This window comes from Bacillus sp. CCNWLW194, from assembly GCF_037120585.1.
Lineage (GTDB): Bacteria > Bacillota > Bacilli > Bacillales > Bacillaceae_G > Bacillus_A > Bacillus_A basilensis.
In genome coordinates this window covers 57,672-173,014 of record NZ_JBBBBL010000005.1, presented here as the reverse complement: position 1 = coordinate 173,014, position 115,343 = coordinate 57,672, and the positions used below count along the sequence as shown (strand labels likewise).

The 115,343-nt window shown below is 32.9% G+C and carries 117 protein-coding genes and 8 pseudogenes (2 of these 125 cut by a window edge); 40 read left to right on the top strand and 85 right to left on the bottom strand.

Features of this window, described 5'->3' with window-relative positions; genetic code table 11:
• The 3 genes from V7S50_RS13690 to V7S50_RS13680 all read left to right on the top strand — a co-directional run.
• Positions 1-150: the 3' portion of a response regulator transcription factor gene (locus V7S50_RS13690; protein WP_242253274.1), read on the top strand. The gene continues 546 nt to the left of window position 1, outside the view; 150 of the gene's 696 nt are visible here — the last part of the coding sequence; its start codon lies off the left edge, out of view; the stop codon is at positions 148-150.
• Complete coding sequence (locus tag V7S50_RS13685) at positions 140-1,297, top strand: sensor histidine kinase (RefSeq protein ID WP_242253273.1); 1,158 nt, start codon at positions 140-142, stop codon at positions 1,295-1,297. Before V7S50_RS13690 ends, V7S50_RS13685 begins: the two co-directional genes overlap by 11 nt.
• Before the next feature lie 181 nt (positions 1,298-1,478).
• The gene (locus V7S50_RS13680; RefSeq protein WP_242253272.1) at positions 1,479-2,495 is read left to right on the top strand and encodes a D-alanyl-D-alanine carboxypeptidase family protein; all 1,017 of its coding nucleotides are present in this window, start codon (positions 1,479-1,481) and stop codon (positions 2,493-2,495) included.
• A 58-nt stretch (positions 2,496-2,553) separates the two neighbouring features.
• On the opposite strand, the gene V7S50_RS13675 is transcribed toward V7S50_RS13680, so the two are convergent.
• From V7S50_RS13675 to exsK, 5 genes are all read right to left on the bottom strand, one after another.
• Positions 2,554-3,012, bottom strand: coding sequence for a DinB family protein (locus V7S50_RS13675; RefSeq protein ID WP_242253270.1), 459 nt, complete (start codon positions 3,010-3,012; stop codon positions 2,554-2,556).
• Between the two features lie 2 nt (positions 3,013-3,014).
• Complete coding sequence (locus V7S50_RS13670) at positions 3,015-3,755, bottom strand: alpha/beta fold hydrolase (RefSeq protein ID WP_242253269.1); 741 nt, start codon at positions 3,753-3,755, stop codon at positions 3,015-3,017.
• Positions 3,748-4,308 (bottom strand): hypothetical protein, encoded by a 561-nt coding sequence (locus V7S50_RS13665; RefSeq protein WP_242253267.1) that lies wholly within the window; start codon positions 4,306-4,308, stop codon positions 3,748-3,750. Before V7S50_RS13665 ends, V7S50_RS13670 begins: the two co-directional genes overlap by 8 nt.
• Before the next feature lie 51 nt (positions 4,309-4,359).
• The gene (locus V7S50_RS13660; protein WP_242253555.1) at positions 4,360-4,899 is read right to left on the bottom strand and encodes a GNAT family N-acetyltransferase; all 540 of its coding nucleotides are present in this window, start codon (positions 4,897-4,899) and stop codon (positions 4,360-4,362) included.
• Between the two features lie 120 nt (positions 4,900-5,019).
• The gene (gene exsK, locus V7S50_RS13655) at positions 5,020-5,367 is read right to left on the bottom strand and encodes an exosporium protein ExsK (protein WP_242253266.1); all 348 of its coding nucleotides are present in this window, start codon (positions 5,365-5,367) and stop codon (positions 5,020-5,022) included.
• Between the two features lie 597 nt (positions 5,368-5,964).
• On the opposite strand from exsK, the gene V7S50_RS13650 reads away from it, so the two are divergent.
• Positions 5,965-6,222 (top strand): hypothetical protein, encoded by a 258-nt coding sequence (locus tag V7S50_RS13650; RefSeq protein ID WP_313897234.1) that lies wholly within the window; start codon positions 5,965-5,967, stop codon positions 6,220-6,222.
• A 280-nt stretch (positions 6,223-6,502) separates the two neighbouring features.
• Here the strand turns inward: V7S50_RS13650 and V7S50_RS13645 are convergent, their stop codons facing one another.
• The 8 genes from V7S50_RS13645 to V7S50_RS13610 form a co-directional block, all read right to left on the bottom strand.
• On the bottom strand, positions 6,503-8,443 hold the full coding sequence (locus V7S50_RS13645; RefSeq protein WP_242253264.1) for an AMP-binding protein: 1,941 nt from the start codon (positions 8,441-8,443) through the stop codon (positions 6,503-6,505).
• A 49-nt stretch (positions 8,444-8,492) separates the two neighbouring features.
• On the bottom strand, positions 8,493-10,034 hold the full coding sequence (locus V7S50_RS13640) for an acyl-CoA carboxylase subunit beta (RefSeq protein WP_242253263.1): 1,542 nt from the start codon (positions 10,032-10,034) through the stop codon (positions 8,493-8,495).
• Between the two features lie 2 nt (positions 10,035-10,036).
• Entirely contained in the window at positions 10,037-10,825 is a 789-nt protein-coding gene (locus V7S50_RS13635; RefSeq protein ID WP_063224868.1) for an enoyl-CoA hydratase, read from the bottom strand.
• A gap of 4 nt (positions 10,826-10,829) precedes the next feature.
• Positions 10,830-11,741 carry a hydroxymethylglutaryl-CoA lyase gene (gene mvaB / locus V7S50_RS13630; RefSeq protein WP_242253262.1) on the bottom strand — a complete coding sequence of 304 codons (912 nt, stop codon included), beginning with the start codon at positions 11,739-11,741 and terminating at the stop codon, positions 10,830-10,832.
• Positions 11,742-11,762: 21 nt separating this feature from the next.
• Complete coding sequence (locus V7S50_RS13625; RefSeq protein WP_001985297.1) at positions 11,763-11,978, bottom strand: acetyl-CoA carboxylase biotin carboxyl carrier protein subunit; 216 nt, start codon at positions 11,976-11,978, stop codon at positions 11,763-11,765.
• A 26-nt stretch (positions 11,979-12,004) separates the two neighbouring features.
• Complete coding sequence (locus V7S50_RS13620; protein ID WP_242253261.1) at positions 12,005-13,342, bottom strand: acetyl-CoA carboxylase biotin carboxylase subunit; 1,338 nt, start codon at positions 13,340-13,342, stop codon at positions 12,005-12,007.
• Positions 13,343-13,357: 15 nt separating this feature from the next.
• Positions 13,358-14,503 (bottom strand): acyl-CoA dehydrogenase, encoded by a 1,146-nt coding sequence (locus tag V7S50_RS13615; RefSeq protein WP_242253260.1) that lies wholly within the window; start codon positions 14,501-14,503, stop codon positions 13,358-13,360.
• 216 nt (positions 14,504-14,719) lie between these two features.
• Positions 14,720-15,688 (bottom strand): YbgA family protein, encoded by a 969-nt coding sequence (locus V7S50_RS13610; RefSeq protein WP_242253259.1) that lies wholly within the window; start codon positions 15,686-15,688, stop codon positions 14,720-14,722.
• Between the two features lie 180 nt (positions 15,689-15,868).
• On the opposite strand from V7S50_RS13610, the gene V7S50_RS13605 reads away from it, so the two are divergent.
• Positions 15,869-16,168, top strand: a complete 300-nt coding sequence (locus tag V7S50_RS13605; protein WP_242253257.1) for a WGxxGxxG family protein — start codon at positions 15,869-15,871, stop codon at positions 16,166-16,168.
• Positions 16,169-16,304: 136 nt separating this feature from the next.
• Here the strand turns inward: V7S50_RS13605 and V7S50_RS13600 are convergent, their stop codons facing one another.
• The 7 genes and pseudogenes from V7S50_RS13600 to V7S50_RS13570 form a co-directional block, all read right to left on the bottom strand.
• Positions 16,305-16,958 (bottom strand): TetR/AcrR family transcriptional regulator, encoded by a 654-nt coding sequence (locus V7S50_RS13600; RefSeq protein WP_242253255.1) that lies wholly within the window; start codon positions 16,956-16,958, stop codon positions 16,305-16,307.
• 24 nt (positions 16,959-16,982) lie between these two features.
• On the bottom strand, positions 16,983-18,002 hold the full coding sequence (locus V7S50_RS13595) for an ABC transporter permease (protein ID WP_242253254.1): 1,020 nt from the start codon (positions 18,000-18,002) through the stop codon (positions 16,983-16,985).
• Positions 17,999-18,724 carry an ABC transporter ATP-binding protein gene (locus tag V7S50_RS13590; protein WP_242253252.1) on the bottom strand — a complete coding sequence of 242 codons (726 nt, stop codon included), beginning with the start codon at positions 18,722-18,724 and terminating at the stop codon, positions 17,999-18,001. Before V7S50_RS13590 ends, V7S50_RS13595 begins: the two co-directional genes overlap by 4 nt.
• 187 nt (positions 18,725-18,911) lie before the next feature.
• Positions 18,912-19,163, bottom strand: coding sequence for a hypothetical protein (locus V7S50_RS13585; RefSeq protein WP_063224861.1), 252 nt, complete (start codon positions 19,161-19,163; stop codon positions 18,912-18,914).
• Between the two features lie 210 nt (positions 19,164-19,373).
• Positions 19,374-20,238, bottom strand: a pseudogene (locus V7S50_RS13580) (metallophosphoesterase).
• A 237-nt stretch (positions 20,239-20,475) separates the two neighbouring features.
• Entirely contained in the window at positions 20,476-21,402 is a 927-nt protein-coding gene (bla, locus tag V7S50_RS13575) for a class A beta-lactamase Bla1 (RefSeq protein WP_442896544.1), read from the bottom strand.
• Positions 21,403-21,630: 228 nt separating this feature from the next.
• Positions 21,631-23,763, bottom strand: a complete 2,133-nt coding sequence (locus tag V7S50_RS13570; protein ID WP_242253251.1) for a peptidoglycan D,D-transpeptidase FtsI family protein — start codon at positions 23,761-23,763, stop codon at positions 21,631-21,633.
• A 384-nt stretch (positions 23,764-24,147) separates the two neighbouring features.
• Here V7S50_RS13570 and V7S50_RS13565 point away from each other — a divergent pair, with 384 nt between their 5' ends.
• Positions 24,148-25,908, top strand: a complete 1,761-nt coding sequence (locus V7S50_RS13565) for a peptidoglycan D,D-transpeptidase FtsI family protein (RefSeq protein WP_309260172.1) — start codon at positions 24,148-24,150, stop codon at positions 25,906-25,908.
• An 11-nt stretch (positions 25,909-25,919) separates the two neighbouring features.
• On the opposite strand, the gene V7S50_RS13560 is transcribed toward V7S50_RS13565, so the two are convergent.
• From V7S50_RS13560 to V7S50_RS13530, 7 genes are all read right to left on the bottom strand, one after another.
• Positions 25,920-26,747 (bottom strand): SH3 domain-containing protein, encoded by an 828-nt coding sequence (locus V7S50_RS13560; RefSeq protein ID WP_242253247.1) that lies wholly within the window; start codon positions 26,745-26,747, stop codon positions 25,920-25,922.
• On the bottom strand, positions 26,737-27,270 hold the full coding sequence (locus V7S50_RS13555) for an RNA polymerase sigma factor (RefSeq protein WP_063223884.1): 534 nt from the start codon (positions 27,268-27,270) through the stop codon (positions 26,737-26,739). Before V7S50_RS13555 ends, V7S50_RS13560 begins: the two co-directional genes overlap by 11 nt.
• A gap of 356 nt (positions 27,271-27,626) precedes the next feature.
• Positions 27,627-29,594, bottom strand: coding sequence for a penicillin-binding transpeptidase domain-containing protein (locus V7S50_RS13550; protein WP_242253245.1), 1,968 nt, complete (start codon positions 29,592-29,594; stop codon positions 27,627-27,629).
• A gap of 429 nt (positions 29,595-30,023) precedes the next feature.
• Positions 30,024-30,644 (bottom strand): SGNH/GDSL hydrolase family protein, encoded by a 621-nt coding sequence (locus V7S50_RS13545; protein ID WP_242253243.1) that lies wholly within the window; start codon positions 30,642-30,644, stop codon positions 30,024-30,026.
• A 174-nt stretch (positions 30,645-30,818) separates the two neighbouring features.
• On the bottom strand, positions 30,819-31,967 hold the full coding sequence (locus tag V7S50_RS13540; protein WP_242253242.1) for an acyltransferase family protein: 1,149 nt from the start codon (positions 31,965-31,967) through the stop codon (positions 30,819-30,821).
• 518 nt (positions 31,968-32,485) lie between these two features.
• The gene (locus V7S50_RS13535; protein WP_286676870.1) at positions 32,486-33,799 is read right to left on the bottom strand and encodes a D-alanyl-D-alanine carboxypeptidase family protein; all 1,314 of its coding nucleotides are present in this window, start codon (positions 33,797-33,799) and stop codon (positions 32,486-32,488) included.
• Between the two features lie 466 nt (positions 33,800-34,265).
• Positions 34,266-34,925 carry a CatB-related O-acetyltransferase gene (locus V7S50_RS13530; protein WP_242253239.1) on the bottom strand — a complete coding sequence of 220 codons (660 nt, stop codon included), beginning with the start codon at positions 34,923-34,925 and terminating at the stop codon, positions 34,266-34,268.
• Positions 34,926-35,379: 454 nt separating this feature from the next.
• On the opposite strand from V7S50_RS13530, the gene V7S50_RS13525 reads away from it, so the two are divergent.
• Positions 35,380-35,850, top strand: coding sequence for a DUF5065 family protein (locus V7S50_RS13525; protein ID WP_063223878.1), 471 nt, complete (start codon positions 35,380-35,382; stop codon positions 35,848-35,850).
• A gap of 595 nt (positions 35,851-36,445) precedes the next feature.
• Here V7S50_RS13525 and pepD read toward each other — a convergent pair.
• Both pepD and spoIISB (V7S50_RS13515) read right to left on the bottom strand, forming a co-directional pair.
• On the bottom strand, positions 36,446-37,915 hold the full coding sequence (pepD, locus tag V7S50_RS13520) for a beta-Ala-His dipeptidase (protein ID WP_242253237.1): 1,470 nt from the start codon (positions 37,913-37,915) through the stop codon (positions 36,446-36,448).
• A gap of 143 nt (positions 37,916-38,058) precedes the next feature.
• Positions 38,059-38,235, bottom strand: coding sequence for a stage II sporulation protein SB (gene spoIISB, locus V7S50_RS13515; protein WP_063223876.1), 177 nt, complete (start codon positions 38,233-38,235; stop codon positions 38,059-38,061).
• Between the two features lie 658 nt (positions 38,236-38,893).
• Between spoIISB (V7S50_RS13515) and V7S50_RS13510 the strand changes: the two genes are divergently transcribed.
• Positions 38,894-39,154, top strand: a complete 261-nt coding sequence (locus V7S50_RS13510) for a hypothetical protein (protein WP_252209273.1) — start codon at positions 38,894-38,896, stop codon at positions 39,152-39,154.
• A 26-nt stretch (positions 39,155-39,180) separates the two neighbouring features.
• Complete coding sequence (locus tag V7S50_RS13505; RefSeq protein WP_242253232.1) at positions 39,181-39,456, top strand: hypothetical protein; 276 nt, start codon at positions 39,181-39,183, stop codon at positions 39,454-39,456.
• A gap of 43 nt (positions 39,457-39,499) precedes the next feature.
• Here V7S50_RS13505 and spoIISB (V7S50_RS13500) read toward each other — a convergent pair whose 3' ends face one another.
• The 5 genes from spoIISB (V7S50_RS13500) to V7S50_RS13480 all read right to left on the bottom strand — a co-directional run bounded on the left by spoIISB (V7S50_RS13500) (position 39,500) and on the right by V7S50_RS13480 (position 42,304).
• A complete protein-coding gene (spoIISB, locus tag V7S50_RS13500; protein ID WP_242253230.1) occupies positions 39,500-39,676 on the bottom strand; it encodes a stage II sporulation protein SB in 177 nt (58 codons plus the stop codon).
• Positions 39,677-39,751: 75 nt separating this feature from the next.
• Positions 39,752-39,877: a hypothetical protein gene (locus V7S50_RS13495; RefSeq protein WP_061530834.1), complete on the bottom strand. Its 126-nt coding sequence runs from the start codon at positions 39,875-39,877 to the stop codon at positions 39,752-39,754.
• Positions 39,878-39,989: 112 nt separating this feature from the next.
• On the bottom strand, positions 39,990-40,727 hold the full coding sequence (locus tag V7S50_RS13490; protein WP_242253552.1) for a type II toxin-antitoxin system SpoIISA family toxin: 738 nt from the start codon (positions 40,725-40,727) through the stop codon (positions 39,990-39,992).
• Between the two features lie 188 nt (positions 40,728-40,915).
• Positions 40,916-41,653: a 2,3-diphosphoglycerate-dependent phosphoglycerate mutase gene (gene gpmA / locus V7S50_RS13485; protein ID WP_242253228.1), complete on the bottom strand. Its 738-nt coding sequence runs from the start codon at positions 41,651-41,653 to the stop codon at positions 40,916-40,918.
• Between the two features lie 168 nt (positions 41,654-41,821).
• Positions 41,822-42,304, bottom strand: coding sequence for a MarR family winged helix-turn-helix transcriptional regulator (locus V7S50_RS13480; protein ID WP_063223870.1), 483 nt, complete (start codon positions 42,302-42,304; stop codon positions 41,822-41,824).
• 107 nt (positions 42,305-42,411) lie between these two features.
• Here V7S50_RS13480 and V7S50_RS13475 point away from each other — a divergent pair, with 107 nt between their 5' ends.
• On the top strand, positions 42,412-44,097 hold the full coding sequence (locus V7S50_RS13475) for an alpha-keto acid decarboxylase family protein (protein WP_242253226.1): 1,686 nt from the start codon (positions 42,412-42,414) through the stop codon (positions 44,095-44,097).
• 47 nt (positions 44,098-44,144) lie between these two features.
• Here the strand turns inward: V7S50_RS13475 and V7S50_RS13470 are convergent, their stop codons facing one another.
• A complete protein-coding gene (locus tag V7S50_RS13470) occupies positions 44,145-44,552 on the bottom strand; it encodes a VOC family protein (protein ID WP_242253224.1) in 408 nt (135 codons plus the stop codon).
• Positions 44,553-44,672: 120 nt separating this feature from the next.
• Positions 44,673-45,383, bottom strand: a complete 711-nt coding sequence (locus tag V7S50_RS13465; RefSeq protein ID WP_242253221.1) for a class I SAM-dependent methyltransferase — start codon at positions 45,381-45,383, stop codon at positions 44,673-44,675.
• Positions 45,384-46,058: 675 nt separating this feature from the next.
• On the opposite strand from V7S50_RS13465, the gene V7S50_RS13460 reads away from it, so the two are divergent.
• The 6 genes from V7S50_RS13460 to V7S50_RS13435 all read left to right on the top strand — a co-directional run bounded on the left by V7S50_RS13460 (position 46,059) and on the right by V7S50_RS13435 (position 52,850).
• Entirely contained in the window at positions 46,059-46,658 is a 600-nt protein-coding gene (locus V7S50_RS13460; protein ID WP_242253218.1) for an undecaprenyl-diphosphatase, read from the top strand.
• 458 nt (positions 46,659-47,116) lie between these two features.
• Positions 47,117-47,620 carry an exosporium protein ExsF gene (gene exsF, locus V7S50_RS13455; RefSeq protein ID WP_242253217.1) on the top strand — a complete coding sequence of 168 codons (504 nt, stop codon included), beginning with the start codon at positions 47,117-47,119 and terminating at the stop codon, positions 47,618-47,620.
• A 1,025-nt stretch (positions 47,621-48,645) separates the two neighbouring features.
• A complete protein-coding gene (locus V7S50_RS13450) occupies positions 48,646-49,005 on the top strand; it encodes an FtsB family cell division protein (RefSeq protein WP_242253216.1) in 360 nt (119 codons plus the stop codon).
• Positions 49,006-49,763: 758 nt separating this feature from the next.
• The gene (locus V7S50_RS13445; protein ID WP_242253215.1) at positions 49,764-50,327 is read left to right on the top strand and encodes a complement C1q domain-containing protein; all 564 of its coding nucleotides are present in this window, start codon (positions 49,764-49,766) and stop codon (positions 50,325-50,327) included.
• A gap of 682 nt (positions 50,328-51,009) precedes the next feature.
• Positions 51,010-51,693: an exosporium leader peptide-containing protein gene (locus tag V7S50_RS13440; RefSeq protein ID WP_336376906.1), complete on the top strand. Its 684-nt coding sequence runs from the start codon at positions 51,010-51,012 to the stop codon at positions 51,691-51,693.
• 293 nt (positions 51,694-51,986) lie between these two features.
• A complete protein-coding gene (locus V7S50_RS13435) occupies positions 51,987-52,850 on the top strand; it encodes an exosporium protein D (protein ID WP_242253213.1) in 864 nt (287 codons plus the stop codon).
• 1,059 nt (positions 52,851-53,909) lie between these two features.
• Here V7S50_RS13435 and V7S50_RS13430 read toward each other — a convergent pair.
• The 3 genes from V7S50_RS13430 to V7S50_RS13420 all read right to left on the bottom strand — a co-directional run bounded on the left by V7S50_RS13430 (position 53,910) and on the right by V7S50_RS13420 (position 56,150).
• A complete protein-coding gene (locus V7S50_RS13430) occupies positions 53,910-54,101 on the bottom strand; it encodes a hypothetical protein (RefSeq protein ID WP_242253211.1) in 192 nt (63 codons plus the stop codon).
• A gap of 330 nt (positions 54,102-54,431) precedes the next feature.
• Complete coding sequence (locus V7S50_RS13425) at positions 54,432-55,808, bottom strand: DEAD/DEAH box helicase (RefSeq protein WP_242253210.1); 1,377 nt, start codon at positions 55,806-55,808, stop codon at positions 54,432-54,434.
• Positions 55,809-55,829: 21 nt separating this feature from the next.
• Positions 55,830-56,150 (bottom strand): hypothetical protein, encoded by a 321-nt coding sequence (locus tag V7S50_RS13420; protein WP_242253209.1) that lies wholly within the window; start codon positions 56,148-56,150, stop codon positions 55,830-55,832.
• A 29-nt stretch (positions 56,151-56,179) separates the two neighbouring features.
• On the opposite strand from V7S50_RS13420, the gene V7S50_RS13415 reads away from it, so the two are divergent.
• Positions 56,180-56,968: a hypothetical protein gene (locus V7S50_RS13415; protein WP_242253208.1), complete on the top strand. Its 789-nt coding sequence runs from the start codon at positions 56,180-56,182 to the stop codon at positions 56,966-56,968.
• Between the two features lie 44 nt (positions 56,969-57,012).
• Here the strand turns inward: V7S50_RS13415 and V7S50_RS13410 are convergent, their stop codons facing one another.
• Together V7S50_RS13410 and V7S50_RS13405 are read right to left on the bottom strand one after the other, a co-directional pair.
• Positions 57,013-57,699, bottom strand: a complete 687-nt coding sequence (locus tag V7S50_RS13410; RefSeq protein WP_242253207.1) for an MBL fold metallo-hydrolase — start codon at positions 57,697-57,699, stop codon at positions 57,013-57,015.
• Positions 57,700-57,871: 172 nt separating this feature from the next.
• On the bottom strand, positions 57,872-58,132 hold the full coding sequence (locus tag V7S50_RS13405; protein WP_063223862.1) for a hypothetical protein: 261 nt from the start codon (positions 58,130-58,132) through the stop codon (positions 57,872-57,874).
• A gap of 167 nt (positions 58,133-58,299) precedes the next feature.
• Here V7S50_RS13405 and V7S50_RS13400 point away from each other — a divergent pair, with 167 nt between their 5' ends.
• Positions 58,300-58,422 (top strand): hypothetical protein, encoded by a 123-nt coding sequence (locus V7S50_RS13400; protein WP_286676869.1) that lies wholly within the window; start codon positions 58,300-58,302, stop codon positions 58,420-58,422.
• 289 nt (positions 58,423-58,711) lie between these two features.
• Positions 58,712-59,041, top strand: coding sequence for a YkvA family protein (locus V7S50_RS13395; RefSeq protein WP_242253205.1), 330 nt, complete (start codon positions 58,712-58,714; stop codon positions 59,039-59,041).
• Between the two features lie 46 nt (positions 59,042-59,087).
• On the opposite strand, the gene tdcB is transcribed toward V7S50_RS13395, so the two are convergent.
• The 8 genes from tdcB to V7S50_RS13355 all read right to left on the bottom strand — a co-directional run bounded on the left by tdcB (position 59,088) and on the right by V7S50_RS13355 (position 66,547).
• Positions 59,088-60,089 (bottom strand): bifunctional threonine ammonia-lyase/L-serine ammonia-lyase TdcB, encoded by a 1,002-nt coding sequence (tdcB, locus tag V7S50_RS13390; protein WP_242253204.1) that lies wholly within the window; start codon positions 60,087-60,089, stop codon positions 59,088-59,090.
• An 86-nt stretch (positions 60,090-60,175) separates the two neighbouring features.
• Positions 60,176-61,759 carry an aminotransferase class V-fold PLP-dependent enzyme gene (locus V7S50_RS13385; protein ID WP_242253203.1) on the bottom strand — a complete coding sequence of 528 codons (1,584 nt, stop codon included), beginning with the start codon at positions 61,757-61,759 and terminating at the stop codon, positions 60,176-60,178.
• Positions 61,760-61,828: 69 nt separating this feature from the next.
• Positions 61,829-62,377, bottom strand: coding sequence for a glycerol-3-phosphate 1-O-acyltransferase PlsY (plsY, locus tag V7S50_RS13380; protein ID WP_242253202.1), 549 nt, complete (start codon positions 62,375-62,377; stop codon positions 61,829-61,831).
• A 132-nt stretch (positions 62,378-62,509) separates the two neighbouring features.
• On the bottom strand, positions 62,510-63,409 hold the full coding sequence (locus tag V7S50_RS13375) for a BadF/BadG/BcrA/BcrD ATPase family protein (RefSeq protein WP_242253201.1): 900 nt from the start codon (positions 63,407-63,409) through the stop codon (positions 62,510-62,512).
• Between the two features lie 20 nt (positions 63,410-63,429).
• Positions 63,430-64,578 (bottom strand): anhydro-N-acetylmuramic acid kinase AnmK, encoded by a 1,149-nt coding sequence (gene anmK, locus V7S50_RS13370; RefSeq protein WP_242253199.1) that lies wholly within the window; start codon positions 64,576-64,578, stop codon positions 63,430-63,432.
• Between the two features lie 22 nt (positions 64,579-64,600).
• The gene (locus V7S50_RS13365; RefSeq protein ID WP_242253197.1) at positions 64,601-64,867 is read right to left on the bottom strand and encodes a hypothetical protein; all 267 of its coding nucleotides are present in this window, start codon (positions 64,865-64,867) and stop codon (positions 64,601-64,603) included.
• A gap of 79 nt (positions 64,868-64,946) precedes the next feature.
• On the bottom strand, positions 64,947-66,230 hold the full coding sequence (locus V7S50_RS13360; RefSeq protein ID WP_098556619.1) for a PTS sugar transporter subunit IIC: 1,284 nt from the start codon (positions 66,228-66,230) through the stop codon (positions 64,947-64,949).
• A gap of 11 nt (positions 66,231-66,241) precedes the next feature.
• A complete protein-coding gene (locus tag V7S50_RS13355) occupies positions 66,242-66,547 on the bottom strand; it encodes a PTS sugar transporter subunit IIB (RefSeq protein WP_242253196.1) in 306 nt (101 codons plus the stop codon).
• A 226-nt stretch (positions 66,548-66,773) separates the two neighbouring features.
• Here V7S50_RS13355 and V7S50_RS13350 point away from each other — a divergent pair, with 226 nt between their 5' ends.
• Positions 66,774-68,333 (top strand): glycoside hydrolase family 10 protein, encoded by a 1,560-nt coding sequence (locus tag V7S50_RS13350; RefSeq protein ID WP_242253195.1) that lies wholly within the window; start codon positions 66,774-66,776, stop codon positions 68,331-68,333.
• 57 nt (positions 68,334-68,390) lie between these two features.
• On the opposite strand, the gene V7S50_RS13345 is transcribed toward V7S50_RS13350, so the two are convergent.
• The 3 genes from V7S50_RS13345 to V7S50_RS13335 all read right to left on the bottom strand — a co-directional run bounded on the left by V7S50_RS13345 (position 68,391) and on the right by V7S50_RS13335 (position 71,268).
• Positions 68,391-69,224, bottom strand: coding sequence for a DUF3974 domain-containing protein (locus V7S50_RS13345; protein ID WP_063223852.1), 834 nt, complete (start codon positions 69,222-69,224; stop codon positions 68,391-68,393).
• 24 nt (positions 69,225-69,248) lie between these two features.
• The gene (locus V7S50_RS13340) at positions 69,249-70,361 is read right to left on the bottom strand and encodes a toxic anion resistance protein (protein ID WP_000137398.1); all 1,113 of its coding nucleotides are present in this window, start codon (positions 70,359-70,361) and stop codon (positions 69,249-69,251) included.
• A 313-nt stretch (positions 70,362-70,674) separates the two neighbouring features.
• On the bottom strand, positions 70,675-71,268 hold the full coding sequence (locus tag V7S50_RS13335) for an O-methyltransferase (RefSeq protein ID WP_242253550.1): 594 nt from the start codon (positions 71,266-71,268) through the stop codon (positions 70,675-70,677).
• A 305-nt stretch (positions 71,269-71,573) separates the two neighbouring features.
• Between V7S50_RS13335 and V7S50_RS13330 the strand changes: the two genes are divergently transcribed.
• A complete protein-coding gene (locus V7S50_RS13330) occupies positions 71,574-71,732 on the top strand; it encodes a hypothetical protein (protein WP_001100984.1) in 159 nt (52 codons plus the stop codon).
• 33 nt (positions 71,733-71,765) lie between these two features.
• On the opposite strand, the gene V7S50_RS13325 is transcribed toward V7S50_RS13330, so the two are convergent.
• The 3 genes from V7S50_RS13325 to V7S50_RS13315 all read right to left on the bottom strand — a co-directional run bounded on the left by V7S50_RS13325 (position 71,766) and on the right by V7S50_RS13315 (position 74,321).
• The gene (locus tag V7S50_RS13325) at positions 71,766-72,635 is read right to left on the bottom strand and encodes a sigma-70 family RNA polymerase sigma factor (RefSeq protein WP_242253194.1); all 870 of its coding nucleotides are present in this window, start codon (positions 72,633-72,635) and stop codon (positions 71,766-71,768) included.
• The gene (locus tag V7S50_RS13320; RefSeq protein ID WP_242253193.1) at positions 72,613-73,923 is read right to left on the bottom strand and encodes a phytoene desaturase family protein; all 1,311 of its coding nucleotides are present in this window, start codon (positions 73,921-73,923) and stop codon (positions 72,613-72,615) included. The genes V7S50_RS13325 and V7S50_RS13320 overlap by 23 nt, the downstream gene beginning before the upstream one ends.
• Positions 73,924-74,003: 80 nt before the next feature.
• Positions 74,004-74,321, bottom strand: coding sequence for a luciferase domain-containing protein (locus tag V7S50_RS13315; protein WP_242253192.1), 318 nt, complete (start codon positions 74,319-74,321; stop codon positions 74,004-74,006).
• 204 nt (positions 74,322-74,525) lie between these two features.
• Between V7S50_RS13315 and V7S50_RS13310 the strand changes: the two are divergent.
• Both V7S50_RS13310 and V7S50_RS13305 read left to right on the top strand, forming a co-directional pair.
• Positions 74,526-74,693: pseudogene (locus V7S50_RS13310) on the top strand (HD domain-containing protein); the annotation flags it as partial.
• Positions 74,694-74,970: 277 nt separating this feature from the next.
• A complete protein-coding gene (locus V7S50_RS13305; RefSeq protein ID WP_242253191.1) occupies positions 74,971-75,603 on the top strand; it encodes a cupin domain-containing protein in 633 nt (210 codons plus the stop codon).
• 640 nt (positions 75,604-76,243) lie between these two features.
• On the opposite strand, the gene V7S50_RS13300 is transcribed toward V7S50_RS13305, so the two are convergent.
• Together V7S50_RS13300 and V7S50_RS13295 are read right to left on the bottom strand one after the other, a co-directional pair.
• Positions 76,244-76,990, bottom strand: coding sequence for an SDR family oxidoreductase (locus V7S50_RS13300; RefSeq protein ID WP_242253188.1), 747 nt, complete (start codon positions 76,988-76,990; stop codon positions 76,244-76,246).
• A gap of 339 nt (positions 76,991-77,329) precedes the next feature.
• The gene (locus V7S50_RS13295; protein WP_242253187.1) at positions 77,330-78,487 is read right to left on the bottom strand and encodes an MFS transporter; all 1,158 of its coding nucleotides are present in this window, start codon (positions 78,485-78,487) and stop codon (positions 77,330-77,332) included.
• A 188-nt stretch (positions 78,488-78,675) separates the two neighbouring features.
• Between V7S50_RS13295 and V7S50_RS13290 the strand changes: the two genes are divergently transcribed.
• Positions 78,676-79,227 carry a TetR/AcrR family transcriptional regulator gene (locus V7S50_RS13290; RefSeq protein ID WP_242253185.1) on the top strand — a complete coding sequence of 184 codons (552 nt, stop codon included), beginning with the start codon at positions 78,676-78,678 and terminating at the stop codon, positions 79,225-79,227.
• A gap of 519 nt (positions 79,228-79,746) precedes the next feature.
• Here V7S50_RS13290 and V7S50_RS13285 read toward each other — a convergent pair.
• Positions 79,747-80,541: pseudogene (locus V7S50_RS13285) on the bottom strand (exosporium glycoprotein BclB-related protein); the annotation flags it as partial.
• A gap of 3 nt (positions 80,542-80,544) precedes the next feature.
• On the opposite strand from V7S50_RS13285, the pseudogene V7S50_RS13280 reads away from it, so the two are divergent.
• A pseudogene (locus V7S50_RS13280) lies at positions 80,545-80,815 on the top strand (DUF4183 domain-containing protein).
• A 61-nt stretch (positions 80,816-80,876) separates the two neighbouring features.
• Here the strand turns inward: V7S50_RS13280 and V7S50_RS13275 are convergent.
• Positions 80,877-81,695 (bottom strand): DUF4183 domain-containing protein, encoded by an 819-nt coding sequence (locus V7S50_RS13275; protein WP_336376438.1) that lies wholly within the window; start codon positions 81,693-81,695, stop codon positions 80,877-80,879.
• A 238-nt stretch (positions 81,696-81,933) separates the two neighbouring features.
• Between V7S50_RS13275 and V7S50_RS13270 the strand changes: the two genes are divergently transcribed.
• Positions 81,934-82,437 (top strand): BclA C-terminal domain-containing protein, encoded by a 504-nt coding sequence (locus V7S50_RS13270; protein WP_309260166.1) that lies wholly within the window; start codon positions 81,934-81,936, stop codon positions 82,435-82,437.
• Positions 82,438-82,844: 407 nt separating this feature from the next.
• Here V7S50_RS13270 and V7S50_RS13265 read toward each other — a convergent pair whose 3' ends face one another.
• Entirely contained in the window at positions 82,845-83,459 is a 615-nt protein-coding gene (locus V7S50_RS13265) for a helix-turn-helix domain-containing protein (RefSeq protein WP_153039400.1), read from the bottom strand.
• Between the two features lie 57 nt (positions 83,460-83,516).
• On the opposite strand from V7S50_RS13265, the gene V7S50_RS13260 reads away from it, so the two are divergent.
• The gene (locus tag V7S50_RS13260) at positions 83,517-84,101 is read left to right on the top strand and encodes a LysE family transporter (protein ID WP_242253183.1); all 585 of its coding nucleotides are present in this window, start codon (positions 83,517-83,519) and stop codon (positions 84,099-84,101) included.
• Between the two features lie 202 nt (positions 84,102-84,303).
• Here the strand turns inward: V7S50_RS13260 and V7S50_RS13255 are convergent, their stop codons facing one another.
• Positions 84,304-85,041: an N-acetylmuramoyl-L-alanine amidase gene (locus V7S50_RS13255; protein WP_063225050.1), complete on the bottom strand. Its 738-nt coding sequence runs from the start codon at positions 85,039-85,041 to the stop codon at positions 84,304-84,306.
• Positions 85,042-85,290: 249 nt separating this feature from the next.
• Here V7S50_RS13255 and V7S50_RS13250 point away from each other — a divergent pair, with 249 nt between their 5' ends.
• Positions 85,291-85,551, top strand: coding sequence for a hypothetical protein (locus tag V7S50_RS13250; protein ID WP_063225049.1), 261 nt, complete (start codon positions 85,291-85,293; stop codon positions 85,549-85,551).
• A 213-nt stretch (positions 85,552-85,764) separates the two neighbouring features.
• On the opposite strand, the gene V7S50_RS13245 is transcribed toward V7S50_RS13250, so the two are convergent.
• Positions 85,765-86,019 (bottom strand): hypothetical protein, encoded by a 255-nt coding sequence (locus V7S50_RS13245; protein ID WP_242253182.1) that lies wholly within the window; start codon positions 86,017-86,019, stop codon positions 85,765-85,767.
• Between the two features lie 117 nt (positions 86,020-86,136).
• On the opposite strand from V7S50_RS13245, the gene V7S50_RS13240 reads away from it, so the two are divergent.
• A complete protein-coding gene (locus tag V7S50_RS13240) occupies positions 86,137-86,301 on the top strand; it encodes a hypothetical protein (protein WP_000140898.1) in 165 nt (54 codons plus the stop codon).
• Between the two features lie 445 nt (positions 86,302-86,746).
• A complete protein-coding gene (locus V7S50_RS13235) occupies positions 86,747-87,520 on the top strand; it encodes a sulfotransferase family 2 domain-containing protein (protein WP_242253181.1) in 774 nt (257 codons plus the stop codon).
• 401 nt (positions 87,521-87,921) lie between these two features.
• Here V7S50_RS13235 and V7S50_RS13230 read toward each other — a convergent pair whose 3' ends face one another.
• The 5 genes from V7S50_RS13230 to V7S50_RS13210 form a co-directional block, all read right to left on the bottom strand.
• The gene (locus tag V7S50_RS13230; protein ID WP_242253179.1) at positions 87,922-89,718 is read right to left on the bottom strand and encodes an ABC transporter ATP-binding protein; all 1,797 of its coding nucleotides are present in this window, start codon (positions 89,716-89,718) and stop codon (positions 87,922-87,924) included.
• Positions 89,711-91,465: an ABC transporter ATP-binding protein gene (locus V7S50_RS13225; protein WP_242253177.1), complete on the bottom strand. Its 1,755-nt coding sequence runs from the start codon at positions 91,463-91,465 to the stop codon at positions 89,711-89,713. The genes V7S50_RS13230 and V7S50_RS13225 overlap by 8 nt, the downstream gene beginning before the upstream one ends.
• Before the next feature lie 221 nt (positions 91,466-91,686).
• Positions 91,687-92,283, bottom strand: a complete 597-nt coding sequence (locus V7S50_RS13220) for a DUF1349 domain-containing protein (RefSeq protein ID WP_063225044.1) — start codon at positions 92,281-92,283, stop codon at positions 91,687-91,689.
• A 33-nt stretch (positions 92,284-92,316) separates the two neighbouring features.
• On the bottom strand, positions 92,317-93,198 hold the full coding sequence (locus tag V7S50_RS13215) for a GNAT family N-acetyltransferase (RefSeq protein ID WP_242253176.1): 882 nt from the start codon (positions 93,196-93,198) through the stop codon (positions 92,317-92,319).
• A 260-nt stretch (positions 93,199-93,458) separates the two neighbouring features.
• A complete protein-coding gene (locus V7S50_RS13210) occupies positions 93,459-94,145 on the bottom strand; it encodes an MOSC domain-containing protein (RefSeq protein ID WP_242253173.1) in 687 nt (228 codons plus the stop codon).
• 158 nt (positions 94,146-94,303) lie between these two features.
• Between V7S50_RS13210 and V7S50_RS13205 the strand changes: the two genes are divergently transcribed.
• Positions 94,304-95,206 (top strand): LysR family transcriptional regulator, encoded by a 903-nt coding sequence (locus tag V7S50_RS13205; RefSeq protein WP_063225041.1) that lies wholly within the window; start codon positions 94,304-94,306, stop codon positions 95,204-95,206.
• A 91-nt stretch (positions 95,207-95,297) separates the two neighbouring features.
• On the opposite strand, the gene V7S50_RS13200 is transcribed toward V7S50_RS13205, so the two are convergent.
• From V7S50_RS13200 to V7S50_RS13190, 3 genes are all read right to left on the bottom strand, one after another.
• Positions 95,298-95,561: a hypothetical protein gene (locus tag V7S50_RS13200; RefSeq protein WP_063225040.1), complete on the bottom strand. Its 264-nt coding sequence runs from the start codon at positions 95,559-95,561 to the stop codon at positions 95,298-95,300.
• Between the two features lie 52 nt (positions 95,562-95,613).
• Positions 95,614-96,738: a C45 family autoproteolytic acyltransferase/hydolase gene (locus V7S50_RS13195; protein WP_242253172.1), complete on the bottom strand. Its 1,125-nt coding sequence runs from the start codon at positions 96,736-96,738 to the stop codon at positions 95,614-95,616.
• Positions 96,739-96,907: 169 nt separating this feature from the next.
• Entirely contained in the window at positions 96,908-97,951 is a 1,044-nt protein-coding gene (locus V7S50_RS13190) for an aspartate-semialdehyde dehydrogenase (protein WP_242253170.1), read from the bottom strand.
• A 129-nt stretch (positions 97,952-98,080) separates the two neighbouring features.
• Here V7S50_RS13190 and V7S50_RS13185 point away from each other — a divergent pair, with 129 nt between their 5' ends.
• Entirely contained in the window at positions 98,081-98,953 is an 873-nt protein-coding gene (locus V7S50_RS13185; RefSeq protein WP_242253169.1) for a LysR family transcriptional regulator, read from the top strand.
• A 421-nt stretch (positions 98,954-99,374) separates the two neighbouring features.
• On the top strand, positions 99,375-99,686 hold the full coding sequence (locus tag V7S50_RS13180) for a hypothetical protein (RefSeq protein WP_242253167.1): 312 nt from the start codon (positions 99,375-99,377) through the stop codon (positions 99,684-99,686).
• An 840-nt stretch (positions 99,687-100,526) separates the two neighbouring features.
• Here V7S50_RS13180 and V7S50_RS13175 read toward each other — a convergent pair.
• Positions 100,527-100,796 (bottom strand): annotated as a pseudogene (locus V7S50_RS13175) (phage terminase small subunit-related protein); the annotation flags it as partial.
• Between the two features lie 433 nt (positions 100,797-101,229).
• Between V7S50_RS13175 and V7S50_RS13170 the strand changes: the two are divergent.
• Positions 101,230-101,367, top strand: coding sequence for a DUF3956 domain-containing protein (locus V7S50_RS13170; RefSeq protein ID WP_000376554.1), 138 nt, complete (start codon positions 101,230-101,232; stop codon positions 101,365-101,367).
• Positions 101,368-101,478: 111 nt separating this feature from the next.
• On the opposite strand, the gene V7S50_RS13165 is transcribed toward V7S50_RS13170, so the two are convergent.
• A complete protein-coding gene (locus tag V7S50_RS13165; RefSeq protein WP_252209271.1) occupies positions 101,479-101,640 on the bottom strand; it encodes a hypothetical protein in 162 nt (53 codons plus the stop codon).
• Between the two features lie 195 nt (positions 101,641-101,835).
• Between V7S50_RS13165 and V7S50_RS13160 the strand changes: the two genes are divergently transcribed.
• Both V7S50_RS13160 and V7S50_RS13155 read left to right on the top strand, forming a co-directional pair.
• A complete protein-coding gene (locus V7S50_RS13160; protein ID WP_001123247.1) occupies positions 101,836-102,120 on the top strand; it encodes a DUF4183 domain-containing protein in 285 nt (94 codons plus the stop codon).
• Positions 102,121-102,322: 202 nt separating this feature from the next.
• Positions 102,323-102,439, top strand: a pseudogene (locus tag V7S50_RS13155) (glycosyltransferase family 2 protein); the annotation flags it as partial.
• A gap of 485 nt (positions 102,440-102,924) precedes the next feature.
• On the opposite strand, the gene V7S50_RS13150 reads toward V7S50_RS13155, so the two are convergent.
• From V7S50_RS13150 to V7S50_RS13130, 5 genes are all read right to left on the bottom strand, one after another.
• Positions 102,925-103,053: a hypothetical protein gene (locus V7S50_RS13150; RefSeq protein WP_277930125.1), complete on the bottom strand. Its 129-nt coding sequence runs from the start codon at positions 103,051-103,053 to the stop codon at positions 102,925-102,927.
• Between the two features lie 121 nt (positions 103,054-103,174).
• Positions 103,175-104,362, bottom strand: coding sequence for an MFS transporter (locus V7S50_RS13145; protein ID WP_242253165.1), 1,188 nt, complete (start codon positions 104,360-104,362; stop codon positions 103,175-103,177).
• Positions 104,363-104,502: 140 nt separating this feature from the next.
• Positions 104,503-104,919 (bottom strand): MarR family winged helix-turn-helix transcriptional regulator, encoded by a 417-nt coding sequence (locus tag V7S50_RS13140; RefSeq protein ID WP_242253164.1) that lies wholly within the window; start codon positions 104,917-104,919, stop codon positions 104,503-104,505.
• 123 nt (positions 104,920-105,042) lie between these two features.
• On the bottom strand, positions 105,043-105,648 hold the full coding sequence (locus V7S50_RS13135; protein ID WP_242253162.1) for a PRK06770 family protein: 606 nt from the start codon (positions 105,646-105,648) through the stop codon (positions 105,043-105,045).
• A 99-nt stretch (positions 105,649-105,747) separates the two neighbouring features.
• Positions 105,748-106,521: a Cof-type HAD-IIB family hydrolase gene (locus tag V7S50_RS13130; RefSeq protein WP_060630818.1), complete on the bottom strand. Its 774-nt coding sequence runs from the start codon at positions 106,519-106,521 to the stop codon at positions 105,748-105,750.
• Positions 106,522-106,796: 275 nt separating this feature from the next.
• Between V7S50_RS13130 and V7S50_RS13125 the strand changes: the two are divergent.
• Positions 106,797-107,554: pseudogene (locus tag V7S50_RS13125) on the top strand (arginase family protein).
• 35 nt (positions 107,555-107,589) lie between these two features.
• Here V7S50_RS13125 and V7S50_RS13120 read toward each other — a convergent pair.
• A pseudogene (locus V7S50_RS13120) lies at positions 107,590-108,231 on the bottom strand (chloramphenicol acetyltransferase).
• Between the two features lie 17 nt (positions 108,232-108,248).
• The gene (locus V7S50_RS13115; RefSeq protein ID WP_063225029.1) at positions 108,249-109,145 is read right to left on the bottom strand and encodes a CPBP family intramembrane glutamic endopeptidase; all 897 of its coding nucleotides are present in this window, start codon (positions 109,143-109,145) and stop codon (positions 108,249-108,251) included.
• Between the two features lie 476 nt (positions 109,146-109,621).
• Between V7S50_RS13115 and cspD the strand changes: the two genes are divergently transcribed.
• Both cspD and V7S50_RS13105 read left to right on the top strand, forming a co-directional pair.
• Positions 109,622-109,825, top strand: coding sequence for a cold-shock protein CspD (cspD, locus tag V7S50_RS13110; protein WP_000176365.1), 204 nt, complete (start codon positions 109,622-109,624; stop codon positions 109,823-109,825).
• An 86-nt stretch (positions 109,826-109,911) separates the two neighbouring features.
• Positions 109,912-110,097: a cold-shock protein gene (locus tag V7S50_RS13105; protein ID WP_000286198.1), complete on the top strand. Its 186-nt coding sequence runs from the start codon at positions 109,912-109,914 to the stop codon at positions 110,095-110,097.
• 38 nt (positions 110,098-110,135) lie between these two features.
• Here V7S50_RS13105 and V7S50_RS13100 read toward each other — a convergent pair whose 3' ends face one another.
• The gene (locus V7S50_RS13100) at positions 110,136-110,687 is read right to left on the bottom strand and encodes a GNAT family N-acetyltransferase (RefSeq protein WP_242253161.1); all 552 of its coding nucleotides are present in this window, start codon (positions 110,685-110,687) and stop codon (positions 110,136-110,138) included.
• A 368-nt stretch (positions 110,688-111,055) separates the two neighbouring features.
• On the opposite strand from V7S50_RS13100, the gene V7S50_RS13095 reads away from it, so the two are divergent.
• Complete coding sequence (locus V7S50_RS13095; RefSeq protein ID WP_242253160.1) at positions 111,056-111,604, top strand: hypothetical protein; 549 nt, start codon at positions 111,056-111,058, stop codon at positions 111,602-111,604.
• 56 nt (positions 111,605-111,660) lie between these two features.
• Here the strand turns inward: V7S50_RS13095 and V7S50_RS13090 are convergent, their stop codons facing one another.
• From V7S50_RS13090 to V7S50_RS13070, 5 genes are all read right to left on the bottom strand, one after another.
• Positions 111,661-113,061: a protoporphyrinogen oxidase gene (locus tag V7S50_RS13090; protein ID WP_242253159.1), complete on the bottom strand. Its 1,401-nt coding sequence runs from the start codon at positions 113,059-113,061 to the stop codon at positions 111,661-111,663.
• Positions 113,062-113,121: 60 nt separating this feature from the next.
• Positions 113,122-113,850 carry an alpha/beta fold hydrolase gene (locus V7S50_RS13085; RefSeq protein WP_242253158.1) on the bottom strand — a complete coding sequence of 243 codons (729 nt, stop codon included), beginning with the start codon at positions 113,848-113,850 and terminating at the stop codon, positions 113,122-113,124.
• Positions 113,851-113,965: 115 nt separating this feature from the next.
• Complete coding sequence (locus V7S50_RS13080) at positions 113,966-114,115, bottom strand: aspartyl-phosphate phosphatase Spo0E family protein (RefSeq protein ID WP_063225024.1); 150 nt, start codon at positions 114,113-114,115, stop codon at positions 113,966-113,968.
• Between the two features lie 168 nt (positions 114,116-114,283).
• On the bottom strand, positions 114,284-115,231 hold the full coding sequence (locus tag V7S50_RS13075) for a hypothetical protein (RefSeq protein WP_242253157.1): 948 nt from the start codon (positions 115,229-115,231) through the stop codon (positions 114,284-114,286).
• A gap of 34 nt (positions 115,232-115,265) precedes the next feature.
• Positions 115,266-115,343, bottom strand: the 3' end of a protein-coding gene (locus V7S50_RS13070) for a helix-turn-helix domain-containing protein (protein ID WP_242253156.1). Its footprint extends 483 nt past the window's final position; only the last 78 of its 561 coding nucleotides appear in the window; its start codon lies beyond the right edge, outside the window — the gene reads right to left on this strand; its stop codon occupies positions 115,266-115,268.

The following is a 115,343-nucleotide window of genomic DNA, read 5'->3' as shown; positions in this document are numbered from 1 at the left end:
TTTGAACGTGTTTGGAATGAAGATGGTTATGGTTCAAATAAAACTGTAATGGTTCACATTAGTAATTTACGGGATAAACTTGAAACAGTAATGAATGGAGAGAAGTTTATTCATACTGTTTGGGGAGTAGGCTATAAAATTGAGAAATGAAGCATTTGATATATTAAAAGATATCCCTAAATGGAAGTTAATTTTTTGGTTCTCGTTAGCTATCATACTTACCCCTATAACTGAATTAATTATATATCGTCTTGTTACAAGTGTAATTGAAAGTTCACTTACGTTAAGCGAACTCGGAAAAGAATTCATTAGGATTTTTGGTTATGAAAAATATAAAGGAATAAAGGAATCTCTATGGATGATGATTGTCTCTTATTTATTTTTATTTTCTATTTTCTCATCCTACCTATACATTTTTTATCGTCATGAAAAAAAAATGTACTATGAAACTTGTATTAAAAAAATGATTGAAGAGATTCGTTATATTGCAAATGGAAACTTCAATCATAAGGTTTCTATCGTAAACCATAATCATCTAGAAGAGCTAGCGACTGGGGTTAATCAAATTATTGAACAATTGAAAGTCTCAATTGATGAAGAAAGACAGGCGGAACAAGCAAAAAGTGAACTTATTACAAATGTATCACATGATTTACGTACTCCTCTTACCTCTATAGTTGGATATGTGAATTTAATCCACCATGATAATTATAGAGATGAAGTGGAATTACGTCATTATATACAAGTCATTTACGATAAAGTAACCCGTCTTAATGCATTAATGAATGACTTGTTTGAATATACACGTGTTCAAAATAAAGAATTAAGTTTATATTCTGTCCCCATTGATATTGTAGAGCTACTTGGACAATTAACTGTTCAATTCCGCATACAAGTTCAAGAAGCAAATATAGAATGTCGACCTTCTTTCCCATCTCAAAAACTCATGGTATTAGCTGATGGTGACAAATTAGTGCGTGTGTTTGAAAATCTTATTATAAACGCTATCGCTTATGGAAACGATGGTGGATATATCGACCTTGCTGCCTATGAAAGTAATAATATGATTACTATAGATATAACAAATTACGGCCAACCTATTCCAAGTACCGATTTACCTCATATTTTTGAACGTTTTTATCGCGTTGAGAAATCGCGTTCTACAAACACTGGTGGATCTGGACTCGGATTAGCAATTGCAAAAAGTATTGTCGAATTGCATAAAGGAACAATCGAAGTATATAGTGATGATAAAAAAACAACTTTCACTGTAAAACTACAACCATATAAATGTTAATACAGCTTAATTTTAGGTCCAATTTCTTACCAAATAAGAAATTGGACCTTTTATTTTCCATTAACATCCAAAATTTAATAATACTTTATAATTCTTTAGAAATTCTTTACCTTTTCTTTCTCCCTAATTAAGCATTCCTTTTTACAATATTATTATTGATGTCATAATAGGAGGATCACTCATGCAATTCTTGAAAAAGTTCGCAATTTTATTGTTATCTTTTGTTATTACAGCACTTATCGTTTTATATTTTTACCTTTATGTAAATGGTCCAATTATTCAAGCTAAATCGGCTATTTTAATAGATGCTAATTCAGGTGAAGTTGTTTATAAAAAAAATGAAGAAACTCCTATACAATCAGCAACTTTGTCTAAATTAATGACAGAGTATATCGCACTGGAACAACTGAATGAAGGAAAAATACAATTAAATGAATTGGTAAAAATAAGTAATGAAGTTTTCCGAACTGAAACAAGTCCTATACAAGTAACTTCGAAAGATAAAACGACGGTTCGTGATTTACTTCATACAATCTTTTTAACAGGGAATAATCGTTCCACACTTGCCCTTGCAGAGCACATTGCTGGAAACGAAGATAACTTTACACATTTAATGAATGAAAAAGCAAAACAACTAAAGTTATTACAACCCTCTCCGTTTCTAAACGCTACTGGAATGAATAACGATACAAATAAACTATCAACTACAACAGCAATCGACGTTGCTAAACTAGCAAATCAATTAGTAACAGACTTTCCAGATGTACTGAACATTACAAAACTAACCTCTTATCAATTTACCTTCAAAGATTCAAAAGTTTTCAACACCAATAAGATGATATATTCCCTTAATAAAAACATTAAACTCCAAGGTGTTGACGGCTTACAAACTAGTTTCTCAACAAATGGTAATTATAGTTTTGTCAGTACAGCAAAACGAGGAGATATTAGACTTATTTCAGTGATATTAGATGCCGGTGAAGAAAACAGTACTTTTATTGAAACAAAAAAATTACTAGAGTACGGTTTTGACCCTTCCTCGTACTCTGCACTCCAAGCGTTTAAAGATGCTGTTATATCTTGGACAGTTTTGCTTCAGTTTAAAAATTTGATTATACAAACATTGTTGATTTTCTTTATTATTACAATTTTAATGTTTTTACATATACGTCAGAAAAAATCCGAGGATTTCAACTAGGAAATCTTCTTATATATAAAAAAGGGCTTGCATGTACAGTGCACGCCCTTTTCTAAATCTACAGTCCTCTTCCAATTAAATTCGCTGAAATAGGCTGAAGGTTTAACTCTCTTGCCCATATAGATAGCTGACCAATATGGTGAATTTCATGCACAATTACATGTCTTAAAACCTCACCATATGTATATGTTTTATCTGTCCACGAAGCTTTTAATATTTTAACTTCTAAGTTAGCTGACCATACTTGTAAAAAATCTTCTAATTCTCGTTTATATAAATCAGATAACGCTTTCACTTTTTGGATTGATTGATACTCTTTAAACTGCGGTGCAGTATCTTCTTTTTTTTGAAGGGCATTAATCCAGCTATACTCAACATCTACAATATGAAATAATGTTTCTAAAATACTTCCAACACCACCAACACGCTTGCGGAGTAATTCTTCCTCAGAAACTTGCTCACACCACTTAAACCAATCGTCTCTTACTTGCCAATTGTATCGAAATAAAGTATACATATTTATCTCTCACCTACCTCAATAATCCACTTAACAGCATCTATTACACAATATGGCTCATCTTTTTGAATATAGTGGCCGCTTTGTTCTGCAATTACAAATTTATTATTGCTTGATAATCGTAATAATTCTTCTTGCAATTGTAACCACTTCATTTGTGCATCTGGTGAATAAAAAGCTTTTTTACCCGCAGCTAACACGGCAAGTGGAATATTTCTCATTGACTGACGATGTTTATCTACTTCACCTAGACTAAACATAAACCCTTCATAAGAACTTTCATATACAAACTGTTTATAGTAAGCTTCTTGAAACTCTGGAGACATGTTTGGCAAAAAATCTTCTTTATAATTTTCCGGTATCGAATCAACCAAAACGATTCTCAATAAATTTTCGGGATAAAAAGTCGCAAATAAACGTGCATTTATACCACCAAAAGAATGTCCTACAAAAATATAAGGTGATTTCAATTGTAATTGCTCTAAGCAACCTCTTAAATCTCTTACCATTTCAGAACTAATACGTCGCTTGGAACTCTTCTCACTTTTTCCTAATCCAGCTCGATCATATGTAAGTACCGTCCCAAATTCAGTCAGCTCTTCAGCAATATGCTCCCATGCCTTCAAATAATCTCCATAACCTGCTTCCATTATAATAACAGGTTGCAACTTCTTTCCTTGGAATACTTTTGAATACATTTTAAAATCATCAACTTGTACATATTCCTCTATACATTTAACCATTGGCGATCACTTCTCTCTGATTCAGTTCCTCTTCAATTTGATTAATTATTTCATCGACAGATAAAGATCCATCCAAAACAATATCTGAATTTGGCTTTACAGTATGAAGCGCCTCCAAATAGGCTTTTCTAGCATATGTTAAATAATGCTTTAAACCATTATGTATTTCACTCATTGTATCTTCATTAAAATCTCGCAAAATTCTTCTAGCCATTGCAATATCTAAAGGCGTATCGATAAATATGGTTACATCAATGAGTTGTCGCATTTCACTATTTAAGTATGCAAAAGGATAATCTACAATAATATAATCTACATGACTATCTCGTATAAGATGCTGAATATCCTTAATTAATGGTGTGAGTACCCATTCATCATAATTTGCTCCATCATCAATCCATTTACAAATATCAGCAGGACAGTTATCAAAGTTATAGCTATCAAAATATAGTGCTTTTGAATTTATTAACTTGTGAGTTAATCTTTCTGTAACAGTAGTTTTACCTCCTCCTGAAACAGCTGCAATTGTAATGATTTTCGTCTTTTTATTCATAATTTTCCACCAAACCCCTTTTAATTAACATAACATAATTATAGAAAACAATTATTTTTTAACGCTCCATTCATATTCTAACATACTCATTTCCCATAAATTCCAATACGTTTCCCCTACTTTTTTCGACTCTCTTAGTAAGCCTTCTTTTACAAATCCTATTTTTTCATAACATGAAATGGCCGACGTATTAAAATCATAAACACCTAGAGTTATCCTATGTAGTTTTAATTCTTCAAATGCAATATGTAGTACTGCCTTCATCATATGCTTTCCTATAGAACGTCCTCTCATTTTCGTATCACCAACTAGCACTTTTCCAATCCTTGCAGACTTATTTATATTGTCTATTGGCCCAAGTGAAATATGCCCCACAACTTCTTTACTCTCTTCATCTATTACTTTGAATGCAAGTGTATTTGTGCTTTTTATATATTTTTCTAATTGCTGTTCATTTAAAGGGTATGCAAATGCATTTCCTGACCATTGTATTAAAAACTCTTCGGAATCAATCCAATTTATTAATTGTTTGAAATCGGATCTTTTAAAGGGTTCTAATTTAATCAACTTCATTCTCCTTTCATACACCATTCTATATATCCTCAAACTTATTTCTATATATAGAATATATTCTCCTTTTATACGAAATTAAAATAAAGCCATTCATAAGAATGGCTTTACAAAAAACATAGCCTAATTATGCTATGTTTCCTATGTTAACAATGGTTCAATCGCTTCAATTTTACAAACTGAAATAATTACTGTAACTACCCCAGCACTATTAGCAAGCTTTACAACATCACAAGTGACTGAAGAAACAGTTCCTGCATAATTATTATTACTTCCTGTTGTAATGCGCACTGATCTGTTTACTAACTTTCTCAGTTCATCTCTAATTCCTTGTACACAGCAACAGTCACATGCCTTATTTTGCTCTTCATGTTCTTTTTTACACTCTTCAAAAACGTCCCAACAATCATCCTGTTTACATGAACACTGTTTACATGAACACTGTTTACATGAACACTTTTTTCTAGAATTACTATAACGATATCCCAAAATCTCACCCCCTAATCATTTCTATTAATATAGTATGTCCACTAGCTTCAAAGTGTACGAGGTAAAAGCATAGAAAGAAAAAAACAAACAATTGTACTATATATCCATTTCATTATTAATTATAAAAACAAACTTCTAATAATTAATGGCTTGTTTAATAAGGTGACTTGGATTTTATCCTGCTGAATTTAATGGTTAGACACCACTTTCTCAAACAATTTTTTTATAAGCCACCCCTTAAAGAGGCACTAGATTTTCTTATCACTTCACATATACTTAGACTGTGTTTGCAGTAATATAGTATGTTTTTCCTTTCCAATTGTGAAGTATACATTCAGTAAAGCATACTCCAAAATAAGATATTATTTATAATCAGTACGTTTTCTTCAACAAGTGTTTATTGATCAATATCTTAACTAGTAGTTCTCACCACTATCTCTTGAAAATTAGCATAGTTTGAATGAATTTAATATCTAGTAGAAAGCACTCTATCATATAAAGGTAAAATAATAGGTTAATAAACAAGCCACTTTGTTATTAAAACATAGAATAATATGAATCCTATTGGAGGGAGGTATAAAAGAATGTCCTGGAAAAATGATTGCTGGAGTTCTAAGAAAAAGCATTGTTGTGATGATTGGTGGAAATCTAAAGAAAAGCATCATTGTGATGATGATTGGTGGAGTTCTAAAGAAAAGCATCATTGTGATGATGATTGGAATTCTAAACGAAATAAGTGTCGTTGTAAATGTTTCTTTATTTGTTGTCATTGTAAAAGAAATAATTGGTAACATTTTGAATGTCAACTTAGAGGAAAGAAAATGTCTTTTGGAACCGATAAATACTAGAATGTAATATATAAAAAGCTGACTGAATATAGTCAGCTTTTTGTATATTAACATGTAAAAATTTAAACAGACATATAAGCGGTCACTCTATGTCATCACTTTGTTATTGTAAATTAGTTTCTCTCCATTGAAGGGGCATGCCACAGTAGCGTATTTTGATAAAAACTATAAAACAAACATACTTAACACTAATAGTAGAATTTTTCTACTTCAAATTTACTTCTTCTCTCTTCTTTATTTATAAACATTAAAAAGGAGCTCTATTTAAATAGAGCTCCTTTTTAATTTTATAATTTACTAGACTGCAACCCTTGAATAAACGGAACTACTTCAGGATTTACAAGTGATGATAAATCACCTAATTCTTTTCCTAAGTAAGCAGCTTTAATGACGCGTCGCATTACTTTAGAATTCCTTGTTTTTGGTAAATCTTCTACAACGTGAATATCTTTTGGACATAATGCTTTTCCAATATGAGAGTTTACTAAACTCATTAATTCTTTCTTTAACTCTCCTGTAAATGTTACATTGTCCCTTAATACTACAAAACAATGACAAACTTCACCTTTTACATCATCAGGTACACCAATCGTGGCAGCTTCTATGACATCATTATGCTTCACAAGAATAGATTCATATTCAGCGGGTCCAATACGCTTTCCGGCAATGTTTAGCGTATCATCTGAGCGTCCTGTAATAATATATTGCTCACCATCATAAATCACCCAGTCACCATGAACCCATTTATTTTCAAAACGTGACCAATATGTGTTCACATAACGCTCATCGTCTTCCCAGAAGCTTTTCGTCATACCAACCCAAGGTTTCTCTAAACATAATTCTCCAACTTCATCACGAATTGGATTACCTTGATCATCGAGCACAACCGCTGCCATTCCTGGTAAAGAAGAGTTAAAACTAATCGGTGCAATTGGTTTAATAAGGACGTTTCCGAAAATTCCACCAGAAATTTCAGTACCGCCTGAATAGTTACAAATTGGTACATTACTTTTTCCAACTGTTTCAAATAGCCACATCCAAGGGTCTGGATTCCAAGGTTCACCTGTTGATGCGAATACTTCTAAACTCTTTAATGAATGTTTATTTACATACTCATCACCTTTTGCCATTAACGCACGAATTAATGTTGGTGATATACCGAGATGTGTAATTTCATATTTATCAACCGTCTCCCATAAACGATCTGCTTCTGGGAAGTCTGGAACACCTTCATACATAACCATCGTTGCTCCATTAATGAGAGAGCCGAATAGTAGAAATGGTCCCATCATCCATCCCATATCCGTTACCCATAATACACGGTCACCTTGTTTGATATTCATTCCAAATCCTGCATCAAATGCAGCTTTCAAAGGGAAACCAGCATGTGTATGTACTGTTCCTTTTGGTTTCCCAGTTGTACCTGATGTATAAATGAGCATTAACGGATCATCACTCTTCATCTCTTCAGCATGTACAAATGGCTTTTCTTTTTCTAACGTACTCCATGAGAAATCATAATTATGCGGTGTAAATTCATTTCCTGCATGACGCACGATAACAACTTTTTCAACAGTTGGACAATGCTCACAAGCTTTATCTACTTCAGCTTTTAATGAAACGATCTTACCTCGGCGTGAAAAACCATCGGCAGTAATAATCATTTTAGCCCCTGCCGCTTGCACACGTGTCATGACTGCATCTGACGCAAATCCTGAGAATATTGGTGAAATAATTGCTCCGATTTTCATAACAGCTAGCATCGCAACAACTGTTTCTGGAATCATCGGCATATAAATTGTTACACGGTCACCTTTTTCAATACCCGCATGTTTCAATCCGTTTGCAACGCGACTTACCCAGCTATCAAGTTCTTCATATGTAAATGATTTTGAAGTTCCATTTTCCCCTTCATATTGAAGCGCTGTTTGCGTTCTTGTTTCATCATCTGCAAGCCAGCGTGATAAAACTGATTCTACAACGTTACATGTTCCGCCATTATACCACTGTGCAAACGGCGTACCATTTTCTAAATCTAGCACTTCTGTATAAGGTTTCATCCATTGATAGCCAACCGCTTTCTCAGCTTCTCCCCAAAACCAAGCTGTTTCTTCGATTGACTTATTATAAAACGTTTCATAATCTTCATAACTCAATGATTTCATCCAACCATATAAACGCGTTTTTTCTTTATACTCTTCTGTTGGAAACCAAACTGCTTGTTTCAATGTTTTCCCCTCCTTGACTTTTTGAGCAAGAAAGCCCTAAATAGGGCTTCTAAACTGGATAAACAGGATGTTTACGATCCGTAAATACTTGATATTTACTCATATACATTTCGAATCGTCCTTTTAACTCTTCTCTTAAATTGTTTGGATGAACAATACCATCAATGACCATCTCTGATGCTAAATGGTAAATATCAATATCTTTCTTATACTCTTCACGTTTTTCAGCAATGAAGCTATCACGCTCTTCTTCTGGTAAAGCTGCAATCTTATTTGCATATACAGCATTAACCGCGGCTTCTGGACCCATTACCGCAATAGAAGCTGTCGGTAATGCTAGGCAGCAATCTGGTTCAAAGGCTGGACCTGCCATCGCATATAAACCAGCGCCATATGCTTTACGAACAACGATAGAAATTTTTGGTACAGTTGCTTCACTCATTGCAGAAATCATTTTTGCACCGTGGCGAATAATACCAGCACGCTCTACTTTTGTACCAATCATAAATCCAGGTACATCTGCAAGGAATAATAATGGAATATGATATGCATCGCATAAATTAATAAACTTCGCGGCTTTATCAGCTGAATCGTGGAATAATACGCCGCCTTTCATTCGCGGTTGATTTGCAATAATACCAACTGGCTTACCATCAATACGTGCTAAACCTGTAATTAGTTCTTGAGCAAATAATTTTTTCACTTCATAGAAAGAGCCTTCATCAATAACTCTATTAATGAGATCTTTCATATTGAAAGGAGCATTTTGATTTTCTGGAATGATTTGTTCTAACGTTTTATCGAATTGTTTCGGTTCTTGAGGTGTAACCAATGGAGTCTTTTCTAAGTAGTTGTTTGGAAAATATGAAATGTATTGTCTTGCTTGCGTAATTGCATCTTCTTCTGTTTTACATAAAACATCTCCGCATCCTGATACAGAGCAGTGCATACGAGCTCCGCCCATCTCTTCTAAAGTTACCTTCTCACCGATAACCATCTCAGCCATACGAGGAGATCCTAAATACATGGATGCATTTCCCTCAACCATCATTACAACGTCACAAAAGGCTGGAATATACGCACCACCAGCTGCAGAAGGTCCAAATAACAAGCATACTTGAGGAACTTTACCTGATAATTTCACTTGATTATAGAAGATTCTTCCTGCACCGCGGCGTCCTGGGAACATTTCAACTTGATCAGTAATACGTGCGCCAGCAGAGTCAACTAAATAAAATAATGGTACGCGTAATTTTTCTGCTGTTTCTTGAATACGCAAAATCTTTTCAACTGTACGTGCGCCCCATGATCCTGCTTTTACAGTCGAATCATTTGCCATAACGCATGCAGTACGACCATGTATTTTACCCGTTGCCGTTATAACACCATCAGCAGGTAATCCTGTTTGTTCACAATTTGCAAATAATGCATCTTCTACATATTCACCATTATCAAATAAAAGAGCTAAGCGATCTCGAACGAATAGTTTACCTTTCGCTTTGTTTTGTTCATGATATTTTGGTGCGCCGCCTTGTTTAATCATTTCAACTCGTTCTTCAAATGTATTCGATTGTTGTTTTTGGTCTAACATATTTACTCCCCCTTATACATTGGTGTGCGTTTTTCCTTGAATGCTTGTAATCCTTCTAATCTATCTTTCGTATGGATTACACCTTCATACGCTTGTTTTTCCATTTGTAATCCGGTATGTAAATCAACTTGAATACCGTTTGAAATTGCTTCTTTTGCTAATCGAACAGCAATAGGACCATTACTAGCAATTTTCTCTGCTATTTCAATCGCTTTCTCTTCAAGTAAATGAGCTGGTGCAACAAATTCTACTAAACCATATTCCTTTGCTTCTTGCGCCGAAATACGTCTTCCTGTATAAATTAATTCTTTCGCTCTCCCAACACCAATTAATCTTGGTAAACGCTGTGTACCACCTGCTCCTGGTATAATTGCAAGTGTAGTTTCAGTAAGACCAAGACTTGCAGATTCAGCCGCAATTCTAAAATCACAAGCTAAACTTAATTCCGTACCACCACCTAGTGCGATGCCATTTATAGCAGCAATAACTGGCTGTGGTAATTGTTCAACCATCTCCATAGTAGTGCGAATCATACTAACAGCATGACGAACTTGTTCTTCATTCATACCGGCGCGTTCTTTTAAATCAGCACCAGCACAAAACGCTTTTTCACCAGCACCTGTTAGAATAACTACACGAGTATTTGACTCTTCACTTATTTGAGTTAATATGTTTTGTAACTCTTCTAATAACGCTAAAGATAATGAATTTGCTTGTCTTTCACGATACAATGAAATCTTTACAACGTGAGGTGTTACATAATTAACTGAAATGTTTTGTAATTGTAGCATCTTCTCACCTACTTATCGTTTTATGTTGAAGCGCTCTATACACATGACTCGGTAATTGGATATTTAATTTACTTTGAATAAATTGACTAGCTCTCCATAACTTCTCTTCATCAATATTCGTTTGGACACCTAACTTATGAAGCATATGAACTAAGTCATCAGTTGCAACATTACCTGATGCTCCTGGTGCATATGGACAGCCCCCAAGGCCACCACAAGAACTATCAAATGTTGTAATACCATATTCTAATGACTTAACTACATTCGCAAGAGCCATTCCGTACGTATTATGGAAGTGCATTGCAAACTGCGAAGCATCGTATTTCTTTAATAAATGTTCTAATACTCGCTCTACTTGTAGCGGATTCGCTACACCAATTGTGTCACCAAGAGATACTTCATAAATGCCGTATGAAAATAGTTGATCACATAATTCGTCAACTGCTGCGGTACTTATATCTCCTTCATAAGGACATCCAAATACAGTAGAAACATAGCCTCTTACCTTTTTCCCTTCGAATAATGCCTGTTTTGTTATATCTTCAATTACAACTAATGCTTCTTTAATTGATTTATTAATATTACTTTTATTATGAGATTCACTTGCTGATAAAAAAACATTCACCTCATCTACATTTTGCAAAAAAGCTCGTTCCAAACCATTTTGATTTGGAACAAGCGCTGCATATGTAACATTTGGATCCCTTTTCAGCTCAGAAAACACATCATTTGCATCTGCTAATGCCGGAACCCATTTAGGGTGAACGAATGAGGAAACTTCAACATACGATAATCCCGCTTCTGTAAGTAGTTGAATCCATTTTACTTTATCTTTTGTGCCAACAATCTTTTTTTCATTCTGTAAGCCATCACGTGGCCCGACTTCTTTAATGACAGCAAAATTAGGTAGTTTCAATTCGCTTCCCCCTATATCTCCCTATTCAATTTCTAGCAATACATCTCCTTCATTTACAAAATCGCCTTCTTGCACATTAATTTTCATAACTGTGCCAGCTTCTTCTGAAACGATTGGAATTTCCATTTTCATAGATTCCAAAATGACGACATCCTGCTCTTCCTCTACTGTATCTCCTACTCCTACAACTATCTTCCAAACATTTCCTGCCATCGATGCATATACTTTCGTCATCATTTTTTCCCCCTTAATATTCATAAATCTTATTTTTTAACAAGTTGTTTCGTTACAAAACCCGTTGTATAAATACCACTTTTGAACACATCGTCTTCCAATACTTGAAGCAGCATTGGCGTGTTTGTTTTAATACCTTCTACTTTTAATTCTTCTAAAGCATCATGTAATTTCGAAATTGCTTCTTCACGCGTTTCACCATGAGCAATAACTTTTGCAATCATTGGATCATAGAAAGGTGTAATTGTTACATGATTCTCTAAAAAGTGATCGATACGTACGTTTGTCGGTAACGTTAAATCTGTAATTTTCCCAGGTGATGGGAAAAAAGTTTTCGGATCTTCAGCATAAATACGAGCCTCAATGGCATGACCACTGCGCTTTATATCATCCTGTGTAAACGATAGTTTCTCGCCACTTGCGATAAGGAGTTGTTGTTCTACAAGGTCTAATCCAGTAATTTCTTCTGTAACGGGATGCTCTACTTGTAATCTCGTATTCATCTCTAAGAAATAGAAGTTCTTCTGATCATCTACAAGAAACTCAACTGTACCTGCATTTGTATATCCTAGTGCTTTGGCAGCTTGTACAGCAACTTCACCCATCGCTTTTCGCGTACCCTCATCTAAAAATGGTGAAGGGGCTTCTTCAATTACTTTCTGATTTCGGCGTTGTACTGAACATTCACGCTCCCATAAATACACTGTGTTACCATGTGTATCTGCTAAAAGCTGAATTTCAATATGATGTGCATCAGCTATATAGCGTTCTAAATACATTTCTCCATTACCAAAGAAGTTTTGCGCTCTTGTTTTATTACTTTCGAATGCTTTGGTGAGCGTTTGCTCAGTTTCCATCAACTGCATTCCAATGCCTCCGCCGCCTGCGGATGCCTTCAACATTAATGGATAACCAATTTGTTTCGCAATTTCAATTGCTTCTTCAGCAGTTTCAATATTTGTAGTAATACCTGGAACAACTGGGACATCTGCAGCTTGCATTGCAATACGTGATTCGATTTTACTTCCCATCTTCATAATAATTTCTTCTGATGGCCCGATAAATATGATTCCTTCTTCTTTACAACGAACCGGGAAAGACGGATTCTCTGATAATAATCCATATCCCGGATGAATTGCTTCAGTGTTTGTCTTCTTAGCGATTTCAATAATTTTTTCAAGGTTTAAATAACTTTCTTGGACACGTGGCCCACCTACTAAGTAAGCTTCATTTGCCATCTTTACATGGAGTGCATTTTCATCTGCTTCAGAATAAATAGCAACTGTGCGAATACCAAGTTTTTGACAAGTTTTCATAATACGAACTGCGATTTCTCCGCGATTTGCAATTAATATTTTTTGAAACATAGTGATTCCTCCTTTTTATCTACATCCTAAATGTCTTGCAATTACGAGACGTTGAATTTCAGAAGTTCCTTCACCAATTTCTAATAGTTTTGCATCACGAATATGTCGTTCCACTTCATATTCACGCATATAGCCGTATCCACCGTGAATTTGTACTGCTTGATTTGCAATACGGCTTGCTGCTTCAGATGCGAAAAGTTTTGCCATAGCCGCTTCTTTACCGAAAGGTTTATCGTTATCTTTTAACCAAGCTGCTTTATGTACTAAATTGCGCGCTAACTCTACTTCAGTAGCCATATCAGCTAATTTAAATTGAATCGCTTGGAAATTAGAAATGGATTTTCCAAATTGTTGACGCTCTTTCGCATATTGCAGTGCACGTTCAAATGCAGATTGCGCAATACCTACTGCTAATGCTGCGATTGAAATACGTCCTCCATCAAGTGTATATAAGAATTGTTTAAATCCTTTATTTACATCACCAAGTATATTTTCTTTCGGTACACGTACACTATCAAGTACGATTTCACATGTATTAGAAGCACGAACACCCATCTTATCGTAAGGGCTTGAGATTGTTAATCCTTCACTTGTAGTTGGTACGATAAATGCCGAAATGCGTTTTCTACCATTGTCTTCAACACCGTTGACAGCGGTTACAATAATTGTATTTGCATACTCTGCATTTGTAATCCAACACTTTTCACCATTAATAACATACTCGTCTCCATCTAATACAGCTTTCGTTTGTGTACCACCTGCATCAGATCCAGCGTTAGGTTCAGTTAATCCGAAAGCACCTAATGTTTTACCTGACGCCATTGGAACTAAATATTTCTGCTTTTGTTCTTCTGTACCGAAATAATAAATTGGAGAAGCACCTAATGAAATTGTTGCAGCATAACTTAATCCTGTCCCACCACAAGCACGACCAATTTCTTCAACTGCTAACGCGTACGATACAGTATCGCCACCTGAACCCCCATACTCTTCAGGGAATGGGATGCCTAATAATCCTAGTTCGCCCATTTTTTGAAATGTTTCATATGGAAATTCCGCAGTTTTGTCATAATATACCGCTTTTGGTGCGATTTCCTTTTCAGCAAAGTCACGTACCATTTCTTTAATCATTTGTTTTTCGCGAGTTAGAGTAAATTCCATACCGCTACACACCCCTTATCGAATATTGAGTTTCGACAGCGTGCGAGTTTCTACTACAAACATTACTTCTTAAAAGACAAAAATATTAGTTAGACAATTGCTATAATTCTGTCATAACTTAATTTTAAAACAGATTCTGTACTAATGCACAAAAAAATTCCTACATTGTTCTACAACAACATAGGAGTTTTTTTGTCGAATTATGTAATTTAATGTTTAATAATCTCTACCTTTTCCCGAATCTGAAATTTCTACTAAAGCTTCAGGGTATGGTTCGAAATATGTTTGTCTTAATAAATACTTTTCATCAAATCGAAGGGTCCATGATTTTAAAATTGCAAGTAAACTACTAAGTGGTATTTTCTTTTCTGCATATTTATGTATCATTCCTAAAAAATGATCTTTTTCCTGTTTTTTCAACTTTGTTTTAAAATATCCAAAAATATGCTCACATACATTTACATTCGATGTATAGCGGGGTGTGCGCATAAATAATTCATATAGGGTCTTCTCATACTTTTCAAATACAACTTCGATCGTTTCATTTTTTTGATTTGCAATAATACGCCCTAACTCTTTTTGTTTCACCTGATTATATGCCATAAATAAATATTTATTGTCCGACTGAAACGATACAAGGTCTTTCATATTTTTATTATGTTTAATCATTTTGTAATAAGCTATTGTAAATAACCTTGTAAAGAAATGTTCTCTAATAATAAAATTCGACAATCTACCTTCTTCTTCAATTGGAAGATGCGAAAAATTTTTTATTACTGCTCCGCCAAATAAGCCAGGTCCCTTTCCTATTGCTGGTGCTTTTTCAAAACCAGAATAAATTTTCACATCACGCGTACCACAACTCGGTGAACGATTCTTTAAAATAAAACCATCCACATCAGATATTGTTTGTAAAAACTCATTTGAAAATCCCTCCATTTTTTCAGTAACGTCTTCTCGTGTCGACGGTTGTACAAGTTTATTCAAACCGTTTTCTTCTACAATTCGTATCGTTTCACGAGGGACGCCTAAACCAATCTCTACTTCAGGACATACTGGTATAAATGTAACAAATGGCTGTAAGTTTCGAATTGTTATATCTGGAATCATCTCTCCATTATAACGACAAGCATCAAATTCTAAACATTTACTTACAACAATTTTAGGTTTAGCAAATTGTCGCATTTCATTACCTCCTTAGTGCTAGTCCATATAATATAAATTGTACTCAGTTTTACATTTTAAGCAAAGTTTGATTCATGTAGTTTTATTAATGTGCGCTCTATAATGATGGTTTAGACATTGTGAAACGAATAATACACACATGCTCTGGAGAAATTAATACATAAGAAAGGAGGGAGCGTTATGAAGAAGAAATTATCATCTATTTTAAGTGTTTTAGCACTATCTATTATGTTTTTAGGTACAGCTGCACAAGCTGAATACGATGGAAATAATATGAATAGAGTTAATAACACTGACATTTCAACTCGAGTTAATGACAATAACTTAGACAGAGTTAATAATGATGTGAGAACTCGAAATGTAAATACGACAAATGATTTAAATGATAATCGTGATAAAAATAATAATTGGGCTTGGCTCGGTTTATTAGGACTAGCAGGATTATTAGGTCTTAGAAGAAGAGACAAAGAAACACGTTAATTTGGAACATTTTTAGTAAACAAGTACTTATTTATCAAAAATAAATAATGAATATAAATCGCCTTTTTAAAGGCGATTTATTATTTGCATAAAAGTAGTATATGTAATTCACACTTCAACATATTGTTACTTATGATTAAATTCGTGGCGTTAATCCAAACAATATAAATTGAATCGTATGTTCAATTTCCACTTCATCATCCCATTTTTCTTCAGGCAATAATAAAAATCGTGTTAAGAGTAATCCTAATACAGCTGATAAAGTAAGTCGTACTACAGAAGATGGTGGCATTTCAATAATTCCACCTTTTTCTTGAAACTTTACAATTAACTTTTTAAAATGTGAAAGTAACTCTGTTTCTACTAATTGTTGTATTTCATTTTTCAGTTCTGGCTGAAATGGCACTTCTTGAATTAATATTTTTATCATTGGAAAATGCTTTTTTGCAAATTCAAATCTATTATAAATGACAACTCTTAAAAGTCCTTCATACGATTCATACTCCGATTTAAATATTTCTTTCGCAAAGGCTTGTACAAAAAATGGTGCAGCAAACTTTGTTAATGTCGGCATGACGACTGCTAACAATAAATCTTTTTTCGTTTTATAGTAGCGGAAGATTGTTCCTTCCGCTACACCAGCCCGCTTTGCAATTTCACTTGTTGAAGTTGCAGCGTAGCCTTTTTCGCCAAACCTATCAACAGCCGCTTCTAATATACGCATTTGACGTTCATTTCGTTTATCCGTATTTGTTGTGGCAATTAATTCTTCCAGCCAATCCTTCTTCATCTATAATGCCCCTTTGTATCATCATTATATTTTTCGATGTTTCTTTAATGCAAATACATTTCCTATTGCAAATAGTAGAGAAAAAAGCAGTAATACAGTTAAATCTAATGCAATCTCTGTAAACCCTTGATCTCGAATCATCACTTGTCTCATTGCGTCAGCGCCATATGTGAGCGGAAATAATTTCCCTAACATTTGGAGCCACTTATTCATAGATTCAATTGGAAACAACCCAGAAAAGAAAATTTGTGGCACAATAACAAGTGGTATAAACTGGATCATTTGAAACTCATTATTTGCGTATGCCGATAAAAATGTCCCTAAAGTTAATGCAGTTAAAGAAAGCATACATGTAATAAGTAACGTTAGCCATATGGAGCCTGCTACATATAAATCTAAAATATAAACTGAAAAACTTACGATTATAATGGATTGTATAAATGCAAAGATCCCAAAACCAATAATATATCCTACAACTATTTCCCATCTTCTTACCGGAGTCGATAATAACCTTTCTAAAGTACCACTTAAACGTTCTCTTACGAAAGACACCCCTGATAAAATGAATACAAAGAAAAAGGTAAAGAAACCGATTAATACGGGACCAAGCCCATCAAACATTGTAAAGTCTTTAGAGCCATGTAAATAATTCACTTCAGGTTTCATAATCGATACATCGTTCTTCTCTGTACTTTTTTGTAATATTTGAAGCACAGCACGATTTTTTGACGAATCACTACCTTCTAATACAATATTCATTTTTCCATTTTCTAAACGAATTACTGCATCTACCTTTTGATTTTCCAACTCAGACATTGCCTTTTCTTTACTATATTCATAAATTGAGGCTTCTTGATTTTTCATTACTTTTACTACTGGAGCAGGCAAATCAACAACAGCAATATGTGGTACATAGTCTTTTTGTGTAAACACTAGCGACAATAACCAAAGTAATAACATAGGTGCCCCAAACATCATGGCTAATGAACGCTTATCCCTGAAAAATTGGCGAATAATACGAATGATAACACCAGTAACTCTCATGATAGAGCCACCTCTTCCAACAAAAAGACATCTTCAATCCTTCCTGATGATACCCGCTTTTTCAATTCTTCAGGTGTTCCAGTCGCAACTAGCTTTCCTTCTCTAATTAACCCTAGGCGTTCACAAAATTCAGCTTCGTCCATAATGTGTGTCGTTACAATTATAGTTGTGCCTTTCTTTTTCAGATCATAAAATTTTCCCCAGATTGTTTTTCTAAGAAGTGGATCTATCCCGACTGTTGGCTCATCTAAAATTAATATTTCAGGTTCATGAAGAAGTGCCATTGCCAATGATAAACGTTTTTTCATTCCACCTGAAAACTGCTGTACTTGCTTTTTCATATGTTGCGATAATTGTACAAGGTCAAAAACCTCTTTGATTCTTTCTTTTTTATGCTTTCCCTTTAATCCATACATCGTTGCAATAAAATCTGCATTTTCATATGCTGATAGTTCTTCATATAATGCATCAGCCTGAGCCATATAACCAATTCTTTTCATTTCATTTAAATTAGGCATGTTAGTATTACCAACAAGTACTTCACCTTCTGTTACCTCATTAATACCTGCAATCAATTTAATGAGAGTCGTTTTCCCTGAACCTGAAGGTCCAACTAAACCAAATATCTCTGCTTTTTCAACTCGCAATGACAGATTGTGTAAAACTTCTTTTTTCCCAAAACTTTTCGATACAGTGCGTAAAGTAATTGAAGGTTGTTGCACGTATTCTTCCCCCTTTTCAAAAAAATGAGTGAGTACTCACTTTTATTTTACTCTTGCGTAATTATATGTCAAAGTTAATTGATTAGTATTTGTTTTTAATAAACAATAATAGACAATGAAACAGAGTCGACATTAGAATATCATTTCTTAAAGTCGACTCTGTTTCATTTAAATTATATATTTTACTTTACGTTTTTAAATTCATATATTTCCTAATTCTAGCAACATCTAAAGAATATTCGATAACTAATTGCTGTAAAGGTAAAATCACTGTATCAGGATATAAATGTGCATATTGTAATGTTTCTGCATATTTTTCTAACCTTTTTTCTAAATACTTTATAATTTGATCAGGATGACTTACTAATAAACATTTATAATAATAATGTATTTGTTCCTCAATCGCCGTATACTCTTCAATTTCATATTCTTTATGCATGTGTACACCCCTTTTAGTTTTTTACATAAATTACTTATCACACTTTTCACTCGACTAATTTTTAATTTTTTTGATTATTTACACTATAACAAACTCTTCAGGTCAAATTTTGTTACTTTATGTAACGTAGAAAATTTTTAACAAAATTGTAATGTTAACTTGTATAAAATCCATTTAACCTATTTTTTCTGCACAAAAAAGTCGTACAGTTCAATTTAACTGCACAACTACAAGTTCTGGTCTATTAAAAATTCTTTGCGGAATGATACTATTGCCTAATCCTCTACTCACTACCATAGACGTATTTTGTTTTTCATATAAACCAGCTGTATATGCAGGGAATAGCCCTTGATTCGGAGCAACTAACCCACCGATAAATGGCAATCTAACTTGCCCTCCATGAGCATGTCCCGATAACACTAAATCTATTTGCTCATCAGCATATACTGTCAAAAATTCAGGCCTATGGGATAGTAATACATTATATGTATCCATCTGCATTTCAAATTTCGCTTTTGAAATTTCATCTTTTACAACATTTCCTTCATCACGTTTTCCAGTTACAAATTCCGGATCATCAATACCAAGTAAATTTATTTTTTGCTCCTCTTTTTGAATAGTTACATGTTCATTTCTTAAAACGGTAACATGATGTTTCTTTAATTCTTTTTTCCAAATCATTATATTTCCCTGACCATTTTTCATGGTTTCCTGTTATAAAATATACAGGATACTCCTTTACAACTTCTCGGATTAAATCCATACTAATTTTTACATCGTACGATTTACTATCAATTAAATCACCCGTAATAGCTATAATATCTGGGTTTATACTATTTACTTTTTGAATTAAAACGTCTTGCTTATCGCCAAATTCTTTATTATGTAGATCTGAAAGTTGAAGGATTTTAAAGCTTTTAAAATTGGATGGGATTTTACTAGACGTTATATTAACTTCAGTTATTTTTATTAAATTGTTCTGTACATATAAAAAGATACTAATACCCAGTAATATACAAATAATCACAATGATTCTATTCATATTTTTTTCATATTTTCTCCTTTTTATTCTCATAAAACGCTTCTATATGCTAAATGAATTATATTATATTTTTTAAAAATTTTTTAAGTTAATAAAATAATACAGTACATGAAATTTTATTAATGGATACAATATATGTTCGTTATATTTATGCTTTTCTTTTTAATAATAAGACTACAAAAAAACGATTCTTTTCACAAGAAAAAGAATCGTTACTGATTTTATACTTTCAATACTATCTGCTAAAGAAATAAAAAAACTAAGTGGTTATTACCTAATGGCATTGATTACAACTTCAGCTGCCTCTGCAATGAGTTGATTATCATAGGTAGCCTCTTTCTCATCTTTACTAGATAAAATTGCGATGATAATAGGTGCTCTATTTGGTGGCCGAACGATCGCAATATCATTTCGTGTCCCGTAACTTCCTGCACCCGATTTATCTGCAACTACCCAGTCAGTTGGCACGCCTGCACGAATAAGTTTGTCTCCTGTAGCATTTCCTTTCATCCACTCTGTAAGAATGTTACGTTTATGATCCGGAAGCGCATTTCCGACCGTAAGATCTTTAAGATTCTTAGCAATTGCTTTCGCTGTACTAGTGTCACGAATGTCTCCTGGAATAGCCTCGTTTAATTCTGTTTCAAAACGATCAGACATAGTAACCCGATCCCCCATCTGTCTAAGCGCTTTTTCATATCCTTTCGGTCCGCCTATTTTATGAAATAAAATGTTCCCCGCAGTGTTATCACTGTAACGAACAGCAGCCTCTGCAATTTCTCCTAGTGTCATTCCAGTATCTACATGTTTCTCTGTAACAGGTGAATAATCCACTAAGTCTTCTTTCGTATAAGTAATAACTTCATCTAATTTCTTAGTAGAGTTTTGCTGCAGTAATACTCCTGCCGCTAAAGCCTTGTAAGTTGATGCAAAGGCAAACCTTTCGTTAGGTCGATAAGCGATTGTTTGATTTGTACCAGTATCAATCGCATATACACCTAATCGAGCATCAAATTTTTTCTCAAGTTGAGAGAACTCTTTATGCGTCGCCTGATTTTTATGTTTTATTTGTCCTTTCTTTTCTTTCGCTTCAACTTGCAGTGGTCCTCCTGTAAAAGCTTCTATGCTTGTAAGACTTAAACCTAATATACCAACGCATATTCCTATTTTTAGCATCCTCTTGTTTTTCAAAATCATCATTCCTTTCAAGTTCTTAACACTTTTTTTACTTACACATAATAGACAATCACCGAAACAAGTTTGTTCCATAAACTAAAAAAACTTTATAACTAATATCGGTATTATTAACAAAATAAAAGATAGCAACTATGATAGCTGCTATCTCTTATTTCAAATCTTCTTTTAATTTTTAAAGGCTTTTATATAAACAGAGTCTCTTCCCTTGAGAAAAGTACTCACATTTTACTAATTTTGATTAAAACTATCTGTACTAGCAGCTTCACCATGTATACGTTGTTGTTTTAAATCAAAGTATACATCTAAAACTTCCTTTCCAATTATAGAATTAATTCCACTTTTATCATTATGAAGCCATGGGACTACTACAGAAAACGCTACTTCTGGATTATCATATGGAGCATATCCAACTAATGTTAAGTTGTAACATTCCATACGTTCTCCTTTTGCATTTCTGCCAATTGGGTCTTCTCCACCATATACAGTTTGAGCTGTTCCTGTCTTTCCTGCTGGTTTATATGAAGCATTTTTGAAATACTTCACGCCAGTTCCATCACCTTCTTGGAATACCCATCTAAACCCTTCTTTTATACGATCAATATGTTCTGTCTTCATATCAATTCGATTTAATACGACAGGTTCTATAGAGCGTATAACTTTTCCAACCTCTTCTTTTATTGATTGTTCTCGTATTTCTTGTACAATTTGAGGCTGCATTCTATAACCGCCATTAGCAATCGTTGAAATATACTGTGCCAATTGTAATGGCGTATACGTATCATACTGACCGATAGAAAAGTCTAGTAAAAACCCAGGTTGACTATCTACTTTTCTCGTTTGTCCAATTATTTCATTCGGTAAATCAATACCTGTTGGGACACCTAAACCAAATTGCTTGAAATAATAGCGCATCGTATCAAATGCTCCTTGTTTAATATCCAATGAGCCATTTGGTACGTAATTAACTCCCGCAATTTTTAAAGCTGTCTGGAACATGTATACATTCGAAGATACTTGTAGAGCTCGTAAATCATTAATATTACCAAATCCAGATACATTCCACGATTTCTTAGCTTGTGTACCTTTAAATTTCATCGGTGCATCATAAAATTGATCTCCTGGATGTATTGCTCCTGTCTCATATCCAGTTAATAAAGTAGCACCTTTTACAGCTGAACCTAGCTCATATGAGGTTGTCATGTTACCTAATGCCAAATCCTCAATCTCTATTTTCCCTTCTTTTTCTACAATCTTTTTTCCTGCCATAGATAAAATCTGCCCGTTATTTGGATTCGTCATTACGACAAAAGCTCTGTCCAACAGTGGTTCTGAACCTTTAAAAGCTCTCAAATTTTTCTCTATGCTTTCTTCGACCTTCTTTTGCAATTCCATATCAATCGTTAATGTTAAACTATTACCACTTTTTCCTTTAGAGATGATTTCTGTGTTTATAATGTTTCCTGATTTATCAGTAATATTTTTCACTTCTTCTTTTGTGCCGTGTAATACATCTTCATATCGTTGTTCAATATAACTTTTTCCGACACGGTCATTACGGTTATATCCACGTACCAAATAAGAATCTAAGTTTTCTTTCGGCAGACCTTCTTCACTACTCGTAATATTACCTAATACAGAACGAAATAAATTACCATTTACATAATTACGTTCCCAATCAACCGTTGCATCTACTCCAGGATACTCCGCAAGATTTTCACTTATCCGCGCATACTCTGCATCCGTTACATCTTTTTTAATAATTTGTGGTGTCAGTTGATAACCTGAACTCATTTTACTTTTAATAGCTAACACCTTTAAATCTTGTGCTGTTAATTCTGCCAATTCAGCTTCTGTAACGTGGTCTCGTCTTAATTCTTCAATTTTTTTGTCTAACTCTTTTCCCTCTATTCCCTTTTCTTTAAACGTTTCTATATCTTTTTTAGTGATCTTTGTCTCCGCACGTTTCGTATTTAACTGCATCCAGAAATCCTTTTTATCAATATCGGTTAACTTATTTATATCTTGTTCGGGCATTTCAAGTACTTTCGCCAAGTCTTTTGCTGTTTTTAAAATTTCTTCACTCGTAATCCCCTTTACCCTTGTATAGGTAATCGCGCGAAGAGATTTATTATTAACAACTGTTTTCCCTTCTCGATCTAGTATTTGTCCACGCGGAACTGGAATGCTAGTTGTTGCATTTTGACGGCTTTCCACTTGATTCTTATAAGCCTCTCCCTCTACGATTTGCACTTTTCCTAGTTGCATAATAATAGCTGAGAATAGTAAAAATATGCAAAGGAACATTATATTTAATCGAATAGATATATATGTCTTCTGCTTCTTTCCTTTTTGTTCTTTCATAAATCCTCCATATAATTCTTTCAGGAATTGCTACAAATACTAAAAGCATTCCTTATATTTTAGATACCGATGACCGGTTATAAATTATCGTCTCAATTTTTTACCTACTCCTTGTAAGCATTCATTCCTTTTCGTTTAGCTACGTAATTAATAACTCTCCCTTCCTGTTTTTTCTCTATTTTTTTGTCGCTTGCATTAGAAATGCTAAACTGTATAATAACTCTTATTAAACTTACACTTAGACTTGATAGTAAATTTTCATACTGATTGTTCCTTTCTTCGTGCTGTAATACTTAATAGACAACCTAAACAATAAAGTTGTTCCACATTTACAAAAAAAATAATTAACTATAAGATGAAATAGGCTACATAAGGGAGGGTTATATGTTACATACAAAAAGATGGAGATTTTTTGCGGTTCTTTCTATTGTAGGTTTGATTTTACTAATTTTATTTAAAATCAACTTCATTTCAATAACTATCGCAACTTCTTCAGCTGAAAGAGGAAAAATCTTTGATCAAAATGGTGTAATACTAGCTACAAATAAGAAGGTTAAGTCTCTATATTGCACTTCTAATGATGAAAAACTATCGAAACAAGATACATCAAACACATTAGCTTTTTTTAATCAATTTTCAAGCGAGTTTCAACATGATATTTCTACAGAGAACATAAAATCTCAATTACAACAATCTTGTAACAAGCAGACTATGAATGATATACCGTTATACTCTGATATAGCTGAGAACGAACTTGCATTCATAAACAAAAACAAAACCAATAATGTAATAATTAAAGATGAATGGATTCGATATTATCCTAAACACGAAATTGGTTCACAGGTAATTGGGTATGTAGAAAATGACCATACTTCAAAGTATATGGCTGTTGGGAAAAGTGGGATTGAGCTGCAATATGAAAATGATTTAAAAGGAAAACCAAGTAAAACTCTTATTTTTAAAATAAGTAATAAAAAGTTATTATGGAACATTCAAAAAGTACAAAAAGGAAAAGATGTCCGGCTAGCTTTAGACTCTAGATTACAGCAAAAAACAGAGGAAGCATTAAGGTCTCAAATTAAGAAAACACCTGATGCTAAAGCTGGTTATGCTGTAGTGAGCGATGTAAAAACTGGCGCAATTTTAACTATGGCCAACTCAGCAGTTTTTAATCCAAATATATTACATACACATGTATCAACTAAAGTAGATAACATAAAATCACTTTCGCAAAATAAAGCAATTCAAAAATTAAAGTATGGTGGATCTTATGTAAATATGGCTTCTACTATAAAGCCACTTACTATTTTAATTGGATTAAACGAAAAACTTTTTCAACCTGAAGATACATATTTAGATAAAGGTACTTTTCAGTATGATAATCAAAATAACATTACGAATGCACCTGGAACGCCAAAAGGTGAGATTACACCGAGGCAGGCTATCATTAATTCATCTAACACATTTATGACTGCAAAAGTAGCTCTGCCATTATTTAACCAAAATAATGGCAATGTAGAAAAGGTGGCACATATATGGACAGATTATTTAATGCAATTCGGCCTACGTTCTAAAACCGGGATTGATTTACCCTTTGAAGAAGACGGACAATATGAATTTCATCCTTCTAATAAGTTTGAAAACGGAATCTCCGCTTTATTAAATGCGTCGTGGGGCGGAAATGAAGTGCATACTCCTCTTCAACTCGCTCAATATGCAGCAACTTTGGCAAGTAAAGGTGATAAATATAAACCTCAAATGGCAAGTGCTATTATTGGTCAAGATGGTAAGGAAACAAAAAAGTTTAAACCCATTTTAGAAAGTTCAAATCGTTACCCGATGAACTTTTGGAATGTCGTGCAAGGTGGAATGAGTCAAAATATAGAGGAGATTAAAAAATTGCCCTTTGACGTCGCAGGTAAAACAGGTATTACAGGTTTTCCGAATGAGCAAGAAAGAATGATAAATCATTCTCTATTCATTGCATATGCTCCTACCGAAGATCCAAAGATTGCCGTTTCTGTCGTTATTCCTAGTAGTAATTCAGAAAAAAACATTGCCGCTCTAGTTACATCAGAAATTTTAGAGTCCTGGAATACTCTTCAAAAAGAAAATAAAAACAAAGAGGAAGGTTCATTAAAGTGAACCTTCCTCTTTTACCATATAGAATCTATATTTATAATTTTCCATATACCTTCATTATTCTTTTCGAACATAAATGAATATTTAATATCAGTTAAAACGTACTCTTTTTGTACATATCCAGTATTACCGTTAATTGTCGATATTTTTATATATCCATCCTTCTGCACTTTTTCTGGAATCCAAGCTTTTACCATTTCATTAGATACTTCATATAAAACTTGTGATTCTCGCTTTGGTTCAGCTAAAATTTTCGTTTTATTTCCAGTAACAGTTGCATATATAAAATGTGCTTGTTTTGGTTGGTTACTTTCTGTCAATCCACTTGGTACTTTGTATACTTGTTTTGTATCATTTGCAAATTCTCCCCCCATTGTAAGAGCGACTTGCAACTCATGAAAAATATCTTCATCAAACTTCAATTCATCCTTCTTATAGCTATTCCCTTTAAATTGAACTTCATTGTTTAACGCTTTATACAAGTCATTTTCATTTTTTGCATTTGTACTTTGATATAAATCATTCATAAATTGTTTTAATGTTGGATCTTGAGCAGACTCATCTTTTGTTTTAGGCTTAATTTGTGTACTACTTTGTACCGGTGATTTATTATCATCAAGCCAAGGTTGTTGAACAATAAAAAATAAAAATGTACAAGCTAAAACCACTACAATTGGCAATGCTTTTTTACGAAATGGTCTTGTATGTTTTGGAGAACCTACCTCATTACTTTGATATATAGATTGCTTTATTTTATAAATATATTCTTCTTCGTCTTTACGGTGTTCCATTGGGCCTTTTTTTAATTTTCTATACCAGTCAGGATTTTGTTTATTGTTCATCACTACCACCCTCCCCTATTAATTTTGAAACCTTACTTCTTGCTCTACTTAATCTAGATTTTACAGTTCCAATGGATACTCCTAGTGTTTCAGCTATTTCTTCATAAGATAATTCATATTTTGCGTCCAATATTATTATTTCACGGTGCTTTTTAGGTAGTTTTAATACAACTTTCCACACATCATTCATTTCTTCTTGCTTAAAAAATTCTTGTTCTGCCGACAGAGTTTGCTTATCGTCACTAAAAAATCCTACTAAAGATATTCTTTTAAAATAAGATGATTTCAAATAGTTTATTGCCGTATTTCTTGTGATTTTTAATATCCACGTTTTAATAGATGACTCCTTTCGAAATGAATTCCAATTTTTAAATACCTTTATAAATACATCTTGTGTGATATCATCTGATAAGTGTGGATCTTTCGTAATAATAAATGAATAATTCCATACATCTTGCCAATAGTCTTTTATAACATAGTCCAGCTCATCATGATTACACTTTTCAATAAACGTTTGTTCCATTTCCACACCTCAAACTTATTTGAATAAACCTAAAACTACCCTCACTTTTATTATGGTTTCAATATATAGACAAGATACAAGTTTCATTTGTTCCATTGATTATCTTTTTTCAATAGTAAAACCCTTAAATAATTACCTATATATTCTCTTAAATGACAGGTTCCATAATATCACATTTAAAACCATAGAATTTGATTTAAACAATGTATATGATGAAGTATCAACTTCCTCGAGCCATAACAAAATAGAAAAAGCATTCTCGATTAGGAAGAATGCTTTTGTGATACTTAATTGTTCTTTACGTTAAGCAAACGTATAGTGAATTTACTAAAAGATTTCACCTTATACTTAAGGTATTATTTCTGAAAAACATGTTTTACTTTTTCACCTGGAACATTGCTCCCTCCTCTTCCTTTTACATCTTCAATCATCATGGTTACAATCATGTCTGGCTCATTTGCATCAAAAGCTGCAAACCATCCAAGTTCTTTTCCGTCCACTTCTTTCGACTCTTTCAGTTCTGCTGTACCTGTTTTACCAGCAAGCGTTATACCATCAACCTTAGCAATTCTCCCCGCACCATCAGGGTCATTAATGACTTTTGTTAATGCACTCTTTAATATGTCTTGATTCTTTTTAGACACCACATTTTCTTTCCAATTTCCCGTTACTCTTGCTTCTTTTAAAAGATGGGGCGACGGAATATTCCCTTCATTCACAATCGGTGCATATGTTAATGCTAAATGAAGTGGTGTCATTAATACTTGTCCTTGTCCGTATCCCGTGTCTGCTAGTTGAATATCATTTTTTATCCCATCTCTTGTAATGATTGACATAGGAAATTCGTATTCGATTGGTAATTTTTCATGAAAACCGTATTTCTTCAGTTCATTTACATACTGTTCTTTTCCTATTTTCAAAGCTTGTTGAGCAAAATAAATATTATCAGAGTACTTCATCGCCTTATCAAAATCAATTGGACTTGCATCCTTCACACGTGTTACATAATAATTTCCCCAAGATGAATCTTTTATCCACTTCAATCCTTGAATTTTAAATTCTTCCTTAGGATTTATTGCGTTTGTTTCCAAACCAATTGCACCTGTAATCGTTTTAAATACGGAACCTGGTACGAATGCTTGTGTGAAGCGATTCATCATTGGTAGTTTCGCGTCGTTAGTCCACACCTCTCTTTGTGCTTTTGAGGCTCCTCTAACTATTATATTTGGATTATAAGCAGGGCTACTTACAAGCGCGATTGTTTCACCTGTTTTAGGATTGATCGCTGCACTAGAGCCTGCTTCATTTTTCATCTCATTATAGATTTTTTCTTGAATTGCAGCATCAATTGTTAATGTAACATTTTCCCCTGATTTCGCTTCTTTTTTTGCTACGTTTTTAATCTCTTTCCCACTCTCATCTTCTATAAATACGCGCCCACCCTTTTCACCACGTAATTTATTCTCCAGTACTTTCTCTAAGCCTGTCTTACCTATTAAATCATCAGCTTGATAACCTCTTTTTTGAAGCGATTTTAACTCCTCTGCATTCACCTTTCCTATATAGCCAGTTAAGTGTGCCGCTGCTTCACCTAATAGATACGTACGAATATTGATTGGTCTAGATGATACCCCTTCTAATTCGATATAATCATTCTGTCTAGTTCCCTCTTTTAAAATACCAATTGGTACAAAGGAATCTGGCTTTATCCATTTCGCTGTAAGCTTCTGATCGACCTCTTCTATAGACATATCCAGTAACTGTGCAACTAGTTCTTTTGTTTGCGCCGCCGTTTCGCCTAGTTTCTCTGGAATAATTCCAACCTCAGTCGCTTTACCATTCGTTGCTAGACCTTTCCCATTTCGATCGTATATTTCTCCACGTTTTCCTTGTTCTGTTTGCATACGTACTTTGTAATCTTTTTTCATACCTGGAAAAATAAAATCTGGTGTCCAATCTATTTTCCAAGATTCTTTTTCTTTCACAAGTTTTACCTCATGGATAAATGAAGCTGGTCCTCCATCCGTATCCATCTTAACTTCAAAAAGAAAGAGTTCTTTATCTTTCGTATTCTCTCCTTTCGTTTTAACTTTTAAATTCTTAACTCCAATACCCTCATAGATTTTTTGATATTTCTCTGTGAATTCCTTTTTAGAAATCGTTTTTTTTGCATGTTCTGATAAATAATCATACATATTTGCAAATTTTTTATCATTCCATAAATTGATATATTCTTCAAATGCTTGTTTTGGCGATTCATTTTTATTACATCCCACCAACATAACTGCAAAACAAAAGAAAAGCAGCATCCATAATTTTTTCAATTCAATCTTCTCCCTTAGTTAAAAAATATTTATTCCTTTCTTGATATATTAAACAAAAAATGTTTTAACGCTTAATAGACAGTGTAAGTAATGAAATTGTTCCACATTTATAGAAAAATTAAATTCTATGGTTAAGTTGCATTCGAGGGGGAAGATTTTAAGATTCTATTTAGCAATTGCTTTCGTTATTAGTGTTGTTTTAACAATTTTATTTAAAATACCTTTCAGTTCGAGTTTTCCGTTCGTATCTTTTTTGTATATATTTCACACAAAAAAGAACCCTTATACTAAGGGTTCTGCAACAGAAAATATCAAAAATATAAACAATAAAAAGAATTACTTAAAGTATAATTTTAGGCACTCTATATACTTCTTTTTCGTATCACCCCCCTGTGCAGCATGTGACAGGAGTTTAGGTCATTCTCCAGCTTATTTAGAAGAGTCATGTACATGTAAACAATTAAAAATCAATTCAGCAACTTTTACATATCCTTTTGAGTTTGGATGAATGAAATCCTTAGACCAAAGCGTATTGTCATTAACCAACTGATGATTCCAAAAGTCAACATGATGAAGCTTATACTCTCTACTCAGTGAAAATATAACTTCATTTGCCTCTAATAATTGTTCTTTTAACACTTGTTTTTTTTCAGAAGAAAAAGGAAGCCTCACTGTAAAATCTGGAAGGTTTGCTATCATAATATCAGCACCTGTTTTACTTAATGTATCTATCATAAATTCCATATCGTTCTTATATGTTTGATGATTCCAACGTCCTTTTAATACATCGTTTGCACCCGCAATGAGACTAACCAAATCTGGTTTAAAAGTTAATGCTTTTTCCAATTGCTGTGAGCGAATTTCTTTAGTTACTAACCCACGCTTTGCAAAATTAGCATATTCTATATCGTTTACACATAGTTGAACAAAATGATCTACCCAGCTTTTTAATGCAATTCCCTCAACTTCATCCCCTATCCCCTCTGTAAAACTATCACCAATCGCTACAAATCGCTTCCACATACGTATTCCCCCTTTATTATTAACCATATTTATACTATACAATAGCTCACAACGTAATTGTTATTTCTAAGTGGTTTTCGATTTCAATTAAATTCCACTTTATTATATTTACATGTAGAATCCAAAATTGACCGATTCCCAATATGCTTAGGAATCGGTCATATTCATATATTTACTAAAGAAATAAAATCTCTCTAGGCATTATACTTTTTTCAAAAAATTTGTTGTTCTTTGTTTTGCCCAATTGATACATTTCTTTTCGATTAAATGATACGAAACCATAGAAAAAAGTAGTGTCACTGTAATGCACAAAATAAGAAGGAAAAAGATAGGTATCTTTGTATACAAAAGTTTAAATAGTACCATCATGATTGGAAAGTGGCACAAATAGATACTGTATGAAATTTCTCCTAAATATACAAACACACCCTTATTTAAAAATACTTTTACTTTTAGGTTACTCATGGCCATTATAATAAATATACTAACACCCATTACAACACCCCAATCTTTTAATAAGAAAGTAGTATCATTACGGGAAAAACCATAGATTAAAATGGAATATAAATATAAAATAATCCCTATTACAATCAGAAATCCTTTATTAATTTTTTTCATATTCCTATATGAGTAGATAAGTTTTTCCTGATGCTTAAAAAGTAACATTCCAACCAGAAACATAGATGTAAAATGTAGTGTATCTGCATAACCATTATAAAACCCCTCAGCTTTCCCAATATGCAACATATTAAGAAAAACACTAATTAAAGAAAAACTCAAAGCAAATAGTATCGTTTTCTTCCAATTCAGTTTATAAAAAAGAAGGAATAACAAAGGAAACACAATAGATATACGCATTTCTTGAGCCAATGACCAAATAACTGGATTATAATTTTCGGTAAAAAAGTTATTAAGAAGCACAAAATGGTTTATAATATCTAATTTTGTTATAGACCCTTGCCACCTATCATAGAACCAATCCCGTAGCCCTACCACTTCATACGGCGAAAACAATATAAATAAAGCAAAGGTAATGATTATCCAAAAATAATAAGGAATATAGATTCTTACAAATCTCTTAATTAAATATCCCCAATAATTTGTTTTTGAATGATAAAGTGCCATAGATAAAACAAAACCACTTAGTACATAAAAAACGATAACTGCTTCCCCACCTGCCCATAAAAACCTAAGTGGGGAAAATTTAATAAAATTAGGCAACGATGGTAGCATTAAACAAAAATGTCCAAATACCACAGTAAGTGCTGCTAACCCCCGTATGGAATCTAATTCTTTTATTCTCTTACTCATAAAATGTTCTCCTTGTATATTGTAGATTTTGCTGTTCATAAAGGCCGCTATAATAGCCGTAGTGGGAAAATTGTACATAATGTCTATTTAGATCCCTCATATAAGCAGTTCAAAGTTAATCTATGTATCTGTTTTCTGATTTCCATTTCCTTATATAAATAATTTAAAACAAAATAGTTAATACAAAGAAAAGACTTTATTAATTTTTCATAAAATCTAATTACAGAAATAAGTACCGGATATTAATTTTTATTATCATTTGATGAAATAATGGATGATTGTTCTTCATGTAACTTTATTAAACTAACCTTGTACTAGAATGCTTTAAATCAAAAAATTCATAATAAACGCTATTCTTTCTGTATATTTCTACAAAAAGAATAGCGTTTTTTGATTATATAGATACAAATTTAGTTTAGCTTGATATCACTACCAATAGTTCTGAAGAACCAAATTTGAGAATTAATGCAATATTCCATGTCAAACTATCTACATAATAATCCATAATACTTTGAAACTCTTTGTTTCAGATTAATATGGATTTTTATCTTATCAAGTTAGCTTTTTATTATATCAATCGCGCTATCCCACATACCGCTGAAAAAAGAACCGATTTTACGCATAAAACGTGTAAACCAATTTGCTTGTTCTACATCAGATTTTGTTACAAGGTCTATTTGTAATGATTTACCTGATAAGAACCCAGGATCTGTACTATCTTTAGGCGAGATAATCATTTTACTTATTTTTACACCTTTTTTAATAGGCGCTTCTTGTACTTTATTCGATATTTTAAATTCTTTTTTATAAACGTCTTTATTGTCCTTCGGCATTGGAAGTGAAATAGCCTGCTTCGTTTGAACAACTACGTCTTTGTCTTTTGCATTTGCTACTCGCACTGTTTCATGCCCTTTTACCATAGAATCTTTTCCATATAGCTTCTTCACTTCAAAATTCGCAAATCCGTAATCATATAATTTCTTCGTTTCATCAAAACGTGCTGTATGAGAGTTTGTTTTTATCACTACAGAGATTAGGCGCATACCGTTTCTTTCTACTGTACCAGTGAAGCAATCACCGGCTTCTGGAGTAGTTCCTGTTTTCAACCCATCTACACCTTCATATTGCTTAATTAAACCTTTTAACATCATGTTAAAATTCACCATATCAATTGGATACTTGCCACCCTTTTGGAATGTTTTTTTGGGAATTTTTGCTGTATCTAATATTTTCGGGAAGTCTTGAATAAGACGTTGTGCTAAAATTGCACAATCTCTTGCGGACATTTTATTGTTCTCGTCTAGAGTTGTCCCTTCTGGGTGATATCCTTTTAAATCTTGGTTTGTTAAACCTGTAGAATTTACAAATTTATAATTTTTCATTCCAAACTCTTTTGACTTATCGTTCATCATTTTCACAAAATCGACTTCTTTTCCAGCAATTTCTTCAACTAAAGCAATTGTTGCACCATTTGCAGAGTAAATTGCCATTGCCTCATATAACTCTTTTACTGTATAAGAGCCACCATTTTCTAATGGAACGTTTGATAATGAGCGATCTTGCGAAATCTTATATGCATATTCAGAGATTTTAACTTTTTGATCCCATTTAAGTTTTCCTTTATCCACCGCTTCATGAACTAAATATTCACTCATCATTTTTGTCATACTAGCAATGGCTAATGATTCATCTGCATTTTTTTGATATAAAATTTTCCCGGAATTTGCTTCTACTAAAATTGCTGATCCTGCTTCTACATCTATAGCAGGAACTGTTTCAGCTGATGCTCTTCCAAATGTAACGACCATGCTATAAAATAGTATAAGCACTGTTACTATTGCAATACTTCTCTTGCAAAACATACCTTTCACTTCTGTTACCTCCAATATCTTTGTACTCAAAAAAATGTTATTCTTACATAATCCTCAAAAAATAGACAGTATTCTCAAATTCTATATACATATAAGACGTTAGGATTGCTTTCATATAGACCATCTCATCCCACACTTTTAGGCGCACTGATACTTTGTATTCCTACACACATCCCTATTTTTAATACCTTTGTATTTTTCAAGATAATCCGTACTTTCATATTTTTTAGGATTACAATGAATAGACAATCAAAATAATACATTTGTTCCACATTTTCAAAAAATAAAACCAGTGTGTCCCGATTAAATATCGAGACACACTGGTTTTATTAGCTATCAAGGATTTTAATTATTTAATTCAGCTATTTGCTAAACTCATACTAGAGATGAATTTTCCTTAGTCTAGACTATTCATTTTTATAATAAAAAAACTACATCCTATATAGAATGTAGTTTTTTCACAGATCTATCTATTTTTTAGTTCCTTTTTATAAAAATCATATAATAATTCAATAGATGAACTAGATAAAATAGGAATTGCTTTCTCAACTAATTCTCTATCCCAATCAAACCAACGCATTTCCATTAGCATATTTATTTGTGCATCAGTGAACCGTTTCTTTATTTCTTTAGTAGGATTTCCGCCCACTATTGTATACGGCGGAACATCTTTACTTACGACAGATCCTGCTGCAACGATTGCACCTTCACCGATTGTAACGCCAGGCATAATAATAGCATTCATTCCAATCCAAGCATCACTTTTAATGACTGTATCGCCCTTCGGTTCATATGAATGTTCAATTTGCTCAGCGAATGGATATACTGTAATCCATTCTGAGTGATGATTGTGATTACCACCCATTAAAATGACTACTCCACTGGCAATACAAACATAATTCCCAATAATGAGTTTATCAAGATGCCATCCCATCTGTTCAATTGGATTGAACAGTGCTCGGGACTTAGCATCCCCCCACAAATACCTTACACAGCCATCTTCAAAATTTTGATGACCATAATAACCTGAATAATAGGAGTACTCTCCTACCTCAATGAGTGGATTTGTTACTATATCTTTTAAATACTTCGTTTCTGACCAATGATTATATAATGGATGCTTCATAACTTTATTCCTCGCTTCTAAGTATTGTAGATTTTTTCAATTTACTTAGAAGCTTACTACGACTGCTACATTTTTTAGCTTTCTCAAACGACGAATCATTATCCTCAAGCCTTTCTTTTATTATAACGGAATCATAACGCGATAAATTATATAAGTCAAATTGTAAAATTATGTACTAAAACTTATGGTGTGAATTGAAATTTCAGTATTAAAATAATCGCGTTTTCAAATAATAGATCCTAATTACCTATGATAAAGATTTCTTAGTTTTACATCTAACTTCATTCTTATATTACCCTTTACTCCCTCGATATAATTTTATTATTCTTTGATTTGTCTGATAAATCAATAAATGTTAATATGATTATAGAAGATATTATCATCCTTTAGATTTCACAGCTAGTTTTTCACAAAATCGATTTTTAAATCCTTTATTATTTAGGAGGTCTAGAAGATGAAACTTTTAAGGCAATCAACAATTATTGGCGCATTGACTGTTGGAGGATTTTTATTTTCGAATACAATTAGTACACTCCCACCTGTTTCTGCTGAATCGCAACTTACACAAAAAGAATCACGATTTGTAGATACTTGGCGGTGGCAAAGTTATTTTTTATTACATCATAATGCAGATTTTATAGAAGAGTTAGCAGTTGGTGACTTAAAGCATGGAGATACATTCGATGTTACTATATATACTGGTGGTAAGGATACTGGTATTGTAAAAATATATCAATTGAGTGGAAATGAAAATGATAAAATAAACTTGCATAGATATAAAACCATCTATGACTCAGGTTTAAAACATAATTATGGTAGGTTTGTAACGCCTATTACTAAGGCTTATAATCCAGGAACATATGTAGCTGTTATGAAACTTGGAGAAAATTATTATTATGGGGGCAGCTTTAAAATCTCAAAATAATTTACGTTTATCTCACCAGTAAATAAATATTGAATACTATTTTTCTTAAACAAAAACCATTTTAAAAACTCCTCTACCTTATATAAGATAGAGGAGTTTTTTGATTGTTTTCCCCTTTTAAGGTTAGAAAAAATCCTTACTTTCTTTATAAATTATCATTTTTATTCAATAACTGTTTCCACTTCTTTAAGTTCTACAATCCAATATGCAATATTGCATATTACACATGTTCGATTTAAAAACATGTGATAATTAATTTATATAAATATCTTACATAATTATTGAAGGGAGAATGCTACATGTCTTTCTTTTCTTGGTCTCCTCTTATTTTCTTAGCAGTTGTTGCAATCATCATTTCTATTAAAAGGAATAAGAAACAATAATTTATTATTTGGAGGTGTAATAATGTCAATTGCAGCTTGGAGTGCAATTTTTATGACTTTAATCGGAGCAATATCCGGAGCAATCTTTGGTACAATCTCTTTTAGAAATAAAAGCAAAAATTAAATACTTACATAAAAACGAATTTCTAATAAAACTCTATATAAAAAAATAGCCTATAAAGTTTTATAGGCTATTTTTCATTTCATCATTATTACTTAGCTAATTCTTTCGTACCCTTCATTACATCAACGAAGAATCCCCAGTTATTCACAACAGAAGAAATACTAATATGTTCATCTGGCGTATGGACGTTGAATATATCTGGACCGAATGAAATTGCATCTAATTCAGGCATCTTTTGAACGAATACACTACATTCAATCCCTGCATGCACAGCGAAGATTTCAACATCTTTATTGTATTTTTCTTGATGCACTTTTTCAAATAAATTACGAATTTGCGAATTCGGATTGTATGGCCATTCTGGATACTCTGACTCTATTTCAAATGTTGCACCAACTAATTCAGCAATACATTTAATCTCATCTGCAATATGCTGTTTTAAACTACTTACAGAACTTCTCACTTCGTTACGTAATTTAATTTCATCTTGCAATGTTTCAATAACACCTAAATTTGTTGAGCTTTCTACTAGACCTTTAATATCCATGCTCATACTTTGAATGCCATTTGGAATTAAGAATAATGATGAAATAAGTTGCTTTTGTGTTTCTTTAGCAAATACTTTTTCTACTTTCTCATCCAATTTTGTAAGTGTAACATGAACATCTGGATCAACAGCACGCATTTCTTCTTGTAATACTCGTGTCCATGATTCTAGTATTTCTTCTACCTTCTCTACGTCTTCTGTACGTAATACAATTGTAGCTACACTTTCACGCGGAATTGCATTCGTTTTCAATCCGCCATGAACTTCACTTATATCAAATTGAATATTTGCTAATAAATCATGTAATACTCGTCCTAATACTTTGTTCGCATTACCACGTTGTTTATCAATTTCCATACCAGAATGTCCGCCTTTTAGACCACCGATATATAGACGGTATGCATCCATATTTACTGGCGCTTCATCCCAAATTACTGGAATTGTTTCAACAGCTTTCGCACCACCTGCGCTACTTACTAGTAATTTATGATCTTCTTCAGAATCAATATTAATAAAAATCTTTCCTTCAAAATGATTTGAATCAACAGCAAAAGCTCCGCCCATTGTCGTTTCTTCTTCAGTAGTAATAACCACTTCAAGTGCTGGATGCGGAATGTCTTTTGAATCTAATAAAGCTAATGCATATGCAACTGCAATCCCATTATCAGCACCTAAAGTTGTTTGATTTGCATATAACATGTCCCCAATAATTCGTAATTCAATTGGATCTTTTTCAAAATCATGTACGGTTGCTTGGTTTTTTTCACATACCATATCCATATGACCTTGAATGATAATAGCTGGTACATTTTCATAACCAGCAGTTGCTTCTTTTTTAATAATGACATTTAATGCTTCATCTTGAACTACTTCTAAATTACGCTCTTTCGCAAAACCAACTAAAAAATCACTAATTTCCTTTTCGTTACCTGATCCTCTAGGAATCTTTGAAATTTCTGCAAAATGATAAAATACAGGGTGCTTTGTTAATTGTTCTAAAGTAGAATACATTTTTAAGCTCCTCTCAAAATAACAAAATAATATGTAAGCCTTTTATCATTATACCATGATTCATTATTTTCACTTTCTATTTCATACTTTAATATCTGCTCGTTAAACATTTAAATTACATATAAAAAGAGAAAGAAAATGCACTATGCATTTTCTTTCTCTTTTTTTGCTCTCATATATTTTGAAGTACTATTATTCATTAATTTCTCTAACCGATTTATATTTTCCGTTAATGCACCTTTCACAAGAGAGAAATCTGTATTGGGTGCTTCTTTTTTTTCTTTAAAAAACGAAGACTTTTGTACATTTACTTCAGCCATCTCTTCTCCCCCTTTTCAAAAAGATACAATCTTCTATTTATATTATATCGCAAATGTAGACAGTGTGTACACGTATCATCTTCTTTTTAATTCTTCTACTTGCTGCACCGTATCTCCTTTTATTAACGAGAAATCTGATGTGCCTTTAACTCCTAGCTGGCATTCTCTCTTTTTTATTTTTGTTAATTATCATAAAATTAACAATATTAATCTGCTATTTAATAATAATATTTGATATTATAAAAAAGTAGATTTTAATGGGATTTCCATCTAATATACTCTTGGTTAAAATAATTTTTCATACAAAGAGATTAATAAAAAAATACAGTTACAACCTAGTATAGAGAAATTATTCAGCACTTTATGTAATCCGCACCTTCCATTATTACTTCAAAAAGTCGATTTTATAAACGAAACAACGATTACTGCTAACATTTATATTGATAACACTTCAAACGTTACATATCAGAGTTGAGTTGGTATTGCACATAAAATTGAAGAAATTTCAGACGATAGATTATTTTTAGAATCTAAAAATTTATTACAGCTAGTATTTCAGCAAGAGGAACAAGGAAGTAACATTGTAGGAACTCTTCCAAACCATATCGTACAAAATATTGAAAATTTTTTCCCTTTGTCTATTCAAGAAGGGAAAACAATGTTAATAGGGAATGGATTTAATTCCTTATATGCTGAAAATTTTATAATAGATTTAAAATCAACACATTCTATTTACACTATTATGCGTCTAGATACAACCGAAAAGAATGAGGTTATTTCTGACAATGGATTCTTTGTTATTGAATCACCAAACACCCAATGGCTATTAACTCGAAATATAATAAATGATTCCTTTGATATAATCCATTTAACCAAAAATCTTTTCGAAAATGAAATAGCAAAACTAATAAAAGATTAATCCTTTAAGACGGGAGTATATTTATATTGAATAAACAACAGCATTCTAGCAAAAAAAAGGAAGGCTTTTTCGAAAATAGGATATTACCTATCATCACTGTTCTTTCAGGTGTCATTCTACTAGTGTACAAAGGGTTAGAATTTATTTCAAAGCATGTATTAATTTTAATCTTATTTACCCTAATTATTGCTTCGTTATACTTATTGTTTATGAAACAAATAGTTGGTGCTGCTATTGGATTCATCTTTGCAGCCCTTGGGTATTTTATGTATAAAATCATTTTTAAACAAAAAAAGAAATAACGCATAAACAAATCATAAAGAGGTAATGTAAAAGAGAATGTTTTTACGCATTCTCTTTTACATTACCCTTTTTTATATACTTATATGGAATTGTCTCTACAAATTTTTCTAATCGATCCACATTTTGAGTCAATGCACCCTTCACAAGAGAGAAATCTGTATTGGGTGCTTCTTTTTTTTCTTTAAAAAACGAAGACTTTTGTACATTTACTTCAGCCATCTCTTCTCCACCTTTTCAAAAAGATACAACCTTTTATTTATATTATATAGCAAATGCAGACAGGGTGTACACGTATCATTTTCTTTTTAATTCATCTTCTAATTCTTCTACTTGCTGCAAAGTATCTCCTTTTATTAACGAGAAATCTGTTGTATCTTCATTATCTTCTTTAAAAAAATCATTATTATTATCTTTTATCACTACAATCACCTCTACGTGCTAGTGTAGGAATGATTGTCCGATTTTATACAAGTTTGTCTAAATTCGCTTTACCTTTATGTATAAGTGAAAAGGACAGAAAAAAATCCTGTCCTTATTTACTAAAATAACTATGATGTATTGTTAAATTATATACATTTTCAAAATCCCGATCTTGAAGATTATTTTTCTTCCCGTCAATAACAATGAAAACATCACTCACTATTTTTGCTGGTATAATTCCGACATTCTCTACTTGCACTGCTTTCTGCTCATTCAATTGCTCGATGTGTTCAAACGGAACCATAATACTAAATTGAGAGCGAATACCACGAAAGTTTGTATTTAATTCCTTTGCCGCTTCAAATACAACTATTTTCGCCCCAATTTTTTCCCCATATGAATCTAAAAACACGTTTAAGCTCTTTGTATATTCCTCTTCCGTATGCCATTCCATCGTACCGAATACTGCTGAATTGACATTTTGAATAATTGTTGTGTAAATTTCTCCTCTTGCTTTAGAAGCAATTAATGATCGTTTTATCGATTGGACAGTCTTACCGATATCGCTAAATTTCGCTCCCCATATTTCTGAAATATTTGGTGTTAAAATAAATGCGATATCAACAAAAATAACCATTGCAGTGAACATTAAAAGATTTTTCCAGAGGGTTAAATCAATTCCTTTTATCATGAAATACACGGTGACTGATATTATAAACAACCCATACCAAGTCTTTCTAATACGTTGCTTCTTCTCCTCGTACAACTCTTCGTTTTTCCAATAAAAGAAAACAAGTACTAGAAAAACGATTGCTAAAATAAATAGGCCGATTCGAATGTTAGAGATCACCAATGACATCACCCTCCATTCAAAAACTACTCACGATATCATTACATGCACAAGCAGCTCTCTTTATGACAAAAGACGTGGACAAGCTTCTAAATTTAGCTACATCGCATATACATTAGAAGGTGCCACGTCTTTTATCTTGAATCTACATTGTATATGTAGACAAGCATGCGTTTCAAATGTTCATGTTAAAAAGTAATATGTTTCGGAATTTCCCCTTCAGGTACTTCTCTATCCATACTTAAGTAATAATGCCGAATCGGACGTAAATTTTCGTCTAATTCATAAACGAGCGGTATACTCGTTGGAATATTTAATGAAACAACACCATCACTTGAAAGATTGTCTAAATATTTTACTAGAGAGCGAATTGTGTTACCATGTGATGAAATGATTACTTTGTTACCATTCTTTAATTTCGGCGCAATTTCTGAATGCCAATAAGCAAGTACTCTTTTCTCCGTATCCACTAAACATTCTGTCAATGGAAACTCACCTTTTTTCAGTGCTTTATATCTTGGATCATTCATTTCATACCTAGGATCATCTTCAGTAAGAGCAGGTGGTCTTACATCAATACTTCTTCTCCAAATATGAACTTGCTCCTCACCATATTTTTGCGCTGTTTCATCTTTATTCAACCCTTGTAATGCACCATAATGTCTTTCATTTAGCTTCCAAGATTTATGTACTGGCACCCAGGAAAGATCCATCTCGTGAAGTACAATCCATAACGTCCGAATAGCTCGTTTTAATACAGATGTATAAGCAACATCAAAAGTATATCCATTTTTCTTTAATATCGATCCTGCTTCTCTCGCTTCACTTAATCCATTCTCAGATAAATCAACATCTGTCCATCCAGTAAAACGATTTTCAAGATTCCATAAACTTTGTCCGTGACGAATAAGTACAAGTTTTATCATTATAATTCCCCTCTCGGAAATATGAATTTTAATGCTCCATTGCGTACACATATAAAGTTTTTGGTAATGTAATTTTTTTATCCACACATACTACGATTTATTCATATTTGCCAAATGTATGGATAAAACTTTATCTTTTTCAAACTATAAAACAGATGTTTTTATTCATTACTTTTGATCAACTGGTATTTCCCGTTTTGATATCCATGCATCAAAACCAGAACGACTATTTGCCATTTCATTCATAACTTGATGCCAGTTTTCTTCACATGATTCACCAAATTTTGAAAAAATAGCACTCATTTGTTGCCTTTGTACATCGCTCAGTTTTCTCTCTAAATTCACACCTTTTTCTGTTAAAGACAACTGTTTCACACGGCGGTCATGTGTAGCTTCATTACTCTCAATTAAGCTCTTTTCCACAAGTTGACGGAGTGGTCCGTGAAGAGCTTGTTTACTTATTTCTAACAGCGATAATAACTCATTAACACTTATCCCTGGAAAGCGTGCGATAAAAAATAAAATTCGGTGATGTACTCGTTGTATACCATACTCTTTTATAATTTCATCTGGCTTTTCAGTAAATGTTTTATATGCAAAGTAAAATAATGCTAATGCTTCATTCATCTGTTCTTCTTTATGTTGTGTCATCTACTTTCCCCCTGTATGTAAATTATAACACAATCCAGTAATCTATATTTTAATGAACGCATTGGAACTTCTTTAGTTTATTGAAATATTCGTTGCACAATTAGGAGATGATTCACTTGAAAACGCAATATACCGTAAGTACATATTTATTAGATCGACTACGTGAATTAGGAATCGAGCATATATTTGGTGTTCCTGGTGATTATAATCTTGCCTTTTTAGATGATGTAATGGCACATGAAAATTTAAAGTGGATTGGCAACTGTACTGAATTAAATGCGGCATATGCTGCAGATGGATACGCTCGCATAAAAGGAATTGCAGCTCTTATTACCACCTTTGGCGTTGGAGAATTAAGCGCTCTAAACGGAGTTGCTGGCTCATATGCCGAAAACGTACCAGTTATAAAAATCACGGGGACACCACCAACAACAATAATGGAAAATGGAGAGCTTGTTCATCATACTTTAGGCGATGGAAAGTTTGATCACTTTTCCAATATGTATCGAGAAATTACTGTAGCACAAACAAATTTAACCCCTGAACATGCAGCTGAGGAAATCGATCGCGTGTTACGCGCATGTTGGCGCGAGAAACGCCCAGTTCATATTAATTTGCCGATTGATGTGTATAATAAACCAATTAATAAACCTACGGAACCAATTTTACATAAACCAATTTTAAGTAATAAAGAAACGCTCGATAAAATGCTTTTACATGTCACTTCAAAAATAAAAAGCGCCAAAAAACCTGTAATTTTAGCGGATTTTGAAGTAGATCGATTTCACGCTAAAGAATATTTATATCAACTCGTAGAACAAACTGGGTTTCCTATCGCAACGTTAAGTATGGGGAAAGGTATATTCCCTGAAAAACATCCTCAGTTTATAGGAATTTATACTGGTGATGTTAGTTCTCCGTACTTACGAAAAAGAATTGATGAATCTGACTGTATTATTAGTATTGGTGTGAAATTGACTGACACTATTACAGGCGGATTCACACAAGGTTTTACGAAAGAGCAAGTTATAGAAATTCATCCATACACTGTTAAAATTATAGATAAAAAATATGGACCAGTTGTAATGAAAGATGTTTTACAACAGTTAACTGATGTAATTGAACATCGAAATGAGGAAACACTTGATATTAAGCCATTTATTTCAGAATCACTATCTATTACTGAAAAGTTTAATCCAAAGCCACAAATGGTTACGCAAAAACGTTTTTGGCAGCAAATGTACCAGTTCTTACAAGAAAACGACGTCTTAATCGTAGAGCAAGGAACACCTTTCTTTGGTAGTGCCGCTATACCTTTACCAAACAACACTACATATGTTGCGCAACCACTATGGGGATCGATTGGTTATACATTACCTGCTCTACTTGGTACACAACTCGCTGATTTATCACGGCGCAACATTTTAATTATTGGTGATGGTTCATTTCAATTAACTGTCCAAGAGTTATCGACTATACTACGTCAAAATTTAAAACCGATTATATTTTTAATTAATAACAACGGATACACTGTTGAACGTGCAATTCATGGTCAAAACGAACCGTATAATGACATACAAATGTGGGATTACACAAAACTAGCGAACGTATTCGGATCAGAAGAGAAAAGCCTAACATTTAAAGTGGAATATGAAACAGGGTTAGCAGAAGTTTTAACGGAAAAAACTTTAAATAAGAATCAACTTATCTTTGTTGAAGTTATAATGAGCCAAGCGGATCAGCCTGAATTGTTAGCTAAACTTGGGAAAAGATTCGGCCAGCAAAATGCTTAAAAAGAAAAGCGTAACTATAAATAGGTTACGCTTTTCTTTTTAAATTTTTATTCAGCAAGCGTTAACTGCCAAGACACACCATACTTATCATTTAACCAACCAAATTTTTTACTAAACGGATAAGCACCTAAAGGCATAAGTACTGCTCCATCTTGGGCTAGTTTATTAAAAGCCGTTTCAATTTCTTCTTCTGTCTCACAAGTTACATAAAGAGACATAGCTGGTGTAAATGTAAAATTATGATTTACATAACTATCTATGCACATGAACTCTTGTCCGTGTAAAGTAAAAGTTGCATGAATTACAGTACCCTCTTTACCAGGTCCGTTTTCATCGTAGCGAGAGATACTTACAATTTCTGATTGATCGAATAGCGACGTGTAAAAGTTCATCGCCTCTTCAGCTTTACCTTCAAACATTAAAAACGTAGTAATTTTTTGATTTGTGTTACTCATATAGAGACAACCCCTTGTTATGTATTTATGTAAAACATACATCGGCCAACAAAAAACGAACGTACATTCCCATGAGTTTATTGTCTATAAAAACGATAAGTTTGTCAATTATCTACTTTCTTATTTCTTCTTAAATAATGCTGTCCAAAGAAATGATTCTCCAAACATAGTATTTGGTTGTTCAATTTGCTTCATCTTTCTAATTTCAATCACTTCAAATTCTTTAAATATCTCTCTTAATTTCTCTTCAGAGTATGCAAGACCACCTTGCAGACTCCATCCTCTATATACGTCCCAATCTGATATTTCCGAGCCATTTCGTTCATCTAAATCACCTGCCGCAAAACATGTTAATCCAAAATAACCACCCGATTTCAAGGAGTTTTTAATTAAATTCACATAATTTATTCTTCTATGCGGTGGAATATGATGTAAACAGCCCGAATCGTATACAAAGTCAAAATCATTTTGACCCTCTAAATTAAAAATCGAATCACAAATAAAGTGAATTTCTATTTCTTTTGCTAACGCTCTCTCTTTCCCCCAATTAATGCCCTCTATAGATAAATCTACCGCTGTTACATCAAACCCTTCATTTGCTAGATAAATTGCATTTCTACCCGGACCACATCCAAGTTCTAGTACTTTTCCTTTTGAAACCCGCTTTTTTTGTATATACGAAACTAGGTTCTCATCTGGAACATTTTCAAAAAACGGAACATCCTTTTCTCTATTCTTATAAAATTCATTCCAAAATGGTTCTGCCGGTCTTAATAATGAATCAAGCATTTCAATAATATCTTCTTGAATATGTAACGTTTCATTTTTCATTTGTATCCCTCCAGTTTAATAGTCAGAAAATTGTTATATATCTTTTCGAACTTTCAAACAAAGAAAAAACTCCTAAAATAAATTGGATTTAAAATAAATATTCGGTCAATACTGTATGTAGGCTGTATGCCAACATTCATTTAAAGTAGTCTTCTCTGTATCTCCTTGTATTGAGCAGTTAGCTTTTGCTAGCTGCTCTTTTATTTCGTTCCTGCTCTTGCTTCTTGAAGAATTCTTTAACTGCATTTTCCCAATAAGTACACATATCCATTCCCCTTGTCTACAAAATGAAATTTTTATTTTGTTATACGCTTCACTTCTTCAATCAACGAAGATACGAGATTAAAATCACCTTTAAAGATGTTCCATTCAAAAAGCATTCCTTCATATCCTCAAGTAATTCCTCAGCAGTTTCGATTCCTTCTATATTCATTCTTCCTTTCTCCAAAATAACTATTTTATTAATAATCTTTAATGAGCTAATCCTTACAGTTTTGTAATACTAATGTCACTAAAATCAATTTTTTCACTATAAACTCTTTACTATAATTTCCCTTATACACAAACAAGAATTGTTAAGAAATAACTAAGAATTAATTAAGAGACTGTTAAGCCTCAGTTAAAAATTTTTTCACGTAATAAAGTTATAGACACAATATAAGGAGCGATTTAAAAATGGCTTTTTCTCAATTAAATATTGCTGCTTTTCGAGCTATCAATGATTTAGGGAAGCAATATTCATCTCTAAACTCAACTATGGTATTTTTAGCAGAATATATGGTGTATTTTTTAGGTTTAATTATTATCGCTTATTGGTTTACTCAATCTAGACAAAACAAAATGGTGATTATTCAAGCAATGATTGCTTTCATAACTGCTGAAATAATTGGAAAATTAGCAGGGAAATTACACTTAAATTATCAACCATTTGCAGTTTTACCTAACGTTAATAAACTTGTCGATCATGCAGTTGATAATTCATTTCCTAGCGATCATACGATTCTATTTTTTTCAATTTGTTTTTCATTCTGGCTTGTTCATAAAAAGGCTAGATGGTTATGGCTTGTGCTTGCATTCTGCATAGCTATTTCTCGTATTTGGGTAGGAGTTCATTATCCTTTCGATGTCATGACAGGAGCTCTAATAGGAATTATTTCAGCACTATTTTCGTATTGGTTAACACCACAAATTACATTCATCAAACAACTACTTAATCTTTACGAAAAAATAGAACAGCATGTACTACCATCCAAAAGCAATTCGAAAAACTTTTAATTAATCACAAAGCTAAAAAGATTACATATAATATCAAGTATTTTTTTATATTGTTGTGATCGAAGAGCGCTCCCTTAGGTGCTCTTTAATTTTAAAATAATAATTTTATGAAGCCTTTTCACCTTTTAACCGGACAAGCATATATTATTGTATGGAGGAATCCACTCATAAAAATCTACCTTTCTTGTCAAAGAGCATGCTTATATACGTGCTCTTTTTTATTATGTTTTCTTTCATTTCTAAATAACATTTTTAACTCTGTTCATACTATGTTTTCAACTTTAGGTTACAAACCATTTCTGTAAGCGTGGTGTTTCCTTTGTACAACAGGTAGTTAGTTTTATTCATAACAGTACACCTCTGCACTATTCACTATAAATTTTCATATATTGTATTGTGCTTGTCCAAAACGTGAGGTTATTACTCACGCAATCTAAATGAAAGAAAGGAGTGAAAATATGCGCTCATCTAGTCGTAAGCTCTCAAACTTTAATTGTGGCGCACAAGCCCCCAGTACTCTACCAGCTCTCGGTTTTGCTTTTAATGCTACTTCACCTCAATTTGCAACACTATTCACGCCACTACTACTACCTAGCACGGGCCCAAATCCTAATATTACTGTCCCTGTAATCAATGATACAATTAGTACAGGAACTGGTATTAGAATTCAAGTAGCTGGTATTTATCAAATCAGTTATACATTAACAATCAGCCTCGATAATGTTCCAGTAGCCCCGGAAGCAGCGCGCTTTTTCTTGACACTAAACTCATCAACTAATATTATTGCAGGATCTGGAACCGCAGTCCGTTCTAATATCATTGGCACTGGTGAAGTAGATGTATCCAGCGGTGTCATTCTAATTAACTTAAACCCTGGTGATTTAATTCAAATTGTACCCGTTGAAGTAATTGGTACAGTAGATATTCGTTCTGCCGCTTTAACAGTTGCACAAATTCGTTAATAAAAACAATATGCTTGATTAATTAACATTTAATATTCCTTATACACCCCAAAATATATGTTATAGATTTGACACACATTTATATCAAACAAGCATATTTTATTGTATTGTGACTATCTAGTCATACAAATCTAAAGCGTTCATAAGAGCACACTTATATGTGTGCTTTATTTTTTATGAAAATCAAGCTTTAAACAAACACCACTCTAAAACAGCATGCATATAATGTCATGTTTCCTCTTTCAACTTATATTTTGGAGCAGAGCGCTATAAAAAGCGCTCTATATATTTAAATAAAGATTATATATAAACTGCACATATACTAGAAACATACATACAATACTCATGATTATTTCAGAATTAGCCATTGAGCACCTTTTACAGTACTCTTTATTTGTTACTAAATAAGGGTTTTGTTAAAGAACTTAATAAAATTCAATATTTTGCTAATATTAATCATAATACAATCTGCTTCTTACCCAGGTTGTATCGAATAGAGCAGTTATTATAAATAGCTGCTCTTTTTTATTTTATTCCCTTTTGTTTTTGAATAACATTTTTAACCATGTTCATACTATTTTTGTAACTTAAAGTTACAAACTATTGCTGTAAGCGCAGCGTTTCTTTTGTACAACGAGCAGTTAGTTTTATTAACTAGCTGCTTCGTTGCGCAAAAGAAAAATCTGCACATGTATTAAGAACATACATAAAATATCTTGTGGGATTCTTTTTCAATATTAGTTTTGGTCATGGAGCACCTTAAAAAGCGCTCTTTACATTTATAATTAATAACCATTTCGCTCAAACATACTCACGGCTTATATTGGTTAAGCATATATTTACATAGACAAGACATAGCTTTTATTATGCATGCACAATTTTTGTGCATGTTTTTTCAATATAATATGGGGGATTTTTAACCATCTAAGAACCCCGCTTCACCAATATAGTTTCAAAATTCCCCATTTCTCATGTATAATACTGTCAAACAATCGAATTCTACAACCAGTAATGGAGGCATTTAAATGGGTAGTATCACAAAATTATCACAACAACAATTAAACTTTAAACAACAATTGAATCCTAAAAACTATTCTCAAAAGGATAAAAAACTGAGTCGTCGTCTTTTACTAGCAATAGCTTTTATGCTATCTATGATTATTCCCGTCCAAATCTCTCTCTACAAGCAAGAGCAAGTAATTAAGGAAAAACAAATTTCACTTAATAACGAAAAGAAAAAACTATCTGAATTAGAAATACTTGGACGCTATTTTGACAACGATATTAAAACTTTAACAGAGAGCGAAGAAGGTATTTTAAAATTCGCAAGGAAATTGTATGGATTTTCTAAGCCTAATGAAACTATATTTCAAATAGCTGAATAACCTTTTTTAAATAACTATTTTATTAAAACTTTTCACCTTTTAACTGGACAAGCATATGTTATTGTATGGAGACATCCACTCATAAAACCTAGCTTTCTTGTCAAAGAGCATGCTTATATGCTTGCTCTTTTCTCTTGTTATGAAATACATATCTTTGTATAAAACTGCACCTCTCTAAAAACCATACATACAATAAGATGTGAACTCTTTTTTTCTAAATAAGTCTTTTGGTTATAAAGCGCCTTCCTCCCAAGGCACTCTTTAATTTTCAAATACGGATTTTGTATACTTTTATTCATTTCGCTCCCGATATTATATATACTAAATATATTGATATACTTTATAATTCCGTTGTGAAACATCACGTATTTCAAATACAACATCTTTTGATGACCTCTTATCTTTCCGTAAGAAGTCTTTTTTCAAATAACTATTTTGTTGAAATTTTAGATAGATGTTAATATTTTTAATAAAGGAGGTATACTGATGAAAAAATCATGGATAAAGATTTCTTTAATTATTTTCACAGCAATTTTCCTTTTAATAATCTTATATTTTGGTGGTATATCTATTTTTTTGGAATAAGCCATAAATCAAGTACAGCTGTTATATTTTCCTAACTGTTCTTTTTTTATTTATTATTTGCGCTACTCTCAATTCCTACATTCGATTAGCCTGTCAAAAAATTTCAAACGGATGGACAAACACCGCTTCAATTCTCCTTTTTTCTAATAGATTAAATTATAAGAATAAAAGGAGTGAACTATTGCAAAATGAATAGAAAAAAATACTCTGATAGTTATAATTGCTATAATTATGAAGATGATTACAAAAAGCACAAATCTTCTTGCCGTAACTCGGATCAAACGATTGTTAAAGTGTATTGTAATTGTAAAAGTGATCTTGAAAGTCAATCGGCTTTTAAGGCAACGCAAAATACCTTCCAACCACTTATTGCCAATCAACCTACTAGAGTTTTGTTTCCAGTTGAGGTATTTGATATTAATAATGAGTATGATCCATCTACATCGATTTTTGTCCCTCGTCAAAACGGTATATATACTTTTAATACAAGCATTATTTTTACCCCAACCGTACAAGCATCTGCCACAATAATTCTAGACATACAAGTAAATGGAATCAGTGTATCTAGAAACGAGCAAGGCGGCTCACCAAATGAATCACTTATTGTAAAAACTTCTACTATCGCACTATTACAAGCTGGTGACAGAGTTGACATATTAGCTGAAGCTGGGTCGGCAAATGGAACTATTGCAGGCGTTCCGAGTCTAACATATTTTGAAGGCGCTCGAATAAGTTAAGCTGTTCCTTTAAATATACAATCTTCTTTTAATATAGATGGTTCCTTTTACAAAATTTATTACCTGTTGAGCAGTTAGCTTATGCTAGCTGCTCTTTTGTATTGAGTTGATAATATTTTTTAGGTCTTATTTCTTTTCTACGTCATATAATTTTAACCTAAACATCCAGCTCAAAGTGTTACCTCCTATCTTAAAGAGCACTTATGCATGGTGCTCTTTTTTATTTTGTTTTCTTTCATTTCTGTATAACATTTGCAAACTGTTTCTATAAGCGCAGCGTTTCTTTTGTACAACGAACAGTTAGTTTCATTAACTAGCTGCTTTGTTGTGCAAAAGAAAGAGTTTTTTAAACTGCACATTTATTAAGAACATACATAAAATATCATGTGGTATTCTTTTTCAATATTTGTTTTGGTCATGGAGCGCCTTAAAAAGCGCTCTGTAGATTTGTTAATAAATAACCCTTTTGTTCAAACATACTCACGATTTATATAAACTAAGCATATATTTATAAAGACAAGACATAGCTTTTTATTATACATGCGCAATTTTTGTGCATGTTTTTTCTTTAATAAAATAACTATTGTTTTAGATTTCATAAATACAAACACTTGTCCATTTCATTTTGTTCTCCTCCCACATTTACTATTAGTAATACGAACTTTTCAGAGGTGAAAATAAAATGGATGAGTTTTTATCTTCTACTTCAATAAACTCTAATCTAGTTGGACCTACATTACCACCTATTCCACAATTCACACTGCCTACTGGTGTTACTGGACCTACTGGTGTTACTGGATCTACTGGTGTTACTGGATCTACTGGTGTTACTGGACCTACTGGTGTTACTGGATCTACTGGTGTTACTGGACCTACTGGCGTTACTGGACCTACTGGTGTTACTGGACCTACTGGATTACAATCTGTAGCTTACGGCACTTTTTGGCAAACGGAATTCATTACAGTCCCTTTCGGAGCTCCTTTTTCTTTTAATCAGGCTGAACCTTTGGTAGGGGGAGTTTCTCTGTTAAATCCTACCACAATTAATATCACACAACCGGGGGATTATCGCGTTTCTTTTATTTCCTCAATTAATTTAACTGTCCCTCTTACATTCCCTTATCAGCCTGTTATTTCTATACTATTAAATAACAATCTGATTCCAAACTTCAAAGCTACTTTCAGTATCCTAATACAAGATTTAGAGGATGTAGATTGTGATCAACTCACTGGAGAAACTATTTTATCAATTCCAGCCAATTCAACAATTCAACTTATAAATAATAGTTTTGTAGGTAATAGAGACATTGGTACATGCAATAATGGAATAAATGCTTTGGAATTAACCATTATCAAATTAAACTAGTACAATTTTCTCTTTAAAATTAGGTACTATTACAACATCTAGTTTTCAGTTTCCAATAATTTTTTTAATAACAACACACACAAAACAAAAAATAAATCCATAAAATGTTTTATATTCTTTTCTTTTTAGAATAAATAGTCTTTACAGGGCACTTCTCCAAGTGCTCCTACATTTACATATCAAATAGCATTTTTACTTATTTACAAGAGCGGATTTTATTATTTTGTACAAGCACTCTTTTCTTTTTTTTATACAATATATAGATATCTCAAAGAAAGGAGAGTAACATAAGTATGGCTGATTATTTTTATAAAGATGGTAAAAAGTATTATAAAAACCGATCGTATTCTCACCACCAAAAAGATAACTGTTTTATCAAAACCCATACAATATCTGCTTCAAATAGTGCTTTAGCTTTTAGTGTACCAGCTAACACTTCAAGAACATCTTTTGAAGATTTGACCAATAATCACAATAAAACATTACTTGATTTTCGCGTTCCTGGTGGTGTTCAACCAATTGAAGTAACCATTCGAACAAGAAGGTCTGGACCAATTACCTTTACAATAACTGCAGGTGAACAAAGGATATTTCAAGTTGAAGATTTTCAAAACCTCACTCTCACAAACAATACCAATACCGGTAGCACCATTAGTATATTTATTCAAAAAACATTTTGTATCTGCTGTAATAATCAAAATAATTTTCATAAAAAGTATTATAAAGAACAATCATATTCTTACTTTCAAAAAGATAACTGTTTTATCGAAACTCATACCGTAGCTGGTTCAGATACCACTCCAACTGAAAATGTCCCTGTAACCATCATCGTACCCTCCGACACTTCAAGAAGAGTTTTTGAAGATTTGACTAATAACCACAATAAAACATTACTTCAAATATCTGTTCCTGAAGATGTCTCCCCTATTGAAGTAACTATCCAAACAAGAAGTTCTCCCACGCCAATTATCGCGACTCTTGCTACAAATGAAACAAGAGTATTTCAAGTTGAAGATTTTCAAAGTCTTACTCTCACAAATAATACCGAATTCCTTAACTTCATTGAAGTATTGATTAAAAAAACATTTTGTATTTGCTGCAATGATAGGAATGATTCTTGCGATGAATATTACCGTGATTACGAATGTGAGTGTTAGGTTCATTCTCCAAAAGAATCCTTATAAAATGAAGTTTTTCTTTTACCCTTGTAGCATCTAATCATTCACATTTGTTCACTATTTTATCTCTTAACAAAATTCAAATTTAGTATTCATCAATAACTTCAATCTCATGTTAAATCTATGTAAAGATGGTTATAATTCACCCTATCCACCCTAGAAACGTTATATAATGAATTTGCAAACAATCGATTTGCACGCAACTAACTTTCCGTACGATATAACTCTTTACTAGGAGCAATCCTAGTCTTTTTTATTTCTCTCATATCAGTTGGGCCTTTCCAAATACCTGCTTGTTTCCATTTCTGCTTTACTATCGAATACATGGGCAACTAGTTTTATCTTTTATTAAAAATTCCATGTTTCTTCATCCCTTGAATATTTTTCAAATAAAAATACATACTATTTTCAAGCCGCCGTGTCCACGGCTAATACTTCTTTCTTTTGTTACAGCAGAAGCAGGTAGGTTCTTCACTTATCTGCTTTCTCTGTATATTTTTTAAGAAATCGATAATAATACCAACAAGCTGTTTGAACTAGCAGCTTCACTCTTCTCGTAATGAGGATGCAAATTATCACAATTAGCTAACTCATTGAACACACTGGCAGACAACCAAAATCGTTGTCTGCTTTTTGTATGAGATTTTTCGTTTTACATATACTACTTTTGAACCTGCAGACCAATACGAGCCATTTTGGTGCTTGGGATTTCCCTTCCGGGGATAAGTATTTTTTACTTATCCCTTTTCTGTATAGACACGTATAGTTAGGGTAAAACTAATTACAAGCAGATTTTCTGTTTATGCGTAGTTCTAAACAAGATTACTTTTTCTCCTATTAAAGGACGGCAGGTACGACTGCTAGTCCTTTTTTCTTATTTCGTATACTATCCCTTCTGTTAACTTCACACTACATTACCTTCATCGTCATAGTAAGCAATTTCCCAATTAGGATGGCAGTGGTGCTTCTCGAGTTCCCCATCGAACAAAACGAACAAATTAGTTTTCCAGTTTCCAACGATCGTACCCCAATACGAGTTTAATCCTTCATAAACTTCTCTTGTTCCATTTCAATAATTGCGGAATGTGTAATAAAAATATTCGCTCGCTTCAATACCTTTTCTTTCAACAAAAGTATTCTGCCTAAATAGTAGACATAATAAGTTCCGTTCTCTTTTTGCTGCAGCATAACATTCCCGTACAATTTGAATGTGTTACGAATTTCTTTCACCCCATCGTCCAAATCTTTGTTTGCAAAAGATTTTTTCGTATCGTTATATCAATTGATTTTTTCATAATCCGTATCAGCATCAGGGGAGCTAGTACGAATTGCTTTCTCTCGATTTTTTTCGATTAAATATTGTTCATACGTAAGTTGCACTTGTTCTTGAATTGCGACATGGCAGTAATACCCTTGCTCTACTGGTTTTGAACTATAAAATTTCCTTTATAACTTTTAAATACGGTGAATGAAATTTTTGTTTTTTCTTGCCATCATCCTTGTTGTATACAAACAAAAAAGAGCCGCAATATTTTGCGACTCTTTTACAATTATAACTATTTAACGGCCACGTCTTTGCTGACCTTGTTTTGTACTACCTTTTTTATTACTTGGCTTATTAAATGATCGATTATTTTCATTTCTCGAACTATTTCTTGAATCACTTCTTGAATCATTTCTTGAATCATTTCTTGAGCTATTTCTCGAATCACGTCTTGAACCTTCACGGCTATCTCTTTGACGATTTTGACCTGATTTCTTCGGAGCCGGCTTTGGTATCGGTTTCCCATTTTCATCTACACGTTTTATCTTCGGTTGTTCGATTATTTCTCTTTGTATTGGTGCACCAAGCGTTTTTTCAATTTCTTCTAAATGTTTTTCATCTTTCGCTGCAACGAACGTAATTGCAAGACCTGATCCACCTGCACGTCCTGTTCGGCCAATGCGGTGAATATAACTTTCTACATCTTCAGGGATATCAAAGTTAAATACGTGCGTTACACCATCTACATCCAGTCCACGAGCTGCTACATCCGTTGCGATTAAGTACTGAATTTTAGCTTCGCGGAAACTCTTCATAACTCTTTCACGTTTCGCTTGAGGTATATCACCATGAAGTTCAGCACAATTATAACCTAATCCTTTTAAATTATCATATAGCTTACTTGCTCTAACCTTTGTACGACAGAAAATAACTGCTAAAAATGGCTGATCACGATCCATAACAAAACGAAGTGCATCTGGCTTTGCACGATCTGTCGTCTCAATGACTCGCTGCTCAATTGTATCTACCGTTACTTCTTCACTTTGTACTTGAATCATTTGCGGCTCATCCATATAACGCTTCGCCAATTTTTTAATATCTTTTGGCATCGTTGCTGAGAATAACATCGTTTGTTTACTACCAGGTGTCTCATCTAAAATATCTTCAATATCATATAAGAAACCGAAATAAAGCATTTGATCCGCTTCATCTAGTACAATCGTTGAAAGATTACTTAAATCAATTGTTTCACGTCGTATATGATCTAATAATCGTCCTGGTGTTGCAACAACAATATGTGTATTACCTTTTAATTTTCTCAATTGTTGTGCTACATCTTGCCCACCATAAATCGCTAGTACATTAATATCTTCTCTTTGAACAAGCATTTTTTTAATTTCAGTTGTAATTTGCAGGGCTAGTTCCCTTGTTGGTGCAACAATTAAAGCCTGAACATCACTACATTCTGCATCGATTTTTTCTAAAATCGGTAACACAAATGCTAACGTTTTACCCGTTCCTGTTTTCGCTTGACCAATAATATCTTTACCTGACAGTATAACAGGAATTGCTTTCTCCTGAATCGGTGTTGCTTCTGTAATTCCATTTTCACGTAATGTATGATTAAAAGTTTCACTAATTCCTAATTCTAAAAAGTTTTTCAAATTGACCACTTCTTTTCCTTATTTTTCACATTAGCTTTCATTGTACCATTTGTTTCGCCAAATATGAAAAATAAAAAAATTCTTATCTTCTTTTTTATATTCATCGTGTACTAGTCGGACAAATTCTTTTTGCTTTTTCTCGGAATTTATTAATGCTTCCATGTTAGTAGAAGACAAAATGAACTTCTTAATTTTTCTATTACTCCAGATTAATCTTGTATACTTTGTATCTTCGTGTAGCTTTCGAAACCACTCAAATTCGCTTAATTTGGCAATATGATGTTTTAATTTCATGTCATTTCGAGGATAAAATAAAATTATATCCATTATTACATCAAACAATAAACTCATCTTCTCCCCTCCTATACATATTTATTTCAATGTTACGGAAATATAGTTACAAGGTGATAAAATTGACCACTACATTCATAAAGATTTTTTGCATGTTTTTTTTACTATATTTTCAATCTATCACAATTATTATGGCGCAATCCCAAACAGATGTGATAAGTGAATTTAAACAAGCTTTACTCATAAATGATAAAAAATTAATGCAATCATATGTAACTGAAGGGATTGAACTACCTACTTTCCAAACAAATAAACCTATTCATGAAATTAAAATAGTACCATCTCCAAAAGAGGATACTACAATTCTTATTTCTTATTCCAAAGACACTCATGATGAATTTACTATCGGTTTCATTTTAGAAATAGTAACAAAAAATAATAAAATATCTCACATGAATCAAATTTATGATGGCAATCCACTTATGAAAGAAGCTACTATCGTAAAAGAATATGAAATAAAGTGTAAGGAACATATACTTACTCCTACAAAATTCCCGTTCGAAATTCACGAATTTCAAGGGTACATCTATAACGATTACTTAGAACTACGATACTACAATGAAGATATTAATGGGATTTTCAAAATCACTGTTTCACCAGTTCAAAACAAATTAGGATTCTACGTACATAGGGGCTCTAAGTTCTACAGTTTAAAAAATAATATAAAAGCATTATATAATCCTCATTTTGATTCAGCATATGAGCTCCTCTTTCAGAAAAATGGTTTTCAATACACAATTGCAATTGGTAACAAACGCTATATAAAAGGAGAATATAACGTAAAGGATTTAATTCAAATTGCAGAATCTATGAATTAAAAAACCGATCTTTTCTATATAAGAAAGATCGGTTTTTTATTATTTTATATAATGAATTTCCCTCCATGATAGCAATAATACTTTACGGCTTTAAGGCTTTTAATCCTCTTTAAAGACTCTTCCGCTTTTTCTATATCTAAACAAAAATTTGGATTAGCTATTACTAACTCATGATTCTCTTGAACGGCCGCATCTCCTGTAATTACACAGTTTAAATTCGGAAAATATAATGAAATATGTCCTGAAGTATGTCCTGGCGTCGCTACTATTTGACATTCATTATTTAAAATCATTTGACCATCATATACTTTTTCATCGACGGAAATATGTTTAATATTTTTTAACTGTTGTATAAACCATTTACCAAATTCTTTTTCTTCATTCGACATACATTGTAACATTTCTTCCGCTTGAACTAATCTCTCTGATTTTATTTCACCATTAATATAGTTTGATTCAATTTCACTCGCAATAATATTAATTTGAGGATATTTCACTTTGAAATCGTATAAAGAGCCTATATGATCGTCATCATAATGAGTAATAATTATATTTTTCAAGTTTTTCATCTCATACCCCTGTTTTAAAATTATATCTTCAATTAAAGGTAAAAAATGTATATAACCTGTATCTACTAAAGTTAATTCATTATTTACTATAATTAAGCTCGGATAAATACATTGTTTTTCCCCATTAAATTCGAATTCAATTGGTAGTTCTATTATCTTCATTTTTCTTCCCCCATACCACTTATAAAATGTTTAATAATAAATAAATCATCCACATACATTTTACTATACATATCACAAATAATTTGAATCCAAATGTCCATTTTGTTCAAATTCACGTTTAATGTGTAATTTCTATATAACAAAGAAAAAAGCACCCGTTATGGATGCTTCCTTATCTTACCTGCTCAACTACATAAATCAACTTGGGCCTATCCGAAACCTGATATGTATAGTCTTCATTTTTATGCATATATGTTTCTATCCTATTTATCACTTCAAACATTCTGTCTGAATTCGCACTGAAACGAGATACTGAATCACATAAAACTATTGACCCTTTCTTGTAAAAATTTATAATTTCATAAATATCTCGTTCTAAACAAACATCTCCTACTTGCAAATCCTCTTTCGCTTCATAGTTATAAATTCCCATGCTCATTTTCCCCTCAAATTGTATTTTTTCTTACAATATCCCCTTGTTACATAAATAATACCACGATAAAATTCCAAAACTCAAACTCATCGGCTTCATCTGAGAAAATAAAAAAGCCATCGCCGAAGCGACAACTTTCAAAAAGCTAGGAGAAAAGAGAGGGAAAAATGGTGCAAAACAAAGTAACACCTGAAATGCTAGATGAAGTGGCTCATGGTGCAATTCATACCAGAATCACATTAGAAGCTTATGAATCACCAACAAGTAAAGGGGCTAGTTCTCATCAATAGATATACCATTAGATTATTTAGAAGTAATTCAACATTGTACGAATGCAGAAATTAATGTAAAAAATGAACTTTAATACGTATTACCACCAAACGTTATCTGCGTAGTACCTTTACTTGGAACGAACACATACACTATAAGTCGTTACGTAACCAACATTCTATTATTTTGCACAGGTAATCCCCTATTTTTGTGGAAATATACAATAAGAAAAACAATAAAATTGATTATTCCCTCTCTTCTTTGTCTATCCTTTTAAAAAATATATTTTTTTGTAAAAGGAGTTTTTTAATGGAGAAACAGACACTTTGGAAAAAATTCAAGAAAAGCTCAGCAAACCTCGGTAAATCTAGCGTATATGAAAGTATTATTTTATACTACACAATGAGAAAAAAAGAGTTACCTACTAAAACAAAATTCATCATATTAGCTGCTTTATCCTATTACGTATTAACAATCGATTTCATTCCAGATATAGCTGCTATTATTGGGATTGGCTTATTAGATGATGTTTTAGCGATTGCCATAGCGCATAAATTTGTTATGCGCCATGCAGACGCTGAAATTCGAGAAAAGAGCAAAGTAAAAATGGAGTCATTATTTACTCCCGCACAAACATAATGAAAAAGGAGCTAATATAATTTCACTTAGCTCCTTTTTCATAAAACTATTTCACTTCATTCGCTACAAAAAATTGCTCACAAACACTCGAAATGCGCTGTAAGTCTACGTTCCCACCAGATATAACAGCTACTACTTTTTTCCCTTTAATATATGTATCAACTTTCCCTGCAAGTAAAGCAGCAGTAGCTAAAGCGCCTGCACCTTCTACAACAGCTTTACCACGCTGTAATAAGTCTTTCATCGCTACTTCTAATTCGCCTTCTGATACTGTTACAATATCATCTACTAATTCTTTTACAACTTCAAAAGTTAAATTGCCTGGTATTTTTACCGCGCAACCATCTGCTATAGTAGGTGCCTCATAATGTTCTACAATTGTACCTTTGTCATAAGATGTCTTCATCCCATGAACATTTTCTGATTGGACACCAATTATATTAATTGATGGGTTAAAAGATTTTAATGCAACAGCAATTCCAGAAATAATTCCGCCTCCACCAATTGGTACAATAACAGTATCTACATCCCACATATCATCAAGAATGTCCAAACCAATAGTACCTTGACCAGCCATTACCTCCACATCATCATATGGATGTAAATATGTTTCACCTGTTTCCCTAATAATCTCCTCACATTTTGCCTTCGCATCATCAAAGGTTTCACCATGTAAAACCACTTCAGATCCATATCCTTTAGTTGCATCAACTTTCGCCTGAGGTGCAGAAATCGGCATAACAATTTTACTCTTAATACCGAGTAAATGAGCAGATAAAGCAATTCCTTGTGCATGATTACCAGCAGAACAAGCAATTACTCCTCTCTCTTTTTCTTGATCTGTCAGCTGTGACATTTTATTAAACGCACCACGGAATTTAAACGAACCTGTTAATTGCATATTTTCTAATTTCAAGTGAATTTCTCCACCCGTTTTACTAGTCAAATAAAATGATTTTACTAATGGCGTTTTACGAGCATTTCTATCCAGAATGTTTTGAGCTTTTTTAATATCGTCTATATGTAATGGTAATTTTTTAGTTATCATACTAGCACCTCTTCCAATGTTCTATTCCTAAGTTTTCGTAAGTCGCAGCTCCTTTATACGAAAGCATCTATGTTAAGAAAAAGTCTTTATATATGTACCTCACTCTGTAATACATACATTTGCAAACAATTTAACATCCTCTTCATATCACGTTCTTTATAATCATTTAAACATGCAATTTGGATCCAGTTATTCTTTTGTAAATATGCTGATTCATAATGGATAATATATCCTTGTAATGCTAACGCATCACCTACTGTTTTAGAAGACTGATCTTCATCTAATTGAATCGTAAGTATAATTGGTGCGGCATGTTCTTTAGGTGAAACAAGGTTTAGTCCTATACTCGTAATAGCTTCTTCCATATAATTATATGTCTCTTTTATTTTTACAAATGCTGTTTCATCTTCAAATCTCTTCAATGCTTCTTGCAAAGCATAAATTAAATTCCATGAATGAGAATATGGAATACTTTCATTTTCTTCGTACATACCAATGTCCATATAGACCGGTAAAGTCTCGTTTACTTTCACATTATGATTATGAAAAACGAAAGATAATCCAGTAAACGATTTAATTGCCTTTCCGCTAACACCACTTGCAAAATATACATCCATTAAATCAATCGGTATCGCCCCAATTGAACTGATACAATCTACACATAGTTTCACTTTAAACTTTTTACATAAAACATTTAGCTCGTCTAACTCATTTAACATTCCGGTAGATGTTTCATGGTGAACAAACCAAAGCCATTCATAATTGCCAGTTTCCATAATTTTTTCTAATTCTGTATAAAGAAACGGTTCTCCCATTTCTTTTTTATACGTATCAAAATATAATTGCGCGCGTTTTGCGTGTCCAACTAATCTATTACCAAATTCCCCATTTGTTAATACTAATCCTTTTCCTTTTAAAGAACGTAACTGTAAAGCAATTGCATCATTCGCTAACGTCCCTGTTCCTAACAGTATTTGCACACGTTTTGCTTTTGTCATTTGCAGTAAACGTTTTTTGATATTTTCCATCGTCACTTGAAATGACTTGGAACGATGCGAAATCGGCTTAGTAGAAAATGCCTTTCGAACATTTTCTTCAATATCTACTGGACCTGGTAAAAACGTAAATTCTTTCGTCATTATCCCTCCAACACTCGACGCTTCAAACATAGAAGGAGTAACATACATTGGCTGAAAGGCTGCTTCTTCTGTACCAACTAACGTATGGAAAGATTTAAATCCCATTTGTTCATATAAAGGTAGTTCACGTGTTGTAGCAGAAATGAGTGCCAATTCATATCCATTTAGAAGCAAATAACGATGTAAAAAGCGAATTAAACCTAACAATGCTCTTCCATTTCGATATTCACGTTCTACTGAAAGTAAACGAATTTCATATACATTTTCTCCATGTTCTTCCAAATAAAAATCTAGATTTGAAATTTTATAATCTAATGAGAATGGTCGTTTTCCTCGCAATGCAACCATACCTACTAACTTATCGTCATGTAAACAAATTAGATATGTGTTTTCATCATGAAAACGATCAATACGAGCATGTTCTTTCGTTTCTTCATGTTGCGGAATTTCTTCTACAAATGTTTTATAATTCAATTTATGTATACTTTCAAATTCCCAATCTTGATCAGCAACTTTATAAATTAACCCCATGTTGTATCTCCTTTATTCATTTAATAAAAATTATAAGTGGAGATTAACTCCACTTATTAAAAGCTCATGTCATTCGCGATTTACATATAAAATAAGTACAATTATAAGTGCACTTAAAATAGTCGTAACAATAGAGTAAGAATACAAAATCATGCAAATTGGTAAACAAGCGATTGTAATTAGTCCTGGCTTCGTAAACCCTTTAAATATTAAATAAAATATAATGAAAACAGCAACAAGGGTAAGCGCTATCAAATAATCAAATGCGATTAATCCTCCGATAAATGTTGATATGCCTTTTCCGCCCTTGCCTTTAAATACAATTGGATAAATATGTCCAAGTAAAACAGCCAATAAAGCTAACATTACAAATGTAGAATCTCCAAAAAGGCATTTTGCAATAGAAACTACAATTGCCCCTTTAATTGCATCACCTAAAAATGTAGCAATGAAATATCCTTTTCCATATACGCGCCCCATGTTTCTTGCGCCAGGATTACCACTTCCTTCATCCCGAATATCAACGTTATGTCTCCATTTCGTTACTAGATAAGCAGTCAATATGTTTCCAAATAAATAAGAAACCACCAAATAAAAAAATTGCATACTATTAATCATGTAATCATTCACTTTCTACGTAGGAGTACTTATACAATATTCAATGACTATGTATATTGTACTTTTTTATCTGCATCCCTTTATATATTTTAACATCATATTTTTACAAATCATACAAAAATTCTCATGCTTCTATTTTTTAAAATATATATTCTTCATTAAATAATAGGTTCCTTTCGCTGCTGGTTCTGATTGTGATACAAAGGTAACTTCTCCTATACTCTTCACGCAGCATTTCTTAAATTCAGTATATATTTCAGGAACTAAACGCAATATGCTTCCACTTACTGCAATGGGAGTTGCAAACTTAAATTGCATCTTATTATAAAGATTTACTGTAATTCTCGCTAATTCCTTACCAGCTTGCATCATAATTTCATGTGCATCATCATTCCCATTTCTCGCTTCCTGAATAACTAATGGTGCGATTGCTGCAACTTTATCTTTTGAAGAACTATAAACTAGTCTTTTTATATGAGACGACGTCAAAAGTTGAAACTCATCTTGAATCCTTAAGCTTAATGGACAAAGTGCAACGCCTTGATCAAATTGATTTGCCATTCTCTTTAAACCTTGTAATGCAATCCAATATCCACTTCCTTCATCTCCTAAAATATGTCCCCATCCACCGCTATACTCGTGCACTTCTCCTTTTTTTCCTAGACAAATCGCACCTGTGCCGCCAATTGTTAAAATTCCATCCTTTCCTTGTAAAGCAGCTGCATGTGCAATCATTGCGTCATTAAAAACTTCAATTGGTGTTCCGTACTTCTTTTGTAGACGTAATATTAATTCATTTGTATTTGCTCCACTTATACCTGCTAATCCTAAACAAATACAAACGCAATTGTTATTTATTAAAGCTTTCTGGCAATGATCGATTGCTTCCATAATATGCACAAGAGCTTCTTCAAAATCTATTAATATATTTCCAAAACCGCCCTTACCCCTTATAATTTCCTTTCCGTCTTGATCAAAGGCAATTGCTTCTGTCTTCGTTCCCCCGCCATCTACTCCAATCATATACTTCATATATATTCGCCTCATTTTCTTCATATTGGCGGGAATGTTATATTCCCTAAAACTACAGATTGCTTTGCACCTGTTGCGCTTGGTACATTACTGGGATTACGATGATGCGTTTCATTTGCTAAAATTGCAAAGGCGATAGCTTCTTTCGCTGCAGAAGAATAGCCTAAATTTTCTTGAATAAAAATTGCGCATTTTTCTTCCTTCAATCCATTTCGCAACATTTCAACAAGTGTGCTATTATAACTGCCGCCACCACCTAATATCACCTCATCGATTTCATAATACGGCAGAATAAACTCCTTATAATGATGAATAATTGAACTCGCTGTAAACATCGTGACAGTCGTCAATATATTTTCTTTACTATGCCTTTCATACCGCTTCAATAACTCACTTACAAATTCTTCTCCAAACTGTTCTCTACCAGTTGATTTCGGTGGGTTCATTTTCAAAAATGGATGGCTCATACAATATGTCAAAATTTCATCTACAACTACTCCCTTTTTTGCAATCTCACCATTTTGATCATATGGCAACTGAAATAACCTTTGACATACTTCATCCATTACCATATTCCCTGGACCAGTATCAAAAGCCATAACGCTCTTATTACTTAGGTGACTTGGTATTACTGTAACATTACCAATCCCGCCAATATTTTGTAGCAGTCTATTTTTAGTTGAATGCCGATACAAAATAATTTCTGAATATGGCACAAGTGGTGCACCTTGTCCTCCTGCTGCCATGTCCATCGTTCGGAAATTTGAGATAACCGTCGTGTTCGTTTCGTATGCTATTACTGCAGGTTCCCCAATTTGCAATGTGGAAGGTATCATATTACCATCTTGCTTTGGCTGATGATAAATCGTTTGTCCGTGAGAACCTATTGAATCTAATTGTTTCAAAGGAAAATCGGCCTCTTTACAAACTTCTTTTACAGCATTGGCAAAACATAAACCGAGCTTAAAATTTAAACTGCATATGAGTTGTACATTTGAATTTTCTATTGATAACGCTTGTTGGATTTCATTTTTCATATCATTACAAAATGGAACTGTAGTAAAATGGATAAGTTCGACCTTAGACTCTACACCACTCCCTTCTATATGAACGAGCGCTACATCTATTCCATCTAACGAAGTACCGGACATTATCCCTGCAATATACATAACATGCATGACCTCCTATTCACTAAAAAACAATCATGTAAGTTACAAACGTACAACCGATCGAAAAGAATATAAATCTAAAAAACAACTGAGCTTTAGATGCAAACGATCCATCAATAAAAGAAATAACTACTGTAAGCAAAATACTTGCCGCAATGCTTGTAACGAGCCAAATACTATGCATTTGTGATAGATGTAGCATTCTTAATAAAGGTACAAAAAGTAAATTCGCACATATCACTCCAAATAATAATAAAAATACACCTTTATAACTAAATTTTATATTCATTCCATTTCACCTTCTCTCAACTTAATGTGAAAGAAGTGATAGACAAAATGCCTATCACTCATAAATTAAAGCATAAAGATTATGGATTAACAGCTTCCCCTTCACCATTCTTCTCAATTTCAAGCATATTTTTGTCGTACATTTTAAAGAATGGTAAATAAATAAGGAATGATATTGCTATATTTATAAAAACTAATACTATTGCACGCCAATCTCCACCTGTAGCTAAATACGCACCAATTGGAGCTGGTAATGTCCACGGTGGCATAATATGTGTTGGTGTTACAAATCCCATCGCAGTGGCTGAATATGCAACAGTTGCTGTTACAAGTGGTGTAATGATAAATGGGATAATTAAAATTGGATTTAGTACAATCGGTAATCCGAATATGACTGGCTCATTAATATTAAAAATACCCGGAACAATACAAGTTCTTGATAATGCTTTCGAATATTTCGATCGACCAAATACAATCATAGCTAATACAAGCCCTAATGTCGCACCAGAACCGCCAATCCATATAAACCATTGATATAACGGCTCTGGTGAAATAAATGGCAACTGATCTGCTCCACTAGCAACTGCTTCACCATTTTTCCCTAGGTATACTTCCCATAATGGCCGAGCAACAGTTCCAACAACCGACACACCATGGATTCCGAATGACCAAAAAAACGTAATTAAAAACACTGGAATCATTACACCGAAGTAACTATCCCCAGCTTTTACTAATGGTGCTGCTAATTTATCAACAACATGGTGTAAATCAATGCTAAAAACGACAGTTACTAGACTCATTATAATAATAACGAATGCAGCAGGTATAAGTGCTTCAAATGAACGCGACACAGATGGCGGTACTTGTTCTGGCATTTTAATCATTACATTTTTCTTCTTACAAAACCTTAAAATCTCTACGGATAAAATAGAAACAATCATCGTCACGAATAATCCATGACCTCCGAGATTTGTCATCGGAAGCATAAACCCTTTTTTATCAATTAATTCAGGCGTTAATGTTAATAGCAGTGAACATACTGCAAGCTGAGCTCCCGATAAAGCATCTAGTTTATAACTTTTCGCCAAATTATATCCTATTCCAAATGCTATATATAAAGACATAATAAACATCGTTAACCGATATGGTATTAATATACTTGTTTGATTCTTTAATGCCCAAACGGATATGAAACTATCTTTCGGTAATGGTGGAAATGCTACGATTAAAAAGAAACTTCCTACGATGATAAATGGTAATGCTGAAATAACTCCATCACGGATTGCTTGTAAATGCCTTTGTTCAGAAAGCCTTGCCATCGGTCCAGATAAGTTTTTATCAAGAAACGTGACAAACTTATTCATAACACTTCCCCCTAACGAATTAAATCATTTACAGTTTTTAATAAAATCGGTCCACCAAGCGGCGTATATGCTTGCGGCGGTATGATACCGCATGGAATAGATTCCTCTTCTGCAAATTTTTTTACAGAGTCAAATCGATGTCTTACTTGAGGTGCAACCATTACAACATCCCAACCATTCTTCACTTCTTCCTCTACCTCACTTGTTCCAATTGCATGTACTTCCATATTCATACCTTTTTTCTCCGCTTCTTTTTTTAAAGCGTTTACAACAATTGCACTAGACATTCCTCCAGAACAAACGAATAAAACCTTCATTTATTAATCCTCCTATACTTATAAATTATCCCCTTCGAATGAAAGGAAGTTTCACTTTACTAACAAGCATATGAAGTAGTGAAAGAATTTAGTTGTGATGAAAGTAAATTTCACTAAAAATATTTTTCCTATTAAATTAATGTTTCAATATTTATTTTTTTTAATTGTAAGAACAACCTCACCTCGGATATTATTTTAGTTAACCATATAATAAGGAGGCGTATAAATGATCATGAAACGTTTATTAATGATATGTTGTATCGTCATCTTTTTTATTCCTTTCTCTTTCATTCCCCCTCACTCTACTTATGCTGAAGTTAATACTACGTATAAAAAACATGAATTACGTGCCGTGTGGATTGCATCAGTTCTTAATATTGATTGGCCCTCAAAAACTGGCTTACCTATGGATAAGCAGAAACAAGAATTTATAAGATTGCTAGACGATGTAAAAAGCACTGGCATAAATGCAGTGGTTGTACAAATTAAACCCACTGCTGATGCTTTTTATCCTTCCAAATACGGTCCTTGGTCTGAATACATTACGGGTACACAAGGTAAAGACCCTGGATACGACCCACTCGCATTTATGGTTGAAGAAGCACATAAAAGAAATATAGAATTTCACGCATGGATTAATCCATACCGAATAACGATGAATCACACTGATATAAATCGATTATCAAATAATCACCCTGCAAGACAACATCCCGATTGGGTTGTACCATATGGCGGAAAGTTATATTACAATCCCGGTATTCCAGAAGTGAAAAAATTTATAACAGAAGGTGCTTTAGAGATCGTGCAAAATTATGACATTGATGCCCTTCATATGGATGATTATTTTTATCCATATAAAGTAGTTGGTGAAGAATTCCCTGATCGAAAAACGTACGAAACGTATAATAACGGTAGATTTACAAATATAGAGGATTGGCGACGTAACAATGTAAATGAACTTGTAAAAGGTTTAAATGCTGCTATTAAACAAGAAAAGTCATACATGAAATTTGGCATTAGTCCATTCGGCGTATGGCGAAATATAGCTGACGATCCAACCGGTTCTAACACAACCGCAGGTCAAAGAAACTATGATGATCTTTACGCTGATACACGTGAATGGATACAAAAAGGCTATATTGACTACATTACACCGCAAATATATTGGAATATCGGTTTCACACCTGCTGCATATGACATTTTAGTAGATTGGTGGGTAAAAGAAACAAATAACAAACCAATTCACCTATACATCGGTCAGGCAGCCTATAAAATTAATAATAACTCTGTCCCCGCTTGGTCTGATCCTGAAGAATACCCAAGACAAATTACATTAAACCGGCTATATCCTCAAATAAAGGGAAGTATGCATTTTAGCTTAAAAGATATTAATAATAATCCACTAGGAGTGAAAGATAAACTCTCAAAAGACATTTATAAATATCCTGCATTAATCCCGCCTATGCCTTGGCTCGATCATGATCCACCAAAACAGCCTACCTTAAAAGGTGCCATTCCAAGAGAGGAAGGTATTGCTGTTGGTATCATTGACAATAGAGAGAATGATTCTGCTTATTACGCCATTTACCGTGTAAATGGAAAAAATGAAGTGGATATACAAAACCCTAAAAATTTACTGACTACTGTAAGAAAAACAAAACTTGGAGAAATTTATGTAGATAAAACCGTTATTTCTGGAGAGACGTATACGTATGTGGTAACCGCGGTTGACCGATTGCATAATGAGAGTGTTGCTTCTAGTCATACTTCTGTAAAGGCAAAATAAAATCCCATAAAAAAGCGCCTTAAAGCCGAGTAATACTAAGCTTTTAAGGCGCTTTTTTTATTTATTCTTAAACTTCTCTGTCGCTGCTCTCATCTTCACATTCAAATCATGATCAATAGAGTCGCGAATATCTCGCTCAACTACTTCCATTTCTTTTTGGAAATTTTGCAAGTAGATTTTTAATTCTTCTTCTTTTTCTGGTCGTTGTGATGGTGGTAATTGTACAACTAAAGATAACATCGCTGTTAAATCTTTCATTAAGAACGTTTCAAGTTTATGCTGTTGTTCAAACATGCGTTGCTCTTGATAGTACGGCAATGCATTTAATACTGAAATTGTAATATCATCAACCGTTCTTTGTAATGAAGGATTTATTGAACGTTTATACGCTTGAATTGTATTTAATGCATCTGGATATCGATCATAAAAATACAATTTATAAAACGATAAGTCTGTCGGTTTTACTGTTTGCTGCGTTTCTTGTCTTAAAAAATCTTTTACTTTCATCGCTGCTACATCAATATCTTCATTTGTAAGTTTTTTCGTTGTTTTTGCCAATACATGTACTTTTTTCTGTTTTTCTTTCGGTAACATTGAGAATACTTGCTCTCTCGTACGTTGACCCGATGCACAGAAAAGAGTGTTTAATGTATGTTGCTCTTTCTTTCCTTCCGTACGAATCCAGCGATAAAAGAGTGGGTGTTGTGTAAATTCTTGTAGAAACGGTAATGATTTATTCGATAACTTTTCTAAAGAATCGTGTGCTCTTTTATATGGCTTCGTCCATGAAAAATACAGTTTCCGCCCGAAATATACGACTAATACAACGACAGTAAATGCTATTAAAAGCAAAGTACCGAGTAATAATAGTACTGTTTGAATGAAACTCATTTTTTCACCTCCTCTAATAATCTGCTATTTCCTTGGACGCTGAATGAGTTTCTGCTTCATCTCATCATTAAATGTGTCTAGTTCAATAACGAACTTCTTACTTGACTCAATAATACGTTCTGATGATTTTTCAGATGCTTCAATTGCAGCGAACACATTTTGGAATGATTCACGTAATTTATCCATGCTAATAGCAGGATTTTCAAGTAATTTCGTTGTTTCTTCTGTATTTTGTTTTAATGCCTGAGAATTACTTAATACCATAGATTCAATTGCTTCATTTGTCGCATTTACAGCATCGATGGTTTTACGTTGATTTGTTAATGCTAGCTGGATAGCAGCTGAAACCGTTACAACGTTTTGTGTCATCGTAATTGCATTACGTATTGCTTCTGTTAGCTTTTCGTTATTTTTCTTAATAATGTCTACAGATGCAATAGATTGTAATAACACACTTTTCGCTTGCTGCATATTACGTGTACGTACGAGTATCTTTTCTAATGCATCATTAATTAATGGAATATCTCTTTGACGCTCTGGATTTTGTTTCTCTGCTTCAAGCATGCCAGCGAGCTTTCTTCCTAAGTATACTTGTTTATCAAGAGCGTGAATTTTATCATGCGATTGCTCTTTTAGCATTTCAAGACCAACCGTATCTTCTTGTAAGTTATCACGGCCAATTAGAAGGGATCTTATAATCTCCTCAATTTGCTTATCTATAGATTGATATTTATGCACGTATGTTTCAAGTGGATTTTTCTTAAATACTTTAAACATAATTTTCTTCATACCACTTGCTTTTAATGAATTCGGATCCAGCTCTGATACTACTTTTCGTAATTCTAATAATGTATTTGGAATTTCTTCATTTTTCCCATTCATCATCGCTGTTACAGGACGTTTTAAAGCTGATAACGTTTGGCCTGCTGCTTGTTGCTCTTTATCCCCTAAATCTCCTAGCTGAGACAATACTTTCGATAAATCTGTATTTTGCTCGCTATTTAACTTTTGTACATAAAGATCAGCTTCTTTATTCAGTTCCTCTAGTTCTGCATCTTTTATTACTGTATCAACCACTACTTCTACATTATTATCTTTCACAATCGATACAGGTTCTTTTTTCTCGAGTTCAGTCAACAAAATCGCTCCTTTATTTATATGTGCGAATTTATGTGCACTATATTTCATCTAATATATTGTATTTCATGTACAAACAGCCTATATGAAATCAATTTTCAAGAAATACCTGCTTATGCAGTCATTCCCTGTTTCTTACTATAAGTATACCTGTTCTCAACATTATTTTCCTCAGACTTAAGACCTAGAGAACAACATGCTGAAGGCGGATTCTTCATATGTTACCTGAATAATTTCCATTCTTTCAATCGTGCTACACTCAATCTTTTGACATTCTCCCTTATTCAATGTGATAATTTGAATACACTCATTCCTATTTATTTTTGCGCGCTACAAATGCTCCCTTTTGAAACGCTAATAACACCGTTTCAAACGTATCATCTTCTTCAATTATTTTTATAAACTCAACTAATTCACTCGCATGAGAAGTTGCATTATCGATAACAAGAAGTCCTTTGGGTTCTAAAATGCGTTTTATATGCTCAAACCACCACATGTATTGCGTACGCTCTGAATCTAGGAAAATAAAATCAAATGAATGATCTAATTGCGAATCTAAAAATGCCCCTGCTTCTTGATTATGAACATCGATTCTTTGTAAAAGGTTCGCTTTTTCAAAATTCACAAGTGCCTCTCCAACTCGTTCTGAAGACAGCTCTACAGTTGTTACATTTCCATTTGTTTCTTCTACCGCATTTGCTATCCACAATGTAGAATAACCATTAGAAGTCCCAATTTCTAAAATGTTTTTTGCATTACACCCTTTTACTAAAATTGATAAAAATTGCCCCATCTCACGAGAAACATTCCGTAATCTTTCTTCCCGTGTTTTTTTATTCCGATCATGCTCTTCTCCATATTGTTCAAGTTGAAATAATAATGAATCTAACGTATCCATTCTTTTCATCGCCTTTCCAAGCAATATGATGAAAAAGCTCTTGCTGCCCGTCTACTTTTTATTATATGCGAAACAAAAACCTTTTTCCCGTTATATGACAAAGATTTATAATTTTTTATAGCATATTGTTTCGTTTTTTGGTAAAGTTAATTTCTACGTGCAATTATTCCATTCTTATTATATTTCATAAAAATTGCAGTTATAAAATATATATAAACCCCCTTTAAATGAATCGGTATTTCAAATTCAATTAAGCGCCCTTTTTGGACGCATTTTCTTTTGTTTATATATCTTTAAAAGAAAGGATGCTTACAATGAACGTGATTAGCTTAGATGCTGCTAGAAAGCGAAAGCAGCATAAAAAATTAATGATTACTATACCGATTATTACACGTATTTATGAAGAAGACGGGGAAATTAAATTTGAGGTAGCTGGCGAAAAAGATGTACCTCTTGAAATGTTAGAAAAATAATAAAAAAGCGCATTTCTGAAGAAATGCGCTTTTTTATATTTTCACATTTAAATGCATAAGTTTCTCAGGATTAACCATCATATAAATATTTGAAATTTTCTCATCCTCAAATAAAAACGAAAGAACATAAGTTATTTTATTATTTATTGTAACTATAACTCCTGGCATACCATTTACCAATTTGAAATCAACAGTGTACTCTTCTGTCAATCGTTGCGCAATCCCAAAGAACAAACGTATAATTCGATCCGCAGAATAAATCGGATGAATCGCAGTCGTAACTTTCCCACCACCATCTGCTTTCAATATCGCATCTGTTTTTAACACTTCTAACATGCCTTGCGCATCCCCACACTGTAATGATGATACAAACTTTTCAACATAAGCAGCCATCTTCTTCGTACTTAATGTTGATTGCTTCGGCTTTTCCAATATACTTTTTCGTGCACGTTGAAAGATCTTTCTACAGTTCACACTACTCTTATCAACAATTAAAGCTATTTCTTCATACTCATAACTGAAAACCTCTCTTAATATGAAAACAATCCTTTCTACCTCAGACAGTTGTTGTAAAAGTAATAAATATGCTATGGAAAGGGATTCTTTTATTACAAATGACTCTGATGGCTCATCACTCTCTTCTACAAGTGGCTCTGGTAACCACATCCCCACGTACACGTTTCGTTTATGCGCTGCCGAACGTAATTTATCAATTGAACGATTTGTCGCCATCTTACACAAATATGCTTTCATATTTTCAATAGACTGAAGATCCTCTATATTATTTAACGCGATAAATACATCCTGAACGATATCCTCAGCATCCATAACACTTCCAAGGATTCTGTAAGCTAACGAAAATAATAATGGTTGATACGCTTCATATAACTGCTCCGTTTCCATGATGAACACCCTCACTTTCGTATTGCTTTAAAATGTGTAACGCTGCACGTTTCCCGCTTGCTACTGCAGCATCAGCTAATATTTCATCATGCCCAGCCCAATCACCTGCAACGTAAACACCTGGTATTTCAGGGATATTAGGACCCGGGGTTTCAACTCGGTTAATATGAGGAAAATCATATACTACTGTTATTTTCGGTAAATACTGCTGTGCAACAACTTCTCTTTTCCAATTTGGATGTAACAACTCCATCGTGCTTTCTAACTGTTCTTTATCGTCATGAATATGATTCATCTCTAGCACAGGATTATGGTACTTAATTAGACTCACTGCAATTGATCCATCTTCACTTAATTTAGCTGCTCTTGATTGATTCGTGAAAAATATTGGTTGATCTAACCCTAATGCAAATTGATGTGTAGGATTCGGTAATCGTCTCAAACCAATATCTAATGCAGCAACAGTAACCGGTACCGATTGTTCACTCCATCTATACAAACTTGTTCCTTCTACACCTTTTATTATGTTACAAGCTTCTTTCGGTGTAGTCGTCACGATGACTGTACCTACTTCAAATACCTCATTGTCAAAACAATGTATTCTTTGTTTATCTTCGTAATGCTCTATTTCCAAAACATGCTTATTCGCCAGAAACTGTACCCCTACATTATTCGCTATATCTCTTAATTTTGTTATAACTGTCTCCCAACCACCATCTACATAAAATACCCCTTCTTTTATTGAAAGCTGTATTTGTTTTAGTACTGAAGATGCTAATTGTATTGTAGGAGCAAACGTATATGTTGTTGTTCGGCATAGTGCATAAAATATATTGCGAACCATTGGATCTTTTATTTCATTTTCTGCCCATGTAGTTAGACTCATTTTTGGAACTTCTCCTATATCTAAATTCCCTAAACGAATCATAAGACGTGAGAATTGTACTTTTGCAGACCACGAAAGTAGTGGTGTTGATAAAATTGAGCGAAAATCTGTTGGGATGGTGAATATATCCCCTTTCCATATTCCATGTGCTTTTGTAGATGGTATTCCACCCGGTAGATTCATACCAAGCTCATTAAAAGTTAAAAATGCTGCTCCTCCTCTATATAAGGCGTGTGCACCAAGATTCATATAGATCCCATTTTTATTTATAGTCATCCCTCGACCACCAAAGCGACTGGACTTTTCTAATACAATCACTTTCCTCCCAGCTTTCGCTAAATATATAGATGCCGTTAATCCAGCAAGGCCACCACCAACAATTGCTACATCAAATGTATTCATAATAAAATCCCTCCTTATCGTTCTACATACAAGACGAACGATTAAGGAGGGATGTGACATAAAAATTAATTTTTATTAATCTACTTTACTTCATTTTTTTGTACTCGATCATATTGCATTCGAAATAATTCAATTGCAAACGGAATATCCTCTTCACTCTTTATATAATAACTTATCCATCCTGATTCAGGTAATACGTGATGTGCTTTTACTAATCCTTGGTTCACTAATTCATCTCGCTTTAACTTCGGAAATGGTAAATCAATTAATTTATCACCATGAAGATGGCCAAGTTCCTTCTTACCATAATTTATTTCAATACCACCAAATCGATGCGGTTTTTCAGAAACACCCGCCCAGCTGAGCACTTCATTTCTAATCATTTCACTAAATGACATGAACCTTCACCCCTTATTAATGATTGATGTAATATTAAATTAACACGTTCATTACTTTTTTCCATCAATCTAAAGTATGAATGGATATACGAATATAGTTTAATCTCAATACCTTTATTTTTTACATAATTAAAATAATTTCAAAGGGGATTTATTCTATTATATAGAATTACTATTAAAAATAATTTTAAGGGACGGATTTACATGAGCGGGGTATTATTACAAAAGGCAAATTATCTACAATCGAATGAATTAAAACTTTTGAAAAAAGCTATACATTTTGCAGAGCAAGCGCATGATGGACAATACCGTCAAACTGGAGAACCATATATTATTCATCCTTTCGCAATTGCAGAAATACTGCTAAAGCACAATTAATTATTCAGCAAAAACTATCTTAAATAACAGACCAATACCTCTATAGAAAGTATTGGTCTGTAAATATATAATACGAAATAAATTTCTATTTTTTAACCCTAACCTAACATTAACAATTCCGATTTTAACAATATTATCAACTCGAAATACACCCCATATTCTTTGTGGAATAGGCAATTTTATTATGATACCAACAACTGCACCTAATAAACACTAGACACATATCCTAATTTTGTAACCTTACTTATTAATAGAAAGGCAGGTAATACAATTGATTTCCAATATCGACTATACCTCCCCCTCGACTAATTTCACTTATGATTTAAGTAAAAGCAGTTTTTTTCAGAAAGATGCCCAAAATTATATAAATGTACTTGGCGTGAAACAATTAAATACTTTAGAAAACACTTCTTTATTAGATATTTATTTAAGTTCAGGTAATGTCGTAGAACCACATATTCATCAAAATGCAGCTGAACTTGTTTACTGTATTTCAGGATCTGCTGTTGTTTCTTTACTTAATCCATTTACAAATCAAATATTAAACTTACCGATAAAACCAGGGCAAGTTGCCAACATTCCACAAGCGTGGTGGCATTATGAAGTTGCTACAGCAGATGATACCCATTTATTAGCTATTTTTGATGCACCAACGCCAGAGGTTATTTTTGGTTCTGATATTTTAAGGTTAACTCCCACAAATATGATGGCTCATACTTACTGTCTCGATGAACAACAATGGAAACAAGCGGTATCCCCTATTCAATCCACTACAGTAATCGGTCCTCCAGCAAACTGTCAGCAAAACCGAGGACCTATAAACCCAGCAACTCATCCTCCTAATCCACAACAAAATTTATATTATCAAGATTCATATTATTTCCCTCTTTACTGGGGATATTAATTTATATCATTAAAAGCCAATTATTTATCTCCTCGGAAAATACGTAGGAGATTTTTTATTGTATATCCTTCATTCCTATTTTTTATCGTAACAATTAATAGAGTACATACATATAATAGTTATATATTTAATTGGAGGTGATTGTACTATGAGTAATTATAACTATCGAAAAAACTACTCTCATAATAAAAATAGTAGTTCATCAACATCCTCTCAATCTTCCAATTCTCAATCTTCCAATTCCCAATCGCAAAGAGATTTAGCCGAGCAAGGCTATGTAAAGAAAAAAGGATGTAACTGTAATAAAAACAAATAGTTTATTACTAATTTGAACAATAGCATTTTAACGTTCACGATAAATAATTTACTTCCCTGTATACAATTTTATTTTATGGATGAATTCTGTTTTTAATAGAATTCATCTTTTTTATTTATAGGTAATTTTTCAAAGTATTTAACTTATGCTATAAACAATAGATTGTAAATCATAAATTTTGATTTTTCTTTTATACCAACTTAACAAAGAGTAACCCTCAATTAATTTATCACCTATCTTTCCATAAAATATAGCCCCTCCTAATAACATTAGGAAGGGCTATATACACATCGCTATCAAGCTAAGAAAGTTAAATAGATAATATTAACCTACTTGAACTGTTGGGCGAATTATCATTTCATAAATAGCTACATCAGATGGTTGCTCGATTGCAAAGGCAATTGCACGAGCAATGCTGTCAGCATCAATAGCTATTTTGTAAAATTCATCTAAGCCTGATTTTGATTCTGGATCAGTAGTAGTTTCTAACAATTCGCTGTTTACAGCCCCTGGAGATACATTTGTAACACGGATATTTGTGCCACTCATCGCTTCTTCTTGACGCAAACCTTCAGATATTGCTCTTACTGCATGTTTGGTGCCACAATATACCGTTCCGCCTGGATAAATATTATGTCCCGCTACTGAAGAAAGATTAATAATATGACCGGATTTACGTTCCCTCATCGAAGGAAGGACAGCAGCGATGGAATACAAAACACCTTTGAGATTAACATCAATCATCTTATCCCATTCATCAATTTTTTTCTTAAATAAAAAAGCCTGGGGCATTAACCCCGCATTATTGACTAATACATCAATTTTCCTAAATCTTTCAATAGCATACGCAATCAAATCTTCCATTTGTTCATGTGAAGTTACATCTGCCACTTTATAAACAGCTTGTCCACCATTATTTTGAATTTCTTCTTGTAATTTCTTTAGACGGTCTTCACGGCGAGCCGCTAATACCATCTTTGCACCTTTTGAGGCAAGTTCTTTTGCGGTAGCTTCTCCAATTCCACTAGATGCACCTGTAATAATAACAACTTTATCTTGAATATTAGACATATTAAATAACGTCCTTTCTTAATAAACTTCTTTTGAAAACAATTCTTTTCTAATCATAATGACTGGACATTGCTTTTTGCCAACCACGATAAAAAGCTAGATGAGTAATGACTTCAATCAATCTTTTCTTCAGTTTTTGCCTTATTTACATTTCATATCCCCTTAAGTCATTCAGGATTCTTATAATGCGCGTTCAAAAGTTAAAACCCGCTAATAACCTTTGGTAGGGCAATTTTTTAAATTTTTGAGTTCATTGATTAAAGTGACATATAGCAAATAAGACAATCAATAATGATAGGCAAATTTTATAGAATGTTGAATTAATTCCTATCTAGAAAATCAATTTATAGAACTATACTTATAGTTTCTCATTAAAATAAATAATAAACTCAATATTAAGAATAGGAATCCACCTAATACGACGTACTGTGTACCCATTCCTGATATAACTAATCCGCCTACCGATGTACCGATTGTTACCCCTAAGTTGCCGGATGCTAGAAACAATCCATTCGAGAATTCAGGGGCTTCTGGAGCTGCAGACGTAATCCAATATTGACTAATATTATTCCCTATAGCCACTACTATTCCAAAAATCAAAATAATTAATGCCATAGGTATAGTGAACTCTCCCATTAAGAACAATAAGATGTAAACGGCTCCTAATACAAATGGAAAACATGCTACAGAATTTATGGCATTTTTAGTAAGCACCTTCCCGGCGACAATGTTTCCTATTATACTTGCCCCACCAAATATGAATAACATTAAACTAATCGTTTTCCCGGGTATATTCGTAATGGTTTCAAGATACTCAGCAAGGTAACTACTAACTCCATACATCGCTGCATTTATAAAAATGACAGCAGCAACGGATAGCCAAGTAATTGGTTTTTTTAATACACTTAATTGAGATCCATAAGAGAGTCTTTCCTTAACAGGCATAGATGGTACAAATAGCAATATAGCAATGAATGCTATAGCATTCACAATAGTAAAGAATAACATTGCCATTTCAAGCGAAGTTGTATTAGCGATAAAACTAGAGACTGGTGCACCAAGTACCATTCCCCCTGTTACTCCTATAAATACTTTAGAAGTAGCTTTTGGAGCTTCTTCCTTGCTAACTGAGGCCGCTGCTGTTGTCAAAGCTATTGAGACATAAACCGGATGTAAAAAGGCTGGAATCACACGAGCAATTAATAAAATGGTAAAGTTTGATGCAAATATGGAAACAATGTTACCCAGAACGAAAACACCAAGTACAAGTAACATTACCTTCTTACGATTTATGCCCGAAAACAATAACGGCATAGTAGGCCCAGATATTGCAACAGCAAGTGCAAAGAGACTCACTAGCAACCCTGCTGTGGATATACTGATATCAAAATGATCAGCAATTAAAGGTAATATCCCAACGATCCCCATTTCCGTATTTAAGATGCCGAATACACCTATGGTCAATATTAATATAAGCAAATTATTTCGTTTAGCCACAAAATTCGCCTCCTACTTTCATTAATGATAAAACTCAAAAAATAAACATTCATTGATTAATCAACAACTGTTTATTATTATAAAGATAATTAGAATTAATCCAATGGTTAATTCAACGCAATTCGTTGATTATTAAACATATCAATTAAAATTGTTGATTATCTTAAAGAAAGTTTGGTGACCTAACAATGTCTAAAGTGGATAGAAGAATAACCAAAAGCAAGGAAGCTATCAAAAAAGCTGTTATCGAACTGATGTCTGATAAAAATTTTGACGATATTACCATTCAGGATATTGCTGATCGGGCGAATGTTAACCGAGGAACCATTTATCTTCATTACTCGGATAAGTTTGATTTACTGGATAAAATCATTGAAGAACATATTAATGAACTAAGGGTAATGTGCGAATCAGCAGCTGAAATGGATTTAGATTTTGTAGAATCAAATGTAGGCTGGTTCGAATACTTTGAGAGCAACTATTCATTCTTTTCAACGTTGTTAGCAAGTAGTAAAGCATCTTCTTTTCGTAGTCGGTTCCAAGAGCTTCTCATCGAAGAAATGAAAAATGATATTGACACAACAAAATTGATAAATCGAGAATTGAATGAAGAAGTTATACTGCAATTTATTGTTACATCTTTTGTAGGAATTGTGGAATGGTGGATCACAAAAGGGATGCCTTATCCGCCTCATGTTATAGCAGTACAACTAGGAATTTTGATAGACAGGAATCTATAAGTTTCTCCAAGTGCTATTTCAATAGTGAAGATAATCGTAAACAGTTAGTGATAAAAAACGTAAAACGTGACTGTAACTTTCAGGTGGTGAGTGGTCTGAGATGAAGAAGATTGTAGCTGAGGTAAATGAGTTTTAAATAATTTTAATAACCTCCTACCAAGTCATCAGGTAGGAGGTTATTGTCTTTTGGAGAACAAAATTTAACAACACTATTATTTCTGCACTACACATCAATAGTAAAAGGTACCGATAGATATGAAGGGAGTAGATGTTGTATATGCGTTTATTTATGAGAAAATAGCAAAACCAGTATTAATGGTTAAAAATCAACGTTCAACTTGGCACCTACCATATATTCATTAACTTATAAAGTTAGTTGTTCCCAAAAACGATAAAAATGAATGTCGGTTCTATAAAAAACACAAATTTTTCGTTTAGGGGGTACTTTAAAAAATTAGCTTGATGGCAATGGGCTATATACACATGCCAGTTCAAATTTCAAACAGACATTGTAACAAGTTAGACGATATTAATACCTGCACTTACAAATCCAGCTACTGCAGCGAATGGACTTGCTGCTGTTAACGAAACATATAGTAATATTTTATCCCCTGCCGTTACTGGGATAGCCTCAGCTATGATCCCTTATGCTGTAGAACCAATCGCTATTGCGGCAAATGCTGGTGTTAATAATAGAGGTGCGCCTTGTACTGTAAACGTATTACTTACTGGAGGTGCAGTTAATATTTGTATATGTACTTGAACAGGTGATAATGGAGCTAATGCAGCTGTTGCACTAAAGAAACCTGCTAACGACGTAATAATCCCATCACGTGGTGCTACAAATGCATAATCACCTACACCTAATGCTAATGTGATACCTGTTGCACCCGTTAATGCTATACCAGGCTGACTAAATCCAAATCCAAGAAAAGTTCCTGTATTAGCTATTAACGCGTTAACTAACGCAGATGGTGTTGTACCTGAAGCGAACGGAATAATAGCTCCGCCACCAGTTGCACCTGTTAAGCCTGTTTCTCCTGTTGGGCCTGTATCTCTCGTTGGACCTGTTGGGCCGCCTCCTGGAGTAGCACCAATTAGTTGAACTAATAAGTTTAATAGAAGTTGTAAGCTTGCAGGATCAAGAATTAAAGAGAAGAAGAATGGTGCAAGAGCACTGAAGAATTGTTGTAATAAAGAAAGTAATTGACCTAGGTCTGGGTTAGGAGATTGTAGTAAGTTAATAATACTTTGAATTAATTGCTTTAAGAAATTCCCTTCTGGAGAAGGTGCTAATTCATTTAGTAAGTTCAATATATGGCATCTAGAAGATTCACATCTACACTAGGAGCTGGAACCGGAACTGGTGCAGCTTTTGCAATTGCTGCTACAGCTTGTTTAAACGATGCTGGTACTACTCAACTGCTTTTCCGACTTTTACGTATTATACAACTTATATGTAAACGGCATTCTTCAACCTAGTGTGAACTCCAGCGTTACTACTGGACCTACTGGCGCTATTACAATTCCAGGCGGAGATGCATTAGACGGCGGAATTCCAATTACAATCGAATTTATCGTCACTTAGTTTTAACTAATTTAGTGTAGAACAAAAAGACAGATTCTTTTTATTTAAGAATCTGTCTTTTTTAATTAATAATGATAAATTGCAAAATAATTGAAGAACCTTGCAATGGTGGTTGATCATCCAATAAAGTTAGCTGACCAGTACTAACCTGATATAATGGTTGTGGTTGAAGTATTCCATTAATAAACAAATTAATATACGAAACCTCATCAGGAGATAATATGTGAGTTGTACCATATTGAGCTATCCCATCTGAATCTGTATATATAAGTTTCTCTCCATCGGAAAAAGTGTAAAATAATAAGTTAGTTGTTGTTATGGGGCCAATAACTCCAGTTGGGCCTGTTGATCCTGTTACCCCCGTTGGGCCTGTTACTCCTGTTACCCCTGTTACTCCCGTTGCTCCTGTTACCCCTGTTACTCCCGTTGCTCCTGTTACCCCTGTTACTCCCGTTGCTCCTGTTACCCCGGTTACTCCCGTTGCTCCTGTTACCCCGGTTACTCCCGTTGCTCCTGTTACTCCCGTTGCTCCTGTTACCCCTGTTACTCCTACCCCTGTTACTCCTGTTACTCCCGTTGCTCCTGTTACTCCTGTTACTCCCGTTGGACCTGTTACCCCCGTTGCTCCTGTTACTCCCGTTGCTCCTGTTACCCCTGTTACCCCTGTTACCCCTGTTACTCCTGTTACCCCGGTTACCCCTGTTACCCCGGTTACTCCCGTTGCTCCTGTTACTCCCGTTGGACCTGTTACCCCCGTTGGACCTGTTACTCCCGTTGCTCCTGTTGGAATATAAATTGGTGGAAGAACCGGAAAGGTAGGTCCAATATTTTCTGGGCCTATCATACCATTATTCAACAACAATTTGTCATTGCGGTTCAATTTAATACCCCTCATTCCACATTTTTGTTTACTAATTAAAAAAATAAAACATCTATCATTTTAGAAAAATTCCATGACTACTTTTTCATACTCAAATGTTTTTACATATATTAAACTTTTACCGTTGCTATAACTAGTAGTATTAATATAATAAAATGATAGTTCCATATCAAAATACTAAATCGGTTACGTTCTAATTAAAAATGAGGTGATTTATATTCAAGATAAGAATGAGAAAATGAAAAAAGAACTATTTTCCCTGGCTCTTGAAATTATTCTCCCTTACAGGCTTACAGGTAATACTGGGCCCACAGGTATTACTGGACCTATTATTACTACAAACTCTATGTTTGCCAATAATACATTAGGTGGTCCCATCTCAGTCATATTAGGTGGAACTAATATTCCACTTTCTAATAACCAAAGTCTCGGTAATTTTACAGTGAACGCTTCAAATGATATATTTACAATTCCTGTTACTGGAAGATATTATTTAACCTATCAAGTTAATACAACAACTTCTTTACTTGCTGGTACAAGGCTACTATTAAACTCTTCAACCCCACTTCCCGGATCTATTTTTTCACCTGCAATATCAACTTCAAATTATAATAATAATTTAATAAATAATTTAATTGCTGGTAATACAATTTCACGTCAACTATTCGACGTATTATCCGTAGTTAATTTAGTTGGAGGCGGTTCTACAGGTGCCTCTTTAACAATTATACGAATTGATTAAAAAATGATTCGTTCTTTTTTATAATAATCATTCTTAAATGCTAAAATAGTAACTATTACGTCATTCCTAAAGCTTATATTTCAATAACTTCACGACAGTGATTATGCAATAAGAAACACTTTGCACTATATTCATAGTACAAAGTATCTATACTAAATTTTCCGTATATACATTATCAATTTACACTCTACCTATGCCAATGTTACATTAAATAAGAAGACAGTTTCTCAAATGCGGACCATCTCAATACGTATTTGAGAAACATACTCCAATCCTATACGCGAGAGCAATACTATGGTTGACACTCAAATGAGTGTCTTTTTTTGTGGATTATAAAAAATAAAAACCATCTCTCATAGATGGTTTTATCATTACGCCTTTCTTTGTTTTTTAAGGCAGCTGTAAATTTATGAAGCTGAATAATAAATGGTCATACTTAACCGTGTTAGCGTTCTTCCGAAATTATGATAAGAATGCGGTCTATCCGCCTTAAAGCGAATTGCATCCCCACTATTTAATTTATATTGACAATCATTTATTTCAATTGTCAATTCCCCTTCAAACACTGTTATAAATTCTTCGGCCCCTTCTTTATGGCCTTCCGAACTTAGTTTTCCTTCTGCCTCAATTTCAACCGTATAGATTTCAAAGTTCCTATCATCTTGGAAAGGAAAAGAAGGATACACTTTATATCTCCCATTGTCTTCTGATAATACTTGAATATCATTTCGTAAAACAACTTTCGTATCTGGTTGCGGATTATTGATTAAAGAAGTAAAAGACACTTTCAAACCATTAGCAATTTTCCATATCGTTGTTAATGTTGGACTTGACTCTCCTCGTTCAATTTGTCCTATCATCGTTTTACTCACACCTGTTAATTGGGAAACCTTTTCTAAACTTAATTTTTCCTTCTCTCGTATTGTCTTTAAATTTTTCGCCAGAATAAATTGAATTTCTTCCATAAGAAACACTCCTACACTATATACAATATAACGACCGTTATGTATAATAAAGAGCACACGTTATATTGTTCTTTTCGGTCATTATAACACACGAAATAATTAGGGGGTTTTGAAATGCCTATCTTTTCTTTTTTGTTATTTGTTTTTATAAGTAGCTTCACACCCGGACCTAACAATTTTTTAGCTATGACATACGCCAATCAACATGGTTTAAAAAGGAGTATTCAATTTTGCTTCGGAGTAGCTTTCGGATTTTTCATCCTCACTTCCTTGTGTAGCTTCTTTAATATTGTACTAATTAATATTCTACCCATAATCGAGTTCCCTTTAAAAATTTTAGGTGTAGCATACATGCTATATTTAGCTTTTAAAATACTAACTAGTAAAACTAGTACAGATCCCGATGAAAAATATAATAAAAATTTATTTACAGTGGGGGTTTTTCTTCAGTTTGTTAATCCTAAAGGGATACTATTCGGACTAACTGTAGTATCAACTTTTATTCTTCCTTACTACTCTTCATATTCAAGTTATCTACTTTTTTCATTATTTCTCGGTGTAGTCGGGTTAATGAGTACATTTAGTTGGAGCTTATTTGGTTCCATGTTCCAAAAACTTTTATTAAAACATACTAAATCATTTAACATCATTATGGCCGCTTTATTAGTTTTTAGTGCTATTTCAATTGTAGTCAATTAAATTCAAATTCTAAATTTTTTTCTTATTAAAAATACGTTTTACAAATATGGCTGATATTTTCAATAAACATTCCACTTACATGCTTTACTTATTTAATTTTAGGTCGGAATAAAAATTTTAAAAAGAGGATTACTCAGTATAAGTAATCCTCTTTTTCGGGCCGATTGGTTTGTAAATATTCTGTTCCACTAAACTCAAATCTTTACTTAACTTCATACCACCAGCCTTTACGATCAAGGTAATCCGTCATTCCTTTAAGTTGCGCATCTGAAGTTGGTTCAGATATAAAATATGTTAGACCATCAGATTGTAAGATGAAGTTAGCTGTCATTTTTAGGGACGTTAATGCCCCCATTACATCAGGTGTTTCATACGGTGAAAATGCTCCTGATTGAATGATATTTTTTTGGGATGGCGGAGTTGTCCCACCTGATTGCCCAGTTAATGCATAAACAATTGAATTTGCAATCTTATCTGGATTCCATTTTGCCATATCTGCTTCATTATCGATAAATCCAAGTTCAATTAAGATTGCAGGTGCTTTCGTATTCGCTAACACATAAAGGTCTTTACGTTCCTTTGCACCACGATTTGACCAGCCAATATCTTTTGAAAGTTGTGCTGCTATCTTTGCTGATAAAGCTTGTTGATCATAGTAAAGTACTTCAACACCATTTGCTTTCGTATCGTATGAGTTTAAGTGAAATGAAACTACTAAGTCTACATCATGTGAATTTGTTTTTGATACAATGTTATTTAAATTTTGTGCTTGTGTTGTCCCTACTTCATCCGTATCATCATAAACTGTATGTCCTAATGCTCTTAGTTTAGCAACAACTGCATCCTTAACTTGACGATCCATAATGTGTTCTTTCCGATTTCCATAATTCGCCCCCTGTACAATACTATTGTGACCTGCATGTAAACTATATCTAGCCATTTTTCAACACCCCCTTTTTTATTAACATATTCAAAGCTCGTCTTATTGTCCGGTCAAATATCCAGTACAACACTTGCAAATATTAAATAGGGCGCTAATCTATTTTTTAAATGAAAAAATCAAAAATAATACCTCAACTAATATATTAATTTGCGGCATCTACTTTTTTGTCATTCATTTTAAAATCTTTTTATAATAATACAGAAAAATACGCTATAATATAAGTTATTGTTCTTTAGGGGGGGTTTAATGGCTGATAAGTATAAATTTTTAATTCTCGTTGTTACAGCATTTTTTTCTTTCTTTTCCTTAATAAAAGATTTCCGTAACACTTCAAAAAGTTTCTTTTGGGGAAGCTTTGCAATCCTAACAAGTTTTATATTATTATTAACACACGCTTTAGAGTTAACTCCAATACTTCTCCATTCAGCCCAGATGGCTCTTGAGATTATTACAATACCTCGTAAATTATTTTTTCCGTCTGGCACTGAAGTTGCTAGTATTTGCTAACAATTCGTGTATCTAAAAAAATTTCAACTCTATATTTCTAATTATCTTTATAAATATAAAAGTGCGGTTTCTCCTTTCTAGAGAAACCGCACTTTATTAAATTTTAAAAATGACTAGTATACAAATCACCGTTTTATCCTTACATTTACGATTAGTTATTTCAGCATTATGTTCCTTATAAATTTCAAACGCCTAATCGCTTTCTACGCTTCTTCACCTTCCCTTTATTTCCTTTATTCCCCCTTGCTTAACCAGTATTTCAAGGTATAAACGTACTAGCTTATAAACACTCTCTTTTCGCCGATTTTTCTGCTCTTCCTGTTCTTTCTCTTTCTTTTTTCTCCTCTTTTCCTGTTCTTCTTGATTCTTCATCCGGACGCACAATGCTTTATAGTTTTTCAGCTCCTTCACCACAAGTCTACACATCTGATTATCATCGATGTCTCCAAAAAATGAAAATTGATTCATGTGATACGGCTCTCCTCCGTTCAATCTACTTACTTATAAATGAATTACTTTATTAATTTTCCATAAAACAGTAATTATTATATAATTAAACTATTGAAATATTAGGTGGTGATACAAATGACTGAAACAATCCGAATCGCTCTTTTCACTCTTGTAGGAATAAGTGCCATATTTTCTGTAATTAAAGAATTTCAAAAACCAGAAAAAAGAAAGTTTTGGATTACCTTCGAAACTTTAATTCTGATCGGGGCAGCCTGGATGTTAATTGGACTTCTCATGTAACCTACTTAATTAGTACCCTCCCTTGAACAAAACTCAATATTGCGTCAATAATGTAAGTAACATTAGATTTTCTCTTTGGAAAACCGAGCAGCTAGCTTTTGCTAGCTGTTCTTTTGTTATACATCTGATTCAGAAGTAGTGCCGTTTTTAAATTAATAAAGGAATTTCGAAAACCACTGAAAAAACAATTTTTGATTTTAGTTGATTCTCTAATTTTGATAAGAGCTATATTTTTATGGCTAGTTTTTTTATCTACATTACTTAAAGAGAACTCTCAGTTACTAAAGCAGTTAGCAAAAGCCAACTGCTTTTTTATTAAAATAACGCCTTCATTTCAAAATTATATTGTTTTAAATTATCTATTCTACTTCTCTTCTTTTGTTCATATGCCAAGTTCTTTATTCATATACTAAAAATAATTGACATAACTGAATGGAGGCTAATTATGCCTTTTGCAAATATTATTAAATACGGACGCGTTCCCCACTTTAATTCTAACTTCCCTTTGATTTTATTTTGGAGTCAAAAAAGTGGCTGTACTTCTCTTGCACATTGGTTTTTTTATCAAATAAATTTATTTAAACAAGCCATAAAATACGATTCCTTCATCCATCATTATGAAAATGAAATATACAAAAACTCCTCGGACTACTTTATTGAACTAGCTGCGGCTTTATATACAAATGGAAAAGATACCTACAAATTAGTGAGAAACCCCTATACAAGAGCTGTAAGTTCATTCTTTTCACTAATCGCCCCCCCTTACATAGAAAACCCAGCATGGGATCCTATTCGGAATTTTTATTATGGTAATGAATTTTGTAAGAAACCTATTTCATTTAAAATCTTTCTCTACTACTTAAAAGCGCAAATGATAGATTTACAACAAGTAGATCCACATTTAATGCAGCAATATGAACCAGGTGAGGAGGAGTTTGTTACAAAGTATATCTACCTTGAAAATTTCTCTACCGAAATTGTACGTCTAGAACAAACATATCAATTAAAAACTTCTCCTTTACACATACTAACCAAATCATGGCATCATCAGAAGGACAGGGCGATTTTTAGAGGTAATTTTGCAGATGCTGATATTACCGATCCTTTATTTCCACGCCTCCCAACATACGATAGTTTTTATGATCATGAAACTATCCAATTAGTACAAGATATTTTTAATAAAGATTTCAACACGTACAAATACCCATTAACCCTTTAAAAAATAAGTGATTTTCTAATTGCAGTTTCATATATTATGTGGAAACTTAAATTCGCCTATTTAAGTTTCCACATAAAACTCTCGTAGTAAGTTGAGACACTGGAAGCAGTGTCTTTTCCCAATAAAATCCGAATTTTGAAAATTTATTTTCCTGATTTACGTCATACACATGCAACACTACTTTTGAATCAAAGTATATATCCAAATATTGCAAGTGAATAGTTAGGTCATAAAGACGTTTTCATAACATTAAATTGCTATTCGCATATTTTACCTGGGACCTGGGATGCAAGAAGACGCAGTTAAAACATTTAGTGAACAACTATTTGGATAGTAATGTTTGAAAATATAAAAATGCGGTTCCCCCTTCCTAGAGAAACCGCATCACATCAATGTTTTTATTAAATTTTAAACTGACTCGTATACAAATCAAAGTAACATCCTCTATCTTTCATAAGAGATTCATGATTCCCTATTTCCATAATACTTCCATCTTTTATAACAAGAATTTGATCTGCTTTTTCAATCGTTTTCAGTCGATGAGCGATTACAAAACTTGTTCGACCTCTCATTAAATTGTTTAGTCCTTCTTGAATTTGTAATTCTGTTCTCGTATCAATATTAGATGTGGCTTCGTCAAGAATTAATATATCTGCATCTGCTAAAATTGCCCTCGCAATCGCAAGAAGTTGTTTCTGTCCTTGACTTAAATTCGATCCTTCTGAAGCAATTTTTGTTTCATATTGATAAGGTAAATGCTTTATGAAAGAATGTGCAGATGCTGCCTTTGCTGCATTAATTACTTCTTCATCACTAGCATTTAATCGACCATAACGGATATTATCCATAATCGTCCCAGCAAATAAATACGTATCTTGTAAAACTACTCCTATTTTACTTCGCAACGAATTAATATCATAATCTTTAATATTTTTTCCATCGATATGAATTTGCCCTTGCTGAATATCGTAAAAGCGCGTCAGCAAATTAATGATTGTTGTTTTGCCCGATCCAGTTGGACCAACTAAAGCAATTGTCTCCCCTGGCTTCGCCTTAAGACTCACTTCTTTTAAAATCGCCTTATTTTCCTCATAACCAAATGAAACATTTTCGAGTGCAACATGCCCTTGTAAATTTTGTACAACGGATGCATCTTTTTTATTTTGAATCTCCGGTACTTCATCCATAATTTCAAAGACTCGTTCTCCACCAGCAACTGCCGCTTGAATCGTATTCATTAATGTTGCGAATTGACTGAGCGGTCTTGAGAATTGACGAGAATAATTAATAAAAGCCGCAATGACACCTACTGTAGTCATTCCATTTAAAACCATTACTGATCCAGTACCAATTACAAGTCCCATACCTAAGTTGTTTATAAAGTTCATACTCGGAAAAATAAAAGCTGAAAATGTATCCGCCTTCGTAGCTGAAACTCTTAGTTGTTCATTAATCTTATTGAAATTTTGTACGGTTTCTTTTTCTTTCCCGTATAACGTTGTAACATCCGCTCCTGTTATAGCTTCCTCAATAAAACCATTTAATTCTCCTAAATCTTTTTGACGCTTTGCAAAGTTTTTACCACTATAAGCAACTAGTTTTTTCGTAACAAAAAACATAATAGGTACTGTAATTAAAGTAACAATTGCTAAAATCCAATCTAATGCGAACATCGCAATCGTTACACCTATAAAGGTTAATGCTGATGAAATAATTTGTACAACACTTTGTGTCAACGCTTGATTCAAATTATCTATATCATTGGTCACACGACTCATTAAATCTCCTTGAGAACGTACATCAAAGAACCGTAAAGAAAGCGTTTGGATTTTCTCAAAAATATCTTGTCGTATTTTTTGTATGGTTTTTAATGCAACGTTAACCATTACAAATGTTTGTAACCAAGTTAAAAACACTGTAATACCGTAAATTGCGATAAGTAACATGCACATTCTTGCTGTACCATTTAAATCTTTAGGTACAATATATTGATCTATAATTACTCCCATTAAGTAAGGACCTAATAACCCAAGTAATGTCGTAATAAATACTAAAAATATAACGAACGTAAGAGCAGCCTTTTGATACCCCATATAGTTCCATACTCGCATTACAGTTCCTTTCGTATTATTAGCTTTCCCCATCTTAGGCGCGTTACGTCCACCTTTATTAGCAAATTGCCCTTGAAAATTACGCATGTTCTTTCCCACCTTCTTTTTGTAAATTGCCACCTTGGGAAAGATAAATTTCTTGATATACCTCACATTGTTTTAACAGTTCTTCATGTGTACCATCACCAACTAATTCACCGTTATCTAAAACGAGAATTTTATCAGCATCAATTATTGATGAGATTTTAGAGGCAATTAATAATGTTGTTGTTCCTTTATATTCTGTTCTTAATGATGATTGAATGTTAGTTTCTGATTTGGCATCAACTGCTGATGTAGAATCATCTAATACAAGAATAGATGGCTTTCTCACAAGCGCCCTTGCAATTGATACACGCTGTTTTTGTCCACCTGATAAATTTGTCGCACCTTGTGTTAAATGATATTGATAAGAATCTTCCAGCTTGTTAATAAACTCAGTCGCACAAGCTGATGAAGCCGCTACTTCCAGTTCGTCACTTGTTGCATCTTCTTTACCATAACGTAAGTTCTCTTTTATACTACCTGAAAACAACAATGCCTTTTGAGGTACAAAACCTATTGAACCACGCAGTTTTTGTAAATCGTATGCCTTAACATTTATTCCATCAATACATATTTCACCTTGATCAACATCGTATAAGCGCGGTAATAGTTTTGCTAAAGTAGATTTACCACTTCCAGTAGAACCGATAATCCCTACTTTTTCACCTTTACATATGCGAAATGAAATATCTTTTAAAACATATTCATTATTTTTCGTATAACTATAACTAACGTTTTTAAAGTCAATATGTCCCTCGATTTGCTTAGGTACAAGCGCATTTGTTTCGCTCATAATATCAACCTCAGTATTTAAAATTTGCTGTACACGATCCGCAGACGGAAATGCTCGCGCGATTTGCATAAATACCATACTTATAGACATAAGTGACATTAAAATAATATTCAAATAGTTTATAAACGCTAATATAGCTCCTACTTGAAGAGTACCGTTAAATACTTTTTCTCCACCAATCCATAATGTTGCGACAATCCCCCCGCTTACAACCAACATTATAATTGGCATCATTAAGGAAATAAGCTGAACCGCCCGAATATTTATCTTCGTTAAATTTGTATTCACTTTTCCAAACTGAGTGATTTCATATTTTTGTCTTACATACGCTTTAATAACACGGACACCAGATAAATTTTCTTGTAACTTTGTATTCACTTTATCTAATGCTTCTTGCACTTTTTTGAATGTCCCGCTTGCTTTACTTGCAATAAATATAATCGCAAGTAATAAAATTGGAACAACTACAAGTAATATTGGAAATAACTCACGCGCTGTTACAAAAACAATTATGATACTTCCGATAAACAACAAAGGACCACGAACAAGAACACGTAATGTCATCGTCATCGCCGATTGAATAGAAGTAACATCATTTGTCACAATCGTTAATAATTTCCCAGTTCCAAATGAATCACGATTTTCACTAGAAAATGTTTCGATTTTCGCAAATACATCTTTTCGTATGTCTGTAGCGAAATTTACAGCTGCTTTTGTAGAATACATCATGCACCCAAGTCCTCCAACTAGACCGAGTGCTGCTGCTCCTATCATTAGAAGCCCCATTTTTATTACATAATTCATATCCCGATTTGCTATCCCAACATCAATAATATGTTGCATAATAGTCGGTTGAATTAAGTCCATCGCAACCTCAAGTACCATAAATAGCGGTCCAATAATAGCGAAGAACATGTATGGTTTTAAATACTGTAATAACTCACGAAATGATTTCATACATAATCTCCTTTTTCCTATGAAATTACCAATTAATAATTCTTATCCTCCTTACTTAAGCCATATAATTTATGATTTTTTTATTACTTCTATTATATTATGCAAATTAATATTTAACATTATTAAATGATAAGCATTAATGACTTTTCGGTCAATAAATGTGCTTTGTATTATATAAATACAAAAACCGCATTCTTAATGAAAAGAATACGGTTTTTTATCTATATTTTTTCAGTTGTAAAATCTAAAAACTCAGTCTCAAATCCATTGTTTTTAGAAGGACTACACATGTAAAAACCTATTTTAACAGGCTCATTTCCTATATCCTCCATCAAATGAGCGATTCTTATTTGTTCCCATTGATGGATCTTTTTCACATATATTGTATAATCACCACGTTTACGAACAATTCGAAAACGAAGTTGTTGGGTAGCTGATTCTGTTGGAAAGTCTTGTGTTGACCAATCGGAATATCCATTATTCGTTACGACAGCTCCTAAATGAGATGGACCATCTGGAATATATTCTAATGAAGTTTTCAACCAACACTTTTCCGAAATCATAACAAAAAGACCTGCTTGATCGAATTTTGAATTTGGATTCATACGCAATTGAACTTCAGCTTGAAAGTCTGTCATCATCTCAGTATAAAATACATGACCATTCATTACTTCAAAACCATAATGTGTTTTAAGCCAAAAATCTGTTTCGGGTTTCGAGCGGACAATAAACACATGATTGTCATTAAGCTTATAATATTCAGGTACATTCATTATAGTAAGTTGCTCAATATGTTCTGGTATATGTGATATTTTCATAGTTCCTCCATAATAAAGCATCTATATGCACATTTAAAATTCTACTAATACTGGGAATTTATAACCTTTCAAATCCAACTCTCTATCACTTCGAACCATTAAATACTTACTAGACTGTAATTCGGTAAACTGTACATCTTCAATTCCTAATTGATCTGGAGAGAAGTAAAATTCAATTTCTGTAAATCTTTCAGAAATTTCCCCGCATATTTCATCTAAAACTGGAAGTACTGGTGCAAACACTCCATATAATTTCAACTTTTCATTATCTACTTCATACACAATTAGAGCATCTAGTTTCTCTGAATAATACAATTTCTCATTCCATTCCGAGTCATACATATTCAAATAAAACGAAGGATGGAAGTTTAATGTTGAAAAATTATTTGAAAGTCTTTGGCTACTTTCAATAGTTTCATGTATCAACTGTCTATCCTCTTCAATATAATAATCTAGCTTTCTAAGTAAAGAATTATTATTATTTTTATCGTATGGTATAGTCATCAAATATTCCTGTACAACTTTAAATCCAAATGATGTATATAGTTCAGGTTTTTCCGTAAACAATAATGAACATTCACATTGTTTATCAATTTCTTCAATCATTTCCCTCATTAATTCAGTCATTAGTCCTTGTCTACGAAAATTAGGATGTGTCATTACAGATTGAATGCCCGCTGCATTTATTCTTTCACCATTGATTATCAATGGTAGTGAAAATGCTGCAACATTTGCAATAGCTTTATCTTCCTGTAAAAATGATAAAGCTTTATATGTATCATCCCAATAGCCTCTCTCTGAAAAATCCTTCAATGTTTGAATTGTAATCCCAAACACTTCTTCAAATAAAGGAAATAACTGCTCTCTTTTCGGTTCTTCTAATAGAAGTTTTTCAAAATTTTCAACATTCCCCATGTTGTCCCTCCATATGTTAATTCCATCAAATTAGATGTAGTTATATAACCTGCTCTTAAAGTAATAGGTCTTACCAATCAATATACTATCACAAAATATAAAAAAAGAGTCTAATTAATTTTATGTTTCGACTATTCGAAAATAAGTCGAATAAAACAATATTAGGATTTTTGGATATTAATAAGTTTATTGTATGAAAATAGTGCTTTCTAATTCGTTTTTACTAATAGAAATGCACCATTTATAAATAATATTTTTTATTATTTTTTTCCTTCTAGCCTTTCCTTCGTATTAATTTCTTCTCCTCTCATTCTCTTTTCAAATGTATTTCTCCAACTATTAGAAAGCTCATTTACTTCTAAGATCCTTTTTAGCCCTTCCATATTTTGTTTTTCTTTATGCATGATACGATTAGCAAATGCTACTGTAACACCATGTGGATTAAACTTTAGTAGCTTTAAAGTATCAACAGGTGATACCCAACCTTCTTTTAATACGCGAAAATAAAACCCTGTATATCCTGTTTCTTGAAAATATATTGGTAACTTTGGAATATTGTATTTCTTAGCTAATTTAAAACAAGGTTGTCTTGGCTGCGTTACTTGTACAATTGCTTCTCCCATTTGAAATGTATCACCAATACAAACATCCTCTTCACACATACCGCTTATTGTTATATTTTCTCCGAATGCTCCATATATAAGTTCTTGATTCAACTCTTTTTCCCAGTATGGATAGTGGTCACCAGTATAAACACAAACTGCTTTATCTACTCCTCCATGATGGACTAAGTCCGCTTGCCCATCTCCATTAAATTTTACAAAGGATAAAAATACTGGTTCCTTTACTTCTTTTTTATTAATACCTGTATGAATTATCTTTCCACCGTACGGAACCTCTTTTGGTAATCCTATATTTAAAGATAATATTTGATATTCATTTGTCATTCTATTTCCTCCTTTAAAGATGTTACATGAATTTACTCTCTCGATTTATTTTCACAACTATCTCTGTTATATAAAGATGATTATAAAACCTAAAAAATCATTGTTCAATCCAATTATTTATATAATAATGATAGGTAAAACCTATCATTATACTTGAGGTGATCCAAATCGAATTACGACAACTTGAATATTTTTTAGCTGTTTCAAAAGAATTGCATTTCACAAAAGCAGCTGAGAAATTAAATATTTCACAGCCTTCACTAAGTCAGCAAATACGTGCTTTAGAACATGACGTAGGAATGCCGCTTTTCGATCGTATTGGTAAAAAAATATCTTTAACTGACGCTGGAAGGATTTTATTATTACATAGTAAAACCATTTTTCATGAAGTCGAACAAGCTCGTTCTGCTATTCAAGATTTAAACGGATTACAGCAAGGTTCCTTAACAATTGGATCATTGTTAACCGTCGTGAATTACTTACTACCACCAGCTATTATAAATTTTAATAATTTATATCCCAATATAGAACTTTCTGTATTAGGGCTTCGCACAGGAGATATTCGTGAAAAATTATTACAAAACGAACTAGATATTGGCATTACATTTCTCCCGGTACAAGATAAAGAGATTATTTCTACCCCTCTATACAAAAGTGAACTTACATTAGTCGTACCAACCGGTCATCCATTAGCTGAACATGATCATGTATCTATTGCTGAATTACAGAACTACCCTTTAATTCTATTACCTATAAATTTCTTTTTAACCGAATTAATTACATCTCATTGTCAAAAATTCAACTTTAAACCAAAACCAATTTTAGAAATTAGTACAATGGAATCTTTAATCCAAATGATTTCAAAAGGAATGGGAATTACAGTGTTACCAAAACCATATATAGACTTTTTACAAAACAAAAACATTCAAACTGTAAAATTAAGAAATCCTACTCCGACAATAGAAATAGGGCTTATTTATAGAAAAGATAAATATATGTGTGCTGCAACTCGAGAATTCATTAAGCAATTGAAACTAACCGTACATTCTTTACAAAATTAAATAAAAAAAGAGATTATCCTATGAAGTCGTTTCATAACGACCTAGTAGAATAATCTCTTTTCATAATGAAATAAATTATTACCTATAAATTTCAGTGTACCTTTTTGGAAATTGGAATATATTTTGTAAAATAAGCCCCAACTAACAATAATACGATTGAAAATAGCACTGTAAAAATACCATCTAAATGAAACCAATATGCAAACAAATTAAAGATTGCAAGTGCAAAGAAACAAATTGAAGTTAATGCACTTTTTAATCCTTTTATGTCCGCTTTTTTTCTTTTTTGATATGCAATATACATGGAAATGGCTAGAAAAATGATAAGAACAATCGTTAACAAAATTTTCAGCATCGGTAATCCCTCCAGTATACATAACACCTTCGTTACTACCATCTTATCCCATTTATCCCTTTGGAATCAATTCATTATTCTCTTCTCTCCAAAAATCAGTATAAGTTTTATTTTCAACGTTCACATTCACCTCAGAAAAAGGAAGACTTCCTCCAACTTTCAATGAATACCAGTTATTTAAAATTGGAGATCCGAAACAAATATTCATTGTGCGATCATGTAAATCGGATAATACAGAATGTAAAGTTCCAAACCACTCTTCATAATTATGCACTGTCAGACCTGCAGGATATTCTAATTCTACTATTCCTTTTAAAGAACCCATGCTCAATTTTTCATTTTGATTTAAAAGTTCGTGTAAAGTGGAATATCTCTTTGTAGATTGTTCTAATCTCCTATTATTTAATTTTTTAATAGCTGGACTAACTGCATGGTTTGTTGATACGATAAAAGATTGACTGTCATCATCAATTGTGATTATTGATTTATACCCGTCAAATATCTCAATACGTGCTGCATCTAAAGGATCCGCTACTATTAGATTAATATTACTAGCAATCGGCATTTCTTCTATTAGTGCCTTAGCCTCCTGCACATTTTTGCATTTCTCCAATAACACTCGAATTACTGCAAAACATTGTAAACCACTTACCGCTGGCTTTCTCAAACCCGCAATATTTCCTACCGGTTGGCCACATGCTGAAAATGTAACAGATAATCCATGCTCGTTAACTCCTTCCGTTCGACCAAAATTTTGAGTGGAAAAGCCACTATGTGCATATGCACCTTCAACATGAGTCGAACAAAAGCGCATATCATCTATTACTGGTGACAAATCATAGTTTCTTAATACATAAGTATGCTTTAAATCTGTCTTTTTAGGTAAAATAGCACAATGGCTACAACCTGCTTTTAATAGTGTTTGATAATAATACAACATATTTTCAGATGGAATTTTTAACACTTCACAAAACCCTTCAATCTCTTCATTTATTCCTGGACAATATTTATGTAGTATATTCTTAGATTCTGTCCAATGGTGATGCGATATTAAGTTTTCTTTCTGTATAAATTGTGGAATGAGATAAGGATGTCGTTTCGCAAATTCCCCTTGTTGCTTACCGATTTCATAATGACTTCCTTTTAACGATGAAAAATAACCCTTTACTTGATACACCTAATTACCCCCTCTTATTGAATTTATCCATATCGTACCAAATATACTTTATTCATTCTTGATGTTTTTTACTGTCTTTCAAATCAAATGTGGCTGGGATAAAGCAGAAATTTATAAAACAAAAACTAGGAAACTGTTAATGATTAAAGTTTCCTAGTTTTTCCTTATACTAAATGATTCCCTCTGCCACCATCGTTTCTGCAATTTGAACTGAGTTCCACGCTGCACCTTTTAATAAGTTATCGGAAACGATCCAAAGATGAAATCCGTTTGGTGTATCAGGATCTTTTCTAATTCTACCGACAAATGTATCTATTTTCCCTTCTGCATATAATGGCATTGGATACAGCTGTTCACTAGGGGTATCCTGCAGTATAACACCTGGTGCATCCAGCAGTACTTCTTTAATTTCAGTAACAGTTGCTTCTTTGTCAAGTTCAATATAAACTGATTCTGAATGTCCTGATACGACTGGAACCCGCACACAAGTAGCTGCCATTTTCAAATTGGGATCTTCTAAAATTTTCTTCGTTTCTTGCATCATTTTTACTTCTTCAAATGTGAAATCATTATCTGTAAATATATCTACTTGAGGTAGTACATTAAACGCAATTGGATAATGCTTTTTATCTTTCTTCACTGGTAATATAGTACTCTTAACCTCTTCACCTGCAAGTATTGACTTAGCCTGCTGTTTTAGTTCATGAATCGCATGAATTCCTGAACCTGACACAGCTTGATATGTGGAAACAATAATTCGTTCCAATCCGAATGCTTTTCGTATTGGCTGAAGTGCTGTTACCATCTGTAATGCTGAACAATTCGGAACTGCTATAATACCTTTATGCTCCTTTAATGTGTGTGCATTTACTTCCGGAACAACGAGCGGTACATCATGTGCCATTCGGTATTCACTTGTGTTATCAATTACAATTGCACCACTAGATACAGCTTGATTTACAAATTGCCTAGAAACTTCTCCCCCAGCGCTAAAAAAGGCAATATCTACACCTTCAAAGCTAGTTGTTTTTGCCTCTTGTATTATTATCTCTCGCCCTTTAAATTGTACTACCTTACCAGCGGATCGTTGTGATGAAAGCAACGTAACTTCAACTATATTAAATTTAGTTTCTTTCTCTAAAAGTTCAATAATTTTCTGTCCTACTGCACCTGTAGCCCCAACTACAGCTACATGATAGCCCTTTTTGATCATCTTTTTTCCTCCAATATCACTTGAATAAATATTTCTACAATTTTATTTTATAAAGAATTTAATCATTTGGAAAATTGAAATACGTGATATAATCATTCACAAATCATGATAATAAAAGAGGGATTGCTTATGGAAATGAGACATGTTAAAACATTTTGTGCGATTGTGAAGCACGGTAGTTTTTCTAAAGCTGCTCATGCATTAGGTTATGCGCAATCTACTGTTACAGCGCATATGAAAGTATTAGAGAATGATTTACACATTCCCCTTTTCGATCGGTTAGGGAAAAAAGTACTTCTTACAAAAGCAGGTCATCAATTTCATCCTTATGCTTTAGAATTACTTGCTATTTATGAAAAAGCGCAAGAAATCCCTCAAAATACCGATCATTTAGAAGGCACATTGAGTATTACATCTAACGAATCATTAGCAGTATATCGTTTACCACAATTATTACGTACCTACAAACAGAAAAATCCGAAAGTAAATATCATACTTGAAACAAGCACAAATGAACAAGCATTACAAAAATTACGTGAAGGAGAAACAGATGTTGTCTTCATAATCGGAGAAAGTGTTGAACATAATGATTTTATTACGCGTACATTTAGTAATGAAACATTTGGATGGATTTTACCGCCCCATTATTCTACACAATCTAATCCGTTTTGTTTATTAAAGGATACTCAGTTTATTTTTACCGAACAAAGCTGCGGCTATAGACCAATGGTAGATCATTTTTTACGTCAAAGCGGGAATATTCCAGCTAAAACATTTGAAACTTCCAACGTTGAAGTCATTAAACAATCCGTTATGTGTGAGTTAGGAATTTCAATTCTTCCTTACATCGTTGTACAAGAAAGTTGTCAAAAAGAGCAACTCAGTTTTCAGCCTATCGAAACTCCAACAGTTATTCAAAGCCATGTAATCTATCATAAATCTAGATGGATTTCACCTGTAGTACAGTCGTTTCTTTCACTATTAAAAGTGATGAAAGTATAAAATAATTTGAAAGAAAACATGAGTTGAAATCCTTTGAAGAATATCAACCCACATTTTCTTTAATACTACTTATATAAAGGCTGTTTTTATGAGTTTTTCGTATAAGTGTGATTTCATTAATTAAAACTATTTTCAAAGTCGACATATCAGCGATAATTTATGTCTATTTCGAATAGGTGTTAGCAAGTTCGTTTGCAAACTTGTTAGCACTTTTTTAGATTCCCTCCAATACATACGCTCTCACAAAAACATCATATACCTCTTAAAAATTAGCATAGTTTGTATGAATTCTATATCTAGTAGAAAGCTCTCTATTATATAAAAATATAATAATAGGTTAATAAACAAGCATTCTTTTTACTAAAACATAGAATAATATGAACCCTAATGGAAGGGAGGTATAAAAGAATGTCCTGGAATAATGATTGCTGGAGTTCTAAGAAAAATCATTGTTGCGATGATTGGTGGAAATCTAAAGATAAGCATCATTGTGATGACGATTGGTGGAAATCTAAAGATAAGCACAATTGCGATGACAATTGGTGGAAATCTAAAGATAAGCACAATTGTGATGACGATTGGTGGAAATCTAAAGATAAACACCATTGCGATAATGATTGGAAGTTTAATCGAAATAAGTGTCGTTGTAAATGTTTCTTTATTTGTTGTCATTGTAAAAAGAAACATTGTTAAGTTTTTCAGTGCCAGCTTAAAGGCAAAGAATATATCTTAGGGACTAACAAACGCCAGATTATGGTAATTAAAAAGACTGTCTCTAAATGAAGTGCACCCCAATTGTTAGACACATAATTAACAATTGGAGGTGCATTTTTCATGGTTAAATTTTCTTCGAAAGACAAAATACAAGCAGTAAAACGATATCTAGAAGCTACGGAATGCGGAAAAAATGCGACTGTGATTGTCATTGCGAACCTCGCTACCAAGCGTAGACATCCGGCCCTTTATTCCGTAATGCTGACACTGATTTCATCCAAGTTTCTGCACTTAATCAAACAGACGAACCGCCAACTGTAACTATAGCGGTACAAAATTATCAAGATACTTGTGAGGGCAATGTATATCCTTCATATGGGTATCTTTGTGGGGAGTTAATTAACGATGATAACGGCGGTTCAGATGATGAAGTACGCAATGGGGATGGTAACGGAGGATATATCTATTGTGAGCCTGAAGGCGTAAATCCGTTTATTGGACCGGTAACATTTACAATTCCACCTCGGCAGTTGTTTAGCGTAAAGGGATTTTTTCCGCAAGACCCGTATCAACCGGTAGACCCACATTACGTAGTTCGGATAACAATCTAAATACAAACCGTACTCAAAGTTCATAAACGTAATTTGATGGAAGAAGTTCGCATTTACCCAAGCCATATCAGCTTCTTTTGTTATTTTTGGATCTACTTGTAAATGGATTCCCTTCTTCATGTTTGTAATTGTAATGTTGTTGCATTTTACGTTATCATTGTAAGACATTGGTGTTGTAGCTTCCATAAGAATTCCTGTACCTGTCCATCCACTTGTCGCATGTTTACCAAGTATATTAATATCTTCAGCATGTGATCTTGTTCCGTCAGCTCTTCATCATCTAGCATCTTTTTTAACTTGGCTTTTGTCTCAGGATTTTTAACATTAGTAATGCTCCTTTTCGCAATAGTAACGTTACCTTTTAATTGTTCATCCCATTTAGCTTGCGATTTCCACTTTCTAATTTGAGATGGCTTCAGGTTTAATTCCTTTGCAATCTCAACAAGTGCCTTCTCACCATTGCTTGCTTTGTATATTTCAAATGCTTTATCACGGTCTGGACTACGCTGTCTCGCCATCTACATTTCACCTGCCACCTCACGTCGAATTTTATATTTCCATGAGTTCATTTCTTACGCTAATCACTAAATGCATCTTATTTTAAAAATATTTCTCGTTTATTTGTTACCAATTTCCTTTTAGTTTGTATATAGCAATGTAAAAACTAAATTTAAAGGAGAGAAATCATGAAACTAAAAATCAAGACACCAAACGGATTTAAATCAGATTTTTACATTTCACCAGAGTTTATTAGCACTATCGGATTATCCACCTTATATCTCCATCTAGCAGGAATCATTTGATTCTTGCTTTTTCCATTCGTTGAGTTCTTTTGTTTGGTTTAAATGGGTTAGGTTAATCTATTAATTCTATTAAATCCATCAGTTCAACTATTACATATTAACGTTTAATTTGTATATTATAGTAGATTGTTAGAAAGAGGGCGTAACCATGGATAGTTGCGTTGTGTTTGTAAACGGACAACCTTTTTTAGTTCTTTCAGTAGCTGGTATCGAAATTGCTAGATTAGAGATTTCTCTTCAAGTAGCATTAGCTTTAAGAGTGCTTGGAATACCAATCTGCGATTAATTACCGTGCCACTAAAAAAAGAGAGCATTAGCTCTCTTTTTTATTTTCCCGTTATCTTTCCTTAACAACAAAAAATGCTAACCAAGTTCATGGCAGCGCCTAAAATAATTACTATTTATTTAATCCCTTCTTCATATTATCTACTACATTTTTAGCGAGTTGTTCTGTTTCTTCTTTACTTAAATTAGGAACATTAACAGTCACACTATAATTAGTTGTCTTTGTTTCTGTTTTTCTCGGTTTTAAAGTAGCGTAGATAATTGCTATCCCCACACAAACACATGTTATTTTAATTACGTTGTCTAATACTAGTGATGACCACATTAAGAAATCAAACACATAAGAATTATACTTTTTTACTAGTATACAAGCCGTATCTTTTAAAAGAAGCACAACATAGAATAAAATACAGGACAAGACTTTCAAAAAAACTTGTCTGAGTTTATTCTCAAAAAGAGGTGAACATAAATGCCTATCGTTAAGCCTTTTATAGCTGGAAGACGATTTGTAAGTACAGCTGCTACAGGGACTGCTGCTGGAGCAGATTTAACTTTTGCTAACACAGATTTCACTGATGACACTGGTGCTGTAACAACATTCCCTGCTTCTTATGCTTTTTTAACGCTTTATATTAATGGCGTTATTCAAACAGGTGATACTATTACTGGTGTGACTACTACAGCTGCTACTATTGTAGGAGGAGCTGTCCTAGATGGAGGAACTCCTATCGCAATCGAATTTACAATAACATAAATGTAGTTATCTTTTTAGAGGTTTCATTAAAAGAAACCTCTAATTTTAAAAACTGAAATTAATTTTAGTAGCAACTACATAATGCAGTGCATATACTAGTATAGAATAATTGGTATTTATACTCACTCTCAAAAAGAGCACTTATATGGTGCTTATAAATAGAACAAAAATATTTTATCTACTTTTATAAGAAAGTGTTTTTATTAATACAACTGTAATTCCGCATTTTTATAATGAAGAGTATCTACTCCCTTGGTGGTTAATGCACTACACAAAACTATTTAATCACGGTATCCTTATTAATCAAGGATCTACTAATTGTTAAGTATAAATATATAGATTATTTGTATTTGTATTTGTATTAATCATTTGTATCGTATATGGAATCTTATACAACACCATATTAAAATTAAATATGCCTAAATGGACTTCCCATGCAGTAGCTATGGTATTTTCCCTCGGTAGCGCCTATCAAGCTTTTATGAATTTCATTTAAAAACCTTTTTCTTTATTTCTCTCTGTCTATCCTTTACCATGCAAGAACGTAGCAGGCAACTTAATTGATTGCCTGACGTTTTTGCGGTTATTTATTTTCAAATAACTATTTTGTTCACTTTTTTGATACATTTATGAAACATTCATGTGTTATCTTCAGTACGTTCTTTTCTTTTTATAATGTCGTGTGAGATATACCATGACTTGAAGCCCTAGACCCCCTTATCCTAGGGCTTTTTCATTTTAATAAGCTTTTTTCATCATTTTTCATTTCTTTCAGTTACTCCATTTCCTTCCTAACCGATTCATCTAACATTCTTCTTTGTATATTTTCTTTCTTGTTTTCTTGTTTTCTTCAGCTCTAAAACCAAAGTAAAGTAGTACACAAGTAACAAACGAACCTAATACAAATCCTATAATGCTTCCTAACCAGAACATAACGTAATTCCCCTATACATTAATTCAAGCATTTATAAAAACTTAAAATATATAAATGTAACGTAAAGCACTTGTTAAACTTACTGTCATTCGCACTATTTCTCCCAAAGGTGTTATATAGTCATCTTTTTTTATTAGATGGTGCTTTTTCTTTAACTAGAACAAATACGATTGGAAGGACAAGTAAACTAGCAATTGCACATATTATTCCTAAAGAAAAAAACGGAAAGCCATTACTTACAGCAAGTGACGCTACACCAGAAGCAATAGTCATTCCAATATACATGGCAGAGCTATTTAATGCCATTACAGTCCCCCGTACAGCTGGTTTTAATTCTGAAATTAGTGCCGTTAATGATGCTTGGCCAAACCCAATAAATAAACTCCAAATTATATGTATAGTAATTGCAATTACTAGATTTTCTATAGAAAACGAGAATACCATTACACTAATTGAGGCTACAATACTGGCAATGGATATAACATTCCTCTTTCCTATTTTATCAGCTAACTTTCCACCCAGAATATTTCCAACTACACTACCCGTTCCCGCCAGAAAGATCACAATACCTATTTCACCAACGGAAAGTCCAAAATTATTCCCATAATAAACACCTATGTATGAAAACATTCCGTGTAATCCAATTGTCCATAGAAACGTCGCTAATAATGCGAATAAAACTGATATATTTACTAAAGCCATTTTCAATGATGCACCTACCGTTTTCGTTATAGAAACATGCACCTCATTTCGTGGTTTTTCATCTTCTAATATGTAATTAACTAGTAATGTAAGAAATAAAGTTAATAGTCCTATACTATAAAATGTCCATTGCCAATTCCCTACTTCAGATAAAAATGCGCCTATAGGTACTCCAATGACTGTCGAACCTACCATTGCTCCCATAATCGTCCCCATCGCTTTCCCTCTTGACTCATATGTAACTTTATCTCCTACTAATGCAAAAATACTTGGCATAATCATCGCACCAGATAAACCTGTTAGACCACGAAATAATAAAAGAATTTCAAAATCCTTCGCTAATCCAGTACAAAATGTAGAAATAGAGAAAACAACAAACCCTATTATAATCATACGTTTCCTTCCAACTCTATCAGACATTGTTCCGAATAAAGGTGCAGTTATTCCATAACAAAGTGCATAAATTGTAATTAATAACCCTCCACTCCCATCAGGGATACTGATTGTTTCTGTAATAACTGGTAATAAAGGTGCTACTAATAATGAATCTAACCCAACAAAAAAAGCTACAATAGCCAAAATACGTATCATCGGCTTTAACTCCATATATAACTCCCCTTTATTTCACATATGAAATAATCATTTGTTATTATCCCTTTCTCTTTTTTTACTGTACTTGATATTATTTCACATATGAAGTATTTATATAAATAAAAATGTAACAGATTGTTACATTTTTATTATATTTAATTCAAATGCTTCTTCCACTTTAATAATAAAGCATCTAAATGTTCTTCTTCTTCTTTCGTAAAACAACCACAATTCTCTTTTAAAAAATCACTATATTGCACATCTACTTGCTTGTTTGTTTCTTCACCTTTTTTAGTTAAATAAACGAGCGTTTCACGTTGATCATTTGGGTTTTTCTCTGTCATAACGTAACCATCACGCTTCATCCTTTGAATCATTGTCGTCATATTACTTGGAACACATCCCATGTTTTCAATTAACTTTGACATGGATACTTTCCCAGATTTTGCGAGTACTTGAATTACTCCAAATTGTACGTAACTTATATCATACTGTTCAATTTCCTTATCTAGATTTTTTTGTAGTAAATGATAAACATCACGGATATTACCGTAAAGCTCTCTGTTATTCATATGTATATTTAAGCCCCTCTAATTTATTTCATATATGAATCATATTCCCATTTATTTCTTGTGTCAACAAAAAAACACCTTTGTAATTATGACAACAAAGGTGTTTCAAAATCAACATATCTCTTATTTATTAGTCTGTCCCCCACCTGCAATTAATTGACTACCCGAATATGTACCTTTTTGCATAAACACTTGATTAATTAACTCTTTTTGTTCCGCTTCTGACATTACCCCTTTTCCTTCGCCTAAATTCCCGCTTTGTAATTTCCAAATCTTATTGTGATCCGAATCAATCTTTTCATATTTTCCTTGTTTCCATCTCTCTAAAATGTCTGCATATGTATTTCCTTGTACAAGATCATTGCTCTTTACAATATCAAGTAAACTTTCAATACGTTCTTGTGTAATAAAAATATAGCCCCACTTTTGATCAGCTTTCGTTTTTTGATGTGCCATTTCATGTAATGCTGTCTGTATGTTCTCATCTGTCCATTTAAAATTTTTATTAAATCCACTATTCGGTAATGAATGATTGCCCTTTTCTAAAAGCTTTGCATCTTCAGCTTTTACATTACTATCAGCTAGTACTTCTACTGCCGGAGCAGCTGGTGATGCCTTTTTAGCAGCTGGTTTACTATTATTCAAATAATACAGCATACCATACGTTACACCTACGCCAATTACTGCCATACCAGCTAAAATACCTATTATTTTAAATAATGTTTTCATCTTGCTTGTTTCCTCCCGTATATCCCATTCATAATATCTATTTATAAAAAACAGATGTAGCATCTCTTTATTGGCGCTTACTGCAATTTATTTTTCATACTAATTAACATAGACATAACTTTTACTTTCTAGAAATGCAGCAACTCCATCCTCATCGTTACTTTTAGCAATAAATTTAGCAACTGACTTTAATTCCTCAACTGCATTACTCATTGCTATACCAATCCCGCACTTCTCTATCATTTCCATATCATTGTAGTCATCTCCAAAGGCAATTACTTCAGATACGTCTCGATTTAAGTGCTGTAGAACATATTGAATACTATTCCATTTTGAAACTTCTGCATGCATAATTTGACACAAAGTTCCGTCATCTGTAATGACTGCCTTGCATTCATCAGGCAATTCTTTAATGAATTCCTCGTTTATTGAGCCCTTAGTACAAATAATTACTTTTGAAGCTTCTTCAAAGTCTAAATCTCTTACATCCATAATTTCACATGGTACATTGCCAAAATAATCAGTAACATCAAAATTTGAATACAACTTATCACCTATTTCAAGACAAATCTGATGAAGGTTGTACTTTTTTGCTATTTCTATAATTTCTAAAATGTTATTTTTAGAAATCTTCATTTCATATAAAATATCATTACCTTTAAGAACTAGAGCCCCGTTATAACAAATAATAATTTCACTCTTTAACACGCTGGGAATATACTGTTTTATAGCTCTTGGAGGTCTTGCTGTAGCAAAAATCAGTTCGTATCCATTATTTTTACATTCCCTTAAAATATTAATAGATTTCTCTGAAATTGTTTTATCACTTCTTAATAAAGTCCCATCAAGATCTGAAATAATAATTTTTTTCATACTTACATTTATTCTCCTTTCACAAATAATAACTCTAAGTATTGATTAGTTGTTAAATCAACTGAGTTTTTACAGGTAGTTAATCTATACCTACTTTCGTCTCAATTCCCTAAATCATATATATATTTCCTTATATTGTATTTCTTTTCTCTGTAAATTGAAAGATTATTCTGTTAAAACAATCATTTTTTCCAACTACTAATTCCACTCAAAGTATTTCATTTTAATTTTATAAAAATAAATGATAGCCTTATATTTAAAGGAGATGAATAAATATGAGTTTATTGTATAGCGGTTTAACTTTTTTAAACTTTGGTGATACGTATTTATTACAAAATAAACTACATTCTTATTCACATGAAGATATTGATTTTACCCTTTTAGAACACTCAAACCTATATTGCGAAAGCACTTCTTTAATGCATATAAAAAGGGCATTAAACCGTAGAAAGAAAAAAGGAATTACTTTTATTGGTTCTGGGAATTATCATTATGTATCTTATTTATTACTAGAAGAAATAGACAAGCCTTTTACCCTTATACTATTTGATCATCATACTGATACGAACTTAAAGGAAGTGAATGAACAGTCTCTTATTTCCTGTGGATCATGGGTATCATTTTCTCTTCAAAATAATGATAAGTTAAAAAAAGTAATTATTATCGGACCTTCTTCTCTAACAATTCATTCTAATGATTGTTCATACATAGAAGTTTTTCCGATTCATATATCACATGAAGTATACATACAATACTTTCACATATTCATACAGAAACAATATATGTAAGCATTGATAAAGATGTTTTAGATCCAAAATTTACTATTACAAATTGGGATCAAGGGCATATGAAACTATCTAGACTTTTACAATTTATTCATTCTCTTATTATGAATAAATCTGTCTATGGTATTGATATTTGCGGTGAACTCCCAGTTTATCCTTCTCAACTCTTCTTACCTAAATATAAAAATGCTATTCAGAAAAATGAACAAGCAAACTTACAAATTTTAAAATCAATATATAATACATAAAAAAACAACGAATGCCATATAAGGCACTCGTTGTTTTACGCACGATGTTCTTTTAACCACTTCGTAACCGCATCTAACCTCGAAACATCAAAACGGCTCTCTTCACACACATTTAGACTATTTAAATCATTTACAATTTCTAGTTCATTCGTTTTTACACTTTTCGCTTCAATCATTTTGCAGTACCCGTCTGTAACGGTATTTAAATTTTCATAATAACGTTGAAACGATTTTGATATATGTAAATGTTTTTCAAAGTTTCTTCTTCTTTTTGTCACATCAGATTCTTTCCGTTTTCTAAGTTCCTCATCATTCGTATATAAATAAAAATATTGATCAGGAAAACCAATTTACTTATGTATCAGCTTTTCTTTATAAAAGTTTTCTATTAAAGATAATGGCTGATCAAATATTTCAAAATGGAAACACCAATTATAACTTAGTGGCTGATAAATGTCGCCATCAAGTATTACTAATTCATATTGCTCTGACTTCTGCACTGCTATTTTCCAGCGCTCTACTTGTTTTTCAAAATACCATGCTCTATGTTCATTTTTTGGTCTTTCAAATAAAAAATTCACTTCAGGTATAATATAAGCACCATAATTCTTTTCTAACTCACGACACGTTGTGCTCTTACCAACAGCACCTGCTCCCTCAAAAGCTATAATCCCCATAGTCTCTCCCTCTTTCATTAACTAAAATCTCGTTGTTTCGCTTTTCTCCCCCATAACTGTCTCCATAAAACAATTGAAGCGATAGAAAGCATTATTGTTGTAATGATACTTCCCTCAATTCCGAATGAGCCTCCATGAAAGAGTTCCGATCCGTTTGCTACAGGTCTAAAAATCGGTGTAGAATACATTTCCATTCCACTAACTGCAAAACCGAATACGTTATATTGTGCCCAATTCCAAATGGAATGCCACGCACATATCCCCCAAAGACTACTGTCTTTCAAAACGTAAAAAGCTGCAAACACACCAACTAATATTATATTCGATATTGAAAGAATTGTAATACCTGGATTTAGTAAATGAAGAAAACCAAATAAAAAAGAAGTTACAACAATCCCGATCCAAATACGGCTTCTAACAGAAAGAACTGGAAATAACCAACCCCGAACAACAATTTCTTCTGTTGCACCTTGTATTAAAAAAGCAATTAAAGATCCTACAATTCCAAGTATAGCGGTAGGTGTAATTCGCTGCATTTCTAGTTGTACATTTCCGGTTAATAAAAGTAGCATTACTGGTATCGAAATGAAAATAAACCCAATCAATGCACCTCTCAAATATTTTCTTATCCATTGATCTCTCCAAAAACCAATGGATGAAAATGATCTTTTCTCTACAAATCTAATCCATAAAAAAACAAAAAATATAGCTCCACCAAACGTTAATATCATCTCAATGTTGCTATAAATCGCTTTCATAATGATTGTTTCTGCTTTCGGCAAAAATAGCATAAATAACATGAACAATTCACCTAAAGTCAAAAATACAATTGCAAGTATAACAGCGAATACTGGATGAACTTTTCTTCTCCCTTTTTTTGCTGCTTCAATTATTTTAAATTGAGTAGACTGCAATATTCTCGCCTCCTTAACAAATATATCAACACTATTCTTATACTATATATCGTTTCCCTAATACAATTTTTCAATAAAGTGAAACTTTAATCAGTGAAGGATTTGTTCATCCCCCACTGATTATTAGCCCTCACCAATCGGGATTTTACGGGTAGTTAATGCGTGATAAAAATGTTCTTAGTTTAGCATAAACCAAAATTAGGAATAATATATAAATAAAAGAGATGTCTTTGTGTCTTTTACCATTTTTCCCACCCTATTTCTCACAGGTATTACCAGCACTTGCTATTTCCCACCATTTGTTGTAAGATAGTAATTAAGGTCAATTTAACACTATATTTTCTTTGCATATTATCAAGTATCAATCAGGAACACTTTGTACTCCTTATGGGTTTTTGATAATATGTGAACTTTTATTTTTCATTCAAATAAGGCCGATCATATTGTAATCTTTTTAAATTTTAGGAGGCATTACCATGACATTAACAGGTAAAGTAAAATGGTTTAACAGCGAAAAAGGTTTCGGTTTCATCGAAGTTGCAGACGGTAACGACGTATTCGTTCACTTCTCAGCTATCACTGGCGACGGCTTCAAGTCTCTTGACGAAGGTCAAGAAGTTAGCTTCGAAGTTGAAGACGGTAACCGTGGACCTCAAGCTAAAAACGTTGTAAAGCTATAATTCAAACAATAAAAAGGTTGTTACCAGCTCGGTTAACAACCTTTTTAATATATAACTAAAAATTTTTACATAAAAGGAGTGGTTACATGTATCGCAATCGAAAGAACGATGTAGCAGAAGTACCACCAGAACAAACCCCTGTCTGGGAATGTGAAGCAGAGGATTGTTTAGGATGGATGAGAAAGAACTTTTCATTTGAAGAAGAGCCTAAATGCCCTTTATGTAAAAGTAGCATGAAAAGCGGAGAACGTTTATTACCTAAGTTAGGTTAATTTTTATTTAACCCCTCTTTTATAAGAGGGGTTTTTTATTATAAATTTATATCCCCTACATCCGTTCGAACTATAGAATACAATAATGCATCATGTTGTTTATTTCCTTGATGAATATATCCACGCAATAGGCCTTCCTTTTGAAAACCAATTTTAGATAACATTTTACAAGAAGTAACATTTTCAGGGTATGTAATAGCACCAATTCTAAATAAGCCTAAATCACGAAATCCATAATGAATAATTTCTTGAGCCGCTTCTGATGCATAACCATTCCCCCAATATCGAGGGTGTAAGTCATATCCAATTTCAGATCGTTTACTCCATAGTTGTAAATTATTTAATCCAATTGTACCTATTAAAGTATTTGTTTCTTTTAACACAATCCCCCATCGTATTGCTTTTTTCTCGAAGTAATTTTTCGAAAAAGATTCAATCATACGTGAAGCTTGTCCAAACTCCGTAAAAGAATTCATACCGTAATAACATGTTACCTCATCCAATGAAAAGATTTCATATATTTTTTGACAATAAGATTGTTCTATTTCAACTAAACGCAAACGTTCTGTTTCTAATATAGGAAATACCATAGGATCGCTCCTTTCTTTCTACTCATTCATTATAGCAGAAAAAATATTAATAATTAGGAAAGTCCTCAATGTCCCATTAATCAAATATTTCAAGAGAAGCCTATCCTCTTAATTCAATACGAACTAAGAGTAACCCTTCTTGCATTTGCATGATTAGAAAAAATAAAGAGGTGATCAAAATACTATGATCATCTCTTTATTCTCTATTTTAAAAATTAATTGTATTATTTTCATTTCCAACACTCCGCTCGTAATCTTATAATTTCAATTCCATGCTCACTTTTCCCTTCTAAAACAACACCCTAATACATACATTTACGGTAAAATATAGTTAATGTATTACTTTATTGTGGAGGTGTAAATTTCCTATGTATATATTCATTGGCTTATCCCTTTTACTCATATTACTCATATTTTTATTCGCAAAAAAGTTCGCCCCAAACTCATTTATGATGACTAGTTTTAAAGGCAATAGCTTTAAAATATTTTCAATCAGCATGTTAATCGCCGCCACCCTTTCACTTTCCTATGGAATCTATCACGCAACAACATATCAACCTAAACATTTAGAGATCACATTACAAAATCAAAACTTTACTGTTTTCGGTAATGTTGGAAAACTTGGATATTTCTCAGAAAAATTACTAAAAAAAGATACAACAGTTGAACTATATTTTGCCTCTTGGGAACCAATGCAATTAAATAATCCAGAAATAATAGTAGACTACCCTTCAGGTAAACAGGAAACATGGAAACCGAACATAACATTAATTCCTGCCAATAAATTAAAAGAGAAACACCGTATAAAAGAGCTTTATCAACTCTCATCATATTCATTTAAAGAGTCCGGGAATATAACATTAACGATTACTGAAAATAATACAACTAATAAAAAGGTCTCAATTCAAGTGAAATAAATAAAATGTCCCTCCAGCATAACCGAGGGACATTTTATTTATATATGTATGCTATTTTAATTTGACGGTTCATTTAATGTTGCAATTATTTCATTTGCAGTGTTCTTTCCATTTCCAATACACGCACCAATTCCGACACCGTAATAGGAAGCGCCAGCTAAGTATACATTAGGATAAAGATCAGTCATTTTTTCTTGTAATGTTTGAACCGCTTGATTATGTTCTAAATGATATTTCGGCATTAAATCTTTCCAATTTGTAACTTCAACTACTTCTGGTTCACCTTTAATTCTGAGACTCTTTTCAATATCATATAAAGCGACTCGTACTAATTCTTCTTCACTATAATTTTTAATCGTTTCATATACTGGATTGGTACTCTTATAAAACATTCTCACTAATAGCTTTTGTTTTCCAGATGTATGTTTCCACTTTCGGCTTGTCCATGTACAAGCGTCACAATGTAAATCACTGTTTTCCGTTACGATAAATCCTGTACCGTCCGCCGGTAATTGTTCATCTAGTATGTCAAATCCTAAGTAAATACTTATAAGAGATGAGTTTTTAAATGTATGAAACTGCTCGTTTAACTCATTAGACTGTAATAAAGTTTGGGCGATATCATGCGGAGTTGCTAAAACAACATAATCAGCTTGGATTGAATTGTGATTTGCAAAGGAAATTTCATAGCGATCACCTTGTTTACTTATAGCCGTCGTTACAGCACCTTTCTTGACAACCGTCTCAGGCAGCACTTCTTCTAAACGATCAATAATCGTAGATAGTCCATTTTTGAATGATACAAACTTTTTATTTCCTGCTGATTGAAATTGTTTTTTATTCTCTTCAAAACCTTTAATAATACTTCCATACTTATTTTTATACTCCAGTAAATACGGTAATGTAGATGCCATCGTAAGCTCATTCAATTTACCAGAATATACACCTGAAAGTACAGGTGCAATTTGTCTTTCCACTAACTCTTTCCCTAAGAAGCTTTCTAAAAATACAGCAAGTGATGTATCTTTCGTAAACTCTTTATTTTTCGTTATGTAATCTTTTAAAGCAACAATTTTTCCTTTCGTTGATACTAGCGTACTGCTAAACAACGATTCAACACTCATCGGTATCCCAAATATAGTGTCAGAAGGAATTGGACGTAAAGCATTATCAGAATATATGTAAGAAATACCCGTTTCGTTATATACCATTTCTTCTTCTAAATTTAATTCTTTTATTAGAGGCATAACATGCTCATTACGAGCAACGATAGAATCTGCTCCTGATTCCATAATAAAATCCTTTTCTTCTACACTATGGATTTTACCACCTAAGTACTTTTCTTTTTCTACAAGGATTAAATTTAAATCAATATTATTATCCTTTTTTAATTTTTCTAAATAAAACATAGTAGAAAGTCCCGTTATACCTCCACCAATAACAACAACTGTTTTCATATGTGCTGCGCTCCTAACCGATACAATTAATAATTCCTTTATTATTATACCCAAAAGTCCTTATATTCGACTAGCAGCTTGCGCATTCTGTAAGAAATTAGACAATATATTCGAATATATTCCCGGTTGATCATTATGCACTAAATGACCGGCAAAAGGAATAACAGCAATATGAATATTATCGTTTAATTGTTTGAACGTTGTAGCAGCTGTAACTTCATCTTCTGAATCTCCCCCACTAATACAAAGTGTAGGTACTTGAAGGCTAGCTACATCACCAGTTTCATCAAATGGGTACCAATCCTTAACTTGCCACGATTCAAGCAATGCTTTCCAATCACTTTTTTCATGAATTTGATTCATATAAGTTACAACTTCTTCATTTTCCATTAATTGCTGATGGCACTTCGCTTCATACTCCTGAGACTCCTCCCAATTTTCTCTCTTAAGCGGAAAGATACCTGAAAAAGTTAATGTTCTCACCTTATCTGGATATTTTTTTGCAAATAATAAAGCAACTAATCCTCCTAGTGAAACACCAGCTATATGACATCTATCAATTTGTAAATGTACTAACGTATCATGTAAATCCTTTACAGAACGTAGGAAATAATTCTCCAATGTTCCTCCTGATTTTCCATGCCCTCTTAAATCAGGGCGAATGACTTGATAATTTTGTTCTCGAAAATATGCTGCCTGCTCTTCATATTCTACTAAACCTGTCATACCACCAGAATGCAAAAGCACGATTGGTTCCCCTTTTCCTAAAATGTGCGTATGTAATATCATTTATCCCCCTCCTTTGAAATTGAATTTTCTATTAATTATTAGTATATAGAATTTACTTCTAAATTTTCAAATAAAAAAAGAACTATAACATATTCACATCATGTCATAGCTCTTTCTATTTTAAAAACATAAAGTAATTAATCAATTTGTCTATTTCTTGGCTTAAAGCCAATACTTTTTCATGTTGAATTCCATAATCCGATACTAAATATAAAAGTTCTTCTTTCTTTATTTCAATTGCTTTTTCCAATTTCATTAATTCCATGTCGTTTTACTTCTCTCTCCAATACTAAAAATGTATGTATTTTAGTATAGCCTATTTACAGAATTAGTAAAAGTAAAATACGTATGTAAAATCTTACAAATATAAAAATAATATACTATCGACAAAGAATTTTTATATTTAGCCCTTTATACAGATCATTAGACTTCATTACATACTCATAACAAAACGGAATTTCTCTAATGTTATATCTTTATATTTTGGAGCCCTCTTAATATGATCAAAATAACTATATGAGAATTTAAAGACATGTCCGAAATCCCAATCAAATGCACTATAGTCTTTTAGCCAAAATTGATTTTCTGTTGGTAATATATAAGCACGTTTAGATTCGATTAAAGGTAAACAATCTATCGGTGAATGCAAATTTATTTCACTATTCAATGTAAGACTTTGACTAGCACGTAACACGTATACTAGTTTTAATAGGGGACGTATCGCTCGATGGAATATATCTCTATGCCCTAAGTCATACATAATATTAATCGCATGTGAAAAAGTAAGTAAATGACCAATTAAATCATGATGCGATTCCGCTCTATAAATAATATTAAATTGTGAAAGCTCCTTTAAAATAAACTTTGATACTTGTTTCGGATTTCTCAGTTTACTTTCCATCTCATTTTTTATACTTAATTGTTTTACTTCCTTTGTCGTAAAACCAATCCACGATCTACCAGGAATTGTTTTTTGAAACGATAATAGAAGATTAGCAATCCCTTCAATTGCTTGATTATCGCCCCATTTTTGTAACTCTTTCATAGCTAATAAACTTAATGCAGCATAAATGACATTATGCCCCACCCAATGAAGTTCATCAATTGTATGCTCCAATGATTTTATAATCATTTTTTCAGCACTTTGAAAATCAATTTCTTCTTTATTATCGATAATTTCACCTAAGTTTTGCTTATTCAGCATCATTTTTGTTTGAGAATACATACTACGAATTATTTCTTCTTCCATATTATTATCTTTCATGAAAAAATAACTAGCAATTGCAGCTGCTCCGAAATGCGCATGCCAAATATCATTTGTTTCTTTTTTACATTGAGAAATAATTGAAAGGCCACCTTTTAAAACAGTTTTATTTTCCATCTTTTTATCCCCCGTGATAAAAATCGCTTTATACTCATCCTAAAGATGGAGTCAATACGAATAAAATGTGATTCGATTCATCACTTTTATTCAAAAAACGATGCTTCACATT

Bases quoted from the DNA above. Each gene is read 5' to 3' on its own strand.
- V7S50_RS13680 (WP_242253272.1), top strand. From the start codon at position 1,479: ATGCAATTCTTGAAAAAGTTCGCAATTTTATTGTTATCTTTTGTTATT.
- V7S50_RS13675 (WP_242253270.1), bottom strand. From the start codon at position 3,012: ATGTATACTTTATTTCGATACAATTGGCAAGTAAGAGACGATTGGTTT.
- V7S50_RS13670 (WP_242253269.1), bottom strand. From the start codon at position 3,755: ATGGTTAAATGTATAGAGGAATATGTACAAGTTGATGATTTTAAAATG.
- V7S50_RS13665 (WP_242253267.1), bottom strand. From the start codon at position 4,308: ATGAATAAAAAGACGAAAATCATTACAATTGCAGCTGTTTCAGGAGGA.
- V7S50_RS13660 (WP_242253555.1), bottom strand. From the start codon at position 4,899: ATGGTGTATGAAAGGAGAATGAAGTTGATTAAATTAGAACCCTTTAAA.
- V7S50_RS13650 (WP_313897234.1), top strand. From the start codon at position 5,965: ATGATTGCTGGAGTTCTAAGAAAAAGCATTGTTGTGATGATTGGTGGA.
- V7S50_RS13640 (WP_242253263.1), bottom strand. From the start codon at position 10,034: ATGTTAGACCAAAAACAACAATCGAATACATTTGAAGAACGAGTTGAA.
- V7S50_RS13635 (WP_063224868.1), bottom strand. From the start codon at position 10,825: ATGCTACAATTACAAAACATTTCAGTTAATTATGTAACACCTCACGTT.
- V7S50_RS13625 (WP_001985297.1), bottom strand. From the start codon at position 11,978: ATGATGACGAAAGTATATGCATCGATGGCAGGAAATGTTTGGAAGATA.
- V7S50_RS13620 (WP_242253261.1), bottom strand. From the start codon at position 13,342: ATGTTTCAAAAAATATTAATTGCAAATCGCGGAGAAATCGCAGTTCGT.
- V7S50_RS13615 (WP_242253260.1), bottom strand. From the start codon at position 14,503: ATGGAATTTACTCTAACTCGCGAAAAACAAATGATTAAAGAAATGGTA.
- V7S50_RS13610 (WP_242253259.1), bottom strand. From the start codon at position 15,688: ATGCGACAATTTGCTAAACCTAAAATTGTTGTAAGTAAATGTTTAGAA.
- V7S50_RS13605 (WP_242253257.1), top strand. From the start codon at position 15,869: ATGAAGAAGAAATTATCATCTATTTTAAGTGTTTTAGCACTATCTATT.
- V7S50_RS13600 (WP_242253255.1), bottom strand. From the start codon at position 16,958: ATGAAGAAGGATTGGCTGGAAGAATTAATTGCCACAACAAATACGGAT.
- V7S50_RS13595 (WP_242253254.1), bottom strand. From the start codon at position 18,002: ATGAGAGTTACTGGTGTTATCATTCGTATTATTCGCCAATTTTTCAGG.
- V7S50_RS13585 (WP_063224861.1), bottom strand. From the start codon at position 19,163: ATGCATAAAGAATATGAAATTGAAGAGTATACGGCGATTGAGGAACAA.
- bla (WP_442896544.1), bottom strand. From the start codon at position 21,402: ATGATTTTGAAAAACAAGAGGATGCTAAAAATAGGAATATGCGTTGGT.
- V7S50_RS13570 (WP_242253251.1), bottom strand. From the start codon at position 23,763: ATGAAAGAACAAAAAGGAAAGAAGCAGAAGACATATATATCTATTCGA.
- V7S50_RS13565 (WP_309260172.1), top strand. From the start codon at position 24,148: ATGTTACATACAAAAAGATGGAGATTTTTTGCGGTTCTTTCTATTGTA.
- V7S50_RS13560 (WP_242253247.1), bottom strand. From the start codon at position 26,747: ATGAACAATAAACAAAATCCTGACTGGTATAGAAAATTAAAAAAAGGC.
- V7S50_RS13555 (WP_063223884.1), bottom strand. From the start codon at position 27,270: ATGGAACAAACGTTTATTGAAAAGTGTAATCATGATGAGCTGGACTAT.
- V7S50_RS13545 (WP_242253243.1), bottom strand. From the start codon at position 30,644: ATGGTTAATAATAAAGGGGGAATACGTATGTGGAAGCGATTTGTAGCG.
- V7S50_RS13540 (WP_242253242.1), bottom strand. From the start codon at position 31,967: ATGAACAGCAAAATCTACAATATACAAGGAGAACATTTTATGAGTAAG.
- V7S50_RS13530 (WP_242253239.1), bottom strand. From the start codon at position 34,925: ATGAAGCATCCATTATATAATCATTGGTCAGAAACGAAGTATTTAAAA.
- V7S50_RS13525 (WP_063223878.1), top strand. From the start codon at position 35,380: ATGAAACTTTTAAGGCAATCAACAATTATTGGCGCATTGACTGTTGGA.
- pepD (WP_242253237.1), bottom strand. From the start codon at position 37,915: ATGTATTCTACTTTAGAACAATTAACAAAGCACCCTGTATTTTATCAT.
- spoIISB (WP_063223876.1), bottom strand. From the start codon at position 38,235: ATGGCTGAAGTAAATGTACAAAAGTCTTCGTTTTTTAAAGAAAAAAAA.
- V7S50_RS13510 (WP_252209273.1), top strand. From the start codon at position 38,894: ATGTTAATAGGGAATGGATTTAATTCCTTATATGCTGAAAATTTTATA.
- spoIISB (WP_242253230.1), bottom strand. From the start codon at position 39,676: ATGGCTGAAGTAAATGTACAAAAGTCTTCGTTTTTTAAAGAAAAAAAA.
- gpmA (WP_242253228.1), bottom strand. From the start codon at position 41,653: ATGATAAAACTTGTACTTATTCGTCACGGACAAAGTTTATGGAATCTT.
- V7S50_RS13480 (WP_063223870.1), bottom strand. From the start codon at position 42,304: ATGACACAACATAAAGAAGAACAGATGAATGAAGCATTAGCATTATTT.
- V7S50_RS13475 (WP_242253226.1), top strand. From the start codon at position 42,412: ATGATTCACTTGAAAACGCAATATACCGTAAGTACATATTTATTAGAT.
- V7S50_RS13470 (WP_242253224.1), bottom strand. From the start codon at position 44,552: ATGAGTAACACAAATCAAAAAATTACTACGTTTTTAATGTTTGAAGGT.
- V7S50_RS13465 (WP_242253221.1), bottom strand. From the start codon at position 45,383: ATGAAAAATGAAACGTTACATATTCAAGAAGATATTATTGAAATGCTT.
- V7S50_RS13460 (WP_242253218.1), top strand. From the start codon at position 46,059: ATGGCTTTTTCTCAATTAAATATTGCTGCTTTTCGAGCTATCAATGAT.
- exsF (WP_242253217.1), top strand. From the start codon at position 47,117: ATGCGCTCATCTAGTCGTAAGCTCTCAAACTTTAATTGTGGCGCACAA.
- V7S50_RS13450 (WP_242253216.1), top strand. From the start codon at position 48,646: ATGGGTAGTATCACAAAATTATCACAACAACAATTAAACTTTAAACAA.
- V7S50_RS13440 (WP_336376906.1), top strand. From the start codon at position 51,010: ATGGATGAGTTTTTATCTTCTACTTCAATAAACTCTAATCTAGTTGGA.
- V7S50_RS13435 (WP_242253213.1), top strand. From the start codon at position 51,987: ATGGCTGATTATTTTTATAAAGATGGTAAAAAGTATTATAAAAACCGA.
- V7S50_RS13420 (WP_242253209.1), bottom strand. From the start codon at position 56,150: ATGAGTTTATTGTTTGATGTAATAATGGATATAATTTTATTTTATCCT.
- V7S50_RS13415 (WP_242253208.1), top strand. From the start codon at position 56,180: ATGTTACGGAAATATAGTTACAAGGTGATAAAATTGACCACTACATTC.
- V7S50_RS13410 (WP_242253207.1), bottom strand. From the start codon at position 57,699: ATGAAGATAATAGAACTACCAATTGAATTCGAATTTAATGGGGAAAAA.
- V7S50_RS13405 (WP_063223862.1), bottom strand. From the start codon at position 58,132: ATGGGAATTTATAACTATGAAGCGAAAGAGGATTTGCAAGTAGGAGAT.
- V7S50_RS13400 (WP_286676869.1), top strand. From the start codon at position 58,300: ATGGTGCAAAACAAAGTAACACCTGAAATGCTAGATGAAGTGGCTCAT.
- V7S50_RS13395 (WP_242253205.1), top strand. From the start codon at position 58,712: ATGGAGAAACAGACACTTTGGAAAAAATTCAAGAAAAGCTCAGCAAAC.
- tdcB (WP_242253204.1), bottom strand. From the start codon at position 60,089: ATGATAACTAAAAAATTACCATTACATATAGACGATATTAAAAAAGCT.
- V7S50_RS13385 (WP_242253203.1), bottom strand. From the start codon at position 61,759: ATGGGGTTAATTTATAAAGTTGCTGATCAAGATTGGGAATTTGAAAGT.
- plsY (WP_242253202.1), bottom strand. From the start codon at position 62,377: ATGATTAATAGTATGCAATTTTTTTATTTGGTGGTTTCTTATTTATTT.
- V7S50_RS13375 (WP_242253201.1), bottom strand. From the start codon at position 63,409: ATGAAGTATATGATTGGAGTAGATGGCGGGGGAACGAAGACAGAAGCA.
- anmK (WP_242253199.1), bottom strand. From the start codon at position 64,578: ATGTATATTGCAGGGATAATGTCCGGTACTTCGTTAGATGGAATAGAT.
- V7S50_RS13365 (WP_242253197.1), bottom strand. From the start codon at position 64,867: ATGAATATAAAATTTAGTTATAAAGGTGTATTTTTATTATTATTTGGA.
- V7S50_RS13360 (WP_098556619.1), bottom strand. From the start codon at position 66,230: ATGAATAAGTTTGTCACGTTTCTTGATAAAAACTTATCTGGACCGATG.
- V7S50_RS13355 (WP_242253196.1), bottom strand. From the start codon at position 66,547: ATGAAGGTTTTATTCGTTTGTTCTGGAGGAATGTCTAGTGCAATTGTT.
- V7S50_RS13350 (WP_242253195.1), top strand. From the start codon at position 66,774: ATGATCATGAAACGTTTATTAATGATATGTTGTATCGTCATCTTTTTT.
- V7S50_RS13345 (WP_063223852.1), bottom strand. From the start codon at position 69,224: ATGAGTTTCATTCAAACAGTACTATTATTACTCGGTACTTTGCTTTTA.
- V7S50_RS13335 (WP_242253550.1), bottom strand. From the start codon at position 71,268: ATGAAAAGAATGGATACGTTAGATTCATTATTATTTCAACTTGAACAA.
- V7S50_RS13330 (WP_001100984.1), top strand. From the start codon at position 71,574: ATGAACGTGATTAGCTTAGATGCTGCTAGAAAGCGAAAGCAGCATAAA.
- V7S50_RS13325 (WP_242253194.1), bottom strand. From the start codon at position 72,635: ATGGAAACGGAGCAGTTATATGAAGCGTATCAACCATTATTATTTTCG.
- V7S50_RS13320 (WP_242253193.1), bottom strand. From the start codon at position 73,923: ATGAATACATTTGATGTAGCAATTGTTGGTGGTGGCCTTGCTGGATTA.
- V7S50_RS13315 (WP_242253192.1), bottom strand. From the start codon at position 74,321: ATGTCATTTAGTGAAATGATTAGAAATGAAGTGCTCAGCTGGGCGGGT.
- V7S50_RS13300 (WP_242253188.1), bottom strand. From the start codon at position 76,990: ATGTCTAATATTCAAGATAAAGTTGTTATTATTACAGGTGCATCTAGT.
- V7S50_RS13290 (WP_242253185.1), top strand. From the start codon at position 78,676: ATGTCTAAAGTGGATAGAAGAATAACCAAAAGCAAGGAAGCTATCAAA.
- V7S50_RS13270 (WP_309260166.1), top strand. From the start codon at position 81,934: ATGAAAAAAGAACTATTTTCCCTGGCTCTTGAAATTATTCTCCCTTAC.
- V7S50_RS13260 (WP_242253183.1), top strand. From the start codon at position 83,517: ATGCCTATCTTTTCTTTTTTGTTATTTGTTTTTATAAGTAGCTTCACA.
- V7S50_RS13255 (WP_063225050.1), bottom strand. From the start codon at position 85,041: ATGGCTAGATATAGTTTACATGCAGGTCACAATAGTATTGTACAGGGG.
- V7S50_RS13250 (WP_063225049.1), top strand. From the start codon at position 85,291: ATGGCTGATAAGTATAAATTTTTAATTCTCGTTGTTACAGCATTTTTT.
- V7S50_RS13245 (WP_242253182.1), bottom strand. From the start codon at position 86,019: ATGAATCAATTTTCATTTTTTGGAGACATCGATGATAATCAGATGTGT.
- V7S50_RS13240 (WP_000140898.1), top strand. From the start codon at position 86,137: ATGACTGAAACAATCCGAATCGCTCTTTTCACTCTTGTAGGAATAAGT.
- V7S50_RS13235 (WP_242253181.1), top strand. From the start codon at position 86,747: ATGCCTTTTGCAAATATTATTAAATACGGACGCGTTCCCCACTTTAAT.
- V7S50_RS13230 (WP_242253179.1), bottom strand. From the start codon at position 89,718: ATGCGTAATTTTCAAGGGCAATTTGCTAATAAAGGTGGACGTAACGCG.
- V7S50_RS13225 (WP_242253177.1), bottom strand. From the start codon at position 91,465: ATGAAATCATTTCGTGAGTTATTACAGTATTTAAAACCATACATGTTC.
- V7S50_RS13220 (WP_063225044.1), bottom strand. From the start codon at position 92,283: ATGAAAATATCACATATACCAGAACATATTGAGCAACTTACTATAATG.
- V7S50_RS13215 (WP_242253176.1), bottom strand. From the start codon at position 93,198: ATGGGGAATGTTGAAAATTTTGAAAAACTTCTATTAGAAGAACCGAAA.
- V7S50_RS13210 (WP_242253173.1), bottom strand. From the start codon at position 94,145: ATGACAAATGAATATCAAATATTATCTTTAAATATAGGATTACCAAAA.
- V7S50_RS13200 (WP_063225040.1), bottom strand. From the start codon at position 95,561: ATGCTGAAAATTTTGTTAACGATTGTTCTTATCATTTTTCTAGCCATT.
- V7S50_RS13190 (WP_242253170.1), bottom strand. From the start codon at position 97,951: ATGATCAAAAAGGGCTATCATGTAGCTGTAGTTGGGGCTACAGGTGCA.
- V7S50_RS13185 (WP_242253169.1), top strand. From the start codon at position 98,081: ATGGAAATGAGACATGTTAAAACATTTTGTGCGATTGTGAAGCACGGT.
- V7S50_RS13180 (WP_242253167.1), top strand. From the start codon at position 99,375: ATGATTGCTGGAGTTCTAAGAAAAATCATTGTTGCGATGATTGGTGGA.
- V7S50_RS13170 (WP_000376554.1), top strand. From the start codon at position 101,230: ATGGATAGTTGCGTTGTGTTTGTAAACGGACAACCTTTTTTAGTTCTT.
- V7S50_RS13160 (WP_001123247.1), top strand. From the start codon at position 101,836: ATGCCTATCGTTAAGCCTTTTATAGCTGGAAGACGATTTGTAAGTACA.
- V7S50_RS13150 (WP_277930125.1), bottom strand. From the start codon at position 103,053: ATGTTCTGGTTAGGAAGCATTATAGGATTTGTATTAGGTTCGTTTGTT.
- V7S50_RS13145 (WP_242253165.1), bottom strand. From the start codon at position 104,362: ATGGAGTTAAAGCCGATGATACGTATTTTGGCTATTGTAGCTTTTTTT.
- V7S50_RS13140 (WP_242253164.1), bottom strand. From the start codon at position 104,919: ATGAATAACAGAGAGCTTTACGGTAATATCCGTGATGTTTATCATTTA.
- V7S50_RS13135 (WP_242253162.1), bottom strand. From the start codon at position 105,648: ATGAAAACATTATTTAAAATAATAGGTATTTTAGCTGGTATGGCAGTA.
- V7S50_RS13130 (WP_060630818.1), bottom strand. From the start codon at position 106,521: ATGAAAAAAATTATTATTTCAGATCTTGATGGGACTTTATTAAGAAGT.
- cspD (WP_000176365.1), top strand. From the start codon at position 109,622: ATGACATTAACAGGTAAAGTAAAATGGTTTAACAGCGAAAAAGGTTTC.
- V7S50_RS13105 (WP_000286198.1), top strand. From the start codon at position 109,912: ATGTATCGCAATCGAAAGAACGATGTAGCAGAAGTACCACCAGAACAA.
- V7S50_RS13100 (WP_242253161.1), bottom strand. From the start codon at position 110,687: ATGGTATTTCCTATATTAGAAACAGAACGTTTGCGTTTAGTTGAAATA.
- V7S50_RS13095 (WP_242253160.1), top strand. From the start codon at position 111,056: ATGTATATATTCATTGGCTTATCCCTTTTACTCATATTACTCATATTT.
- V7S50_RS13090 (WP_242253159.1), bottom strand. From the start codon at position 113,061: ATGAAAACAGTTGTTGTTATTGGTGGAGGTATAACGGGACTTTCTACT.
- V7S50_RS13085 (WP_242253158.1), bottom strand. From the start codon at position 113,850: ATGATATTACATACGCACATTTTAGGAAAAGGGGAACCAATCGTGCTT.
- V7S50_RS13080 (WP_063225024.1), bottom strand. From the start codon at position 114,115: ATGGAATTAATGAAATTGGAAAAAGCAATTGAAATAAAGAAAGAAGAA.
- V7S50_RS13075 (WP_242253157.1), bottom strand. From the start codon at position 115,231: ATGGAAAATAAAACTGTTTTAAAAGGTGGCCTTTCAATTATTTCTCAA.